This window comes from Alsobacter sp. P4_H11 (assembly GCF_056400925.1).
In genome coordinates this window covers 1-111,617 of sequence record NZ_JBFUKI010000011.1, presented here as the reverse complement: position 1 = coordinate 111,617, position 111,617 = coordinate 1, and the positions used below count along the sequence as shown (strand labels likewise).

At 63.5% G+C, this 111,617-nt stretch carries 106 protein-coding genes and 2 pseudogenes (1 of these 108 running past the window's edge); 49 read left to right on the top strand and 59 right to left on the bottom strand.

What is annotated here, in order from left to right; translation table 11 throughout:
• The 5 genes from AC1DSZ_RS19165 to AC1DSZ_RS19145 all read left to right on the top strand — a co-directional run.
• On the top strand, window positions 1-51 hold the 3' portion of the coding sequence (locus AC1DSZ_RS19165; RefSeq protein WP_188518851.1) for an usg protein. It extends 237 nt beyond the left edge of the window; the window shows 51 of its 288 coding nt (coding positions 238-288); the start codon falls outside the window, past its left edge; the stop codon is at window positions 49-51.
• Window positions 52-220: 169 nt separating this feature from the next.
• Window positions 221-1,252 (top strand): ABC transporter substrate-binding protein, encoded by a 1,032-nt coding sequence (locus tag AC1DSZ_RS19160; protein ID WP_476839951.1) that lies wholly within the window; start codon window positions 221-223, stop codon window positions 1,250-1,252.
• Window positions 1,253-1,289: 37 nt separating this feature from the next.
• Complete coding sequence (locus tag AC1DSZ_RS19155) at window positions 1,290-2,042, top strand: ABC transporter permease (RefSeq protein ID WP_476839950.1); 753 nt, start codon at window positions 1,290-1,292, stop codon at window positions 2,040-2,042.
• On the top strand, window positions 2,030-2,788 hold the full coding sequence (locus AC1DSZ_RS19150) for an ABC transporter ATP-binding protein (RefSeq protein ID WP_476839949.1): 759 nt from the start codon (window positions 2,030-2,032) through the stop codon (window positions 2,786-2,788). The genes AC1DSZ_RS19155 and AC1DSZ_RS19150 overlap by 13 nt, the downstream gene beginning before the upstream one ends.
• Before the next feature lie 283 nt (window positions 2,789-3,071).
• On the top strand, window positions 3,072-3,674 hold the full coding sequence (locus AC1DSZ_RS19145) for an exopolysaccharide biosynthesis protein (protein ID WP_476840000.1): 603 nt from the start codon (window positions 3,072-3,074) through the stop codon (window positions 3,672-3,674).
• Between the two features lie 2 nt (window positions 3,675-3,676).
• On the opposite strand, the gene AC1DSZ_RS19140 is transcribed toward AC1DSZ_RS19145, so the two are convergent.
• The 7 genes from AC1DSZ_RS19140 to map form a co-directional block, all read right to left on the bottom strand.
• Complete coding sequence (locus tag AC1DSZ_RS19140; protein ID WP_476839948.1) at window positions 3,677-5,869, bottom strand: putative bifunctional diguanylate cyclase/phosphodiesterase; 2,193 nt, start codon at window positions 5,867-5,869, stop codon at window positions 3,677-3,679.
• Between the two features lie 91 nt (window positions 5,870-5,960).
• Window positions 5,961-6,713: a proteasome-type protease gene (locus tag AC1DSZ_RS19135; RefSeq protein WP_476839947.1), complete on the bottom strand. Its 753-nt coding sequence runs from the start codon at window positions 6,711-6,713 to the stop codon at window positions 5,961-5,963.
• A 135-nt stretch (window positions 6,714-6,848) separates the two neighbouring features.
• The gene (locus AC1DSZ_RS19130; RefSeq protein ID WP_476839946.1) at window positions 6,849-7,676 is read right to left on the bottom strand and encodes a transglutaminase family protein; all 828 of its coding nucleotides are present in this window, start codon (window positions 7,674-7,676) and stop codon (window positions 6,849-6,851) included.
• Between the two features lie 49 nt (window positions 7,677-7,725).
• Window positions 7,726-8,667 carry an alpha-E domain-containing protein gene (locus AC1DSZ_RS19125; protein WP_188518845.1) on the bottom strand — a complete coding sequence of 314 codons (942 nt, stop codon included), beginning with the start codon at window positions 8,665-8,667 and terminating at the stop codon, window positions 7,726-7,728.
• A complete protein-coding gene (locus AC1DSZ_RS19120; protein ID WP_476839945.1) occupies window positions 8,660-10,078 on the bottom strand; it encodes a circularly permuted type 2 ATP-grasp protein in 1,419 nt (472 codons plus the stop codon). The genes AC1DSZ_RS19125 and AC1DSZ_RS19120 overlap by 8 nt, the downstream gene beginning before the upstream one ends.
• A 314-nt stretch (window positions 10,079-10,392) precedes the next feature.
• The gene (radC, locus tag AC1DSZ_RS19115) at window positions 10,393-11,103 is read right to left on the bottom strand and encodes a RadC family protein (protein ID WP_476839944.1); all 711 of its coding nucleotides are present in this window, start codon (window positions 11,101-11,103) and stop codon (window positions 10,393-10,395) included.
• A gap of 8 nt (window positions 11,104-11,111) precedes the next feature.
• Window positions 11,112-11,939 carry a type I methionyl aminopeptidase gene (map, locus tag AC1DSZ_RS19110; RefSeq protein WP_476839943.1) on the bottom strand — a complete coding sequence of 276 codons (828 nt, stop codon included), beginning with the start codon at window positions 11,937-11,939 and terminating at the stop codon, window positions 11,112-11,114.
• Between the two features lie 154 nt (window positions 11,940-12,093).
• Here map and AC1DSZ_RS19105 point away from each other — a divergent pair, with 154 nt between their 5' ends.
• From AC1DSZ_RS19105 to AC1DSZ_RS19090, 4 genes are all read left to right on the top strand, one after another.
• Window positions 12,094-12,942 (top strand): FkbM family methyltransferase, encoded by an 849-nt coding sequence (locus AC1DSZ_RS19105; RefSeq protein WP_476839942.1) that lies wholly within the window; start codon window positions 12,094-12,096, stop codon window positions 12,940-12,942.
• A gap of 94 nt (window positions 12,943-13,036) precedes the next feature.
• Window positions 13,037-13,801: a competence/damage-inducible protein A gene (locus tag AC1DSZ_RS19100; protein WP_476839941.1), complete on the top strand. Its 765-nt coding sequence runs from the start codon at window positions 13,037-13,039 to the stop codon at window positions 13,799-13,801.
• 259 nt (window positions 13,802-14,060) lie between these two features.
• Entirely contained in the window at window positions 14,061-14,567 is a 507-nt protein-coding gene (gpt, locus tag AC1DSZ_RS19095) for a xanthine phosphoribosyltransferase (protein ID WP_188518839.1), read from the top strand.
• Between the two features lie 115 nt (window positions 14,568-14,682).
• On the top strand, window positions 14,683-16,269 hold the full coding sequence (locus AC1DSZ_RS19090) for an AMP-binding protein (protein WP_476839940.1): 1,587 nt from the start codon (window positions 14,683-14,685) through the stop codon (window positions 16,267-16,269).
• A 43-nt stretch (window positions 16,270-16,312) separates the two neighbouring features.
• On the opposite strand, the gene AC1DSZ_RS19085 is transcribed toward AC1DSZ_RS19090, so the two are convergent.
• From AC1DSZ_RS19085 to AC1DSZ_RS19050, 8 genes are all read right to left on the bottom strand, one after another.
• Window positions 16,313-16,915, bottom strand: coding sequence for a hypothetical protein (locus tag AC1DSZ_RS19085; RefSeq protein ID WP_476839939.1), 603 nt, complete (start codon window positions 16,913-16,915; stop codon window positions 16,313-16,315).
• 132 nt (window positions 16,916-17,047) lie between these two features.
• Window positions 17,048-18,112 carry a tyrosine-type recombinase/integrase gene (locus AC1DSZ_RS19080; protein WP_476839938.1) on the bottom strand — a complete coding sequence of 355 codons (1,065 nt, stop codon included), beginning with the start codon at window positions 18,110-18,112 and terminating at the stop codon, window positions 17,048-17,050.
• 19 nt (window positions 18,113-18,131) lie between these two features.
• Entirely contained in the window at window positions 18,132-18,374 is a 243-nt protein-coding gene (locus AC1DSZ_RS19075; RefSeq protein WP_476839937.1) for a helix-turn-helix transcriptional regulator, read from the bottom strand.
• Between the two features lie 382 nt (window positions 18,375-18,756).
• Window positions 18,757-19,089 carry a hypothetical protein gene (locus tag AC1DSZ_RS19070; RefSeq protein ID WP_476839936.1) on the bottom strand — a complete coding sequence of 111 codons (333 nt, stop codon included), beginning with the start codon at window positions 19,087-19,089 and terminating at the stop codon, window positions 18,757-18,759.
• A gap of 170 nt (window positions 19,090-19,259) precedes the next feature.
• Window positions 19,260-19,880: a hypothetical protein gene (locus tag AC1DSZ_RS19065; protein ID WP_476839935.1), complete on the bottom strand. Its 621-nt coding sequence runs from the start codon at window positions 19,878-19,880 to the stop codon at window positions 19,260-19,262.
• Entirely contained in the window at window positions 19,877-20,248 is a 372-nt protein-coding gene (locus AC1DSZ_RS19060) for a hypothetical protein (RefSeq protein ID WP_476839934.1), read from the bottom strand. The genes AC1DSZ_RS19065 and AC1DSZ_RS19060 overlap by 4 nt, the downstream gene beginning before the upstream one ends.
• A 1,014-nt stretch (window positions 20,249-21,262) precedes the next feature.
• Window positions 21,263-21,805, bottom strand: coding sequence for an HD domain-containing protein (locus AC1DSZ_RS19055; protein WP_476839933.1), 543 nt, complete (start codon window positions 21,803-21,805; stop codon window positions 21,263-21,265).
• A gap of 63 nt (window positions 21,806-21,868) precedes the next feature.
• Window positions 21,869-22,180, bottom strand: coding sequence for a hypothetical protein (locus AC1DSZ_RS19050; RefSeq protein ID WP_476839932.1), 312 nt, complete (start codon window positions 22,178-22,180; stop codon window positions 21,869-21,871).
• A 136-nt stretch (window positions 22,181-22,316) separates the two neighbouring features.
• Here AC1DSZ_RS19050 and AC1DSZ_RS19045 point away from each other — a divergent pair, with 136 nt between their 5' ends.
• On the top strand, window positions 22,317-24,566 hold the full coding sequence (locus AC1DSZ_RS19045; protein ID WP_476839931.1) for a DEAD/DEAH box helicase family protein: 2,250 nt from the start codon (window positions 22,317-22,319) through the stop codon (window positions 24,564-24,566).
• Window positions 24,567-25,033: 467 nt separating this feature from the next.
• A complete protein-coding gene (locus AC1DSZ_RS19040) occupies window positions 25,034-25,363 on the top strand; it encodes a hypothetical protein (protein ID WP_476839930.1) in 330 nt (109 codons plus the stop codon).
• Between the two features lie 304 nt (window positions 25,364-25,667).
• Here the strand turns inward: AC1DSZ_RS19040 and AC1DSZ_RS19035 are convergent, their stop codons facing one another.
• From AC1DSZ_RS19035 to AC1DSZ_RS18975, 13 genes are all read right to left on the bottom strand, one after another.
• On the bottom strand, window positions 25,668-25,775 hold the full coding sequence (locus AC1DSZ_RS19035) for a hypothetical protein (RefSeq protein WP_476839929.1): 108 nt from the start codon (window positions 25,773-25,775) through the stop codon (window positions 25,668-25,670).
• Window positions 25,776-26,495: 720 nt separating this feature from the next.
• The gene (locus AC1DSZ_RS19030; RefSeq protein ID WP_476839928.1) at window positions 26,496-28,133 is read right to left on the bottom strand and encodes a thiamine pyrophosphate-binding protein; all 1,638 of its coding nucleotides are present in this window, start codon (window positions 28,131-28,133) and stop codon (window positions 26,496-26,498) included.
• A 57-nt stretch (window positions 28,134-28,190) separates the two neighbouring features.
• On the bottom strand, window positions 28,191-28,691 hold the full coding sequence (locus AC1DSZ_RS19025) for a heme-degrading domain-containing protein (protein ID WP_476839927.1): 501 nt from the start codon (window positions 28,689-28,691) through the stop codon (window positions 28,191-28,193).
• Window positions 28,688-30,292 (bottom strand): thiamine pyrophosphate-binding protein, encoded by a 1,605-nt coding sequence (locus tag AC1DSZ_RS19020; protein WP_476839926.1) that lies wholly within the window; start codon window positions 30,290-30,292, stop codon window positions 28,688-28,690. Before AC1DSZ_RS19020 ends, AC1DSZ_RS19025 begins: the two co-directional genes overlap by 4 nt.
• Entirely contained in the window at window positions 30,289-31,194 is a 906-nt protein-coding gene (locus AC1DSZ_RS19015) for a carbohydrate ABC transporter permease (RefSeq protein WP_476839925.1), read from the bottom strand. The genes AC1DSZ_RS19020 and AC1DSZ_RS19015 overlap by 4 nt, the downstream gene beginning before the upstream one ends.
• Before the next feature lie 74 nt (window positions 31,195-31,268).
• Entirely contained in the window at window positions 31,269-32,567 is a 1,299-nt protein-coding gene (locus AC1DSZ_RS19010; protein WP_476839924.1) for an ABC transporter substrate-binding protein, read from the bottom strand.
• Window positions 32,568-32,640: 73 nt separating this feature from the next.
• Complete coding sequence (locus AC1DSZ_RS19005; protein WP_476839923.1) at window positions 32,641-33,531, bottom strand: carbohydrate ABC transporter permease; 891 nt, start codon at window positions 33,529-33,531, stop codon at window positions 32,641-32,643.
• A gap of 39 nt (window positions 33,532-33,570) precedes the next feature.
• Window positions 33,571-34,362: an enoyl-CoA hydratase/isomerase family protein gene (locus AC1DSZ_RS19000; protein WP_476839922.1), complete on the bottom strand. Its 792-nt coding sequence runs from the start codon at window positions 34,360-34,362 to the stop codon at window positions 33,571-33,573.
• 18 nt (window positions 34,363-34,380) lie between these two features.
• A complete protein-coding gene (locus tag AC1DSZ_RS18995; RefSeq protein ID WP_476839921.1) occupies window positions 34,381-35,109 on the bottom strand; it encodes an SDR family NAD(P)-dependent oxidoreductase in 729 nt (242 codons plus the stop codon).
• Window positions 35,106-35,552: a MaoC/PaaZ C-terminal domain-containing protein gene (locus AC1DSZ_RS18990; RefSeq protein ID WP_476839920.1), complete on the bottom strand. Its 447-nt coding sequence runs from the start codon at window positions 35,550-35,552 to the stop codon at window positions 35,106-35,108. The genes AC1DSZ_RS18995 and AC1DSZ_RS18990 overlap by 4 nt, the downstream gene beginning before the upstream one ends.
• 56 nt (window positions 35,553-35,608) lie before the next feature.
• Entirely contained in the window at window positions 35,609-36,574 is a 966-nt protein-coding gene (locus AC1DSZ_RS18985) for a dihydrodipicolinate synthase family protein (RefSeq protein ID WP_476839919.1), read from the bottom strand.
• 343 nt (window positions 36,575-36,917) lie between these two features.
• The gene (locus tag AC1DSZ_RS18980) at window positions 36,918-37,781 is read right to left on the bottom strand and encodes an aldo/keto reductase (protein WP_476839918.1); all 864 of its coding nucleotides are present in this window, start codon (window positions 37,779-37,781) and stop codon (window positions 36,918-36,920) included.
• Window positions 37,778-38,860 (bottom strand): amidohydrolase family protein, encoded by a 1,083-nt coding sequence (locus AC1DSZ_RS18975; RefSeq protein ID WP_476839917.1) that lies wholly within the window; start codon window positions 38,858-38,860, stop codon window positions 37,778-37,780. Before AC1DSZ_RS18975 ends, AC1DSZ_RS18980 begins: the two co-directional genes overlap by 4 nt.
• Before the next feature lie 279 nt (window positions 38,861-39,139).
• Between AC1DSZ_RS18975 and AC1DSZ_RS18970 the strand changes: the two genes are divergently transcribed.
• Window positions 39,140-40,264: a mandelate racemase/muconate lactonizing enzyme family protein gene (locus tag AC1DSZ_RS18970; protein WP_476839916.1), complete on the top strand. Its 1,125-nt coding sequence runs from the start codon at window positions 39,140-39,142 to the stop codon at window positions 40,262-40,264.
• Between the two features lie 11 nt (window positions 40,265-40,275).
• Here the strand turns inward: AC1DSZ_RS18970 and larE are convergent, their stop codons facing one another.
• Window positions 40,276-41,052, bottom strand: a complete 777-nt coding sequence (gene larE / locus AC1DSZ_RS18965) for an ATP-dependent sacrificial sulfur transferase LarE (protein ID WP_476839915.1) — start codon at window positions 41,050-41,052, stop codon at window positions 40,276-40,278.
• A gap of 163 nt (window positions 41,053-41,215) precedes the next feature.
• Here larE and AC1DSZ_RS18960 point away from each other — a divergent pair, with 163 nt between their 5' ends.
• Complete coding sequence (locus tag AC1DSZ_RS18960) at window positions 41,216-42,760, top strand: CoA-transferase (protein WP_476839914.1); 1,545 nt, start codon at window positions 41,216-41,218, stop codon at window positions 42,758-42,760.
• A gap of 27 nt (window positions 42,761-42,787) precedes the next feature.
• Here AC1DSZ_RS18960 and AC1DSZ_RS18955 read toward each other — a convergent pair whose 3' ends face one another.
• Complete coding sequence (locus AC1DSZ_RS18955) at window positions 42,788-44,161, bottom strand: MmgE/PrpD family protein (protein WP_476839913.1); 1,374 nt, start codon at window positions 44,159-44,161, stop codon at window positions 42,788-42,790.
• Between the two features lie 285 nt (window positions 44,162-44,446).
• On the opposite strand from AC1DSZ_RS18955, the gene AC1DSZ_RS18950 reads away from it, so the two are divergent.
• From AC1DSZ_RS18950 to AC1DSZ_RS18925, 6 genes are all read left to right on the top strand, one after another.
• The gene (locus AC1DSZ_RS18950; RefSeq protein ID WP_476839912.1) at window positions 44,447-45,343 is read left to right on the top strand and encodes a Gfo/Idh/MocA family protein; all 897 of its coding nucleotides are present in this window, start codon (window positions 44,447-44,449) and stop codon (window positions 45,341-45,343) included.
• A gap of 93 nt (window positions 45,344-45,436) precedes the next feature.
• Complete coding sequence (locus tag AC1DSZ_RS18945; RefSeq protein ID WP_476839911.1) at window positions 45,437-46,132, top strand: FadR/GntR family transcriptional regulator; 696 nt, start codon at window positions 45,437-45,439, stop codon at window positions 46,130-46,132.
• A gap of 23 nt (window positions 46,133-46,155) precedes the next feature.
• Window positions 46,156-47,880, top strand: a complete 1,725-nt coding sequence (locus AC1DSZ_RS18940; RefSeq protein WP_476839910.1) for an ABC transporter permease — start codon at window positions 46,156-46,158, stop codon at window positions 47,878-47,880.
• A gap of 160 nt (window positions 47,881-48,040) precedes the next feature.
• Window positions 48,041-48,943, top strand: a complete 903-nt coding sequence (locus tag AC1DSZ_RS18935) for an ABC transporter substrate-binding protein (protein WP_476839909.1) — start codon at window positions 48,041-48,043, stop codon at window positions 48,941-48,943.
• A gap of 6 nt (window positions 48,944-48,949) precedes the next feature.
• Window positions 48,950-50,059: an ABC transporter ATP-binding protein gene (locus tag AC1DSZ_RS18930; RefSeq protein ID WP_476839908.1), complete on the top strand. Its 1,110-nt coding sequence runs from the start codon at window positions 48,950-48,952 to the stop codon at window positions 50,057-50,059.
• 13 nt (window positions 50,060-50,072) lie between these two features.
• Window positions 50,073-51,149, top strand: coding sequence for a mandelate racemase/muconate lactonizing enzyme family protein (locus tag AC1DSZ_RS18925; protein WP_476839907.1), 1,077 nt, complete (start codon window positions 50,073-50,075; stop codon window positions 51,147-51,149).
• A 60-nt stretch (window positions 51,150-51,209) separates the two neighbouring features.
• Here the strand turns inward: AC1DSZ_RS18925 and AC1DSZ_RS18920 are convergent, their stop codons facing one another.
• The gene (locus AC1DSZ_RS18920; RefSeq protein ID WP_476839906.1) at window positions 51,210-51,383 is read right to left on the bottom strand and encodes a hypothetical protein; all 174 of its coding nucleotides are present in this window, start codon (window positions 51,381-51,383) and stop codon (window positions 51,210-51,212) included.
• Between AC1DSZ_RS18920 and AC1DSZ_RS18915 the strand changes: the two genes are divergently transcribed.
• The 6 genes from AC1DSZ_RS18915 (at window position 51,382) to larC (ending at window position 58,606) form a co-directional block, all read left to right on the top strand.
• On the top strand, window positions 51,382-52,263 hold the full coding sequence (locus AC1DSZ_RS18915; RefSeq protein ID WP_476839905.1) for a branched-chain amino acid ABC transporter permease: 882 nt from the start codon (window positions 51,382-51,384) through the stop codon (window positions 52,261-52,263). The two genes, AC1DSZ_RS18920 and AC1DSZ_RS18915, sit on opposite strands and share 2 nt — an antisense overlap.
• Before the next feature lie 96 nt (window positions 52,264-52,359).
• Window positions 52,360-53,136 carry an ABC transporter ATP-binding protein gene (locus AC1DSZ_RS18910; RefSeq protein WP_476839904.1) on the top strand — a complete coding sequence of 259 codons (777 nt, stop codon included), beginning with the start codon at window positions 52,360-52,362 and terminating at the stop codon, window positions 53,134-53,136.
• 1 nt (window position 53,137) lies between these two features.
• Window positions 53,138-53,893, top strand: coding sequence for an ABC transporter ATP-binding protein (locus tag AC1DSZ_RS18905; protein ID WP_476839903.1), 756 nt, complete (start codon window positions 53,138-53,140; stop codon window positions 53,891-53,893).
• 72 nt (window positions 53,894-53,965) lie between these two features.
• The gene (locus tag AC1DSZ_RS18900; protein ID WP_476839902.1) at window positions 53,966-55,708 is read left to right on the top strand and encodes a GMC family oxidoreductase; all 1,743 of its coding nucleotides are present in this window, start codon (window positions 53,966-53,968) and stop codon (window positions 55,706-55,708) included.
• 51 nt (window positions 55,709-55,759) lie between these two features.
• Window positions 55,760-57,259 (top strand): aldehyde dehydrogenase family protein, encoded by a 1,500-nt coding sequence (locus AC1DSZ_RS18895; protein WP_476839901.1) that lies wholly within the window; start codon window positions 55,760-55,762, stop codon window positions 57,257-57,259.
• 9 nt (window positions 57,260-57,268) lie between these two features.
• Window positions 57,269-58,606, top strand: coding sequence for a nickel pincer cofactor biosynthesis protein LarC (larC, locus tag AC1DSZ_RS18890; RefSeq protein WP_476839900.1), 1,338 nt, complete (start codon window positions 57,269-57,271; stop codon window positions 58,604-58,606).
• 13 nt (window positions 58,607-58,619) lie between these two features.
• Here larC and AC1DSZ_RS18885 read toward each other — a convergent pair whose 3' ends face one another.
• The 4 genes from AC1DSZ_RS18885 to AC1DSZ_RS18870 all read right to left on the bottom strand — a co-directional run bounded on the left by AC1DSZ_RS18885 (window position 58,620) and on the right by AC1DSZ_RS18870 (window position 63,970).
• Entirely contained in the window at window positions 58,620-59,732 is a 1,113-nt protein-coding gene (locus AC1DSZ_RS18885; protein WP_476839899.1) for a LacI family DNA-binding transcriptional regulator, read from the bottom strand.
• 66 nt (window positions 59,733-59,798) lie between these two features.
• Window positions 59,799-60,881, bottom strand: a complete 1,083-nt coding sequence (locus AC1DSZ_RS18880) for a Gfo/Idh/MocA family protein (RefSeq protein ID WP_476839898.1) — start codon at window positions 60,879-60,881, stop codon at window positions 59,799-59,801.
• Between the two features lie 39 nt (window positions 60,882-60,920).
• Window positions 60,921-62,243 (bottom strand): nickel pincer cofactor-dependent isomerase, group 22, encoded by a 1,323-nt coding sequence (locus AC1DSZ_RS18875; RefSeq protein ID WP_476839897.1) that lies wholly within the window; start codon window positions 62,241-62,243, stop codon window positions 60,921-60,923.
• 26 nt (window positions 62,244-62,269) lie between these two features.
• Window positions 62,270-63,970 carry an IlvD/Edd family dehydratase gene (locus AC1DSZ_RS18870; protein ID WP_476839896.1) on the bottom strand — a complete coding sequence of 567 codons (1,701 nt, stop codon included), beginning with the start codon at window positions 63,968-63,970 and terminating at the stop codon, window positions 62,270-62,272.
• A 115-nt stretch (window positions 63,971-64,085) separates the two neighbouring features.
• Here AC1DSZ_RS18870 and larB point away from each other — a divergent pair, with 115 nt between their 5' ends.
• The 7 genes from larB to mgrA all read left to right on the top strand — a co-directional run bounded on the left by larB (window position 64,086) and on the right by mgrA (window position 71,167).
• Entirely contained in the window at window positions 64,086-64,769 is a 684-nt protein-coding gene (gene larB, locus AC1DSZ_RS18865; RefSeq protein ID WP_476839895.1) for a nickel pincer cofactor biosynthesis protein LarB, read from the top strand.
• 38 nt (window positions 64,770-64,807) lie between these two features.
• The gene (locus AC1DSZ_RS18860; protein ID WP_476839894.1) at window positions 64,808-65,536 is read left to right on the top strand and encodes an SDR family oxidoreductase; all 729 of its coding nucleotides are present in this window, start codon (window positions 64,808-64,810) and stop codon (window positions 65,534-65,536) included.
• Between the two features lie 273 nt (window positions 65,537-65,809).
• Entirely contained in the window at window positions 65,810-67,039 is a 1,230-nt protein-coding gene (locus AC1DSZ_RS18855) for an ABC transporter substrate-binding protein (RefSeq protein ID WP_476839893.1), read from the top strand.
• A gap of 171 nt (window positions 67,040-67,210) precedes the next feature.
• On the top strand, window positions 67,211-68,050 hold the full coding sequence (locus AC1DSZ_RS18850; RefSeq protein ID WP_476839892.1) for a carbohydrate ABC transporter permease: 840 nt from the start codon (window positions 67,211-67,213) through the stop codon (window positions 68,048-68,050).
• Window positions 68,043-68,897 carry a carbohydrate ABC transporter permease gene (locus AC1DSZ_RS18845; protein ID WP_476839891.1) on the top strand — a complete coding sequence of 285 codons (855 nt, stop codon included), beginning with the start codon at window positions 68,043-68,045 and terminating at the stop codon, window positions 68,895-68,897. Before AC1DSZ_RS18850 ends, AC1DSZ_RS18845 begins: the two co-directional genes overlap by 8 nt.
• Before the next feature lie 44 nt (window positions 68,898-68,941).
• Window positions 68,942-70,090 (top strand): ABC transporter ATP-binding protein, encoded by a 1,149-nt coding sequence (locus tag AC1DSZ_RS18840; protein WP_476839890.1) that lies wholly within the window; start codon window positions 68,942-68,944, stop codon window positions 70,088-70,090.
• Window positions 70,091-70,120: 30 nt separating this feature from the next.
• Window positions 70,121-71,167, top strand: a complete 1,047-nt coding sequence (mgrA, locus tag AC1DSZ_RS18835; protein WP_476839889.1) for an L-glyceraldehyde 3-phosphate reductase — start codon at window positions 70,121-70,123, stop codon at window positions 71,165-71,167.
• 160 nt (window positions 71,168-71,327) lie between these two features.
• Here mgrA and AC1DSZ_RS18830 read toward each other — a convergent pair whose 3' ends face one another.
• The 7 genes and pseudogenes from AC1DSZ_RS18830 to AC1DSZ_RS18800 form a co-directional block, all read right to left on the bottom strand.
• Window positions 71,328-72,356, bottom strand: coding sequence for a ketopantoate reductase family protein (locus tag AC1DSZ_RS18830; RefSeq protein WP_476839888.1), 1,029 nt, complete (start codon window positions 72,354-72,356; stop codon window positions 71,328-71,330).
• A gap of 348 nt (window positions 72,357-72,704) precedes the next feature.
• The gene (locus tag AC1DSZ_RS18825) at window positions 72,705-73,100 is read right to left on the bottom strand and encodes a fumarylacetoacetate hydrolase family protein (RefSeq protein WP_476839887.1); all 396 of its coding nucleotides are present in this window, start codon (window positions 73,098-73,100) and stop codon (window positions 72,705-72,707) included.
• Between the two features lie 775 nt (window positions 73,101-73,875).
• Window positions 73,876-75,162, bottom strand: coding sequence for a TRAP transporter large permease (locus AC1DSZ_RS18820; RefSeq protein ID WP_476839886.1), 1,287 nt, complete (start codon window positions 75,160-75,162; stop codon window positions 73,876-73,878).
• Window positions 75,163-75,172: 10 nt separating this feature from the next.
• Window positions 75,173-75,676, bottom strand: a complete 504-nt coding sequence (locus AC1DSZ_RS18815) for a TRAP transporter small permease (RefSeq protein WP_476839885.1) — start codon at window positions 75,674-75,676, stop codon at window positions 75,173-75,175.
• 22 nt (window positions 75,677-75,698) lie between these two features.
• Window positions 75,699-76,667 carry a TRAP transporter substrate-binding protein gene (locus AC1DSZ_RS18810; RefSeq protein ID WP_476839999.1) on the bottom strand — a complete coding sequence of 323 codons (969 nt, stop codon included), beginning with the start codon at window positions 76,665-76,667 and terminating at the stop codon, window positions 75,699-75,701.
• A 510-nt stretch (window positions 76,668-77,177) separates the two neighbouring features.
• A pseudogene (locus AC1DSZ_RS18805) lies at window positions 77,178-77,388 on the bottom strand (transposase); the annotation flags it as partial.
• A 123-nt stretch (window positions 77,389-77,511) separates the two neighbouring features.
• Window positions 77,512-77,961 carry a Ros/MucR family transcriptional regulator gene (locus tag AC1DSZ_RS18800; protein WP_476839884.1) on the bottom strand — a complete coding sequence of 150 codons (450 nt, stop codon included), beginning with the start codon at window positions 77,959-77,961 and terminating at the stop codon, window positions 77,512-77,514.
• A gap of 354 nt (window positions 77,962-78,315) precedes the next feature.
• Between AC1DSZ_RS18800 and AC1DSZ_RS18795 the strand changes: the two genes are divergently transcribed.
• Window positions 78,316-78,930, top strand: a complete 615-nt coding sequence (locus AC1DSZ_RS18795) for a Ku protein (RefSeq protein ID WP_476839883.1) — start codon at window positions 78,316-78,318, stop codon at window positions 78,928-78,930.
• A 22-nt stretch (window positions 78,931-78,952) separates the two neighbouring features.
• Here the strand turns inward: AC1DSZ_RS18795 and AC1DSZ_RS18790 are convergent, their stop codons facing one another.
• Both AC1DSZ_RS18790 and AC1DSZ_RS18785 read right to left on the bottom strand, forming a co-directional pair.
• Entirely contained in the window at window positions 78,953-79,639 is a 687-nt protein-coding gene (locus AC1DSZ_RS18790) for a LuxR C-terminal-related transcriptional regulator (protein WP_476839882.1), read from the bottom strand.
• Window positions 79,640-79,950: 311 nt separating this feature from the next.
• Window positions 79,951-80,151 (bottom strand): hypothetical protein, encoded by a 201-nt coding sequence (locus AC1DSZ_RS18785; RefSeq protein WP_476839881.1) that lies wholly within the window; start codon window positions 80,149-80,151, stop codon window positions 79,951-79,953.
• A gap of 215 nt (window positions 80,152-80,366) precedes the next feature.
• Between AC1DSZ_RS18785 and AC1DSZ_RS18780 the strand changes: the two genes are divergently transcribed.
• Window positions 80,367-80,729, top strand: coding sequence for a response regulator (locus AC1DSZ_RS18780; RefSeq protein WP_476839880.1), 363 nt, complete (start codon window positions 80,367-80,369; stop codon window positions 80,727-80,729).
• 186 nt (window positions 80,730-80,915) lie between these two features.
• Here the strand turns inward: AC1DSZ_RS18780 and AC1DSZ_RS18775 are convergent, their stop codons facing one another.
• The 3 genes from AC1DSZ_RS18775 to AC1DSZ_RS18765 form a co-directional block, all read right to left on the bottom strand.
• A complete protein-coding gene (locus AC1DSZ_RS18775) occupies window positions 80,916-81,347 on the bottom strand; it encodes a DUF3597 domain-containing protein (protein WP_476839879.1) in 432 nt (143 codons plus the stop codon).
• Between the two features lie 95 nt (window positions 81,348-81,442).
• On the bottom strand, window positions 81,443-84,073 hold the full coding sequence (locus tag AC1DSZ_RS18770; protein ID WP_476839878.1) for a hybrid sensor histidine kinase/response regulator: 2,631 nt from the start codon (window positions 84,071-84,073) through the stop codon (window positions 81,443-81,445).
• A 436-nt stretch (window positions 84,074-84,509) separates the two neighbouring features.
• Entirely contained in the window at window positions 84,510-84,926 is a 417-nt protein-coding gene (locus tag AC1DSZ_RS18765; RefSeq protein ID WP_476839877.1) for a DUF1236 domain-containing protein, read from the bottom strand.
• Between the two features lie 242 nt (window positions 84,927-85,168).
• Between AC1DSZ_RS18765 and AC1DSZ_RS18760 the strand changes: the two genes are divergently transcribed.
• Together AC1DSZ_RS18760 and AC1DSZ_RS18755 are read left to right on the top strand one after the other, a co-directional pair.
• The gene (locus AC1DSZ_RS18760; protein ID WP_476839876.1) at window positions 85,169-85,399 is read left to right on the top strand and encodes a hypothetical protein; all 231 of its coding nucleotides are present in this window, start codon (window positions 85,169-85,171) and stop codon (window positions 85,397-85,399) included.
• Window positions 85,400-85,869: 470 nt separating this feature from the next.
• A complete protein-coding gene (locus AC1DSZ_RS18755; protein WP_476839875.1) occupies window positions 85,870-86,220 on the top strand; it encodes a hypothetical protein in 351 nt (116 codons plus the stop codon).
• Window positions 86,221-86,235: 15 nt separating this feature from the next.
• Here AC1DSZ_RS18755 and AC1DSZ_RS18750 read toward each other — a convergent pair whose 3' ends face one another.
• The 3 genes from AC1DSZ_RS18750 to AC1DSZ_RS18740 all read right to left on the bottom strand — a co-directional run bounded on the left by AC1DSZ_RS18750 (window position 86,236) and on the right by AC1DSZ_RS18740 (window position 88,079).
• On the bottom strand, window positions 86,236-86,475 hold the full coding sequence (locus AC1DSZ_RS18750; RefSeq protein WP_476839874.1) for a DUF6894 family protein: 240 nt from the start codon (window positions 86,473-86,475) through the stop codon (window positions 86,236-86,238).
• A gap of 152 nt (window positions 86,476-86,627) precedes the next feature.
• Window positions 86,628-86,792: a PsiF family protein gene (locus AC1DSZ_RS18745; RefSeq protein ID WP_476839998.1), complete on the bottom strand. Its 165-nt coding sequence runs from the start codon at window positions 86,790-86,792 to the stop codon at window positions 86,628-86,630.
• A 696-nt stretch (window positions 86,793-87,488) separates the two neighbouring features.
• Window positions 87,489-88,079 (bottom strand): GNAT family N-acetyltransferase, encoded by a 591-nt coding sequence (locus AC1DSZ_RS18740; RefSeq protein WP_476839873.1) that lies wholly within the window; start codon window positions 88,077-88,079, stop codon window positions 87,489-87,491.
• A gap of 138 nt (window positions 88,080-88,217) precedes the next feature.
• Between AC1DSZ_RS18740 and AC1DSZ_RS18735 the strand changes: the two genes are divergently transcribed.
• The 6 genes and pseudogenes from AC1DSZ_RS18735 (at window position 88,218) to AC1DSZ_RS18710 (ending at window position 96,435) form a co-directional block, all read left to right on the top strand.
• Window positions 88,218-88,895 (top strand): glutathione S-transferase family protein, encoded by a 678-nt coding sequence (locus AC1DSZ_RS18735; RefSeq protein ID WP_476839872.1) that lies wholly within the window; start codon window positions 88,218-88,220, stop codon window positions 88,893-88,895.
• 357 nt (window positions 88,896-89,252) lie between these two features.
• A pseudogene (locus AC1DSZ_RS18730) lies at window positions 89,253-89,384 on the top strand (IS3 family transposase); the annotation flags it as partial.
• Window positions 89,385-90,393: 1,009 nt separating this feature from the next.
• A complete protein-coding gene (locus AC1DSZ_RS18725) occupies window positions 90,394-92,223 on the top strand; it encodes a methyl-accepting chemotaxis protein (protein ID WP_476839871.1) in 1,830 nt (609 codons plus the stop codon).
• A 17-nt stretch (window positions 92,224-92,240) separates the two neighbouring features.
• Window positions 92,241-93,599 carry an HD-GYP domain-containing protein gene (locus tag AC1DSZ_RS18720; protein WP_476839870.1) on the top strand — a complete coding sequence of 453 codons (1,359 nt, stop codon included), beginning with the start codon at window positions 92,241-92,243 and terminating at the stop codon, window positions 93,597-93,599.
• A 117-nt stretch (window positions 93,600-93,716) separates the two neighbouring features.
• Window positions 93,717-95,861 (top strand): ATP-binding protein, encoded by a 2,145-nt coding sequence (locus AC1DSZ_RS18715; protein ID WP_476839869.1) that lies wholly within the window; start codon window positions 93,717-93,719, stop codon window positions 95,859-95,861.
• A 277-nt stretch (window positions 95,862-96,138) separates the two neighbouring features.
• Entirely contained in the window at window positions 96,139-96,435 is a 297-nt protein-coding gene (locus AC1DSZ_RS18710; RefSeq protein WP_476839868.1) for an SWIB/MDM2 domain-containing protein, read from the top strand.
• 207 nt (window positions 96,436-96,642) lie between these two features.
• On the opposite strand, the gene AC1DSZ_RS18705 is transcribed toward AC1DSZ_RS18710, so the two are convergent.
• Window positions 96,643-96,852: a hypothetical protein gene (locus tag AC1DSZ_RS18705; protein ID WP_476839867.1), complete on the bottom strand. Its 210-nt coding sequence runs from the start codon at window positions 96,850-96,852 to the stop codon at window positions 96,643-96,645.
• A 198-nt stretch (window positions 96,853-97,050) separates the two neighbouring features.
• Window positions 97,051-97,974 carry a LysR family transcriptional regulator gene (locus tag AC1DSZ_RS18700; protein ID WP_476839866.1) on the bottom strand — a complete coding sequence of 308 codons (924 nt, stop codon included), beginning with the start codon at window positions 97,972-97,974 and terminating at the stop codon, window positions 97,051-97,053.
• Window positions 97,975-98,077: 103 nt separating this feature from the next.
• On the opposite strand from AC1DSZ_RS18700, the gene AC1DSZ_RS18695 reads away from it, so the two are divergent.
• The 4 genes from AC1DSZ_RS18695 (at window position 98,078) to folK (ending at window position 100,954) form a co-directional block, all read left to right on the top strand.
• The gene (locus tag AC1DSZ_RS18695) at window positions 98,078-99,007 is read left to right on the top strand and encodes an alpha/beta fold hydrolase (protein WP_476839865.1); all 930 of its coding nucleotides are present in this window, start codon (window positions 98,078-98,080) and stop codon (window positions 99,005-99,007) included.
• A gap of 263 nt (window positions 99,008-99,270) precedes the next feature.
• A complete protein-coding gene (folP, locus tag AC1DSZ_RS18690) occupies window positions 99,271-100,071 on the top strand; it encodes a dihydropteroate synthase (protein ID WP_476839864.1) in 801 nt (266 codons plus the stop codon).
• A gap of 39 nt (window positions 100,072-100,110) precedes the next feature.
• A complete protein-coding gene (gene folB / locus AC1DSZ_RS18685) occupies window positions 100,111-100,476 on the top strand; it encodes a dihydroneopterin aldolase (protein WP_476839863.1) in 366 nt (121 codons plus the stop codon).
• Complete coding sequence (gene folK / locus AC1DSZ_RS18680) at window positions 100,469-100,954, top strand: 2-amino-4-hydroxy-6-hydroxymethyldihydropteridine diphosphokinase (protein WP_476839862.1); 486 nt, start codon at window positions 100,469-100,471, stop codon at window positions 100,952-100,954. The genes folB and folK overlap by 8 nt, the downstream gene beginning before the upstream one ends.
• Before the next feature lie 283 nt (window positions 100,955-101,237).
• Here folK and AC1DSZ_RS18675 read toward each other — a convergent pair whose 3' ends face one another.
• The 3 genes from AC1DSZ_RS18675 to AC1DSZ_RS18665 form a co-directional block, all read right to left on the bottom strand.
• A complete protein-coding gene (locus AC1DSZ_RS18675; protein WP_476839861.1) occupies window positions 101,238-102,224 on the bottom strand; it encodes a methyltransferase in 987 nt (328 codons plus the stop codon).
• Between the two features lie 482 nt (window positions 102,225-102,706).
• Window positions 102,707-105,241, bottom strand: coding sequence for an HWE histidine kinase domain-containing protein (locus AC1DSZ_RS18670; protein ID WP_476839860.1), 2,535 nt, complete (start codon window positions 105,239-105,241; stop codon window positions 102,707-102,709).
• Window positions 105,242-106,967: 1,726 nt separating this feature from the next.
• Entirely contained in the window at window positions 106,968-107,165 is a 198-nt protein-coding gene (locus AC1DSZ_RS18665) for a hypothetical protein (protein ID WP_476839859.1), read from the bottom strand.
• Between the two features lie 368 nt (window positions 107,166-107,533).
• Between AC1DSZ_RS18665 and AC1DSZ_RS18660 the strand changes: the two genes are divergently transcribed.
• Complete coding sequence (locus tag AC1DSZ_RS18660) at window positions 107,534-107,899, top strand: response regulator (RefSeq protein WP_476839858.1); 366 nt, start codon at window positions 107,534-107,536, stop codon at window positions 107,897-107,899.
• Window positions 107,900-107,942: 43 nt separating this feature from the next.
• Here the strand turns inward: AC1DSZ_RS18660 and AC1DSZ_RS18655 are convergent, their stop codons facing one another.
• Complete coding sequence (locus tag AC1DSZ_RS18655; RefSeq protein ID WP_476839857.1) at window positions 107,943-108,359, bottom strand: DUF1236 domain-containing protein; 417 nt, start codon at window positions 108,357-108,359, stop codon at window positions 107,943-107,945.
• A gap of 223 nt (window positions 108,360-108,582) precedes the next feature.
• Between AC1DSZ_RS18655 and AC1DSZ_RS18650 the strand changes: the two genes are divergently transcribed.
• On the top strand, window positions 108,583-108,813 hold the full coding sequence (locus AC1DSZ_RS18650; RefSeq protein WP_476839856.1) for a hypothetical protein: 231 nt from the start codon (window positions 108,583-108,585) through the stop codon (window positions 108,811-108,813).
• A 132-nt stretch (window positions 108,814-108,945) separates the two neighbouring features.
• Window positions 108,946-109,176 carry a hypothetical protein gene (locus tag AC1DSZ_RS18645; protein ID WP_476839855.1) on the top strand — a complete coding sequence of 77 codons (231 nt, stop codon included), beginning with the start codon at window positions 108,946-108,948 and terminating at the stop codon, window positions 109,174-109,176.
• Window positions 109,177-109,179: 3 nt separating this feature from the next.
• Here AC1DSZ_RS18645 and AC1DSZ_RS18640 read toward each other — a convergent pair whose 3' ends face one another.
• The 3 genes from AC1DSZ_RS18640 to AC1DSZ_RS18630 form a co-directional block, all read right to left on the bottom strand.
• Entirely contained in the window at window positions 109,180-109,527 is a 348-nt protein-coding gene (locus AC1DSZ_RS18640; protein ID WP_476839854.1) for a response regulator, read from the bottom strand.
• Window positions 109,528-110,396: 869 nt separating this feature from the next.
• Window positions 110,397-111,065: an FAD-dependent oxidoreductase gene (locus tag AC1DSZ_RS18635; RefSeq protein ID WP_476839853.1), complete on the bottom strand. Its 669-nt coding sequence runs from the start codon at window positions 111,063-111,065 to the stop codon at window positions 110,397-110,399.
• A gap of 100 nt (window positions 111,066-111,165) precedes the next feature.
• Window positions 111,166-111,615 (bottom strand): Ros/MucR family transcriptional regulator, encoded by a 450-nt coding sequence (locus tag AC1DSZ_RS18630; RefSeq protein WP_476839852.1) that lies wholly within the window; start codon window positions 111,613-111,615, stop codon window positions 111,166-111,168.
• Window positions 111,616-111,617: the final 2 nt, after the last annotated feature.

The window sequence follows — 111,617 nt, the reverse complement described above, 5'->3', positions numbered from 1 at the left end:
ATCAGGCCCGCGGAGCTGCGGCTCGCCAGCGGCGAGTACTTGCTGCAGTAGCGGCGCCAGGGTGGGACCCGGGTTCTCCGCCTGACAGGAACGGCCACTCCGGCCATGATAAATACGGCAGTCAATGTGAATTGACATAATTCACGTTCGCATCCTTGTTTTGGCGCGACCGAGCCGCTACATCAGCGGGCACGAGACGCCAGACCGCAGGGAGCGCCCGATGATCAACCGCCGCACATTCGTGACCGCCGCCGGCGCCGCGCTGGCGATGCCGGCTCTGGCGCGCTTCGGCGCCGGGCCGGCTCTCGCGGCCGCGCCGATCCGGGTCGGGATCATCCCGGTGCTGGGCGCCGCGCCCGCGATCGTGATGAACGGGGAGGGGTGGGGCAAGGCGGCCGGCCTGGAGCTCAGCTTCGTCACGTTCGAATCCGGCCCGAACATGATCCAGGCCCTCGCGTCCGGTACGCTGGACGTTTATGTGGCCGGCGTTGCTCCGCTCGCGGTGGCGCGCGCCAAGGGCGTCGACGTGCGGGTCGTGACCGCCACCGCCATCGAGGAGATGTCCATGGTGGCGGGCGGCAAGCTCGCGGCCGAGTTCAAGGACGGCGTCTCGCCCGCGCAGGCGCTCGCCAATTTCCGGAAGGCGACCGGCAAGGCGGCGCGATTGGCGACCCAGCCTGCCGGCTCGGTGCCGAACACGACGTTGCAGCATTGGCTCTGGGAGGTCGCAAAGGCTGATAAGGCCGATGCCGAGATCGTCCCGATGGGCATCGACGCCACCCAGCAGGCGCTGCTCACCGGCGCGGTTGAAGGCGCGACCATCCGCGAGCCGGCCGTCACCATCGTGACCAAGCGCGACCCGCGCATGAAGATCGTCGCCCTGGGCGGGGCGATGTTCCCGAACCAGCCCGGCACCGTCGTGGCTTTCTCGGGCAATTTCCTGGCCCGCGACCCTGCGGCCGCTCAGACCATCGTGAACGGGGTCGTGAAGGCGGTCGAGTTGATCAAGACCAACCCGGACAAGGCCGCCCCTCACATCGAGGCGATGCTCGGAAAGGGGATCGTGGACGCCGCCACCATCAAGGCGGCGCTGACCTCGCCGGCCTCCAAGTTCGTGGCCGACCCGGACGCCATCGTGGACGCGACCCGGCTGATGCAGGCCTACCAAGTGAAGCTTGGCTCGCTCGACAAGGAATATCCGCTGGAAGGCCTGTTCGACCGCAGCTTCTACAAGAAGGCGATGCAGGGGTGACGCGCGGTTCGGGGGCCCAGCCGGGCGCACTGTGATGATGACCGCGCAGCGTTCCATCGGCCTCGGGGCTCTCGGCCTCGGGGCCTTTCTGCTGCTCTGGGAGGGGCTGGTGCGCACCGGCGTGCTGCCGCCCATGCTGCTGCCCGCGCCGAGCCAGCTGCCGGCGGCGTTGATCGGCGAGATCCGCTCGGGGTTCTGGCTGGCCTCCGTGCAATCCAGCCTGGGGCACTACCTGCTCGGGCTGCTCAGCGGCGCGGTGCTGGGCGTAGGGCTCGGCGTCGTGACAGGGCTCAGCCGCTCGGCCGAGGCGCTGGTGGGGTGGATCGTCCGCCTGCTGCGCCCCATCCCCGGCCTGGCCTGGGTGCCCTTCGCGATCCTGTGGTTTGGCGTGTCCACCGGCGGGGCGGTGTTCATTGTCGGCGTCGGCGTGTTCTGGATCTGCTACTTCGCCACGCTGGCGGCCGTGCGGGCGGTTGACCGCGACCTGATGGAGTTGGCGGAGGCTTATGGCTACCGCTCCGCCCCGGCCAAGCTGGTCAAGATCGTGCTGCCGGCGGCAGCGCCCGGCATTCTGGCCGGGCTGCGCACGGCGCTCGGGCAAGCCTGGATGGCCGTGGTGGCGGCGGAACTCTTCGGCGTCACGGGCCTCGGACAGCGCATGATGCAGGCCTCCAGCCTGCTCGCGACCGATATCGTGGTCGTCTACATGATCACGATGGCGGGGCTCTATGGGCTGATCGACACCGTTTTCGTGCTGGTCCAGAACCGGGTGCTCGCATGGAAAGCGTGATCGAGCTCTCCGGCATCAGCCTCGCTTTCGATCGCGGCGGGCGACGCACCGAGGTGCTGCGCGGCCTCGACCTCACGGTCGGCAGGGGCGAGTTCCTCGCCATCGTGGGGCCGTCAGGCGTCGGCAAGTCGACGCTGCTGCGCGTCATCGCCGGGCTCGCCAAGCCGAGCGCCGGGACCGTGCGGGTTGCGCCGGGAGCGCCGGGCGCTGTTCTTCCGGTTGCGCTGGTGTTCCAGGATGGCCGGCTACTGCCGTGGCGGCGCGTGCTCGGCAATGTCGCATTCGGGCTGGAGCGCTCGAGCCTGCCCAAGGCCGAGCGGCTGCAGAAGGCCGCCGACGCGCTGGCGCTGGTCGGGCTCGCGGCCTATGCGGACCGTTTCCCGCATGAGCTTTCGGGCGGCCAACGCCAACGCGTTTCGCTGGCGCGCGCGCTCGCGGTGGATCCCGAGGTTCTGCTGATGGACGAACCCTTCAGCGCTCTCGACGCGATGACGCGCGAGGGCCTGCAAGACGAACTCCTGCGCATTCGCGACCGGACCGGCAAGACCGTGCTGTTCGTCACGCACGACATCGAGGAGGCGGTCTACCTCGCCGATCGGATCGTCGCGCTGGGCGGTTCCCCCGGCACGTTGCGGGTGTCGCAGCCGATCGACGCCGCGCGCCCGCGGCGACGTGACGATCCGGCGCTGCAGGCCGCCGCGCATGCGGTGCGACAAGACCTCGCCAGCGCGTCGGCGGCGCTGTAGAAGAGCGCTCCCTGCATTCGCCACATTAGAGGCGTTGGTGCGGGCGCAATGGGCCGCGGCCCGAGAGAGTTGGTTTATGCGTTCCGTATCGGCGAACTGGCGATGAGCGGCCTGTCATGAGCGGCTTGTCATGAGCACTTGGGCAGACCGGGTGCTTCGGTTTGGTCGACGCGCGGAGCGAGCGCCGGCGCTGGACCACGACTCCTCCGCGCTTGGCCCGGAGCCGGGGCTGCGCTATGCAGACGCCCGGCCGGACCCTGGCCGCCCCTCCCTCGAAGGCGCCATGCGGCAAGGCACTTCACGCACGTCCGACATTCTGGTGCGGCTGGTCGAGGACGCCAGGACCGATCGCGTGCCCGTACGCGCCATAGTTGACGTTCTGGGTGAGCGCGCCTACGCGCTGCTGATCGTCGTGCTCGGCCTGCCGAACTGCCTGCCGATGCCGCCGCCCATTCCGCTGCTGTGCGGATTGCTGCTGCTCTCGGTGGCGGTGCAGATCATTCTCGGCCAGCCGTCTCCGTGGCTGCCGAACCGGCTGCTGGTGCGCACCATCGCGCTGCATGACCTGCGCAAGGCGGTGGACCGCGCCGTGCCCTGGCTGCGCAAGCTGGAACGCTTCGCACGGCCTCGCCTGTCGTTTTTCGAGCGTGCGGTCGCTTTCCGGCTCGTCGGGGCGGCGTTGCTCGCCTTCGCGCTGGCGCTGGTGTTCGCCGCGCCCATCATCGGGCAGATTCCGCTCGGGATCGCGGTGGTGCTGGTTGGCCTGGGCCTCGTGGAGCGCGACGGCGTCGTGGTGATCGCCGGGCTGTGCTTCGGCCTCGTCGGGACCGTGCTCAGCCTCGGCTTCCTGTTCGCCATCATCGCGAGCGCGTCGGCGATTTTCTGAGTTCAGGCCGAGCGGCTGATGGTGCCTTCGTCGGCGACGAGGCCGAGGAGCTCGTCGATCTTCTCCGGGCTGACCGGCTTGCAGAACAGGAAGCCCTGCAACTGGTGGCAGCCGACCGCCTGGAGAAAGCGCTGCTGCTCGGCGGTCTCGACGCCCTCGGCCGTCACCGTGAGCCCCAACGCCCGCCCGAGATGCACGCAGGAGTGGACCAGGATGGCGCTCTCGCCGGTGGTTTCCATCGACTCCAGGAACGAGCGGTCGATCTTGATCTTGTCGAAGGCGAATCGGCGCAGATAGATCAGCGACGAGTAGCCGGTGCCGAAATCGTCGAGCGCGAAGCGCAGGCCAAGCGCCCGTAGCTCCATCATGGCGTTCTCGGCCGCGTCGGCGTCGTCGACCAGCACGCCCTCGGTGAGTTCGAGCTCGACGCGGGCGGGATCCATTTCCTCTTCCTGCACGATGCGCGCCACCGTGGACACAAAGTCCTTCTGGCGGAACTGCACCGGCGAGACGTTGACCGCCACGGTGATGTTCTTCCAGCGCCGGCCGTCCTGGCAGGCGCGGCGTAAAACGTATTCGCCGAGCGGTCCGATGAGGCCCCGCTGCTCGGCCACCGGGATGAAATCGGCCGGCGAGATCGCGCCGTGAACCGGATGCGTCCAGCGCACCAGCGCCTCGACGCCCAGGATCTTGCGGCCGTCGGCGGAGAATTGCGGCTGGTAGACGACCTTGACCTCGTCGCGCTGCAGGGCGTGGCGCAGGTCTTCCTCGACGATCTTGCGCATGCGCAAGGTCTCGTCCATTCCAACTTCGAAGAACGAATAGCGGTTCCGGCCCTCGCGCTTGGCGCGGTAGAGCGCCACGTCGGCGAGGCGCATCAGCACGTCGCGCTCGTTGGCGTTGTCGGGCGCGAGTGCGATGCCGATCGAGATGCCGACATGCGCCAGCACGCCGTTGAGCTCGATGGGCTCGCGAATGGCGTCAAGGACCCGGTGGGCGAGCGAGGCGCAATCATGCGCGCTGCGCACGCCGGTCTGGATGATCGCGAACTCGTCACCGCCGAAACGCGCCAGCGTGTCGGCGCCGCGCAGCACGCCGGTGAGGCGGCGGGCGACGATGCGGATCAGCGTATCGCCGGCGCTGTGGCCGTGGATGTCGTTGATGTCCTTGAACTTGTCGAGGTCCAGGAACAGCACCGCCAGTCCCTCGCCGGTGGTGGCGAAGCGGGCGAGCTCGGAATCGAGCCGATCGGTGAAGAAGGCGCGGTTCGGCAGGCCCGAGAGGCGATCGTGGTTGGCGAGGTGGGTTGCTTCGGCCTCGCGGGCGACGAGCTCGGTCGTCACCTTGCGGACGTGGTTGAACATGAAGACCGAGAACAGGCCGATGGCCAGCAGCGCCGCGACGATCGCCGGGAGGACGCGCTCGAGCACGACGTCGCCGGGCCGGTCCTTGCGCCAGACCAGGTACGCCCGCACGGCGCCCTGTTCGTCGACGACCGGGAAACCCTGCTCCTGCGCGGCGACGGTTTCGAGCCGCAGGTTGGCGTGTCCGCTCGCGCGGCCTATCCGCTCCAGGGCGGCGGGCCCGAGCGGGACCGAGGCGGCCGCGATCAGGCCGCCGAAGGCGCTGTCGCCCTCGCGGGCCGGGGCGGCCACGGCCACGGCCACGCGCAGGATGGCGCCGTCGAAGATCAGGCGGGCTTCGCCGGTGCGCAGCACGGCGGCATCTGTTTCGTCCTGCGTGAGGGCGGTCGGGTCCCGGCGCAGCGCCATGCGGGCGAGCCGATCGCGCACGACCTGGATGACGCCGTTGAGCGCTGGGCGAACGGCGGCGAAGCGCCGCTGGTCGCCCGTCTCGCCCGCGACGCGGCCGGTGACGACGACGTTCTCGGGCGTGAGCACGAAGGACTGGTCGAAGCCGTAGGCGGTTTCCAGCGCGGCGCCGATGAAGCGCTGGGCGCGTTCGGCCGACATTGGGTGCTGGAGCGCCGCAATGGCGTCCGAGCTCGAGATCGTGACCGCGAGGTCGCGGAGCGCCTTGGCCTTCTCGTCGTCGAGCACGGCGGACAGCATCGAGCGCTGGCGATCATTGGCGATTTCGTTGGCGCGCTGGCTGGCCAGCATGATGCCGCCCACCGCGAGCACGAGCAGGGACACCAGCACGGCGGCGACCGGCCAGACGATACGGGCCGTCACCGACGCCGGTCCTCGCCGAAGAATACGCAACGCCATCATGCAGTTCCGGCCAATACAGCAGCCGTTATCGCATCAAGACCTTACGAAATTGTCAGGGGCGCAGGCCTGCGTGGTAGGGCGGTTGCGGGATCGCGATATGGGCGGCCCGCAGCGCCGCCGACCAGCGCTCGCGCAGATCGTGGAAATAGGGCTCGCCGGCCTCGATCCGGTGCACCAGATCGGGCTCCAGCGCGTCGCGCTTCATGGTGACGATATCGATGGGCAGGCCGACGCCGAGGTTCGAGCGCATGGTCGAATCCATCGAGATCAGGCCCAGCTTCAGCGAGTCGTTCAGGCTGGTGTTGAACGTGACGGCGCGGTCCAGGATCGGCTTGCCGTATTTGTGCTCGCCGATCTGCAGGTAGGGCGTCTCGATGCCGCACTCGATGAAGTTGCCGGCGGCGTAGAGCATGAACAGGCGCGGCGCGCCGCCCTTGATCTGCCCGCCGATCATGATCGAGACGTCGAACTTCACGCCGGCCTCGTCGAGACTCACGCCGTCCACGGCCCGCACCTTGTGGACGGCTCGCCCCACCAGTTGGGCGGCGCGGAACATGGTGGGCGCCTGCAGCAGCGTCTCGACCTCGCCGGTCTCGGGGTTCTCGATCCCCTCATGCAGAAAACTGACGACCGATTGCGAGATCGAAAGGTTGCCGGCCGTGGCCAGCGCAATGGCGCGTTCGCCCTTGCGCTCGAACAGGTGCAGCTTGCGAAAGGTCGAGACGTTGTCGAGACCCGCATTGGTGCGGGTGTCGGCGATCATCACGAGGCCTTCGCGAACGAGAATGCCGGCGCAGTAGGTCATCAGCAGTGTCCAGGTTCATCGCCGTCGCCCGGCGGACGGAGCCATGGCGCAGGCATCCTATCAGGACGGGGCCTCGCCGCCCATCGGCCGGGAGGACGTTTCCCCCTTATAACCAGAAGCTCGTCCGCATGTTTATCAGGACTGCGACTGATCCTGCGCCTCGATGCGCAGGCGCACCTCCGGCGCGTGCTCGCCGCCGCCGCGGTGGGCGCCGCGCACCGGCGCCGCGCCGAGCTCGTCGAGGCCGACGGCGATCCGCACATAGGAGGCCGTGGGGCAGAGATTGTTCTGCGGGTCGAAGCCGATCCAGCCGAAGCCGGGAACGTGCGCCTCCGCCCAGGAATGAGCCGCTTGGGCGTCCGCGCCGGCGTCCGGCGTCCAGAGATAGCCGCTGATGAAGCGCGCCGGCGCGCCAAGCGAGCGCGCCGAGGCGATGAACACATGCGCGATGCCGGCGCCATCCGCGCCCGCGGCCTCGATCGCCTCCGCGGCGGAGGCTGCCTGGCCGGGGCCGGGCGCCTCGGGTCGATGCTCCAGCCGCCCGTGGACGGCGTTCATCAAGGCGTGCATGCGGCCGAGGGGATCGCCCTCGGCGGCGACAGCGTCCTGCGCGAAGGCCTGCACGGCCTCGGTCGCCACCGTGAGGTCGGTCTCGCGCAGATAGAGCGACTCGGGGAAGCGCTCCACAGCGCCGCGCACCACGCCGGCATGGTCCTGCGTCTGGACGACGCCCTCCACGGAGACCACGAGCTGGTCGATGGGGCCGCCGACCGACAGCACATGGGTCGTGTTGCCGAACGCGTCCTCGCCCTGGCGCAGGCGGCTGTCCACGTCCACGTCGATGCGCCAGCTCACGACGAACTGCCCGTCGTGGTTGCGCGGCGTGAGCCGCAGCGTCTGGATCATCGACTTCGCGGGCGGCGCGTAGCGATAGGTCGTTTGTTGCGAGACGCGAATGCGCATGCGGCGGGTCCAAACAGGGATCGAACGCCCGGGCTGGCCGGGCGCTGTCTCAGACGAGGTACTGGTCGTTGATGGCGCTGCCGAGCTTGGCGTTGTCAGCGACGAATCCCGAGATGAATTCGTGCAGGCCGCCGCGGAACACGTCTTCGATGCGGGTGTTCTCCAACCGCGCCAGGATGGTGCGGCTCAGCCGCTGCGAGACGCCCTGGCGGCCATAGGCGCGGCCGATCTCGTCCAGGAAGCGCACGATGTTCTCGTAGGACGAGGCCAGCGAGCGCGGCATTTGCCGGTTGAGGATCAGCAGGTCGGCGACGAGCCAGGGCTTCAGGCTCTCCCGGTAGACCCAGTGATACGCCGTCAGCGCCGAAACCTCGCGCAGGATGGTGGACCACTGGAAGTAATCCAGGCTGCCGCCCACGGTCTCGTTCTCGGGCAGGAGCACGTGGTACTTCACGTCCAGGATGCGGGCCGTGTTGTCGGCCCGCTCCAGATAGACGCCGAGGCGCGAGAACCAGTAGTTATCGTTTCGCAGCATGGTCCGGTAGGCCGAGCCGTCGAAGGCCAGCGAGGCGGACTTCACCCATTCCAGGAAGCGCGCGAACTCCTCGCGCGACATGGACTTGGGATCATACCGCCGCAGCTCCAGATAGGCTCCGTTGATGGCTTCCCACATCTCGCCCGTGAGAGCGGTGCGGACCGCGCGGGCGTTGGAGCGGGCGCGCTCGAAGCAGCTGCGAATGGAGGACGGGTTCTCCGGGCTGAAGGCCAGGAACTCGGTGACGTTGCGCTCCGTCGGCTCGTCGTAGAGCGCCTCGAAGGCCTCCGCCGCGCCGGCGGTGAGCAGGACGCTCTGCCATTCGTTGCCCGCGCCCCCATAGGCGGCCGGCAGGGTGGCGAGGCGGGCTGTGGCGTCCAGGATGCGGGCGAGGAACTCGGCCCGCTCCATGTAGCGCGACACCCAGTAGAGATTGTCGGCGGTCCGGCTAAGCATCGAGCACCCAGGTGTCCTTGGTTCCGCCGCCCTGGCTGGAGTTCACCACCAGGGACCCATCCTTCAGCGCCACGCGGGTGAGCCCGCCGGGCACGATGCGGACCTTGTCCGCGCCGCTCAGCACGAAGGGGCGCAGGTCGACATGCCGCGGGGCGACGCCCGAAGCCACGAAGGTGGGGCAGGTCGACAGCGCCAGCGTCGGCTGGGCGATGAAGCCGTCCGGCGCGGTCTTCAGCTTGCGACGGAAGTCCTCGATCTGGTGCTTGGTGGCGTGCGGGCCCACCAGCATGCCGTAGCCGCCGGAGCCGTTGACCTCCTTGACGACGAGCTCGTGCAGGTTGTCGAGCACGTAGGACAGCGATTCCTTTTCGCGGCAGCGATAGGTCGGGACGTTGTTGAGGATCGGGTCCTTGCCGGTGAAGAACTTCACGATCTCGGGCATGTAGCTGTAGACAGCCTTGTCGTCCGCCACGCCGGTGCCGATGGCGTTGCACAGGGTGACGTTGCCGGCCTGGTAGGCGCTGACGATGCCGGGCACGCCCAGCACCGAATCCGGCCGGAAGGCTAGGGGATCGAGGAAATCGTCGTCGATGCGCCGGTAGATGACGTCGACGCGCTTCGGCCCCTCGGTGGTGCGCATGTAGCAGACGTCTTCGCGCACGAAGAGGTCGGAGCCCTCGACCAGCTCGATGCCGAGCTTATCGGCCAGGAACGAGTGCTCGTAGAAGGCCGAGTTGTACTGGCCGGGCGTCAGCAGCACGCAAACGGGGTCGCGGCCTGCAGTCTTTGGCGCGACCGAGCGCAGCGTCGCGAGCAGCGAGTCGGGATAGTTCTCGACAGGCGCGACGCGGTTCTCGGTGAACAGCTCCGGGAAGAGCCGCATCATCACCTCGCGGTTCTCCAGCATATAGGAGACGCCGGAGGGGGTGCGGGCGTTGTCTTCCAGCACGTAGAAATCGTCAGGCCCGACGCGCACGATATCGATGCCGGCGATGTGGCAATAGATGCCGTGCGGCACCGGGCGGCCCACCATCTCGGGCCGGAAGCCGGCGTTGCGGTAGATGAGGTCCTCCGGGACGATGCCGGCCTTCAGGCACTCGCGCGGGCCATAGATGTCGGCCAGGAAGGCGTTGAGCGCGGTGACGCGCTGCACCAGCCCCTCTTCGAGGCGGGTCCATTCCGGCTTGGTCAGCACGCGGGGGATGATGTCGAACGGAATCAGGCGCTCGGTCGATTCCGAGTCGCCATAGACCGCGAAGGTAATTCCAATGCGGCGGAAGAAGAGCTCCGCCTGGCTGCGCCGCAGAGCCAGGTGGTCTGGGGGGGCCGTATCCAGCCAGCGCTTCAGCGCCGCGTAGGCCTCCCGAATCTCCCCATCCGCGCCGTTCATCTCATCGAACGCCGACGCCATGTGATCCCCTCTCGCGGCACGTCTCGTGACGCTGCCATAACGCGGGCAGAACCGCAAAGGTCATGCCACCACGGCTTTCGGAGGGGGCGGGGATAGGAGCGGGCGGGCTTGCCTGTTTGTTGAGCAAGTTTCCGGCTTTACGACCAGTTTACAGGCTTAAGCCGCAGCCGGAACCCTCTCCCGCAAAGCGAGGGAGGGCAGGGAGGGGGCGGTGGAGCGCTCCAGCATCGAACAGGGAGTTCCGCCCGGGCGCCCCCTCTGCGCCTCCGGCGACATCTCCCCCGCTGCGCGGGAGAGAGTTGTGCCCTTGCCCGTCACATCAACCGCAAGCCTTTCAGGCTCGCGTGGCCGTCGCGGCCGACGATGATGTGGTCGTGCACAACGACGCCGAGGGGCTTGGCGATGTCGGCGATCTCGCGGGTCATGCGGACGTCGGCGTCGGAGGGCGTCGGATCGCCGCTGGGGTGGTTGTGCACCAGGATGATGGCGGAGGCCGAGAGCTCCAGCGCGCGCTTGAGCACTTCGCGGGGGTATACGGGCGTGTGGTCAACCGTGCCGGTCTGCTGCACCTCATCGGCCAGAAGGCCGTTGCGCTTGTCCAGGAACAGGATGCGGAACTGCTCTTTCTCGGCGAACGCCATGGCGGCGCGGCAGTAATCGATCACGCTGGCCCAGGAGGACAGGACCTGGCGCTTGCCCACCGCCCCCTTGGCGAGCTCGCGCCCGGCGGCCTCCAGGATCTTGAAGTCGAGAGCGGTCTGCTCTCCCACGCCGTCGATTTCGCACAGCCTCGCAACGGGAGCGCCCAGCACTTCGGCGACAGAGCCGAAGCGCGCAATCAACTCCTTGGCGAGGGGTTTGACGTCGCGCTGCGGGATGGACCGAAACAGGATGAGCTCGAGGAACTCGTAGTCCGCCAGTCCCTCGCGTCCAACGCGCGCGAATCGATCTTTCAACCTAGAGCGGTGTCCGCGCCGATGATCCTCCCCGGAAGCATCCTTGCCGGGGGGATCGACATCGCGCATGCGGCCTCTCAGGCGGTGAGGTAAGGGGGCTGGTTCCAGCCCTTGGGGGAGAGCGTGAAGATCTCGACGCCGGTTTCGGTGACGCCGACGCTGTGCTCGAACTGGGCCGACAGGGAGCGGTCGCGGGTCACCGCCGTCCAGCCGTCGCCCAGAACCTTCACGGCGGGCCGTCCGAGGTTGATCATGGGCTCGATGGTGAAGAACATGCCGGCCTTCAACGGCACGCCTTCGCCGCGACGGCCATAGTGCAGAATGTTCGGCTCGTCATGGAAGAGCCGCCCGAGGCCGTGCCCACAGAAATCGCGCACCACCGAGCAGCGCTCGCTTTCGGCGAAGGCCTGGATGGCGGCGCCGATGTCGCCCGTCGTGGCGCCCGGCTTCACCTGCGCGATGCCGATCATCAGCGCCTCGTAGGTTACCTCGACGAGCCGCGAGGCCCGGCGGGGCGTCTCGCCCACCAGATACATCCTGCTCGAATCGCCGTGCCAACCATCCAGCACGAGCGTGACGTCGATGTTGACGATGTCGCCTTCGCGCAGCGGCTTATCGTTGGGGATGCCGTGGCAGACCACGTGATTGATGGAGGTGCAGATGCCCTTGCGGAAGCCGCGATAATGCAGCGGCGCCGGATAGGCGTTGTTGTCCATCGCGAACTCGAAGATCAGCTTGTCGAGCGCGTCCGTGGTGACGCCCGGCTGCACGGCCGGGACGAGCAGGTCCAGCGCCTCGGCGGTGAGCCGGCCGGCCCGGCGCATGCCCTCGAAGGCTTCGGGCCCGTGAAGCTTGATCTCGCCGGTTTTACGGCCGGCCGCCACGGATGCGTCGACGAATGTCATGTCGGTCTCGGGATGGGCGGGCGCAGGGGCCGGCGGTTCGAGATTGGGTTCACCCTCACATGGGCCATAGCGGGCCCCCGCGCAAGATCGCGCGAAGCCTCAGGGCTAGGCCGGACTTCCATTCCGGAGCGTAAGCGGCTACTCGTCGGCTCCGATGAAAGACGCACGAACCCTGCCTCCGGCCGAGGCCGGCGCCTTTGGGGCCTTTGGGCCGGAAGGCTTGCCCAAGCGGCTGATCGACATCACCCGGCGGATGCCGCGGTCCTGGGCCGGCCGCCGCGTGGCCTATGCGCTGCGGCAGATCGCCATCTGGATGCTGCGTGGACGCCCCGTCGACGTGCAGTCGCTCGGCGCCCGCATGCGGCTCTACCCCTACAACAATGTCTGCGAGAAGCGGCTTCTGTTCACTCCGCAATATTTCGACCCGGATGAGCGCGACTACCTCGCCGCGCGGATCCGGGAGGGCTTCACCTTCGTGGACGTGGGCTCGAACGTGGGCGGCTATGCGCTGTTCGTCGCCGCGCTGGCGGGGCCGACCGGCCGCGTGCTGGCCGTGGAGCCGCAGCCCGGCGTGTTCGAACGGCTGGTGTTCAATATCCGCCAGAACGCCTTCGGGGGCGTGAAAGCGGTTGATTGCGCGGTGGCGGACAAGTCCGGCGAGGTGACGCTGTTCGTCGATCCGCGCAACCACGGCGAGTCGAGCGTCAAGATGGTTGGGCTGGGCGACGGCGCGGCCGTGCGGGTTCCGGCCACGACGCTGCAGCAGTTGCTGCTGGACGAGCGGCTCGACCATGTCGACGCGATCAAGCTCGACGTGGAAGGCGCCGAGGACCTGATCCTCGAGCCCTTCCTGCGCGCCGCCCCGCGCAGCCTTTGGCCGCAGACCTTCATCATCGAAAACGGCGTCGGCCGCTGGCAGATCGATCTCCCGGCGCTACTGGCCGAGAAGGGCTATCGCCTGGTGCAGCGCACGCGCGTGAACCTGATCTTCGACCGGGGCTGATCCCCTCGGGGGCCCCGGCCGTAAGGTTCTCGGGCGGCGCTTGAGCCTGAGGGCGCGCCGCGATACATGCCCCTGAGCACCCGGAGCGCCCCCAATGTCCGACCATGACACCGCCATCACCGCCGCCGTTCTGGTGATCGGCGACGAGATCCTGTCCGGGCGCACCAAGGACAAGAACATCGGCTACATCGCGGATTACCTCACCGCGATGGGGATCGACCTCAAGGAAGTCCGCGTCGTGCCGGACGAGGAGGACGAGATCGTGGCCGCCATCAACGCGCTGCGGTCGCGATACACCTACCTGTTCACGACCGGTGGCATCGGCCCGACGCATGACGACATCACGGCCGACTGCGTCGCCAAGGCATTCGGGGTCGACATCTCGCATGATGAGCGCGCGGTCGCGATGCTGCGCACGCGCTATGAGAATCCCGCCGATCTGAACGAAGCGAGGCTGCGCATGGCGCGCATCCCGCATGGCGCGGACCTGGTCGAGAACCCCATCTCAAAGGCGCCGGGCTTCCGGCTCGGCAACGTCTTCGTGATGGCGGGCGTGCCCTCCATCATGCAAGCCATGCTGGACAATATCGGGCCGACGCTGAAGACCGGCCGCACCATGCTGTCGACCTCCATCGACGCGCAGGGCACGCCCGAGGGCGCCTATGCGACGGGGCTGGCCGCCATCCAGAAAGCGCATCCCGGCGTGATCATCGGCTCCTATCCGAGTTTCGACGGCAAGAGCTTCACCAACCAGATCGTGGTGCGCTCGCGCGACGAGGCGCTGATGCAGACCGCGCGAACGGCCGTGGAGGCGCTGGTCGCCGAGCTGGTGGCGGCGCGGCCGAACAAGGTGCCGTAAGGCAGGATGGGGGCGCTGCACCGCCCTCACCCCAGCACTCTCCCTGCGCCAGGGAGAGGGGGCCGGCTGCGGCCCTTCGCTGACGCCAACAGCCGTGATTCAGGCACGCCGGTCGTGAGCGTTCCCTCTCCCTGGCACAGGGAGAGGGACAGGGTGAGGGCCCGCCCCGCGCGCCTCTCATCGAACCACCAAACCCAAGCCATCTTGACGATGTCCGGCGTTAGCGGCAGGGAACGCCATCGCCGCAGCGGAGAGTTCGATGTCCCAGCCCCAACCCAAAGCCTTTCCGGTCTCGTGGGACCAGTTCCACCGCGACGCCCGCGCGCTGGCGTGGCGGCTGGCCGGGGCGGGACCGTTCCAGGCCATGGTGTGCATCACGCGCGGCGGGCTCGTGCCGGCCGCCATCGTGTCGCGCGAGCTCGGCATCCGGGTGATCGAGAGCGTGTGCGTGGCGAGCTACCACGACTACACGTCGCAAGGTGAGCTGCGGGTGCTGAAGGGCATTTCTCCCGAGGTGCTGAAGCTCGGCGGCGAGGGCGGCAAGGGCGTGCTGGTGGTGGACGACCTCGTCGACACCGGCAAGACCGCCAAGGTCGTGCGCGACATGCTGCCGGATGCGCACTTCGCCACCGTCTACGCCAAGCCGCTCGGCCGGCCGCTGGTGGACACCTTCGTGACCGAGGTGTCGCAGGACACCTGGATCTACTTCCCCTGGGACATGGGTCTCGCCTACCAGGCGCCCATCGCCGAGAACCACAAGGGCTGAATCGGCAGGGCGGCGCTGGTTTCGCCGCCAACCTTCACGTCTATAAGGCTTTCGCTTTCCCTCGGGGCGCGGGACACGCTAGCTTGCGCGACCCTGCCTGAGGATTGGCGACCGCGTGACATCCTTCGATCCCGCTTCCACCCGCCAATCGCTGTTTCGCGCGCTGCTGGACGCCGCCGACCTCCATGGGCGCGGCAAGCTGATCCTCGAGGACCCCGAGCGCAGCCCGCTCTCCTATGGCCGGCTGATCCTGGCAAGCTTCGTGATCGGCCGGCGGCTCGCGGCCGAAAGTCGCCACGGCGAGGCCGTGGGCGTGCTGCTGCCCAACGTCAACGCCGTCGCGATCGTGATCCTGGGGCTCAGCGCCTTCGGGCGCGTCGCCGCCATGCTGAACTTCACGGCCGGGCTCGCCAACCTGCGCTCGGCCGCCCGCACGGTGGAAATCGAGACCGTGGTGACGTCGCGCCGCTTCGTCGAGACCGGCAAGCTCGACGAGGTCGTGGCCGGGCTCGCGGCCGGCGAGGGGGAGGGCGCCAGGCCGCTGCGCATCCTCTACCTGGAGGACGTGCGGGCCGAAATCACCTCCTTCGACAAGCTGAAGGGGCTGCTGCGCTCGTGGTTCCCTCGGCTTGCCCATTCGCGCCACGCGCTGGGGCCGGACGAGGGCGCGGTGGTGCTCTTTACCTCAGGGTCGGAGGGCAAGCCCAAGGCTGTGGTGCTCTCCAGCGCCAACCTCATCAGCAACGTCCGGCAGATCGAGGCGCATATCGGCTCGCCGCCGCTATCGCCGGCACGCGTCGTGCTGAACCCGCTGCCGGTGTTCCACAGCTACGGCCTCACGGGCGGGCTGATGCTGCCGCTGCTCGGCGGCATGAAGGCCGTGCTCTATCCGAGCCCGCTGCATTACCGGCAAGTGCCCAAGCTCGCCAAGGCGGTTTCGGCCAGCATCCTGTTCGGCACCGACACGTTCCTGCAGGGCTGGGCCAAGGCGGCCGAGCCGGGCGACCTCGACAGCGTCGACGTGGTGGTGGCCGGCGCCGAGCGGGTGCGCGATCAGACGCGCAAGCTCTGGGAAGCCTCGTCCACGATCATCCTGGAGGGCTATGGGGCCACCGAATGCTCGCCCGTGATCGCCGTGAACCAGACCTTCGACAACCGCCCGGGCTCGGTGGGGCGATTCCTGCCCGGCATGGAGCACCGGCTGGAGCCGGTGGAAGGCCTGCACGAGGGCGGCAAGCTTTTGGTGCGCGGTCCCAACGTCATGGCGGGCTACATCCTGGCCGACCGGCCCGGCATCCTCGCGCCGCCGGAGGGCGGCTGGCACGACACGGGCGACATCGTCACCGTCGACGATGACGGCTTCGTGCGCATCCAGGGACGGGCCAAGCGCTTCGCCAAGATCGGCGGCGAGATGGTGTCGCTCGCCGCCATCGAATCGCTCGCCTCCGCACTCTGGCCCGGCTCCACCCACGTCGCCGTCAGCCTGCCGGACGCCCGCAAGGGCGAGCAGATCGTGCTCGCCACCGACCGCGCCGAAGCCGACCGCGGCGCGCTGCTCGCCTATGCGCAACAGCAGGGCTACCCGGAGCTCTGGGCCCCGAAGGCCGTGCTCGTGCTGTCGAGCATTCCGGTGACGGGATCGGGCAAGATCGATTTCGCCGGCACAGCCGAAATGGTGCGGCAGTTGCGGCCGTTGTTGTAAAGAAGATCTCTGTCAGAAGCGGCGGATCGGCTTTCACTAACCGTCAAAATACCATCGTTACTAACGGTAATTTTGTTTTTTCTGTTAAGCTGGCAAACTCTATGTATTTTCCCCACCAATCATTTATGTAAAGGAGCCCGCTGCTACCAAATGTAAGATAATATCCGTCAGGAATTTTTTCTTCTGAATTTATTTCTTGTATTATCGCGACAGCTAGCATTCCAAATATCATACGGTCGCTAAGTTCAATGGTCCCGGTCATGTTGATTGTGAAACGTGTGAATTCTGGTTGGCCGGCAGCGTCGTTTTTGAATTCAAAGCCTGCCGGCAGTTCATCGCCATGCCCATGGGTGCAGCGGTGGACTACATAAATAATAGTTGCTATATCAACATTTTCGCCATCGTATTTGCCATTAACGTTCAAAGGAAATAAAGAGGTTTCCAGATTAATTCCCGGCATACCCATTGAACCTAATACAGAGTAGTTTTCTCGTAGTAATTTTATGAATCTTGCTTTGCTTCCTAGACTTGGAAACATTTTGCGCGCTGTGCCATCTATGGCATTGCATGCATGGAGTACAGACGACTCCATCTCGCCGGCTTCCCAGTCATCGATTGATTTTTTGACGGAATCACCGATCTTCATGAGCTACCTCAGCATAATCGATCTCTGGCTCAGATTTGGTGGCCCCGGTCGGGCCGCCGCAGTGCTACGATTTCAACTACTTGCTAAAGGGTTAGCCCCAGGGCGTTTCCCGGTTGTTCCCGGGCGTAGCGGCTAACTGCCCCGCCGTTTGAGACGCGCCATCCCGGTTGTAGCCAAGCTCTTCTGCTCCGCTTCACGGGTGTAAAGCTCCGCGTGCTCTAGGTTGTCGTGGCCGAGGATGGCCATGATCTCGCGCGTGGTCGCGCCGGCCTCGGCGAGCAGCTTCCCACGTGTCTTGCGCAGGCCGTGCATCGTGCACCCCGCGGCCAGCCCGGCTGCCTTGGTCCACTGCTGCATGCGCATGCCGAGCGCCTTCTCGCTGAACGGCCGGCCGAAGCGGGTCACCAGGATGGTTTCTCGGGTCAGGTCGCTCGCGTCCAGCACCTCTTGCAGAGCGGGGTCGATAGGCACCCAAAGGGCCTTGCCAGTCTTCTTCTGAATGATGTTGATCCCGCCATTCATGAGGTCCAACGGTGCCATGGCGGCCACGTCTGAACGACGCTGGCCCGTGTAGAGGGCCAGGGCGTAGGCGAGGCGCGCGGACGTGCCAATCGGCCAACGGTCTTCGAACCCATCGAGCTCGGCGTTCGTCCACGCGCGCCAACCGGTCAGCTCTGGCCGATAGGTGAGGCGGTAGGTTGGGTCAGTGGTAATCCAGCCTTCCTCGAGCCCGACCAGCGTGAGTTTCCGCAGAAGCCGCAGCACCTTCTGCGCAGCATGAGGCCGGTTGGACATGTCGGCGAGGATCTTCTTGATGTCGCGGCGTTCAAGGCCGGCCAGCGGCATCTCCCCGAACATGAGCTTCTCGCCCGGGGCGATTGGTGTAGTGAGGAATCGCTCGGCAATCGATGTCTGCACGATCCTGCTGCGGGGATCCAGCGCCTTCCACCGCGGGTCTGTGGTGGTCGCCACGCGCCAAGCTGCACGGAGTGATCTGGGCGCCGCCGCCGTTGATAGCTTCTGCACCTCGGCCCTGACGATCGGCCGGCCTGAGATTGCTGCCTGGTAGGCAGCCTCAAAGTCCGGGTGCCCAGGCTGTTTTGGAAGCGGAATAGTTTTGCCAGCCTTACGAAAGCGCCAGCGCTCTTTGTCGTGGCGATCGCGGAATGAGCTCGCGTGCGGATGCATTTCGGTCATCGCGTCATCATGCGCCAGTTCACGCGTTTCGCAACTTTCGCCAGGGATTTTCGGCGCCTTCGTCTGGTAAGTCCGAGAATGCGGCCTCGATGGCGAATCTGTCCCAGACAACCCTCGAGCCGATGCGCTTAGGTTTGGGCATGATCCCTTCGCTCACCAACTCATCGAACTTGGTCGTGCCGACGCCAATGTATCGAGCCGCCTCCTCACGGGACATGCCACGTGGCGCATAGCCAAGGAGATCCGGGCCGCGCTTTTCCATGGAGACCCTGCTCCCCTGATTTGTAGAAGACGTGCGGGGCGGTGCAAGCAGTCCCGCATTCGGCTGCGATGCGGACGTGAAACCAGATCAGTTTCAGTCATAAGCGACCGCAGATGGGGCAGCTTGAGCGGTCCCAGCGTTGCGGGTCATGTTCCTTCTTGGGGGGGCGAGCTGGACGGTTTCACTAATCACGCGTCGGTTGGGGTCATCGCAGCGGCGCTCCCAGCGCTCAGGAGGATTCAGCAGATATGAGCCCGCCGATCCTCCCCCGTGCGAAGCGGCTGCCGCACTTCTAAGGCCAGCAATCGGCTGCGCAGCACACCTACATTAGCGTTGTGCGGCTTCCGTTCAGTAGCGCCAGGGTCGAAGATGAATGCGCGCACTAGCAGTCAAAGTTGTCCCATTCATCTCCCAGTACCCACCTGAATGCAGCCATCCGGCCGTTCAACACACCCCATTCGAACTCGCCCAGAGGCTCGTCGAACTCGTGTCCATGTTCGTCGTAGATGCGCTCAGCGGATCTGAGGGCTGTGCTCCAGATCGCGGCGAGAACATATTTCCTTCTATCCTCCGGCTGAATAGCGGATGGCAAAGCGTCTACAACTATCCGTTTTCCGTCCATTATCTCGTTGGACATTCTTTTGTGGGTTCTACGAATCCATACTTCTTCGGCCGCACGCTTCGCAGCTCTCTTAACCTCTGACGATCTTCTCATGATACTCTCCTGACAAGGATGCTTGGTAGTTTGCGGGTCTTTGCATATATAAAATCACATCTATTGGAGAACTCGCTTCACCATCGGGAGCAACCATGTTCCTTTCCGCTCGGTTTAGACGAGCAGATTTGCGAAAGAGCTCGAAAGGGACGGTTCGATTTCAGCGTCGACTAGTGGAGCGCCGCGCTGCCATCGCCGAAACCCAGGAAGTCGATTGGCCGGATCTGGCCCTGGCCACACTGAGGAATCTCGGCAGTATTGGTGTGCGTCACGAGGTGAAGTGCTATGTCCCAAGGTAACGCGCGGATGTCGTAGACGGCGAAAATGAGCCGACCAACTTTGAACGCACCTACGGTCAGAATTCCCTTCTGGAATTCTTCACAGCACATCTTCATTGCATGTGTAATCGAAACGAAAACCTCAAACGACAATGCTGGTACGTGATAGATCTCCGAACCATCTTCATTGAGCACGAGGATGTCGCACCAGACCGTTGGAATCATGAACATTCCCGCCTCAGGCTTAGGATTGAAGCCCACGAGATCGCTAAACGCCTTCCGAAAAGCTATGTTCTGCGGCGACTGTGACCAAATGCCAGGGCCGCTTTCGGCCTGATCGGCGATTTTCAGGAGGTCACGAGCAGCTACCTCAACCAGAGGGCTATCCCGGCGACGGATGAAATTCTCAACCGCCCGTTCCTCAGCTTTCCATCCGATCCCAAACTTCACCGACGCAGCTTGCACAGAACTGATTGTGACCGGAAAAGTCAGAATAGATACCTTCGGAGTCATAGCTTAACCTTTTGAAAGAGAGGGTGGGAACGAATGATCTTCTTGGCCGCTCGCATTCCGCCAAGACAGTCCAAATAGCGTCCATGGTGGAATATACCGATCATTCCAGCCTTGATGGGCTGCGAATAGGCAACCATTCCCCCACGGAGATCGTCATATCGGGCAGCCATCTCCTGGTAGGCTTCGAGCGGGTACCCTTCTGTCTGAAAGATGGCGGTCAGATTTGGACCATTCACTTCAGACGAGAGCAGTTTCACGGTGATCGGGCGATGACCGAAACATCCGAACGAGAGATCGCCCGCTACGCCTAAGAGTTTTGATGTGAGGTCAGACAGATGGTTCGTCGAGAGTTCGAGCAGTTGGAGCATCTGTAAGGACCTTTCTTTCGAGAATAGTTGAGGCCGTTGGTTACTTCGGCTTAGGCGGTAGCACCTCGAAGCATGCTCCGCGCAATACGAGAAGCATTCCGTTGTGGCGCTTGTGCATCCAGACTTCCTTATTCAAGCGCTGTCCCACGTAATTTGTGGTCACGGGTTTTCTTGTTGGCCCCAAAAAGGCGAATAGCTCCGCCGTCGACGACTTTGTTTGCCGTCGTGACGCTTGAGTTGTCGCGCTGTGACCGAGCGCGCGCGACGTTTCGGTAGCGATATAGCCCGTCGTTTGCCTAGCAGCGGATCTAGGGTGATAGGGCGTAAATCATTATGGTACTGGTCGAGGTTGTAAGATCGCGCGCGTTGGCAAGTCGGCAAGAAATGCGGCCAGTTGTACCCGGGAAATGGATAGTCAACACAATGATAAGCAATGCAGGCGAGTCGAATACGTGTGAATCAACGCAAGCAGGCGCGTTGTCCCGACTGCGCTCGAGAGCCACAGCTTCCGAAATCTGCGCCGGGAGCGTTGACGCTGTAAGGAGCGCAATGACGTACAGAAATACCAAGACGGTGATGAACATATACGACGCTCCGTTCCCGGTGGAATAGGTGGGGACGAACAGCCAGTCACGGCTGTGCCATTCTGTTGGATAGGCTGCCCCGGAACCACGTCCCTGAAGCATGATCATTCTATTCTACGATCGGGAAGGAGATGTCAAGCAGAAAAGCGGACCCGCCCGAAGTATTTTGTCCGAAGCGGTGGCTGATATGCATGTAATTTTGTGATTAAATTCGAAAACTGCAATGAAGACGGCATTTCAAATCGCGTGGTAACTTCAACAAGATTGACGAGAATTTGGCAAGGTGTTGTGGTCGTAAAGATAAACAGGTTATTACAGAACGCAAAATACGAATATCAAAGCGGGCGGCAACGTGACAAAGGAAATCTTCGTGATCAATCAGAAAGCGAGAGTGATCTCGCTTTTTGACGAAATCCGTGTGTTGACAAAGTCAGCTATGGAGGCGGCCCCTTGTCACCTCACAAGCTTCTGCGAACTTGGCAGATAACACCGGATCAAGGACCGGCAACCTTGCTACAACCGCGTTCGCCCACTCCACATACTCCATCAGCCGCTCCTTGCTCCAGTCTTGCGGGGGCGAGTTGGCTAGGGACATCACGTTGCTGATCTTGTCAGCCATGGTGAGCAGTGCGGCTCGCGGTGACTTCTGCGGAGCGTTCTCGATTTGCAATTGTTTTCGGACGTCTTTGGCAAGCGACTTGTCGTCGGACAACTCTGTTACAAGTTCAGCGACGTCCTGACCGAACAATGTCGAAAGCGTATCGCGGCTGACTTCAGCGTCCTCGATCGCGTCGTGACAGAGCGCTGCGATCACCAGGTTTGTGTCGTTTCCATCGGTTGCTTCCGCAACAAGCTGCGCCACGTGCAGCAGATGGATCATGTACGGTTCTTGGGCGGCTCCCTTTCGACGCTGGCCGTCGTGCCATTGGCAAACCCGTTCGGCCGCCATCAATATGCGTGCGGTGTCATTCATGCTTCTTCTCCTATGAATCTTAGATGTGGTCGAGCAGGCCAGCTTCAATTGGACGTCGTCCGATCACGTTACCCAAAGGGGCAGATCTGGAAGGCTCGAAAACGAGTAGCGGTCACTGGTGATACCCGCAGAGGCCAGGTGCTTGAGAAGCGCGTCGATCGTGGCAATCTCTTCAGCTGACCAGGTGGCATCCAAGCCTGCCCTGTCAATTGAACCGTAAAGAGTGCACGTTCGTTCCGCGTCGGAGAGCAGACCCTCCCGGACGTCATCCCGAATCTCGATCGCCGCGCGCGCTGTAAAGATCGTTGTTGCGGCGCTAAGGATTGCAAGCAGCGCGAAGAATGCTGCGGGCTGGAGTTTATGCAGATCGTTCATTATTGCCTCGTAAGCTCGGTCATGAAAAAGACATTGTAAGTTGCTAGAGTCAGAAATCGGCCGGAATTGCCGTTTCCCCATATTTAGCTTGTCAACACAGGGCGTTTGGCCCTTGTCGTCGATTTCGGAGTAGTCATTGAAAATCATGTATTGCAGTGCGCCTCTTGGCGCAGGCAAGACGCATGGCATCTGCAAGAAGGCCATTGAGCTTGCCACCCTGACCGATCGCAAGGTCATCATAGCCCAACCCACAACCCGCCTTGTTGAGCAGACGTTCGTGTCCGAGCTTGGCAACTTTTCCACTGGCGTGCCGATCACCCGCATTCACAGCCAGCAGCCTGAGTTCCACGGCCAGAAGGTGTCGAAGCGCATCATCAGCCACCTGTCGAACACGGAGCCAGGAGGGGAGGTGGTCCTGGTCACGCACGAGGCGCTGCTGCGTCTACCCGTGCATGTGTTCAAGTCGCCCTGGCACCTTTTCGTAGACGAGATCCCGGCCCCAGACAATCCGCACAACATCCAGCTGCCTGACACGCACCGGTTGATCACTGACCACGTCCGGCCCGTGCCGTTCAGCGTGGAAATGACGGAGCTGCAGATCGGCAACTACACGGAGGTTGTGCGCATCGCCAGCAATCGCCAGAAAGATCGACTGCTTGAACAGCTAAGCGACCTTGCTAACGACATCCTGAATCCTCATCGGGTGACAATCGCCAAGACGGAGCACTTCTACGGGCTACTGAACGGCAACGAGCGTCACCGCAAGCTGATCGCGTCGTCGTTCCTGATGCCGTCCAGTTTGCGGGCTTTCGCGTCTGTGACTCTTTGCGGCGCAAACTTTGAAGACACGCTGCTGCACAAGCTGTGGTCTCGCAAGGGCGTCGAGTTCGTGCCTGTCCCCATGGACCTGCGTTATGACAAGCACGATGGGTCGAACGTCACGATCTATCACCTTGGCCTGCCGACCTGGTCCAAGAAGCGTGGCGAGGTCTTGTCCGAGGGCACACCCACCCTTGCCAAGGTCGTGGACGTCATCAAGGGATTCCGACCAGACGGCGGCTTCGCCTGGATGGCCAACGAAAGCGTCGCAAACACAACCTTTTCAGACATCCCGGGTGTCAGCCGGCTTCCGTCGGTGTCAAAAGGATTGAACACCTTCCAGTCGTTCAACACGGTGGTGTGCCTTGGGGCATATCATCCGGCGCCGGCCGCCTTCGGGCACTGGGCTGCAATGGGCGTGAGCCGCGACGAGGTGAAGACGGCTGTCCACCGTGAGGTGATCTATCAGGCGTCCGGTCGCGGTGGCACACGGATCCCAAACAATCCCGAACCCCAGGCCATTGTGGTCGTCGATAAGCCGACAGCTGAGTGGCTGTCCGAGAAGTATGCGGGATCGAAGCTGTGTCTGATTGATGGTATCGAGGTCAAGCCGCAAAAGCGGGCAGGGCGGCCTGCTGTTCATGAAAATGCGGCAGCGAAGCAGCGGGAGTATCGTCGGAACAAACGGGAAGCCAAGAATCCGAACACTACGGAGCGTTACGAAAGTACTATTAGAATTAGCAATAACGTAACGGCGTTGGCGACTCTCTTCAACGACCTCTATGGGAATGCGATTCAAACACTGTCGTGTTCGGATTTTGGCGAGTTCGCAGCGTTCCTGAAGGAGATGTCACACCGAAAGATCGGTCGGAAGGAGGACGCGGGCGTTTTCAGTCCAGCCATTTTCGACGAAGCTGGAAAGAAGCGTGCCAACGTCCTCTTCAGCAACATCGTCGTGCTGGACAATGATGGGGGAGGGATCGGCCCTGACGAGTTTGCGGCCAAATTCCCGACGTTGGAAATGGTGATCTGCAGCACATTCAGCAGCACGCCCGAGCGCCTACGGTGGCGGTGTGTCATCCCGCTCAGCCGTCCTGTTCAGAGTGGGGAGTACATCCGGATCACTGGCCGGCTTTTCGATTTGTTGCGTGACGTGGAGCACGGCTTCGACATGACCAAACGCCAGCCCGAGAACATGTTCTTTCTGCCGTCCTCGCCGAGCTGCGACATTGGCCGGTTCGTTTTTCACGAGTGTCAGGGCTGCCGAGCTGCTCTGAAGGTCGATCTCTGGATTGCAGATGCGCCAGACAATTCAGCCCCGATCCGGCTGGCGGACCCGGTCACGCCAACAGACGAGCACGGCGTGAGTGCCGCAATTTTCGCTTGGCGCGCTGGACGCCATATCCCTGGTCAAGGGAACGCGCTGATCTACAAACTTGGCGTTCAACTCAGAAAAGCCGGCCTGCCAGACGACGAAGCTTACGAGCTAGCGGTGGGCGAGGCTGAAGAAGCGAACCATCCCGAAGAGCGCGTCCGTGACGTCCGGCGCTTCTTCGGACGACAGTGACAAGCTGGTAGCGCGGCGTGCGCAGCAATGTTGCGAAGCTGGCCATCATGGTGCAGCACGTCGAGGACATGACGCCCCAGCGAAATCCGAGGTGGCGTGCAATGCCGCGGACGGGCTCCACTTCGCTCATCTGAGCTTCGGCGCCCAAGCTGAAGCCCGCCACCAACGCGCAGGAGCTGGCCGCCTATGAGGCGGTGGCGACGGTGTGTGCGACGAACCCCGAGAAGTACGCCACTGGCATGGTCGCGATGCTCGCGGCCGTGAACGCCTACAAGCTGAACGCAGCGACATCCAAAGCCCTGGCGGCAGCAAGCCAGGCGCGTGACGATGGATGGCGAGCCCGATCCGAAGGTTCTCCTTCTCGACAGCAAGGTCACGGGACGCGAGCGCCAGGTTGACGACCTGGACAAGACCACGGCGCGGGACTGGCTGACATCCGCGCCGACACTCACCAGCAGCTCACCGCCATGCGGACCGAGAACACGGGTGAGTTCCGCGCCAACACGGGCGCGATCGCCGAACTCCAGAAGACGATCGCCGGGAGCGCCGGCATCAAGGGCGCGCAGATCTGGCCCGCGATCGGCGTAATGACCGCCGTTCTCGCGTTGGTTGGCGGCGCCCTCTACTGGCCGATCAAGGACAACACGGTCGAGCTGCTGACCAACGCCAAGGATCATCGGAAGAATATGGTCCCGCGCGCCGAGCACGTCGAGAAGTGGCGGCAATACGACCGCGACGCCGACCGCATCGAGCGGCGGGTGGAGCGGCTGGAGCTGCGGCTGCAACCCAAGGACTGAAACCCCGCGCGCCGGGTCAAAGGCGCGCACCCCCTCTAATCTGCGAGGTCGCAATGACCAGAGTACCCGTGCCCGAGGCTGCGGTGCTGGAGGCTGTCCAGAACAGAAGCACGCGCGAGGCCGCGATCTGCCGCCCACGTGGTCTCGTAGCCGAGATCATGCAGCCAACTGACTCGAGAACTGGCCCACCTCGGGATTGTCCTCGACAGCGAGTATCCGCTGCCCCAGGCCGGACGACAGGCTGCCTTGCGCTCCTGTAAGATCTAAGGTTTTTGACGGTAGCGCTGCGACGAGCGGCAAGACCTTAAAGGTTGCCCCCCCGACCCACCTCGCTCTCCACGACAACGTCGCCGCCCGACTGCTTAACGAACCCGTACACCTGTGAGAGCCCCAGGCCTGTGCCCTTGCCCACCTCCTTGGTGGTGAAGAAGGGCTCAAAATTTTGGTTCAGCTGCTCGGGGTCTATCCCGGCCCAGCGTCAGTGACCGCCAGCTCCATATGGGGCCCGGTTTCCCCGCGTGCCCGTTCAACGCTGGCAGTTTGGGCACGGTGCGCACGGCGATGGCGAGGGTACCCTGGCCATCCATCGCATCGCGGGCGTTCACGGCCATGTTCACCAGCGCCGTCTCGAACTGGCTCGGATCCGCCTCAACGAAGCACGGCTGACAGTCAACGTCCTCCACCAGCTTAACGCGAGAGCCGACGATCGTACGAAGCATGTCGGCGATGGCCTCGATCCTTTCGCGGACGTCGAATACCTCGGGCTTGAGTGCCTGGTGGCGAGCAAAAGCGAGGAGCTGCCCGCTTTGAAGCCCTGTCCACAGTCTCCGAGATCGCATCCACGTAGCGCCGACGCCGGTCTGCCTGCAGGTCCGGCCTGCGCAACAGGTCGGAAAGTCGATCGAGGCATGCTCGTGAACATACTCGCGTTGACGCCGCCGAAGCCAAACTCGTCCGAAGGCTTGCTCTATGGCCATCGGCGTTGCGGGCAAGACGAGGTTCAGACCAGCCGCACTTGCTTCTGAACGGCAGAGGTTGACGGCGGACGGCGCAATTCGACGGCAAGTTGAGAGGGTGAAACGTCGTTGGCTGTCACGTCACGCCGGGGCGTGAGGTCAGGCGCTCTGCGTTCTCAGTGGGGAATCGCGGGGATCTGGTCTGGATCGAGCTTCAAGTCGATGATCACGGGGCGATCACGGTCGCGGATCAGAGCGACTGCTCGGTCTAGGTCGGCGATGTTGCGTACCGTCAACCCGCGGGCTCCCAGCGCATCGGCCACGGGGCCGAAATCGGGCCAGTCGAACAGCGACAGCGCAGGGTCCATGTTCCGATCCCGGAACTGGATGTGCTCCGCGCCGTAGCCTCCGTCGTTGCAGATCACGACAACGAGATCGAGTTGGTTGCGCACCGCCGTGTTGAACTCGCTCAAGCCGCTGAAAGCGAAGCCGCCGTCGCCGGTGACGAGCAGGACGGGGCGGTCCCGGTCCGCGAAGGCCGAGCCGATCGCCTGGGACATGCCCAGCCCGATCGAGCCGAAATTGACCGTGTGGACGAAATGCCGGGGATCGTCGACGGTGATGCATCGCCAGGCTTCGGGTGCAAATCGACCACCGTCGAGGACAACCGTTCGCCGCTCCGCCAAGGCTCCGTCGAGCGTCTGGAGCGCATGCCGGATCTCCACGGTGTCGCGCCGCGACGTCGGCATCGGGCTTGGCTCGATCCGCTGCCGGGCGATTTTTTCCGCCATCTCCTGATTGCGAAACATCGAGCCCGGCAAGTCGAGCTCCTCGACCCAATCCAGGATCTTCTCGGCGGTGAGGCCAGGATCGCCATGGAGGGCGACATCCACGGGCGCGAACTGCCCGAGCGCGCTGCGCTCGGCATGAACCTGGACGATCCGCTTGCCGCGCAGAAAGGATCGGTGCGCCGTCGTGAACTTGTTCAGCCCGGCGCCGAACGCGACGATGCAATCGGCGGCGGAGAGGATTTCGCTCGCAAGGTCTGAGCTCAGCGTGCCGCAGACGCCGAGATCATAGACTTCGCCGCGGAACAACGCTTTCGCCTTGAGGGTGGTGGCCAGAGGCGCGTCGATCCGTTTCGCCAGCTTCAGCATCGCGGCCTTGGCCCGGGCATCGGTCGCCCCGCGTCCGGCGAGAACGACCGGCCGCTTGGCTTGCGCGATGATCGCCACGGCGTTCTCGAGCTCGGCGCTTTGCGGGACGACGAAGCGCCGCTCCGGGACCTTGCGTGCAACAGGCTTGTACGAGACCTCCCACTGCTGGAACTCCACCGGCATGTTGAACACGATTGGCCTGCGCTCGGAGCGGGCCCGATACAGCGCATGGCTCAGTGTCTCGACGGCCAACTCCGGTGAGCGCATCTGGATGAAATCAACGCCGGCGGCCGCCACCAGCATATGCTGGGGAACGTCTTGCGGATGCTCGGGCTCGGTAGCCGGCGTGTCGCCGGCCAGCAGGAGCAGAGGCATGCTGGCCTTCCGCGCCTCGATGAGCCCCGTCAGGGTATTCACCAGCGCGGGCCCGTGCGTGACGGTCGCCACACCGACGTCTTCGCTGACGGAGGCGTAGCCTTGCGCCATCAGGACGGCAGCAGCCTCGTGGGTCGCCGCCACGTACCGGCCGCCGCACTCGCGCTGGAAGCTGTCGGCCATGAACAGGTTGGCGTCGCCGACGAGCCCGAACATCGTGGTGACGCCGGCGTCACTCAGGCAACGCGCGAGCGCTTCGCACAGCGGCATCGATGTCGTCATTGTCTCGGTCTTTCCTGGTCGGTGGTGAGCATGTCTGAACGCGGTCCGCCTGTCAGGCTAGGAGCAGGACTGGGACGTGACGAGATCGGCCAAGTGCCGCATCGCAAGCTGATGGTCGTCAAGACTGGGCAAGCCGCTGACCGTCACGATCCCGACCAGCCCTGCGCACTGCGTGGCGATCGGGACGCCGCCGCCCGCCGCGGCGAAGTCGGCCTCCGGCAGTCGGAAGCGCGTGTTGAAGTCGTAACCGGCGTCGTCCGCGATGCGCCGGATCAGCAGCGAGCTGTGGCGAAACCGCCAGACCGTCGCCTTCTTGCGGCGGATCCAGTCGGTGTTGTCAGGCGTCGCGCCGTCGCCGGCGTAGAAAAAGACAGTGTCGAGGCCGCGCGACACGTCCACGGCCGCCGGCAAGCCTCGCGCGTTGATCTCCTGGCTGATCGCAAGTCCAAGCCGCCAGATTTCCTCGGCGCCGAAGCGGGCCAGTCGATTCACGCGCTCTTCGGACAGCAGCGCTTCGACGTCGGGCGCTGGTGAGGCGGGGGCTGCAGGCGCTGTCATGACGATCCCGGAGTGGCTGCGCTGGGCCGTGCAGGGGCCGGCGCGTGGGCAGGAGGCGAGCAGACGATTTCGAGCAACGCAGGTGAGGTGGAACCCACCACGAAGGCCTCGAGGTCCGAGAAGTTATCGCCTTCTCGCATCGCCATGGTTCGGAGCCCGAGCGCCTCTCCGACGCGAGTGAGCGGCGCGGAGCCCGGAAAGCTCGCGGGCTCGAGCGAGGCGCCCATCGCAAAAAGGTGGGGATACTCCGCACCATAGACGCCGTCGTTGATGACCACGATGAGGACGTTCGCTCCGCTGCGCGCCAGCGTGTCGAGCTCCGGGAGCGACATCATCAAGCCTCCGTCTCCGATGACCGCGATCGTGCGACGCTCCGGGCAAGCGGTCGCGGCCCCGATGGCGGCCGCGAGGGCGAGGCCCAGGCTGCCGAAGTCGGTCATGAAGATCGATTGGGAGGGGTCGTTGGCCCGGAAGTGAGGGACGGCCGCGTTGGCGTGATCGCCATGGTCGAACACGATCGACCTTTCGTCCGGCGCCATTCGGTCCAGCGCGGCGTAGACCGGAATGGGCCAGTGCTGGGTGTTTGTCTGAGGCTGCTCCGAATCCAGCCGCCAGGGAGCCAGCGCCGAACCCTCTGTCGCCGATGCGGCCTCGAGCGCAGCGAGAATCGCCACCGGGTCTCCCGCGAGCGCGATGGCGACGTCGATCGAGGCTGGCGCTTGCGGATCCGTGTCGAGGCGGATTACCCGGGCGGAGGCCAGCAGCGTCCCGTGTTCGGTCGTGTAGCCGTTCAGGCTCGCCCCGACCACGAGAGCGGCGTCGCACGCGTGGCAAGCCGCCCAGCTTTCGGAGCGGGCGAGCCCTCCAATGATGCCCACGTCGCCGTCGACGCCGTGGAAGAAGCCCTTGGCGGCGAGCGACGTGCCGAACCGGGCGCCGCGAGCCCGGCCAAAGGCGACCAGGTGGTCGCGCAGGCCGGACCGAACGGCTCCGCGACCCGCCACCACCATCAACCGCTTGGCGTCCCTGAGCAGCGACGCCGCCCGAGCGACGCTTGCCTGATCGGGCGGGACCGGGGCGCTTTCCGGAACGGCGACCGCCGGCCGCGCGGTGGCGGGCAGGGAGGTCGCCTCGGCCGGCAGGTCGAGCACGACGGCGCCGCTCGACGCGAGCCGCAACGCCTCGCGCGTGGCGGCGGCCCAATCTCCATCCGGCGCCGGCGAAACGATGGGCACGCCCAGCGCCGCTGCGAGCTTGGCATGGTCCAGGCGCTGTGTGCTGCGATGCGTGTAGCCCATCGCGCTGCCGGTGATCAGGACGAGCGGAGTCGCCGCTCGGCGCGCGGTGACGAGCGCCGTGAGCGCGTTGGTGAAACCCGGGCCGTGCGTCACCGTGGCGATACCGATCGCACCGCCGGCCCGCGCATAACCGTCTGCGGCGGCCACGGCGGCGTTTTCGTGCCGGACGCTGACATAGCGGGCGCCACAGCGGTCCACCATGTCGGCGATGAACGCCATGTTGCCGTTGCCCATCAGGCCAAACAGCGTGGTGACGCCGTTTTCGACGAGGATGTTCGATACAGCCTGAACGTTGGTGGTCATGTCAGGGCCGAGCGCATTTCGCGACGGACATAGAAGTAGGAAAAGATCGAGACCAGCGCGATCGCGACGATGGACAGGGCAGAGGCCAGGCCGATCTTGCCATCCGAAAATCCCGCATTGTAGATCGTCATCGACAGGATCTCGGTCGAGCCTTGCGGCCCGCCGCCGGTCAGCACGAACACGAGATCGAAGATCACCAGGGTCCAGGCGGCCAGGATCGTCCCGGACGCCCAGAGCACCGGCTTGAGCAACGGCAACTTGATGTAGACGAGCCGCTGCCAAGGCGTGGCCCCATCGATGTAGGCGGCTTCCTCGACTTCGCTTGGAATGGCCTGCAGGCCGGCCAGCACGGCGAGGAAGATAAAGGGCGCGCCCTTCCAGATGCGTACCGCGATCACCGACCAAATGGCGTTGTCGGTGGAGAAGAAGTTGATCGGCGCGCTGGTCAGGCCCGCGGTGGTCAGCATGCTGTTGACGATGCCCCACCCCGGATGCAGGGCGAATTTCCACATCGTCGCCGCGATCGAGTCCGGAAAGATCCAAGGCAGGGTGAAGAGCACGCGAAAGATCGCCCGGCCAAAGATCGGCTTGTCCAGGAGGAGCGCCATGGCCACGCCGACGACGATCGAGCCGGCCACGCCAGCGACGAGCCAGAGCATGGTGCGGGCCAGCACGACGCCGAACCCGGGCGTCAGCAGCGAGCGGTAGTTGTCGAGGCCGATCCAGTCGCCCGTGCCGGTGATCAGGCGGGCGTTGGTCAAGGAGTAACGTACCGCGTCGAGCAGGGGCACGACGTAGACCACCGCCAGCACGAGAACCGCCGGGAGGATGTAGAGATAGGGTCGCCACGCCAAGCGGCGACGGCGCGGCGCCCCAACCTCGACATGTGTTGCGCTTGTCATGCCTTGTCCTTCGGCAGAGAGGGCCTGCGGCGCCGCCTGTGGGTTTCAAATGCGCACGCGGCTGCGCGGCGCTGCTAGTTCCAGCCCTGAGCCTTCGCCAGCGTCTTGAGCGCTTCGGACCCTGTCGCCTTGCCGAGCAGCACGCTCTGGACGGCGTTGGGGATCGTGGTCTCCACCAGGCTCATGTTCGACACGCCGGGTTTGGCCGGGACGCTGGCGTTTGCGGCCGCTGCGGCGAGAGCTTGCCAGGGCTGCTTGGAGAAGGTCTCCGAGTTCAGCACGCTCGTGCGCACCGGGACGACGCCGTAGCCTTGGGCGTGCGCGAGCATGTTTTCCGGGCGCGACAGGAACTCGACCAGCTTCAGCGCCAGGACGGGCTGCTTGGTCTGGGCCGATATGTTGTAGCAGCTGACGTTGAGCGAGGTGGCGCCGGGCTTGTCGGGGCCAGGGAGGCGGGTGGTGCGGAAGGCGCTGTCCGGCGATGAAATATCGACGGCCTGCTTCAGCGCGCCGATCGCCCAAGGTCCGTCGATCGTCATCCCGACCTTGCCGTCGCGCAGCAGGGAGCGCGTGTCGGCGCGATTGTAGGAGTCGATGCTGACCTGGGTCTGACCGCCGGCGACCAGCGAGCGCATGAAATCGAGGCTCGACGCGACGCCGTCATCGGTTTTCACCGCCTTCTTGGCTTCATCCCAATACCAGGCGCCATTGGTCCGGCTGGCCACGAAGGCGCTGAACAGATCCATGAGGTCGTTGCGGGCGAAGCCGTTCATGCCAAAGCCGTCGACGCCGGCCTTCTGCTTGATCGTCTTGGCGGCGGCTACAAACTCGTCCCAGGTCTTCGGCGGGTTGTCGGGGTCGAGGCCGGCGGCCTTGAACACCTTGACGTTGTACCAGAGCACCAGCGCCCCCGCATTCGCCGGCACGCCATACAGCTGGCCGCCGGCGCTGGCGCAGGGGAAGCTCCACATCGAGGCTGGCACGTCCTTGACGAGGTCATTGCTGAGCTTGCCGTCGATGCGCAAAAAAGCGCCGTCGACCGCCATCGTGGCGGACAGGCTGTCGGGCGGCGCCGTCACGTCCGGCAGCTGCCCGGTGGCGGCCATTAAAGGGAAGCGCCGATTGGCTTCGTCGAAGCCCATCGGCATGCTCTGAACCGTCACGCCGGGATTCTCGGCTTCAAATGCGCGCAGGATGGGGTCGAACACCTTGGCGACCGTCGCGCTGTCGCCGGCGCGCACGAAGGTCAGCGTGGCCTTCGACTGCGCCTGCGCCGGCAAGGTTGCGGCGATGCTCGCCGCCACACAGGCGGCTAGACCGGCCGCGAGGCGGGCTCGGCGGCGCGAAGCGCGGCTTGATCCGGTGAAAGCCATGGTCTTTCCTCCGCTTTTCGACGTTCCGTTGCACGCGGCGCGTGTCGACGCCTTGGTAATAGATCTGCACGTTTTATTTAACCGCGCCTGCCGTCAGTCCGCCGATCAACTGCCTTTGAGCGATCAGGAACACGGCGATTGGCGGGATGGAGGCGATGATCGAGGCGGCCATGACGAATTGCCAGGGCGTGTAGCTGTCGGACAGCAGCCGGAAGACGCCCACCGTCACGGGCGTTTTCTCGTCTGAGCTGGTCAGGATCAGCGGGATCAGGAAGGTCTGCCAGGACGTGAAGAACACCAGCGCGAAGGTGGTGAACAACGCGGGCTTGGCCGAGGGCAGCACGATCCAGACCATAGCCTGCAACTGGTTGCAGCCATCGACCATCGCGGCCTCCTCCATGTCGCGCGGAATGCCGTCCAGGTAGCTCTTCAGGAACATGATCGGGAAGGCGAGGTGAACGCCCATGATCACGATCCAGATGCCCACGTAGCTGTCGAACAGCCCGACCGCGCGGATCAGCGTGAACAGCGGAATGGCGAGCACGATCAGCGGGATGACCTGGCTGACGAGCAGCCCGTAGAGCAGCGCCTTCTTGCCGCGGAACTGCAGCCGCGACAGCGCATAGGCGGCGAGCGTGCCGATCACCACGCATCCGAGCGCCGAGCTCAGGGCGTAGATCAGCGTCGCGAACATGTACTGCGCCAGCGGAATTTGCCGCCACACGTCGAGATAGTTGCGCCACGCCCAGTCGCTCGGGAACAGGTCCCCGCGCCCGACATTCGGGTACTCGGTCAGCGACGTCACGATCGCCGCATAGACGGGCAGCAGCGACACGGCGCACAGCGCCGCGATCGCGAGATAGCGCAGCGTCAACGCGAGCGACCCGCTCTGTTGCACGACGCTCGACGCAGCATGGTTTGGCGGCGCCGCGTCCGGCGCGGGCGAAGTCTGGATGTCAGCCATGGACGGGCCGATCTCCGCGAAGCGCCATCGTGGCGGTCATCAGCTGTCCGCCTTCGCTCCGCGAGTCTGGCTACGCTCCGCGAAGGCGGAGAGCGCCTCGGCGCGGCCCTCCAGCGTGTAGGAAAGCGCGCCAAGCTCCTTCTCGTAGAGGAGGCCGATGTCCGAGCCGGCGCGCTCGGCCATGCGCAACGCCGCCTTTGCGAGGATGAGGGCGCCAAGTCGATGCTTGGCGACGTCGCCGGCCAGGGCTTTCGCGCTCCGGTCGAAATCGGCGTCCGGGAAAACGGAGTTGATCAAACCGCTCGACAGCGCCTCCTCGGCCGCCATGCGACGTCCGGTCAGGATCAATTCCATGGCTTTGCCCATGCCGACCAGGCGAGGCAGGATCTGCGTGCCCCCCGCGGCCGGGAACCAGCCGTGCGAGATTTCCGGGAAGCAGAACACGGCCGTGTCCGATGCAACCCGCAGGTCGCACGCCAAGGCGATCTCCAGGCCGCCACCGAATGCATAGCCGCGAATGGCTGCGATGACTGGCTTCTGGAAGGCGCGCACAATGGCGGACGGTTCCTCGACCGCCACCTCCCGCCGCTGCATCGGCGTGCGGTTGCCGATTTCCTTGAGGTCCGCGCCCGACGAGAAGGCGCGCGGCCCGGCCCCGACGATCAGGGCGCACTTCACGCTTTCATCGGCGGCGATCTGCCGGAACGCGTCGTGGAACGCCGTCCGCATAGCCTTGTTGATGGCGTTCATCTGTCTGGGACGATTGAGAGTCACGGTCGCGAGGCCGTCTTCGATGCTCAGCAGGATCGGCGGTGCGTCGGCTTCGATCATGGGAATGTGCGTCTCCGGTCATGGCGTCGCCGAAGCGCCGCCATCGACGACCAGATTGTGGCCGTTGATGAACCCTGCAGCATCGGAAGCGAGGTAAAGGGCGGCTGCCGCGACGTCGGCTGGAACGCCGAGACGCGGCGAGGGCGTCTGTGTGCGGGCGAGCTCGATCCGTTCGGCGTCGCGCGCGGTGGGGCCCAGCGTACCCGGGATGAAGCCAGGGCAGATCGCGTTCACGCGAATGCCGCGCGAACCATATTCCACGGCCAGCTGGCGCGTCAGGTTGGACAATCCCGCCTTGGAGGCGGCATAGGCCGCTCGGCCTGGGCCTCCGGCCGAAAACGCCAGTCGCGACGAAATATTGATGACCGTGCCGCCGCCGTCCTGAGACAGCATCTGGCGGATTGCGGCGCGGCAGCCATGCCAGGCGCCATTCAGGTTGGTGTCGACCACGTCGCTCCAATCCTGCGCGGGCTTCTCCACAGAGGAGCCTGGCGTCGGCTGGAGGCCGGCGTTGTTGACCATGATGTCGAGCCGACCGTGAGCTTTCGCGGCCGACGCCACGAGTGCCTCGACTTCGCCAGCGCGCCGGACATCGACCTTGCGCCAGCCGGGGCGGCCATCGCCCGCTTCCCGTCCGGCCCTGACGACGATGGCGCCAGCGCTCTCCAGAGCGTCCGCGATCGCCAGGCCAAGCCCGCTTGCGGCGCCTGTGACGATCGCGACGCGTCCGGACAGGTCGATGTTCATGACGCCGCGCTCTGCGCCGGCGGCAGGCCCTGGGCGATGTGCAGCGCGGCGAAACAGACCTCGCCACGCTGGTTGGAGCCGACCACCTCGGCGTGCGTCCGCAACGTCTCGGGAAACAGCGCCGTGATCGTGTAGGTCATCGTGACCGTGTCGCCAATGAAGACCGGACGCACGAAACGGACCTTGTCGTAGCCGTAGGACGCGCCGCGGAAACGACCTTTCTCGAAGGTCTCGCCCATCAGCGTCGAGGCCGACGACGCTAGTCCCAACATGTAGGCACCGTGCACGACGCGTCGGCCGTAAGCGGTGCCCTTGCAGTATTCCTCGTCCATGTGGTTGCGGCCGAGATCGCCGGTCAGTCCCGCGAACAGGTAGACATCGGATTCGGCGATCGTCCTGCTCGTCGAGACGCTGCTCCCGACCTCGAACATGGGCTTGGTCATCGCGCGAGTTCTTCTCCAGGGCAGTGTCCGGCCGCCTGACGCAACCGGAACTGGCTCTACGACGCGGCTTTCATTGATGGCCGCGCGCGGCCGGCAGGCAGATAGATCGGGTTGTCAAGACCATTCGCCTCGAAGCAGCGATCAATCGCCTCGCGGTCCGCTTGCGTGATCGCGGGCTGGGGCTTGCGCGCGACGCTGTTGGGCAGCACGCCCTGGCGCACCAGCACGTATTTCATGCGAACGCGGTAGTCGCGCAGCGGCGCGGACCAGCACAGCCGGGCGAGCGGGCCGAGCTTGAACCAGATGGCGTAGGCTTCGGTGATCGCGCCCTTGGACGCCAACTGCTGCATGCGCACCAGCTCGGCCGTGGCGGTGCCGGCGAAGCCGACCAGCGCGCCCGAAGCGCCGAGCAGCATGTTTTCGAGAATGAACGTGTCGTTGCCGGTCAGCACGGCAAAGTCATTCCCAATCGCCTTGACCTCGTCGACGATGGCCGAGGCCTTGTCGAAGTTGAAGGCCGCATCCTTGACGCCGATGATGTTGGGCACCTTGGCCAGCTCGGTCAGCGTGCCCGGCGGGTAGTCGGAATTCGAGGTCTGGAATGCGATGACCGGCACATCGACCGCGGCGGCGATGTCGGCGTGGTATTCCACCAGCATGTCAATCGGGATCGGCTTGGGGATGAAGGTCGGTAGGCTCGGGAAGACTACGAGGCCGTCGGCGCCGGCTTCCACCATGCGCTTGGCCGCCGCGACAGCTCCCATCGTGTAGCCTGAAAGGACGCCCGATATCACCGGGCAGGCGCCCGCAAGAACCGACTTTGTCCTGCGGATGACCTCCGACTGCTCGTCGGGGGTCAGCGAGCCGCCCTCGCTGGCTGCCATGTTCATCGCGATCGCGCGCACCCCGCCATCCGCAACCTGCGTGATATAGGCTTCATAGCTGCGCCAATCGATCGCGCCGTCCTCGTGGAACGGCAGGACCGGAGCCGCGATGACTCCCGTGACAAGATCCTTGGACATCGTTTCTTTCCTTGAGGAGACGACGCTGCTGCGCTTCGATCGATCGCCCTAGAGGTCATCAGTACCGACCCAGGGTTCGCCTTGTCAACAACCGCTTACATTTAGGTCAGAGCTCATGATCAACGGGCGCCGCCGACACGGATGCCAGGGCTCTCGGGTCACGTATACGGCTGCATGTCGCTGAATTTGGTGCAGCTACCCGCCGCAGCACTGTTTTGACGCTCTTTTCCCGCACGGCGCTCTTGGTCTACAGGCAGACCATTTGGGTGAACTAGGCGAATGCTGCGCGCTTACATTCCGACCTGCGTTAGGGCTGCGGCGCCCTTGGCGCGGCCTTCGCCGGTCAATCCCAGGCGGGCGCCAGTTCGCGGAACTCGAGGAAACTTCCGTCGGGCTGCCGCGCCCGCGGAAACGGGATCATTCGCCCCTCCGGCCGGGCAAGCGCGAAGATCGCCGCCATGTCGTCCGATGACAACGCGAAATCGAACAGTTCGATGTTCTGGCGCATGCGCTCCGGGGCGGTGCTTTTAGGGATCGCGGCCACGCCGTCCTGTTGCATCTGCCACCGCAGCGCGACCTGGGCCGGCGTTTTCCCCACCCGCGAGGCGATGTCGCTCAGCAGCGGCATGCCGAGAACCTCGCGCCGGCCGAGCGGCATGTAGGACACGAAGGCCATGCCTCTGCGGCGACAGGTTTCGATCACAGCAGTCTGGTCGAGGCCTGGGTGATATTCGCACTGGTTTGCGACGAGCGGCTCTTCGGTCAGAGCCCAGGCCTGGTCGAGCAAGGCAGTGTTGAAATTCGAGACGCCGATGTGGCGGGTCAGGCCGAGCCGGACGATCCTGTTCAGGACGCGGATCGTCTCCGGCAGGGGCGCCGAGGGGTCTGGCCAATGCAGCAGGAAGAGGTCCACCTGATCGACGCCGAGGGCCTCGAGGCTTCCCTCAGTCGTCTTGATCATGTCGGCTTCGCCAAAGCGCCCGGGCCAGACCTTCGTGGTCAGGAACAGGTCGTCGCGCGGCAGCCCCGACGCTTTGATGGCCTGCCCGACCTCCTGCTCGTTGCCATAGCTCGAGGCGCAATCGATGTGCCGGTAGCCGGTCCCAAAGGCGTGCTGCAGCGCATCGATGCAGGCCTGGCCCGGCAGGGAGCCCGTGCCGAAGCCGATCGCCGGGATCCGCGCGCCGTAAGCTTCGATAATGTTCATGCGCCGTGCCCATCTGCCGACGCACGGTCGAGCCCATAGAATTCGACCGCCGAGCGGTACAGCAGGAGGTCCTTTTCAGTTTCGGAGTAGGGCGCCGCCAGCCGCTTGAACGCGTTCCAGAGCACGCGATAGCTGACGGCCTGCTTCTCGACCGGGAAATTGCTTTCGAACATGCAGCGCTGCGGACCAAACAGCTCGATGCAGGTCTCGACGTACGGCCGCCAAAGCTCGGCGAGTTCGGGCGACGACGCCGGCCTAGGCCTCTGCGCGAGGCCGAATCCGCCACGCGGCGAGGCCATGCCGCCGAGCTTGAGGGAGACGTTCGGGCAGCGCGCGAGCTCGGCGAGATTGGTTCGCCAAGCGGCGAAAGCCTCGGCGCGCCGGCCCTCGAAGGGGCCCGTGGCGATGATGCCGCCGATGTGGTTCAGGACGATCGGGGCGTCCGGAAAGGCGCGGGCGAGGTCCGTGACCTCGGGGATTTGCGGCGTCAGCGCGGTCGCGTCGTAGGTCAGGCCGGAGTGGGCGAGGGCGGCGAACCCGGCTCGAAAGCCAGGGTCCAGCAGCATGGATTCCTGGGTGTCGAGGTCGCCATAGGCGAGTTCCGGAACAGCATGCCACCAGGTCAGGTTGCGAACGCCCTTCACGCGGCTGAAAGCCCTATGCCGATCCAGCACCGGCCGCACGGCGTCGCCCAGTCGCAAATCCACATAGGCGACGATGCCCTGGCACAGCCCTGGAGGGCCATAGGCGCCGCTGGCCATCATCGCGCCCATGCCGTTGAGGAATTCGGTTTCGCCCAGGGACCGCAGCGCGTCCCGTCCTGCGCCACGATACATGGCGCCGCCTTCCAGACCTGCGCGCAACCGCGCACCGCCCTCGACGATGACCGAGGCGCAGACGTTGTGTCCGCTCGTGACGTCGGCCAGGAATTCGTCGAACAGGTAGCGAAAGCGCGCTCCGCTCGGCATCGGGCGATCCCAGAAATGGTGATGCGGATCGCAGATCTTCCGGTCGGGGTCGATGACCTGCTCGTCATGGTGCGAGAGCCATTGCAGATCAGGAGTTCCGAGGGCGGCCATTCCGGGCTTTCAGTCCTGTATACGAAGGACGGCTCGACGAGAGCGATCACCAGCTTGCGGCGCACGAACGCGCCGATCTCGACACCATACGAGCAAGTAGCCGTGCCTGAAAACGGCTAATGTTGTCTGACATCTTCTTGGCTGGAATAGAGATTGACCAAAATGTGCGGCAAGCACATAGATCAAGCCGCTATAGGTTCGGATGTGTTGCGGTTTGTTCCGCGTCGATGTTTCCGGCCGGAGCTCGCGCTATACCTACCATCAATCTGGAAGTGGCCGATGCAGCATAAAATAAGCAAGCTCGATGTTCATCTTGTCTCGACGCCGATCGTCGGCGGCTTCGCGGATGCGACGCGCAAGGTGGAATCGGTCGGCTACCTCGTCGTGCGGGTCACCACCGACACCGGCCTTGAAGGGGTCGGCGTCACCTATCACGAGGTCGGCGGCGAAGCGACCTGCGCCCTGATCAACCACAACATGGCGCCGAAGCTGATCGGTCGGGATCCGCTCGAGACCGACGCCATCTGGCATGAGTTCTTCCATTATCTGCGCGGCGTCGGCCGCAAGGGGCTGATGTTCTGCGCTCTCAGCGCCGTCGACATCGCGCTGTGGGATCTCAAGGGTAAGATCACCAACTTGCCTATTTACAAGCTGCTGGGCGGCAATCGGACCCGCGTACCGGTCTATTGCAGCGGCGGCTGGACCTCGTACTCCGACGACGAACTCGTCGCCGAGATGACCGGGATGGTCGCGCGCGGCTTCAAAACCATCAAATTCAAGGTCGGCTTCGAGGGCGGTCAAAGTCCTCGTCGCGACGTCCAGCGAGTCCGCAAGGTGCGCGAGGCGGTCGGGCCGGACATCAACCTTCTGGTAGACGCCAACAATTGTTTCGACGCCGCGACCGCGGTCCAGCTGGCCAACAACATCCGCGAATATGACATCATGTTGTTCGAGGAGCCGGTGTTCGCTGACGACATCCCCGGTCTTGCTCGCTTCAAGCGCGGCTCCGACATCCCGCTGGCGACGGGCGAGCACGAGTACACCAAGTTCGGTGTGCGAGACCTGTTGATCCACGACGCCGTCGATATCGTCCAGGTCGATGGCGCCCGTATCGGCGGCTTTACCGAAATGCTGAAATGCGCAGCGCTGACCCAGGCCTGGAACGTCAAGTTCGCCCCGCATGCGATGGAGAACATCCATCTCCATCTGGTCGCGGCCGTGTCGAATGCGCTGTTCCTCGAACGCCTGCTGCTGTTTGAAGACATCACCTCGAAGGTCTTCAAGAACGCGCCCGTACCGGTCGACGGCTATATGGACGTGCCCGACCTGCCTGGTCTGGGATTAGCCCTCGACATGGACTTCATCCGGGAGCACGACGAGACGTCGCCGCTCAGCCACAACTGAGCGGTCCGCGCTTAGCGGATGAAGGCCGAAGACTTGCGGTAGGGACGCAGGCCGCCGAACGTCCGCCCCGTGTCCAGGCATCTGCGGCTTGCGATCGCTTCAAGCGCCGCAAGATGCTGGGTTGATACACCCTCGATCTCGATCGTCACGCCGTCGCGGCGGACCCGGCACCGCAGCGTCACATGCGGCTCCGCCTTCGCAGCCAGGGCGGCCTCCATGGTTTCGATAAACGCGAGGTCGCCCGGATCAATGGCGATCCCGGTTTCGATGCGGCTCGACAGGCAGGGCTGGGCAGGCAACTCGGCGATGTCGGAAAGGCCCTCGTGTCTCGCCAAGTCTCGGACCTGCGCCTTGTCTATGCCGGCGAGCACGTAAGGGTGGATAACTCCGTGCTCGTCCGCCGCCTTTAAGCCAGGGCGAAAGTCGCCGAGGTCATCGAGATTGGTGCCTGAAGCGATCGTCAGCGACGTTGCCGCCCGGATCCGTCCATAGAGATTCGTCTTGCAGAAGTAGCAGCGGTTCGAAGGGTTGGCCCTGTAGGCAGGGTCCTCGAACTCCCGCGCATCCAGCAGGGTCAATTCCCATCCCTCGCGCGCAGCGAACCGCTCGACGAACGCCGTGGCGGCGGCCGGCACCGCGGGCGACACGGCATGAAACAGGGCAGGGCGCGCCTGGGCGCGGCGATGCGCGACGGTCGCCAGCGTCATGCTGTCGACGCCGCCGCTGACCGCGATCGCGATTCGGCCATGGGCATCGAGGACTTCGAGCAACTGGTCTGAGACTAGCATGGATATGGCGCCGCTTACGGCGGGATGAATTCTGCTCCGCCGGCTACAGAAGGGGCCAGAAGGCCGCAAAGCGCCCCTGCGGTCAACGGTGTTCTTGACCGAACGGCATGGCGGTAGTAAGCGGTTACATAGCTTTTCTGACGATTTCCATGGGTGAGACGAAGTGAAGATCATCGAGGCGCGCGAAGCGGTTTCCGTCATCCAGAACGGCATGACCGTCGCCATCTCCGGCGGGGGATACCGTGTCGTCCCGGAGTCGCTGATCGAGGCGCTTGCGGATGGTTTCTCCGAGAGCGGATCGCCACGCGACCTCACCATCATCGCCATCGCGATGCTGGAGCGTGGCCGGAGCGGCAAGGGCGGCGAGGGCACGGGCCTCAACCGCATCGCCAGGGCCGGGCTGATGAAGCGCATCATCGTGTCGAGCTTCAGCCGCTCCTCGACACGCGAGCTCAACCAGGTGATCACCGGGAACGAGGTCGCGGCCTATAACTTTCCCATGGGCACGATCGTCCAGTGGCTCCGCGCCATCGGGGCCGGCCGGCCCGGACTGCTGACCGAGGTCGGCCTTGGCACCTATGTGGATCCGCGCAGCGAGGGCGGCCGGGTCAATGCCGCCGCAGCCGAACCGCTCAGCCAGATTGTCGACGTCGTCGGCCACGAGATGATCTTCTACCCGCGCATGGCCGTCGACGTCGCCCTGATCAAGGCGAGTGCGGCGGACGAGCGCGGCAACCTCTTCTTCGACCGCGAAGCCTTCGACCATGGCGTGTTCGAGATCGCGCTCGCGGCCCGCGGAAGCGGCGGCAAGGTGATCGCGGAGGTCAACCGCATCGTTCCGGTCGGCGAGATCCATCCCCGGATGGGCCGCATCCCGGGCGCGTTCGTCGACGCTGTCGTGGTTCAGCCTGACGCCTGGGAGGATGAGCAGGACCCCATCCTGACGGGCGCGTCGCGCAAGGTGCTGCCCGACGCCATCGACCGCGGCCTGGCGCGCGACGTGATCGCCCGAACGGTGGTCGCCGATCTGCCCCGTGGCGCCATGGTCAACCTCGGCGCCGGGATCCCGATGTACGACGTCCCTGAGGCCGCCCGGCTGATGGGGCGCGATGACATCTATTTCAGCGTCGAGCAGGGCCCGATGGGCGGCTGGCCGCAGGTCGGCGGCGTGTCGCGCAATGTCGAGCTGATCCTTGAACAGCACGAGGTCTTCCAGATCTACGAGGGCGGCGCCGCGGACGTCTCGGTGTTGTCCTTCGGCGAGGTCGACCGGCACGGCAACGTCAATGTGAGCCGCTTCGCCGGCATGCTTCCCGGCAGCGGCGGCTTCATCAACATCACCCACGGCATCCGGAACCTGATCTTTTGCGGCACGCTGACGACGGGCGGCCTGGCCGAGACTTTTTCGGCCGAGGGCGTTTCGATCCAGACCGAAGGGCGCATCAAGCGTTTCGTGCCGGAGGTCGACCAGGTGACCTTCAACGGACAGCGCGCCTTCGCGGAGGGGCGTTCGATCACGCTGGTGACGGAGCGCGGCATCTTCGTGGTCGATCGCGCGGGGTTCCGCCTGACGCAGATCGCGCCAGGCGTCCGCCTCGACGAGGACATCCGGGCCCAAATCCTGTTCCCGATCGAGGTCGCGCCCGACCTCAAGACCATGAGCCGGGAGCTGTTCCGTTGGGCGGCGCCCGGAAGCGTCGCCGCCTGAGCGACGCTTCCGGTATGACATTCCGCTTTAGCGGAGCGTCATGGCGCGCACCAATTCGCGGGCGTCGGGGAGATTGTCGATGTTAGCGGTCATCGCGATCACCTCGCGTGCCTGAGCGGCGGGCAGCACCGTCACCAGCAGCTCCAGCGCCTTTTCCTCGACTTGCGCCCGGGTCATCGGGTTCTCGTACCGGCCCAGCACATTGCGATCTTGGAACGCCCGAAAGGTGCGTCCGCCGGCGTCCACTTCGACGTCGGTAGCGAAGCGCTCCAATCCGGGCGTGGGGCCCAGGAACGCGATTTTGCGGCCCATCGCGACGACGTCATCGTGGCTCATGCGGGACGCATCGTGCGAAGCGTCGAAGGTCAGACGCCCGTCCAGCATCGTAATCGCCATGCAATATCGCATGTTGACGTCGGGCATGAGCGTCTTGTCGCCGACGACCTTGTACCAATCCTCATTGTAGTGGATCCGGATGGCGGTCACGTCGGCCGGTTTCGGCGCGTGCTCGTTTATGATCTTTTCGAGCGCCGCGACGGGGGCCGCGATTGGGTAGCCGATCGGATACTTCTTGATGTCGGTCTCCAGGATCGTGAACACCGAGCTCAAACCGTCAGTCAGGGCGTCCGGACGGGGGGCCGGGCAGATCGCGTCGAGCATGTTGCGGTCGCTCATGTCCAGCGCATCGCCGCCGCCGGTGAAGCCGGCCCGGACCAGGGCGGCCGCCTTTGCTCCGTTCATGGCCGGCATCCCGGCGAAAACGTAGCTTTTCAGGGTGTGCGCCTTGTCGAGCCGCCACGTCGTCAGGCCGGACGCCTCCTGCGCAAGGTAGTTCAGCAGGGCCGCGAAATCCGCCTGGTTGAAGCCCATCAGCGCGCCGGCCGCATAACCTGCGCCAAACAGCGGCCCATAGGCGTGGCTCGACATCGACGAGCTCTTGAACGTCATCCCGGCCCCGAAGGCGCGCGCGAACCGGATCGTCATCTCGTAGCCCAGCACGACGGACCGCAGCAGGTCCTCGCCCGAGCTCCCCAGTTCGTCCGCGACGCTGATCGCCGCCGGCACGACGCCGCAGCCCGGATGGGTTTGGCTGTCTTCATGGGAATCATCAGATTCATCGGCATGAGCGGCCATGCCATTGGCCAGGACCGCTTCTGCGAGCGGCGCACGCAACCTCGTGCCGAGAATGGCGGCGATCTGCGGGCCGTTCAGGCTCTCCGCATAGCGTTGGCCGGCGACGCCCGCTTCGAGTCCCGCGCCGGAGACAATCGCCGCCAGGGTATCGAGGAGATGGAGCCGACCCTTTTCGCGGACATCTTCAGGTAACGAGCGGCTCATCGCCGTGGCTGCGTGTTGCGCCACGATCGGCCCGTACTGGGTCGGCTCGTCGGTCGTCGTCATTGCGTGTGCTCCTTGGGCGGTTGGCGTGGGATCCGGTTTTGCTCCCGGACGAGCGTCTTCGTTCGGCTGTCGCTCGATAGCGGACCCTGGACAGGTTGGCGGGCAGGCGCTGGCGCGGGCGACCGCAGATGCGCTGCTCAGAATGCGTGGTCAGCTCCGGGTCAGGGGAAACTATACATTGACGCTTACCACGCCAGGTTGCTAGGTATGAGAGCGCTTACATGAATATGCTGTCAAGCGTTCGGATGTTTGGTTCAACACGGCGTCGTCAGAGGATCAGCCCGCATGAAACCTCGCTTCGGCGTCGTCGGCACGGCGCATTGGGCGCGGCGGATCCATCTTCCCGGATTGCTGGCCGCCGGCGCCGATGTCGTTGGCCTCTGGGGACGCACCGGCTCCGTAGCCCAGGAGATCGCAGCCGAGCATGGCGTGCGCGCGTTCGAGAGCTTCGACGCGCTGTTGGAGGCCTGCGACGCCGTCACGATGGCGGTGCCGCCCGACGTGCAAGCCGACCTTGCGCTGCGGGCCGCGCAGGCCGGTAAGCACATGATCGTCGAGAAGCCGCTCACCCGCGACGTGGAGAGCGCGCAGCGTATCGCCCATGCGGCGGCCGAGAAGGACCTCGCCGGTCTCGTGTTTTTCGTACGACGCTTCATTCCCGACATCGCCGCGGCGATCGAGGCCGAGCGCGCTCATCCTTGGACGCAAGCGACGATCAAGGCGCTCTCGGGCGTTATGGCGGGTCCCAGTCCCTACGCCAACTCGGTTTGGCGGAAGGCTCCAGGCGCTGCCCTGTGGGACATCACGCCCCACGTGCTGTCGGTCCTGATCCCGATGATGGGAGAGGTCGAAGCCATCGAGGCGCAGCTCGAGCGCGATGGCGTGACACAGTTGCGGACGTGGCACCGGCGTGGCGGCGTCGCCGACATTTCGGTGTCGCTGCACAGCGGGGCGGCTGACGTGGCTCACGGCTATCGTTTCGTCTCGGAGACGAAGTCGATCACGTTGCCCGAACCAGAGCTTTCACACCTCGAGGTGTTCGGGCGCGCCGTAAAAGCGCTTACCGACGCGATCGAAACCGGCGCGCGTGATCTACCCTGCGGCCTGACGCTCGGCGTTGACGTCGTCGACTGGCTCCAGAAGGCGGAGCTGAGCCAGCGCCTTGGTCGCAAGGTCTCATGACAAGAAGCGGGCGCCGAAAGGACCTGACCGGTCAGGCGACCCAAGCCGAAGCGTTCCACGTCAACAAACATCGACAGGGATGAAATGGATGAAATGGCGGACACCTTGCGCGAGACGCTGACCGATCGGGTCATGCGCGTGATTCACGAAAAGCAGATCGCACCCGGCCAGAAGCTGCCGACTGAGGCGGAGTTCTGCTCCATCCTTGGCAGCGGGCGCCCTGCGGTCCGGGAAGCCCTGTGCGCGCTCGAAACCATCGGCGTCGTGGCCTCGCGGAGGGGCAGCGGCCGCGTTCTGATGCCTCTGAATTTCAGTGGGCTGGTCGGCAGCCTCGGCGGCATCTTCGCTCTGTCGGACAGCCGCATTCTCGATCTGCTCGCCGTGCGCCAGGCGCTCGAAGTCAGCATTCTGCCGTTCGCCATGCAAAAGATCGGGCCACAGGCCATGCGCGAACTCGAAGAGGCGGTGGTTCACATGGAGGAGCGCGCCGCCGCCGGCGAGCCCTTCCACGAGGATGACAGACGCTTCCACGCCCTCCTGTATCGCGACCATGGCAACGAGGCGCTAAGCGGCCTTCTCGATTTGTTCTGGCGCATGTTCTGCGCCATCGACCCGCACGCGCTGTCACACCGTGAGCGACTGGAGGATACCGCGGGCCACCACAGGCGCATCTTCGACGCGGTCGCCGACGGGGACATCGGCAGGGCGCAGCATCACCTGGACGTTCACTTCGCCGATATCGCCTTTGCGCTCTCGCAGGATCGCTCCGCGCGATCTGCGCGACATTGACGTCGCTGGCTACGGGACACCGCATGACTGCGATCGCGCCAGACAATCTTGACGGACCTTCGGCGCGCCCGCCGGACCATGGCTGGAACCTGGGCTGGCTGCCTTGGGCTGCGGCATTGATCTGGCTGCTCTACCTCGTCGCCCTGCCGATCGGCTACATGGCCTTCGACAGCGCGACCAACGAGGATGGCGCACTCACGATCGCCAACGTCACGGCATTCCTGTCCGACCAGCGGCTGCTGTTCGCCACGCTCAACAGCCTCGGCGTCGCGACCGGCGTCGCGGTTCTGAGCGTGCTGATCGGCGTGCCGCTGGCCTACGGGGTCGCGCGGACGACCATGCGCGGGAAGCGTCTCGTGCAGGCGACGATCATCATCTCCCTGGTGAGCCCCGACTTCCTGCTCGCTATGGCCTATATCGCGCTCGCCGGCCCGAATGCGGGATATCTCAACGTTGTCTTGCGCTCGGCTTTCGGGTGGGAGGGCGCGGGCCCGCTGAATATTTTCTCGCTCGGGGGACTGGTTTTTACGGCCCTGCCGCACGGCGTGTCGTTCGTCTTCCTCGCCATGGTCCCGGCGCTGCGCAATCTCGATCCGGCGCTCGACGAAGCGGCGCGGGTGCAGGGCGCCAACCTTCGCAGCACGATCTTCGACATCACACTGCCGCTGATGCGCCCGGCGCTGCTATCGGGGGCGCTTCTCGCCTTCGCGGGCAGCCTGGCGATGTATGGCCCGCCGCACATGCTGCGCCTCAACGTCCTCACGATCTCGATCCGTGAGGCTCTGTTGAGGCTCGATTTCAAGGCCGCGTCCGTGGCGTCTCTGACGTTGATCGTGATGTCGCTGGCGGCGCTCGCCTATTATCGCCACAGCACCAAACAGGCCGAACGCTTCCGCACCATGGGCGGAAAATCCTTTAGCCATCGCCCGCTCGATCTCGGACCTGCCACGGCCGCGCTGACGGCGCTCGGCGTCGTCTACTGCCTTCTCGCCCTGATCGTGCCTTACGGCGCGATGCTGGCGGTGTCGCTGATGCGGTCGGTAGGGGAGGGGTTCTCGGCTGGCAACTGGACGCTGCAGAACTATGCGGTCGTCTACGCCAATCCCGCCGTGCGCTCGGCGGCGCGATTGAGCATGACGCTGGCGGCGACGAGCGCCAGCGTGGTCGTCATCATGGGCTTCCTGGTCGCCTACCTGCTCGTCCGGTCGAAGGCGTCGGGACGCGCGCTGCTCGACTATCTGTCGATCCTGCCCCTGGCCGTGCCCGGGACCGCGTTGGCGATCGCCCTGATCGTCGTCTACCTCAACCCGCCCTTCAATGTCTTCGGCTTCTACGGCTCGTTCGGCATCCTGTTGATCGCCTACCTCACGCGTTTCGTGACGTTCGGCGTCAGGACCAACCAGAGCACGCTCGTTCAGTTGCCGCCAGAGCTGGAGGAAGCCTCGCGAGTTTCGGGCGCCGGTCCGCTGAGCACAGTAGTCCAGGTGACCGTTCCGCTGATGCGCAACGGGCTGATCTACACCTGGATCCTCGTCTTCATCCTCGCCCTGCCGGAACTCAGCGCGTCGGTGATCTTGAAGGGCCTGGAAACGCAGACGCTCTCGATCGTGCTTCTCGACATCTGGAACGGAAATGGCGGGCTGGCCTCAGCCAGCGCCTTTGGAATCGCGATGTTCGTTTGCGTTAGCGCGCTTTTGTCCATCGCCGCTTTGATCGGAAAACGAGCGGGCTTCGGCTTCAACAGCTGAGCTGCGCATAACAGTGGAGGAGACGCCGATGGCTGATCTTACGAATACGTGCCGATCGATCATGGCCGGTGGAGTTGGTCTTGCCTTGGCCTGCCTCGCGTCAGGCGCTGCTTGGGCGCAAACGCCGCTGGTGCTCTACACCGCTTACGAGAACGGCCAGATGAAGCCGCTGATCGATGAATTCGAGAAGCAAAACGCCGACATCAAGATCAGCCATTTCCACCAGCCCGGCGAAGAGCTCGTCGCTACGCTCGAACTCGAGTTCCGGGCCCGCAGCCCCAAGGCCGATGCGATCGGCCTCAATGACGCGTCGCTGAACTATCTCCAGACCCGGCATTCCGCATTCGAGCCCTATACGGCCAAGGGGGTCGACAAGGTCAAGGCCGAGCTCGAGAACAAGGCGCACGTGTTCACGCCCGCCTTCGTGAACGTCTACCTCATCCACTACAATACCAAGAAGATCACAGCCGACGCGGCCCCGAAGAGCTGGGCCGATCTGACCGATCCCAAATGGAAGGGTCAGGTGGCCATGGCCGATCCGGCCAGCTCGCAATCGGTCCAGTCCTTCATCTGGTTCATCGCCGATCATCTCGGAAAGACCGATCCTGCAAAGTACGGCTGGGACTACTTCAAGCGGCTGGAAGCCAACGCGCCGCGGCTGGAGTCTTCGCATGGGACGATCCGGGACCTGACAGTCAGCGGCGAGCGGCCGGTTGCGGTCCAGCTCCTGGCCAACGCCCAGACGGCGGCCAATCGCGGGGAGCCGACGAGCAATGTCTGGCCGACGGAGGGGGCGCCAGGCGAACTGTCGGGATTCGCTCTCGTCAAAGGCGCCAAGAACGCAGACGCCGCCAGGAAGTGGCTCGACTTCATCATCTCGCCTGAAGGCCAGCAGTTGATGCCGAAGTCGTTGGGCGGCGCTCCGGTGCGCACCGACGTTGCCTACAAGTATCCGGATGGAACGCCGCTCGACAAGGTCACCATCGTTCCCGTGGATTCGGCCTTCATCTCCGCCAATCGCAAGGCGCAGGCGAAGAAGTTCCACGATGCGATCGGGCGATAGGCGCCGATGACCACGCGCAACAGCGATGCGACGGACCTCAAGCTCGTCGGTTTGAAGAAGTCCTACGGCTCCACGCCGGCGGTTCGCGGCGTCAGCCTCGACGTCGCGGCCGGGACCATCATGTCGCTGATCGGCCCCTCCGGCTGCGGCAAGACGACGACGTTGCGGATGATCGCCGGTCTCGAGAAGCCCAATGCAGGGCAGATTATCGCCGGCGGCCGTGTCTTGACGGACGGTCCCGACGGAGCGCCGCCCGAGCGGCGCGACCTCGGCATGGTGTTCCAGACCTACGCGCTCTGGCCGCACATGACCGTGATGCAGAACGTCGCCTATGGCCTGAAGCAACGCAAACGTCCGGCCGCGATGATCGCGGCCAAGGTCTCGGAAGTGCTCGGAATCGTCGGGATGTCGCAATACGCCGAGCGCTACCCCGGCCAGTTGTCCGGCGGCCAGCAGCAGCGTGTCGCACTCGCCCGCGCCATCGCGACGGAGCCGAGCATCCTCCTGTTCGACGAGCCGCTGAGCAACCTGGACGCAGTGCTGCGCGAGCAGATGCGCTTCGAGATCCGTGCGCTGCAGCAGCGACTTGGCATCACCAGCGTCTATGTCACTCACAGCCAGGACGAGGCGCTCGCCCTGTCTGACCAGATCGCGGTGATGCAGGATGGCCTGATCGTCCAGCACGGAGCGCCGCTGGACATCTACAACAAGCCGCGGAACGCCTTCGTGGCGGGCTTCATCGGCCTCGCCAACATCCTGACGCTTGAGGACGCCTCGCGTCACGGCGTTGGCGTCGGTGGGCGTCTGGGGGATGATGCGTTCCTCCAGAGCGCATCGGGTGGGGAAACCTTCGGCGGCTCCAAGCAGGTGCGCGTCTGCGTCCGTCCCGTCGATATCCTCTTGCAACTCGGCGACGCGCCGCCAACCCGATCGCCGAACGTCATCGCCGGCGAGGTCCGCGCGATGTCGTTCACGGGTGGGCTGGTCGACTACTTCGTCGCGACGGCCCGCGGGCAGGACATCCGCGTCCAGGCGACGCCCCCCATCATCGCGCAAGCCGGAACGAGGGTCGTGCTGACCATCCCGCCCGACTGCGTTGCTGTGCTCGAAGACTGACGGAACAGGCTCCATGACCATCAAGACCGCCACGAGTTGGATGCTGCGCTTTCCCTCCGATCGCGTCAGGGCCGAGCGCGCCGACGAGATGTTCGAGCTGATCGGCGTCACGGTCGAGGACAGTTCCGGCGAACGAGGAACCGGCTGGACGTTCACCTCCGATTACGGGGGCGGCGAGGCGGTGAAGGCCCTGCTCGATGTCGTGCTCCTGCCCCGCATCGCCGGTCGCGACGCGATTGAGGTCGAGACCATCAATGACGAGCTTTTCCACTTCACGCATCGCCTCGGCCACGGCATCACCTCAATGGCGATCGCCGCGATCGATACCGCCTTGTGGGATTTGAAATCGCGGTTGATGGGGGTTTCGCTCGCCCGCGCGCTGGGTCAGGTCCGCGATCGCGTGCCCTGCTATGGAAGCGGGAAGGCCAGCCCCTCGCTGCCGATCGACGACCTCGTCGAACTCTCGGCGGGCTATATCGCCGATGGGTTCGAGGCTGTGAAAATTCGCGTCGGGCGTGAGCCCGACAAGGACATGGAGCGCGTCAAGGCGGTGCGCGACGCCATCGGCTCGCGACCACGCATTCTCTGCGACGCCAATGAACGCCTGAGCCTCCCCACTGCGCTGTGGCTCGGCAAGCAGCTTTGCGACCAGGGCGTCTACTGGTTCGAGGAGCCGATCCTCTCGCAGGACATCGAGGGCTACAAGCGGTTGCGGCAGGCGTTGCCGATGGCGATCGCCATGGGCGAGCACGTCCACTCGCGGCGCGACTTCGTGCCTTACATCCAGGGCGGAGCCATCGACGTGGTGCAGCCGGACATGTGCTTTGTCGGCGGCGTCACGGAGGTGATGCGCATCGGACGGATTGCCGACAGCTTCGGCCTGGCGCTGGCACCGCATTTCATGACCGTTCTTCACATCCATATCTCCGCTGCTCTGCCGCGCGCGACCTATGTCGAGTTCTATCCCTTCATGGACGACCTGCTGGTAGAGGGTCTCCGCCTCGAGAACGGCGAACTGCTGGTGCCGACCCGGCCTGGGCACGGCGTGACGTTCACGGACGAGGCCTGGAAGCGTTATCGCGTCGCCTGACTCGATCGGCCGAGGAGTCGTGCGGCGACTCCGCCGCACCAGGCTGAACCGCCAAATTCGTTAAGCGGTATCGCCCAATAACCAGCTTTGCGCGCGATCAGCCTTGACGGTGCCGATACGCTTCGGGCCGAGTACCAGAAGACGATCGCCATCGGCCTCCTGATCCTCCTGCTTGTCGCGCGTCCTCAGGGATTGTTCGGCACGACCCTCGTTCGTCAGGTCTGACGCCTCCATGAGCCGCCATCTGCCCGTTCTGGCCATCGTCGCGATCGCCCTGATCCTGCCGTTCGCGACCGACAATCTCTACTACCTGCACATCGCGACCATGATCGCGGTCTACTTGATCTTAATCGCCACGTTGAACCTGCTGGTCGGCTTCACCGGGCAGCTCTCCGTGGGGCATGTCGGCCTGCTCGCGATCGGCGCCTACGTTTTCTCGATTTTGGGAACGCAATTCGGCTGGAACTCCTTCGCCGCGCTGGCGGCCGCGGGGGTGATCTCCGCCGTGATCGGCTTCCTGTTGGGCTTGCCGTCGCTGCGCTTTCCAGGCTTCTATTTCGCCATGGTGACGACCGCCTTCGGCATGACTGTCGCCGAGCTCGCCCTGGCCTGGCGCGGATTGACGAACGGCAGCATCGGCATGTCGGCCCCGACCTTCCCGGCTCCGTTCGATACGCCGGTCGGCTTCTACTATCTGGCGGCCGGACTTGGGGCGTATGTGACGTTGCTGACCTGGAACCTTGCGCGCTCGATGTGGAGCAGGGCGATGATCGCGGTGCGAGACAGCTCCGTCGCCGCGTCGTCGGTCGCCGTGCGGATCCACTGGACCAAGCTCGTGGTCTTCGTTTTCAGCGGGCTGACGGCCGGCCTTGCCGGCGGGCTGTTCGCGACATCAGAGCTACATCACGCCGGACGCCTTCATTCTCAATCTCGGGCTGTTCTTCTTCGTGTCGATCATCATCGGAGGGCGCGGGGCCATTCTCGGACCCTTCCTGGGCGCCGCGGTGCTCGGAGCGATCCCAGAGCTCGTCGGCTCGTTCCAGAAATACGGCACCTTCTTCTACGGGCTCGTCCTGCTCTTCGTGGTGCTGATGGTGCCTGGCGGCATCGGTGAATTCCTGAAGTCTCTGGTTCGCAAGCCCGCAGCCGCCCGGACCGAGATCGCGCCTGATCTCGAACGGCTCAAGGCTGCGATTGGGGAGGGCCGCACGTGATCGGCGCATCTCCCCACCGCGCCAGCTTGCAGGCTGAAACGGTCACCAAGATCTTCGGCGGCAACACCGCGGTCAACGCCGTCTCGCTCGAACTTAAGCGCGGCGAGATCCATGGCCTGATCGGGCCGAACGGCTCGGGCAAAACCTCGCTGCTCAATCTCCTGTCGGGCTACTATCCAGTCACGGACGGACGCGTCACGCTCGGCGACATCGATCTGACCCACGCCAAGGTTCAGGATCGGGCGCGCCATGGCGTTGCGCGGACGTTTCAGAAGCCCAAGCTGCTCGGCTCCATGACGGTGCTGGATAACGCGATGCTCGGCGCCTGGCCGGATGCGCGCGCGAGCTTCGTCGAGACAGCGTTCTGGGTCGGCCGTACGGACTCGGAGGAGGCTCGCTTCCGAGATCGCGCGATGGCGATGCTGGCAGGCGTCGGTCTGGCGGACGTGGCCGACCGCCGGGCCGATGCGCTCGAACATACCGCGCAGCGCTTCCTCGAGATCGCCCGCGCGCTGACGTTGCGGCCCGACTTCGTCCTGCTCGATGAACCGGCCGGCGGCTTGACGGTCGCCGAAATCGAGCATCTCGGCAGCATCATCGGCGTGATGCTCGACGCCGGGATCGGCGTGCTCCTGGTCGAGCACCACACCGACTTCGTGTTCAGGGTATGCGACCGCGTCACCACGCTCGACCTTGGCAAGGTCATCGCCCATGGCGCGCCGGCGGACGTTAGGCGCGATCCCGAAGTCATCAGGGTTTATTTAGGTGCATGACGTGCTGCATTTGAACCCAGGCTCCCGCATTCCGGCCATTGGCAAGCCGCTGCTCGAGATCGAGGATCTCCATGTCGCCTACGGCAAGGCGGAGGTGCTGCATGGCGTCTCGCTCGTCGTCCACGAAGGCGAGTTCGTCAGCATTCTGGGCCGCAACGGCGCCGGCAAGACGACGACCCTGAACGCGGCTTGCGGCCTGATCCCGAAGAAGAGCGGCGTCGTTCGCTTCGCCGGGCAGGACATCAGCGACGCGACGCCGCGCACGATCGTGCGGGCAGGGCTGGTCCAGGTGCTCGAAGGGCACCGGATCTTTCCCTCGCTGACGGTCGAGGACAACATCATGCTCGGCATGTACGGCAAGGACGGCTCGATCCATCGCGACAAGCTGGCGCGCATGTATGAGCTCTTTCCCGAAATCGCCGAAAAGCGGGCCCAGCACGCGTCGCGGCTCAGTGGAGGCCAGCAGCAGATCCTGGCGGTTGCGCAGGGGCTTGTGGCCGACCCCAAGCTGCTCATTCTCGATGAGCCCTCGGGTGGCCTGGCTCCGGTCGTGGTCGACCGCATCCTCAACGTCGCCGCCTCACTGTGCGAGACCGGTATTTCGATTCTCCTCGTCGAGCAGCTCGTCGACAAGGCTCTCAAGCGCTCCGACCGCTGCTACCTCGTCGAAACCGGGCGGGTCGTGCATTCAGGTCCGGCCGAGAACGTTCTGGGCGGCGACGTTCTCCATCAGGCGTTTCTGGGCGGCCATAGCTGACATGCGAAAACGTTTGAGGCCATGTAAGCGTTTTCGTATAGTCTGCGGGTCTCTTCTGGCTCAGATGGCCTCATGATCTTCGACTACATCATCGTCGGCGGCGGATCCGCGGGAGCGGTCCTGGCCAACCGTCTGTCGGCCCGCAGCGCCAATCGCGTGCTTCTCCTCGAGGCGGGCATGGACATTCGCCATGGCGCAACCCCGGAGGCGATCCTCGACAGCTTCGCCGGCACGGCCTACCTCGACAAGCGCTTTCTCTGGAACGACTTGAAAGTCACCACCGAGGTCCGGTCGCACAACGACCCGAACGCGCCGGCTCCGCGCTTGAGGAAATATGAGCAGGGCCGCGTCCTGGGCGGCGGGTCGTCGATCAACGGCCAGATCGCCAGTCGTGGTCTCCCCGCCGATTACGACGGCTGGGGAGAGCTCGGCGCCAAAGGCTGGTCCTGGGACAGCGTGTTGCCGTATTTCCGCAAGCTGGAGCGCGACATCGATTTCGAGGGCCCGCTGCATGGGCGCGAGGGACCGATCCCGGTGCGCCGCATTTTTCAGGATCTCTGGCCGGAACACGCCAAGGCGACGGCGCAAGCCTTCGAGGAACTCGGCTGGCCCAATATCGGCGACCAGAACGGCGACTTCCGCGACGGCTATTATCCGACGGCCATCACCAACCTGTACGACCGGCGCGTGCCGACGGCGATCGGCTATCTGGACCCGATGACGCGGGCGCGGCCCAACCTGACGATCGCGACCGAAATGGAAGTCGTGGAGCTCGTCTTTCAGGACAACCGCTGCACCGGCGTTACGGCGCGGGGAAGGGACGGCCGGGCGCAAAATTTCTCCGGGCGCGAGGTGATCCTGTCGTGCGGCGCGATCTACTCGCCGACGCAACTCCTGCGCGCCGGCATCGGCCACGCCAATGCGCTGAAGGATCTCGGGATCGCGGTCAGGGCGCATGTCCCTGGCGTCGGCCAGAACCTGATGGACCACCCGTCGATCTCGGTCGCGGCTTTCGTGAAACCGCATGCGCGGATCAACGGCCGCACGCGGCGCCATCTGTTGCTCGGCATGCGGTTCTCGTCCGGGCTGGACGGCGCGCCTCAAGGTGACATGGGCGCGACCATTGCCACCAAGACAGCCTGGCACGCCGTCGGCGATCGAATTTGTTCGATCTCGATGTGGGTCAACAAGAGCTATTCGCGCGCCGGCGAGGTGAAGCTGCGTAGCGCCGATCCGTCGGTTCAGCCAAGCGTCGATTTCAACCTGATGTCGGATTATCGTGACCTGCAGCGCCTGATGAGTTCGTTCAAGCGCATGGCGGCGGTGTTCGCGATGCCGATCATGCAGACCGTGACGGCCGATCCTTTTCCGGCGAGCTTCAGCGAGAAGGTGCGCCAAGTCGGTGAGATCAACGCGAAGAACAAGTTTCTGACGGCGGTTTTGGCCAAGCTGCTCGACGGGCCCGATTGGATGCGCCGTCGGCTGATGTCGTCGCTGATCCTGGAAGGCGATCCGCTCTCGGTCCTGCTGCGCGATGACGCCGCGCTCGAGGCCTACATCCGCCGCTCGGCGATCGGCGTCTGGCACGCCTCCTGTTCGTGCCGGATGGGCGGGGATGACGACCCGCAGGCCGTCACGGACCACACCGGCCGCGTGCGTGGCGTCGAGGGACTTCGCGTCGTCGACGCCTCGATCTTCCCCGCGATTCCCTGCTCGAACACCAACCTCCCGACCATCATGGTCGCGGAAAAGATCGCCGACGACATTCTCGCCGAGAGCGCCGCTGCGCTCAGCCCGCGCGTGGCGTCGGCCTAGCTCACCCGTCAGGTCGCGATCACACATCGCGCCGCAGAACTGGAAAACGCCATGTCCATCGCATCCGCACCGACACGCGCCAGCTTGCCATCCTCACCGATGGCGTTCTCCAGCCTGATTGGCGGCAAGCTCGTGCCCGCGGGCGATCGCGAAAAGATCGAGCGTCGCAACCCCGCGCATGGCGTGGTGGTCAGCCGTTATCCCAAGGCGACGGCCCAGGACGTGGCTGCGGCGGTCGAAGCGGCCCGCGCGGCGGCCGATAGCCGGATCTGGAGCGGCATGCCCGGGGCCGAGCGCGCCAGGATCATCGGGCGCGTCGCCCAGTTGATCGACGCCAACCGCGCCGAGCTGCGGCTGATCGAGAGCCTCGAAGTCGGCAAGCCGATCGGCCTGATCGATCGCGAGATCGGTGGTTCGATCGCGCTGTGGGAGTATGCGGCGACGCTGGCGCGCCACACCTATGGCGACACCTACGACCAGCTCGGCTCCCAGACGATGGCGCTGGTCTTCCGCCAGCCGGTTGGCGTGGTCAGCATGATCACGCCGTGGAATTATCCGCTGCTGATCGTCAGCCAGAAGCTGCCGTTTGCGCTGGCGGTCGGCTGCTGCGCCGTGGTGAAGCCCAGCGAGCTGACATCGGGCACGGCGCTGCGGCTTGGCGAACTCCTGATCGAGGCGGGCGTGCCGCCAGGCGTCGTCAATATCGTCGCAGGCTACGGCCATGAGGCGGGACGCGGCATCACGGAGCATCCCGCCGTCGACATGGTGTCCTTCACGGGCTCCACCAGGGTCGGTCGCGAAATCGGTCGGCTCGCCGGCGACGCGCTCAAGAAGGTTTCGCTCGAACTCGGCGGCAAATCGGCCCACATCGTTTGCGCGGACGCCGATCTCGACGCCGCGGCCGAGAAGGTTCTGCTCGGGTTCACACGCAACGCCGGCCAGGCCTGCGTCAGCGGTTCGCGCCTGCTGGTGGAGCGCAGCGTCTCCAAAGCCTTCACCGAAGCCGTGATCGCGCACGCCAAGGCGCTCAAGGTCGGCGATCCCCTCAATCCGGATACACAGATGGGGCCTCTCGTCAGCGAGGCTCAAAGCGAGCGGGTGAAGGGCTATATCGCCGCCGGGGGCAGCGCCGGCGCGAAGAGCTGGTCGCGCCAGGCCGGTGCGGAGAAGGAACTTCCCGGCCATTTCGTGCAACCGACGGTGTTCACCGACGTGGCCCCGTCCATGTCGATCGCGCAGGAGGAGATCTTCGGGCCGGTCCTGTCCGTCATCCCATTCGACACCGTGGCCGAGGCCGTGAACATTGCCAACAACACGATCTACGGCCTGGCTGCTGGCGTCTGGACGCGCGACCTCGACAAGGCGTTCCTGTTCGGCCGCAGCCTTAAGGCCGGGACGGTCGAGGTGAACACCTTTCTGGCCGGAGCCCCCGAGCTGCCCTTGACCGGCCATGGCCAAAGCGGCGTCGGCCATGAGAAGGGCCGCTACGCGGTGGAGGAATTCACCGAGCTGAAGACCATCCAGCTTCAGTTCAACTCTGCTCCTCTGTAGGCGAACGCGATGGCGCGGACGATCCTGCTCGAGCCGGTTGGAGGCATCGCGGGCGACATGTTCGTCGCCGCCCTGCTCGACGCCTTCCCGTATCTGAAAGCCCGCGTTCTCGGCGACGCCAACGCCGTCCTGCCCGACGGCGTCGGCGAGGCATGGCTCGAGCCGGGGCACAGCAACGGCGTCAGGGCGCTGCGCCTAAAGCTCGGAAGCCCGCAGGAGCCCGCGCCTTATTCGCACGCCCATCCACACCACCACCACGAGGAGCTACGCGCGCACAACCATCGGCCTCACGAAGACCGCACTCATTATCATGTCCATGGCGTCCACGGTGAGGCCGATCAGAGCCCCAAGCACCGCCATGACGTCCAGGCTCCGCTGTCCCGCTATCGCGATCTCGTCACCCGGATCGAAGCGGCTCAGCTCGCTGCGGGAACCGCCAGCCGCGCTGTCGCGATCCTGACGATCCTCGCCAAGGCCGAGGCGCACATTCATGGCGTCGCCCTGGACGACGTGCATTTCCATGAGATAGCGGACTGGGATTCGCTGCTCGACGTCGTGGCTGCCGGCAGCATCGCGGCGGCGCTTGCCGACTGCGTCTGGCGTGTCGCCGACCTCCCGCGCGGGGCTGGGTTGGTGAAGACGCAGCACGGGCTCCTGCCTGCGCCCGCGCCCGCCACCGCAGAAATCCTGCAGGGTTTCACCTGGCGCGATGACGGCGTCGGCGGCGAGCGCGTCACCCCGACGGGCGCGGCAATCCTGCGCCACCTGGTCGAACGTCCCGGTGAGGCAGGGCCGATCGCCGGGCGGCTCCTGGCGACCGGCTACGGCGCGGGCGTCCGCAGGCTCGAGGCCATGCCCAACATAATGCGCGCCAGCGTCTATGAGCCCGCTGCGACGACGAGTCTCTCGGAAACCGTCGTCGTCACCGCGTTCGACGTCGACGACATGACGGGGGAGGAGATCGCCGTGGCGTGTGACCGGCTGCGCGCGCATCCGGGCGTTCTCGACGTCTCACTGACGCTTCGGATCGGCAAGAAGGGCCGCGCCTTGCACGGGTTTCGCATCCTGTCGGACGCAGCCGCAACCGACGCGGTGCATGCCGAATGCTTCCGGGAAACCGCCACCATCGGCCTTCGCTGGAGAACCGAGCAAAGACGCGTGCTGCCGCGGACGTTCGACACCAGCTCCGGCGAGCCCGCCTTGCGGCGCAAGATCGTGCGACGGCCCGGCGATGTCGTGAATGCCAAGGTCGAAAGCGACGATCTGGCGGGCGCCCCGACCCTGGCGAAGCGCCGGGCGCTGAAGCAGGCGGCGGAGGCCAGCGCGGATCTTAAAGCGGACCAGTAACGCCCGGGGCGCCTCAGGCGCGCGCCGGCCCAGTCGACCGCGGCGGAGCCGTCGTGCCGCGGATCACTAGTTCCGCCTCGATGCGCGCCGGAAGCTCGGTTTCGCCATGGTCGAGCCGGTCGAGAATATAGCGCGCGATCGTATGGCCGATATGACGCGCCGGAACCCGTATGGTCGTCAGCGGGGGATCGATCTGAGCGGCCAGTTCGACATCGTCGAAGCCAACGATGCTGACGTCGTGCGGCACCGACAGCCCGGCCGCTCGCGCCTCGATCAGGGCGCCCGCCGCAAGATAGTCGTTGGCGCACACCACGGCCGTCGGTGGATTGTCCGTCGCCAGCAGCGTCTGCATGCCTTCACGCCCCGAGCCGATCAGGAAATGCGAGACCTCGACGAAATGCTGGGGCCGCACCGCAAGGCCTTCCTTGGCGAGGGTGGCGTTGACGCCTTCGATGCGCTGGCGGATGCGATCGTTATGCTTGAAGCCACGGGTGATGATGCCGAACCGTGTATGGCCGAGGTCGAGCAGGTGCTGCGCGAGTTTCGACATCTCGAGGAAGTTGTCGAAGCCGATGCAGTTCTTGGTGCCGTAGCGTCCGCTGGTATAGGCGATCACATAGAAGATGTTTCGCCGTTCCAGCAAAGCCATCAGCTCGGGCGGCTGGTCCTCGCCCATCAGGATGAGGCACTCCACGCCGCGCTCGATCATGTTGAAGGCTTGCTTCAGCGTGGTCTGGACGATCGGGTCCGGCCAGCCCATCAGCAACGTGTAGTCAGCCAGCGCGAGCTCGTGCTGCAACGCTTCGATCATCGACGCGATGGTCTGGTGACCGAACGTCGGGATCAGGACGCCGATCGTGCGGGTTCGCAGCGACGCAAGGGCCTTGGCGGCGCCATGCGGGATCCAGTTCAGCGCCAGGATGGCGGCTTCGACCTTCTCGCGCGCAACGGGTGAAACGAGCCGCGGCGTGTTGATGGCGCGCGAGGCTGTTGCGGTGGAGACCCCCGCCTGCCGTGCGACATCGGCCAGCTTGATGGCGCCCTGAAACGGCTTGCGAACCCTGCGCTGCTTGAGCGCGGGCCTTTCCGAAGCGGCAGCAACGGTTTCAGTGGGTTTTTTCGCCATGGACTCTTCGCCGGATCAACGCTGACGAAACATGTTACAAGAAAACCGCAAAAAATCCTGCTGTCGCTAAGTAGGCGTCCACCCCCTGTAAAGCGGGTGCCCCGGTCCGATCGGCAGGTCGACGACGCTGCGCGATTCGTTGGCGTGGAACAGAGCTGTGACCAGTTCCAACGTGCGGCGCGCATCATCCAGCGTCACCGGGAAGGGAAGGCGCTTGCCAATGGCGTCGTGAAAGAGCTCGAACTGCCGGGCAAATGTGACATGTTCGACGGCAGGAACCTCGGCCGCCTTGGCGTTGAGCGCTTCGGCGAGTTCCGGGCGCTGAGGGATGATCAGCCAGGGCTCGTCGCCAGGCCGGATCGCATCGCCATCATACCCCATGCGCTCGAAGGTCACGTTCTCGAAGCATAGCCTGATCCGGGTGACGGGCCGCGCCGAGCCCAAGGTCGCGGTCAACGAGGCCAACGAACCATTCTGCATGACAAGTGAAGCGACGGCGCAGTCCTCGACCTCGATCGGATTGACGCGCGTCGCCTTGAAAGCCGCGACGCTCGCGATCGGCCCCATGAGCCACATGAACAGGTCGTGGATGTGGATCGACTGGGTCAGCAGCACGCCGCCTAGTTCGGTCGCGAACTTCCCGCGCCACGGCACCTTGTAGTAGTCTGCTCCGCGCTTCCAGGCCGTCTCGACTGAGGAGACGAAGGGGCGCCCTGTCAGTCCGGAGTCGATCACGTGCTTGATGCGCGCGATGCCGTTGCCGAACCTGTACTGGAAGATCGGCATCACGCGCGCGCTCGCCTTCGCCTGCGCGGCGATCACCTCGTCCATCAACTGCAGCGAACTCGTGAACGGCTTTTCGCAGATCACATGCTTGCCCGCCTGCAGGGCCGCCATCACCATCTCGAAATGCAGCGACGGCGGCGTGCAGATCGAGACGGCGTCGATCGCGGGTGATTTCAGAAGCTCCGCGTAGTCGGTGTAGCGCTGCGGAACGCCGTGCTCGGCGGCGAAGGCGTCGACGCGCGCCGGATCCACGTCACAGCAGGCGACGACGTCGAACAACTCCGGAAGCAGGCCGAAGCCCTGCGAAACGTGCGAACCGGCCACCCACCCGCAACCGACGATCGCGACCCTGAGCTGCGCCATGAGAGTCTCCTAATGCTTCTTGCCGGCTTTCGAGCCAGTTCAGGGCGTTTCGTCGGCCGCGTAGGCGCGCGTCAGCAGCGCGCCGGCTTCGTTGAAGCGCAGCGGGAAGGGCTCGCCGATGTCGCTGGCCTGGCCGCTCGCCTCGAGATCCGCCAGCAACGCTTCGGAGATCAGGATGTCATCGAGATGCAGGGTCGAGCGGATCAGGCAGAGCCGCGTCGTGAGGTCCGTCGCCGACCAGGAGGTTGAGACCGTCGCCCGTAGGACGTCGAGATCATGCGGAAGCACGATCGGCATTCGTGACTTCTCGACCAGCGTCGACGTCAGCGAATTCATGTAGATCATCTGGAGGTCGATCTGTTCGACGACCCCCACGGTGGTGAAGTCCGCGAGGCCGACGCCCAGGCCATTCCCGCCCGTCGCCTTGCTAAGGCCAAGCACCGCGATCCGGGACACGAACGGCGGCGGATTGGGGATGGAGCGCAGATCCGCCCGGCCCATCACGGCGTGGTCCATCCCGGCGCCGCTGATGTTCTTGCCGATCTGCTCGACCACGAGCGCGTCGATGGGGTCGAAGGGAAGCCGCGCCGTAAACGATTTGGCCTCGACCAGCAGTCTTTGGTCCGACGTGAAAAAGTCCTCGGGCTCGACCCCCTCGATGCGAACCATCTCCTTGGCGGCGTTTTCCACGAGGGCAATGCCGTAGGCGACGGGCGATTTCTGCAAGGCGAGGCGCGCCAGCGCCGGGAGCGTATCGCTCAGGCCCGGTGGTCCGATGCGATGGACCTGCTGGGCGCCTTCGGCCTTGCCCAGCCCGACCGCGACCATCTTGCAGAGTCCGCTTTCAACCGGCCGGTCGAAGGTGGTGTGGGACTTAACCCGGTTGATGACCAGCACGGCGTCGGCGCCGGCCGCATGGCGGTCGAACTTGCAGCGCGCGCCGTCAGCGGTCTCGCCGTAGTCGACCACATCCATCGTCGCCCGGATGGGGACGCGGAGGTACTCCTCAGTCATGCCCAGGCTGGCGAGAACCTTCACCTGTCCTTCGGCCGTGCCGCCGCCATGGCTTCCCATGGAGGGCACCACAAAGGGCTGCAGACCCATGGCCTTGAGCTCGGCGATCGCCTCCCTAGCGATCAGCGCGATATGCGAGATCCCGCGGCTGCCCAGCCCGACCGCGACGCTGGCGCCAGGCGCGAGGGCGCCGAGACGCCGACTGGCCCGCACCGCCCGCCGGACGGTGGCTTCGATATCGGTGATGGGGACACCACGCGGGTGCTTCAGCTTGACGCGGCGAACGTGCGGGATCTCGACCTTCGCCAAAAATGGGAAGTCGATGGCGGGGAACGTGACGCTTGGCATGGGGTACTCCTCGCCGTCGCGGGCGCCTAGAAGATCGGGCCTGACGGCGCCGATTTGCGCAGGAAGGCGAAGTCACATCCGTGTTCGGCCTGCATGACCTGCTCCGAATACAGCTTGTAGTAGCCGCGCTCGGAGCCCTCCATCACGGGAGCGGTCCACTGCGCCTTTCGCCGGGCGAGTTCCGCCTCATCGACCAGCAGTTCGAGCTCGCCCTTCGCCACGTCGAGGCAGATGCGGTCGCCATCGCGGATCAGCCCGATCGGGCCGCCGATAGCGGCTTCTGGACTGGCGTGCAGCACGATGGTGCCGAAGGCGGTGCCGCTCATGCGGGCGTCGGAGATCCGCACCATGTCCTTGACGCCCTGGGCGGCGAGCTTCTTGGGGATCGGCAGATAGCCGGCCTCCGGCATGCCTGGCGCCCCCTTGGGGCCGGCGTTCTGCAGGACCAGGATGTCATCGGCGGTGACGTCGAGATCGGGGCTGTCGACCCGTTCGGCGAGGTCCTTGAGCGACGTGAACACCACCGCCCGGCCGGTATGGGAGAGCAGCGCGGCGGTCGCGGCGGACTGCTTGATGATCGCGCCGTTGGGGGCGAGATTGCCCCGGAGCACGCGCAAGCCGCCGCCGGTGTGGATCGGGTTGTCGAGCGGGCGCACCACGGTCTGGGGCCACCCCGCCTCGGCGTTCGCGATGTTCTCGCCTAGGGTCTTGCCGGTAACGGTCAGGCAGTCGGCGTCGAGATGCTCGATGATCTCGCGCATGATCGTGGTCAACCCGCCGGCCTTGTGCAGGTCTTCCATGTAGTGCTGGCCGGAGGGCTTCAGGTCGACGAGCACCGGGGTCTCGGCGCCCATGCGATCGAAGGCTCCCATGTCGAGGTCGACGCCGATGCGGCCGGCAATCGCGGCGAGGTGGACGAGGCCGTTGGTCGAGCCGCCGGTCGCCTGCAGGATGCGCATTGCGTTCTTCAGCGAGCGCTCGGTGATGATTTGGCTCGGGCGAAGGTTTTCCCGAGCCATGGCCACGGCGCGTGCGCCCGACGCCTCGGCATGGCGCAGGCGATCGGCCGACACGGCCGGGATCGCCGCGCCGCCCGGCAGCATCATGCCCATCGCCTCGGACATCAGCGCCATCGTGCTGGCGGTCCCCATCACCATGCAAGTGCCTGGCCCCGGGGCGAGACGACCGCTTATCGCCTCGATCTCCGCCTCGTCGATCGCGCCGGCGCGATGCTGGCCCCAGAGCCGCCGGCAATCGGTGCAGGCGCCGAGGCGCTCGCCCTTGTGGTGTCCGGTGATCATCGGGCCGGTCACGGTGAGGATCGCAGGGACGTCGGCGCTGACCGCTCCCATGAGCAACGCGGGCACCGTCTTGTCGCACCCGCCGATCAGCACGACTGCGTCCATCGGCTGCGCACGGACCAGCTCCTCGGTATCCATCGCCATCAGGTTGCGCAGGAACATCGAGGTCGGATGCGTGAAGGATTCCGCGAGCGAGACGATCGGAAATTCGATCGGCAGGCCGCCCGCGAGCATGACGCCGCGCTTGATCGCCTCGATCATGTCGGGGACGTTCTTGTGGCAGGCGTTGTAGCCGGAGAACGTGTTGGTGATGCCGATGATGGTGCGGTCGAGGGCGTCGTCGGAATAGCCCATCGCCTTGATGAAGGCCTTGCGCAGGAACAGTGAGAAGCCGGCGTCGCCGTAGTTCGCCAATCCCTTGCGCATTCCGCTACGCTCGTCCGACATGCCGACGCCCTTTCCTGGATCGAAACTTCGATATAAGAGTTCGCCGGCGACAATGAAAGCGCTTTCGGAGCGCTTGGCGATGTAGGTGGCCCGGGTGACCGACGACATTAAGATGGACTGGGGGAGGTCCCTCCGCACAGGGGTGTCCGAAGCCGTTCTGTGCCCGGGCAAGTCGCTCGCGCAGATCGACGCGATCGTCGCCCTGGCGCTCGAGGCGGGCAGGGGTCTGCTTTTGACCCGCCTCGATGAAGACCGCTTCACCGCCCTGTCATGCTCCGCCCGATCCGATGTCGACTACGATCCTGTCTCGCGGACCGCCATTGTGGTGCGACCGGACGGAGGCGATCAACCCGCGGGGGACCCACCGACGGCCTCAGTCGTGATCGTCTCGGCCGGCGCTTCAGATTTGCCTGTCGCGCGGGAAGCCGCACGAACGCTGCAGTTCCATGGCCTCGAGCCGACCGGGATCCACGATGTCGGGGTCGCCGGGCTCTGGCGGTTGATGGAGCGCCTGCCGGAAATCGAACGCCACGACATCGTCATCGCCGTAGCCGGCATGGAAGGAGCGCTGTTCAGCGTTCTTGCAGGGTTGGTGCGGGCTCCCGTCATCGCGACGCCCACATCCGTCGGGTACGGCGTGGGCGCCGGCGGCAAGGTGGCGTTGGGCTCGGCGCTCTCAAGCTGCGCGGCCGGCCTCGTCGCCGTCAACATCGACAATGGCTTTGGCGCCGCCTGCGCGGCCCTGAAGATCGCGGGGCTGGCGCGGCGCGCGCGGTGAGGCCTGGAAGTTCGGTGTGGAGAGTTGGGGACATGACGATGAGTAGGCTCGCCGGTAAAACGGCGTTTGTCACTGGCGCGGCGCAAGGCATCGGCCGCGCCACGGCCCTGCGCCTCGCATCCGAAGGCGCGAGCGTCGTTGCGGTCGATCTCAACCGGACGAAACTCGACAGTCTGGCGAGTCCGCAGATTTCCGTCTGCGCTCTCGATGCCTGTGACGCCGCCGAACTCTCCGCCGCCATCAGCAGCCTGCCGCGCATCGACATCCTGGTGAATTGCGTCGGCTGGGTGCCGGTTGGATCAATCCTGGATGTCGACGCCGACGCGTGGCAGCGTGCGTTTCGCATCAATGTCGACACGGTGTTCAACGCGACCCGCGCCGCATTGCCGATGATGCTGGCGGCCGGAAAAGGCAGCATCGTGAACATCGCGTCCGTGGCCGGCCTACGCAGCGCTCAACAGCGGGCTGCCTATTCGGCCACCAAGGCGGCGGTCATCGGGCTGACACGCTCGGTCTCCGCCGATTTTGCGCCCCGGGGCATCCGTTGCAACGCGATCTGCCCGGCCATGATCGAGAGCCCATCGCTCGAAGAGCGCATCGCCGCCATGCCTGACCCGAATGCCGCACGCGAACTCTTCGTCTCGCGGCACCCGGTCGGTCGGCTGGGAACGGCCGAGGAGGTCGCCGCCGCTGCGGCTTATCTGGCCGCCGATGAGAGTGGATTTACGACCGGCGCGACGCTTCTGCTCGATGGCGGCGCCAACTGACGATAACGCTTACCCCAGCGCCGCCGATGGCCCTGTCTGTTCGGGCGGTCACACCGGATAGCGCGTTTACAATGCGAGATTTCGCCGCGCGCGGTGTTCGAACGGCGCTGGATCGCTTGACAAGAAAACGGTTACATTTAAGCATGTCAGGGTTTAAGAACCGGCGTCGGGCAGGGGCTTTCTTGACGGCGCGGCGCCCACCGGCGCGCTCCGCGTGATGCACAGAGAGCCGACCGCTCGCTCACAAGAACAAGTTCGAAGCTGGAGGAAGCTATGAAAACCGGGATGATGTCCGCGCTGGCGGCGGCGACGCTCTGCAGCTTGGTTGGTTCGGCACGCGCCGAGGATGTGGAAGTGCTGCATTATTGGACCTCGGGCGGCGAGTCCAAGGCGGTCAACGTCCTGAAACAGACGATCGAGAAGAACGGCTACACGTGGAAGGACTCGGCGGTCGCCGGCGGAGGCGGCTCCAACGCGATGACGGTTCTGAAGACCCGCGTCGTCTCGGGCACACCGCCACAGGTCGTGCAGATGCGCGGCCCCGCCGTGCAGGACTGGGCGTCGCAGGACGTTCTGGCGCCCATCGATTCCATCGCGGGGAAATGGAAAGATCTCCTGCCCCCGGCGATCGACAAGGTCCTCAAGAGCGAGGGCAAGTACTACGCGGTTCCGCACTGGATCCATCGCATCAACTCGATGTACATCAACAAGCCGATCATGGACAAGGTCGGCGGCAAGGTTCCCACCAACTGGGATGAGTTCTTCGAGCTTGCCGACAAGATGAAGGCGGCCGGCTATACCGCCATCGCGCACGGCGAAACGCCTTACGAGGACGGCGTGTTCTTCGAGGGTGTTGTCCTGTCCATGGGCGTTGATTTCTATCGCAAGACCATCCTGGAAGGCGACCAGGCCGAGATCACCTCCGACAAGATGGTGAAATCCTTCGACATCATGCGTCGCTTCCAGGGCTACTTCGACAGCGGCATCCAGGGCCGCCCCTGGAATCTCGCGGTCGCGATGCTGATCGAGAACAAGGCCGGCATGTTCTTCATGGGCGACTGGGCCAAGGGCGAGTTCTCGGCCGCCAACAAGGTGCCTGACCAGGACTATGTCTGCGCCCCGCGGCCCGGCACGACCGGCGCCTACACCTTCATCGCCGACAGCTTCGTGTTCTTCCGGCAGAACGGCAAGGAAGCGACGAAGGCTCAGCTCGCAATGGCCACCGACATCATGGACCCGGCTTATCAGAAGCAGGCGGCGCTCTTCAAAGGCGCCATCCCGGCCAACATCACGACGCCTCTCGACGGGTTCGACAGCTGCGCTCAGAAGTCGGCCGCTGATCTGAAGGACGCGATCTCCAAGAACACGCTGCTGCCTTCGATGAACCAGGGTGTCGATGAAGCAAGGCTCGGCGCGGTCCGCGAGGTCATCGTCAAGTTCATGAACTCGACTCAGGATTCAAAGAGCGCGACGGTCGCCTTGGCCAAGGCTCTCAAGCGCTGACATCTGGATCGCCAACGTCCGGCGGCGGAGCCGTTTGGGCTCCGCCGCCTTCTCATCACCAGGGATAATCAATCGCCTATGAGTTCGGTCGCATCCGATATTCGTCGAAGCGCCAGGAGAGAGCACCCTTCACGCCTGTCGCTTTGGGCTGATCGCTGGATCCCGGCGCTGGTGCTGTCGCCAAGCGTCCTGACGAGCCTGATCTTCGTCTACATTTTCATTCTGGTGACCGGCTACCTGTCGTTCACGTCGTCCCGCATCCTGCCGCGCTACCAGTTCGTCGGCCTCGATCGTTACCGCGAGCTCTTCTCGAACGAGGTGTGGTGGCAGTCGGTGGCCAACCTGGCCTACTTCGGCGTCCCCTTCGTGCTCGGGTGCCTTGGGGTCGGTCTCATCCTGGCGATCCTGCTCGACCAGCGCATCCGTCTCGAGGGCGCATTGCGCGCCGTCTATCTCTATCCACTGGCGCTGTCGCAGGTCGTCGCCGGAACCGCCTGGCAATGGCTGCTCAACCCGGGGCTCGGGCTGGAGAAGACGATCCAAAGCCTCGGCTGGACGACGTTCCACTTCACATGGATCGACGATGCCGACCGCGCGATCTTCTGCGTCGTCATCGCGGCCGCCTGGCAATGTACGGGGTTCGTCACGGCGCTTCTGCTGGCGGGCCTGCGCGGGGTCGACGAGGAGGTTCTCAAGGCGGCTCAGGTCGACGGCGCATCCCTGCCGCTGATCTACCGGCGCGTGATCCTGCCGATGATGCGCCCGGTCTTCTTCTCCGTGCTGCTCATCCTGACCCATCTCTCGATCAAGACTTTCGATCTGGTCGTCGCCATGACGGCTGGGGGACCCGGCACCTCGACGGTGCTGCCCTCGATCTTCGTCTACACCTACTCGTTCGAACGGGGCCTGATGGGCGTCGGCGCGGCAGCCTCGATGATGATGCTCACGATGGTCGTCGCCGTGCTCGTGCCCCTGATGTATCTCGAAAGCCGGTCGACCCGCGATGCATAGGCTCACGCCATCCCGTATCGCGATCTACGTGTTCCTCGTCGTGTTCGCGGCATTGTTCGTCCTGCCGACCTACATCGTCGTCATGACGTCGTTCAAAGGTCTGGACGAGCTGCGCCGTGGGCACATGATGGCGCTGCCCGAAGTCTGGACGTTCGCGGCCTGGATCAAGGCCTGGAGCGGAGCCTGCACGGGCGTGCAATGTGACGGGCTCCAGCCCTTCTTCTTCAATTCCGTCCGCATGGTCATTCCCGCGGTGCTTCTGTCGGCGCTGGTGGGGTCGATCAACGGCTACGTCCTGGCGCAATGGCGCTTTCGGGGCGCCGATGCGATCTTCACGATGCTGCTGCTGGGATTCTTCATCCCGTTCCAGGCGATCCTGCTGCCGGCGGCCCGGTTCCTCGGAACCTTCGGCATCGCGAACACGATCACCGGCCTGATCGTGATCCATGTCGGTTACGGCATCGCCTTCACCACTATGCTGTTCCGGAATTTCTACGTGAACGTCCCGCCCGAACTGGTTCGGGCGGCGCGGGTGGATGGAGCCGGCTTTTTCCTGATCTACCGCCGCATCTTCCTGCCGCTGTCGCTGCCGATCTTCATGGTCTGCATCATCTGGCAGTTCACCCAGATCTGGAACGACTTCCTGTTCGGGGTGGTGTTCTCGGGGCCCGATTCCCGACCCGTGACGGTGGCGCTGAATAACCTCGTCAACACCAGCGAGGGGGTGAAGGAATACAATGTGGACATGGCTGCGGCCTTGATCACGGCCCTGCCCACCCTGGTCGTCTACATTCTGGGTGGGCGTTACTTCGTACGCGGGCTGACGGCCGGCGCGGTCAAGGGCTGACCGCGCATGACCGCCCTGGCGTTTGTCAATCCAAAGGATCGATCATGACCGGCTTGAGCATCCGGAACGTCTACAAGAGCTTTCCGAATGGGCTCGAGGTGCTGAAGGGCATCGACATCGAGGTCGCCGAAGGCCAATTCCTGATCCTCGTCGGCAGCTCCGGCTGCGGCAAGTCCACGCTGCTCAACATGATCGCGGGACTGGAGACGATTTCGCGCGGCGAGATCCTGATCGGCGACCGGCGTGTCAACGATCTGCCGCCGAAGGACCGGGACATCGCGATGGTGTTCCAGTCCTATGCGCTCTACCCGACCATGACCGTGCGCGAAAACATGTCGTTCGGGCTCGAGGTCAGAAAGGTCCCCGTCGCCGACCGCAACGTCATCGTCGAACGGGTCGCCGAAACTTTGCAGATCGGGCACCTGCTCGATCGCAAGCCCAAGCAGCTGTCCGGCGGCCAGCGCCAGCGCGTCGCCATGGGGCGCGCGCTCGCCCGTGATCCGACGCTGTTCCTGTTCGATGAGCCGCTGTCGAACCTCGACGCCCAGCTCCGGCTCGAGGTCCGGGCCGAAATCAAGATGATGCACCGGCGGCTCGGCAAGACCATTTGCTACGTCACTCACGACCAGATCGAAGCCATGACGCTGGGCGATCTGATCGCCGTGATGAAGGATGGCGTCGTGCAGCAGCTCGGCTCGCCGCAGGAGGTGTATGACGAGCCGGCGAACATGTATGTCGCGGGCTTCATCGGGGCGCCGCCGATGAACTTCATCCCCGGCGTGATCGAGGCGGTCGGCGGCGGCTGCGGCATGGCGATCGACGCCGGCGCCGGAGTGACCATGCTGAAGCTGCCAAGCTTGTCGGCCGCCGGCAGCGATCTCGTGGGGCGCAAGGTCCTGTTGGGTCTTCGCCCCGAACGGATCAGCGACGAAGGCGGCGCGTATCAGGCTTCCGCGCACCCCGCTCAGGCCGCGATGGTCAAGGTCGACCTCATCGAGGCCACCGGGCCCGATACCATGATCTTCGCGGAGATCAACGGCAAGCGCGTGCTCGCGCGCGTACACCCGGCCTCCGACCCGAGACCCGGCGCAACCGTGAACCTGATGTTCGACACCGCCAAGGCGGTCTTGTTCGATCCGGATACCGGCATGCGGCTGGGCCGTCCGGCGTCCCGGATCGCGGCTGCGGCATGACCCCCGATGATCGCTGCAGGGTCCACGCCGATGCCTGATTTCGCAGCCGAACGCTACGATCGTATGCCCTATCAACGCTGCGGGCGCAGCGGCCTCAAGCTGCCCGCCCTGTCGCTTGGGCTCTGGCACAATTTCGGCGAGCAGGCGCCGTTCGAGCGAGCCCGCGCGATGTGCCGGACCGCGTTCGATCTCGGCATCACCCACTTCGACCTGGCGAACAACTACGGTCCGCCGGGCGGAAGCGCGGAGGTGACTTTCGGCGAGATCCTGGCGAAAGACTTCAGCGCTCACCGGGACGAACTCGTGGTCGCCACCAAGGCCGGCTACCGCATGTGGCCGGGGCCTTACGGAGAATGGGGCAGCCGGAAGTATCTGCTGTCGAGCCTCGACCAGAGCCTCAAGCGCATGAAGCTCGACTATGTCGATATCTTCTATTCGCACCGGTTCGACCCGGATACGCCGCTGGAAGAAACCATGGGGGCGCTCGACGCCGCGGTGCGCCAGGGCAAGGCGCTGTACGTCGGCATCTCGTCCTACGATTCCGAGCAGACCAGGGCGGCCGCCACGATCCTGCGGGACCTCGGCACGCCATGCGTCATCCACCAGCCGAGCTATTCGCTGCTGAACCGCTGGATCGAGGACGACGGCCTACTCGACACCCTCGACCAGGAGGGCATGGGCGCGATCGTTTTCTCGCCGTTGGCGCAGGGAATGCTCACGACGAAATACCTCGACGGCGTTCCGCCCGACAGCCGGGGCGGCGTCGGCGACTCGCCGCGGCTCAATCGCGCCTTGGGCCAGCAGGACAACCTGCCGCGGATCCGGGCGCTCGACGCCATCGCGCAGCGGCGCGGCCAGTCGCTCGCGCAGATGGCCCTGGCCTGGGCGCTGCGCGACGAGCGCGTCACCTCTGCGCTGATCGGCGCGAGCCGCCCCGAGCAGATCGTCAATTGCGCGGCGGCGCTCACGAAGCGTGACTTCGACGCCGCTGAACTCGCTGAGATTGACCTTCACGCCCTGGATGGCGGGTTCGACATGCGCCCGCCCGCCTCGCGCAAGCCAAAGGCGTCACCTTAGCAACAGTCGTACTGGCCAACCCCGGAATCAACCTTGGCGGGTAGGACGGCGTTTGTGCGTAGTCTTTTCTCACGTCACTGCGTTCCGGCTGGCCACTGCGGCCGACCTCAAAGCACAACGTCAAACCTGTTCCTCTCCGACGCGATGGGCCGCAAACGCGCTACGAACGGGCGCGGCAATCTGGCTCGTCGTCCAAGCGCGAGCTAGAGGTAAACTGGTCGGTGGGCGTCGCCTCGCGTATCAGTCTGGCCTGGCCCGCGGAGGCCTGTGCGGCCTCGAAGCCTTGCACCAAAGCTGCGAATGCGTTCAGCGTCGGCGTCGGTATGTTCCTTTGCCGGCCGCGCTCGATGATGCTCAAGTAGATGGCTCCGACTTCGCTGGGTCGCCTGGCTTCGAGATCGCGGCGCATGCTGGTCTTGTTTCGCGCCGCGCCGCTGGCCACGATGCCGTCGAAAATTGCGTAGCGTGATGCTTGGGGCAGATGAACGCCACAAGCTTCCGCCACGGCCGCGGCTTCGTCCATGGCGCTTTTGGCGACAGCCGAAAGTAACGGGAGGGTAGCGACCTCGCCGATAGTTAGGCCCGTCAGCCCGCTGGTCGCCGACATTGCGACGTTGAGCATCAACTTGCGCCATTTCTCGGCCATGACGTCTTCGCTTGCCGTTGTCGGGAGGCCATGATCGCTCATCAATTGCGCGAGCTGAGCCAGCCTGGGCGACATGCCCCCGGCAAGTTCTCCGACGATCGTCGGCAGGGTGCCGTAATTTCGGACCACGCCGGGCACTTCGAGGGTTGCGCCCATGGACGTCAGGCCTCCAATCACCACCTTCGGGCCGAGCACATCCACTAACGACTCTTCATTGCCCAACCCATTTTGCAGGCTGACAACAAGTGTGCCATCGCGAACTAGCGGCACGATGATCTCAGCCATACGCCGCGTCGCGGTTGCCTTGCACTGAACCAGAATGATGTCGGCCGGCGAGACGCTGGCCACGTCCGTGGTCGCATCAAGCGCGATAGTGCGATCGCCTCCCTCGCCGACGATGCGCAGGCCGTTACCCCGAACGGTTTCAACGTGATCGGCCCGTTTGGTGAACAGCGTAACCTGCAAGCCTGCCTCGCCGAGGAGGCCGCCGAAGAGGCTGCCCATGGCGCCGGCTCCGGCGATCACCACATGTGGTCTCTTCATCGCTCGCTTCCCGTTAGCGCTGCGGCATTTCAATCGGTTCCAAGTTTGACGGGCGGCGTAACAGACTGGCACCCTGAACGGGCCCGCCTACTGCCTCTGTACGATCAGGGACGATAATCGACCGGAGCTCATTCTGCGCTCGTGATCGAGAGGCGAGCCGAGCCAAAGGCCGCGTCCGCAGAGCTGGGCCGGCCAGAGGCCAGAGAGATTTCGCGTCCGTTCAATCATGATGCGAGCCGCGGCCGCAGATGGCCGAATTGGGCGGTTCACTTCATCATCGACGGCGACGGCGTTTGCTGGCGTCGCCGATTCTTCGAGGTGCCTAAACTAGAGAGTCTGTTCGTAGTATCAAACGCTTGCGGGTCGCAAAACTCGTCCGCGGTAACGAGCCAGGGGCCGCACGGCGGCGAAGCTCGGATAGCTCTTGCCCTTGGTCCACTGTCCCTCCCATTCTATTTGGTACTCGCGCTCCGAGACATCATTGAGGATGCAATATCCCGCCACGTAGTCGAGCGCACTCTCTTCACTTACGTGCCAGCAGGGGCGACCGATGACGAAGGCGAGCTCCACCTCCCAATCGAGCTTACGCGATCCCGGTGGCAGCAGCACGGGATCGTTCGCACCCCCGAGCGCAGACGTATGCTTGTTGAAGATGACCGGCTGACGAGGGATAGGCGCATTGGTCTCCTCGGCGTGATCGGTGTAGTTCAGACCTATGCAGACCACGTTTGGTACCTGGGCCACCGGAACGCCAAGCGGACCGGGCCTTTCACTTCCGGCAGAGTCGCGAGGTCGACCGCGCGAAGGAGTGCGAGCCTATCTGGAGCGAGGACTTCTCCTGTGATGTCATTTACGTGACCCGAGAGATCCCGCAGTCGTCCTTGGGGGTCGATGGCACCCGGCCGCTCGCGTCCGTTTTCGCCAAAGCGAACCAGCTTCAAGTCCCGTCCTCCTCGCCCCGCTGCTTACCTGTATCCGCTTACATTCTACCCACAATGGGAACTTGGTTGGCCGTGGGGGAGGGGAGCGAAGGAGACACGCAAGTCCGAGACTTTGCTCAAATCCCTCCGCGAAAGCTCCCACCCTGGCCCATGCCGACCTCCGTAACTGTGAACGTCGCGCGGATGCGGCGGAGCGCCGCCCCGATACCAGATCACCTGAGGCCGGCCGACGAACTTCGGCGCGACCCGCGCGGCATCCACGAGTGCTTGATAATTCCCGTCTCGTTGTTCAATGCGGACACAGTTGAGACGCCCAATTGCTTGCTCGCCGAGCTTGCGACCGGATCGCGCTGAAGCGCGCCGAAAGGCAACCGCTATTCGCTCGTAACGCAGCATTTGACGCTGCGGCTTAGCAACATGGGGGTGGTGCGCGTGACAACGGCGTCGCCCGTTACTGGATCGACGGCGTCGATGGGTGATTACTCTACCAGCGCGTTGGGCTGGCTCTGCCAACACTATGTCGCCTTTCTAATCAGGTGCGACACCTCGGTCATCGGCGAAGCGCTTCAAAAAGCATTTCAGCCCAGCAGCAGCCGGGGAAGCCAGGTGGTCAGCGAGGGAAAGATGGCGACGAACAGCATCGCTAGGCACAGGGCGAAGAAGAACGGAACGATGCCGCGCGACGCCGTGCCGAGCCCCACCTTGGCGATGCCCGCGCTGATGAACATCAACGTTCCGACCGGCGGTGTGACGCCCCCGATCAGGCAGCACATCACCACGATGGTGCCGAACTGCAGCGGGTCGTATCCGAGCGCCTGCCCGACGCCGTAGAGCGGAGCGGCGAACATGATCAGGATTGCGGTGCCGTCGATGAAGCAGCCGAGGATCAACAGCAGCACGACGACAAGGAAGAGCTGCCCTTCGGGGACCACCGTGATGGTGCTGAGCAGGTTGATGACCTCGGACTGGAAACGAGCGCGGGTCATCAGGTTGGCGAACACCGTGGAGGCGGCCAGGATTAGCATCACCATGGAAGTTGTGAGCGCCGCCGACATGAAGGCGTCCCTCAGCTTCGCCAGCGTGAACCCGCCATAGAAGAACTGGCCGATCACCAGCACGGCGACCGCCGCAACGACGCCGGCCTCGGTGGGGGTGAACACGCCGAACACGATGCCGCCGATGATGATCACCGGAATGGTCAAGGCCGGCCCGGACTCGCAAAACGCGTTGACGAACCCCGCCATGGTCCGCTTCTCGGCGTCCTCGTTCGTGCCGAAACTGCCGCGCCACGCCAGCAGCCAGGCGGTGATCATAAGCAGGATCCCGACGACGACGCCCGGAAGCGCGCCGGCGAGGAAAAGCTGGCCGGTCGAGACCCCGGTGAGGAACCCGTATATGATCATCGGGATGCTGGGCGGGATCAGCGCCCCGATGGTCGAAGCGCAGGCGCAGACGCCGACCGCATAGCTTGCCGGGTACCCCCGGGTGGTCATGCTGGGGATCAGGATGGCGCTCGTCGCCGCGCAATCGGCCACGGCGGAGCCCGAAACGCCGCCAAACAGCATCGATGTGAGGATGTCGACCTGGGCGAGGCCAGCGCGCATCCGGCCCACGAAGAAGTTGGCCAACAGCATGATGCGGTCGACGAGATCGCAGGCCGTCGCGAGCGTGCCCGTCAGCACGAAGAACGGAATCGCCATCAGGGGAAAGGAGTCCATGCCGCCGAACATGCGCGTGATCACGAGCGTGAACGGCAGGCGGCCGTCGAGCACCAATGGCAGGAAGGTCGAAACGCCGATCGCGAAGGCGATCGGTACGCCGGCGGCGAGCAGGATGGCGAAGGACGAGAACAGAACGCCGAGCATGGATGGCTCCTCAGTCGACCATCACGCGGTCGGCCATTTCGGGAACGGCGTCCTGACCCGAGGCGAAGAAGGTCCGCCAGACATGCCGCAGCGTTTCGAACAGCATGAGCGCGCCGCCGATCGGGATCGCGGCGTAGACGTAGCCCATGGGGAATTCGAGGGAGGTGGACTGCTGGTCCATGTTCGAGATCGTGACGACCGAACCAAACCAGATCAGCGTCACCTCGAACCAGATCATTAGCGCCGCGGCGAAGATGTTGAATGCCGTCTGCGCCGAAGCGGGAAGCCGGGCCGTCAGGAGGTCCACCCGGAAGTGAACGCCGTAGCGGATGGTCAGACCCGAGGCGAGGAAGATCATCCAGATACACGCGTAGCGGGTGATCTCCTCGGCCCAGAACAAGCCGCCCCATCCCGGCACTCCGCGCAGGAGCGTCGAGACGAAGCTGACCGCAACCATGACGACAAGACAGAAGATCACCAGCGCTTCGGTGATGCGGACATAGGCTCGTTCCATGGTGCGGTCCCGTCAGCTGCGGTCAGAAGTTCGACAGCTTGAGCATCTTCTCGTAGACTGCCTGGACCTTCGGGCCCTTGGCGGCGAAGTAATCCTTGTTCATGGCGATCAAGGGCGTGCGGTATTCGGCCAGATCAGCCGGTTCCGTGATCGTGACGCCGGCGGCTCGCATGGTCGCCAGAGCCTTCTCGTCCGCCGCCTTGTGCAGCGTGATCTGGTAAGCGCCGGCTTCCTTGGCGGCGTCGAGGATGATCTGCTGGTATTCGGGCTTGAGAGCGTCGAACCATTTCTTGTTCACGACGATCGGCTGCGGGTAGAAGTTGTGCTTCGTGACGAGGAGGTTCTTGGCCTTCTCGTGAAAGTTGCTGGTGACGATCGTCTCGTTGGTGGCCTCCATGGTGGAGATCACGCCGGACTCGAGCGAGGTGTAGACCTCCGCGAGCGCGATCGCGGTGGGGACCGCGCCCCAGGCCTTGGCGAGAGCGACGAACAAAGGCGTCTGCGGGACGCGCATCTTCTGGCCCTTGAAGTCGGCCAAAGTTTTCAGCGGCTTCGTGGACAGCGTGTTTCGCGGGCCCTGGTACATCATGCCGACCAGCGTGAAGCCCTTGGGCTGCATGAAGCCGTTCAGGTCGTCGAAAATGGCTGCGCTGATCCGCTGGAGGTCTTCCACGCTCTTGTATGTATAGAACGCCTCCATCACCTCGAGCTCGGGCACATAAGCGCCGGTGCCGGGCAGGCCGCTCAACACCATCTCGAGCGACCCCAGCCGGGTCATTTCGGCCATTTCGCGCTCGGAGCCGAGTTCGCTGTTGTTGAACACCTGAACGGCTATTGTGCCGCCAGATTTAGACTCAATAAGCTCTTTGAGCTTGGCGGTTGCGACTGGGATGGTGTGCGTGGCCGGGTACACGTTCCCGACCCGAATAGTCACGTCTTGCGCGCGAGCTCCGCCTGCTATCGTGAGCGCCGCGATCGCGCCAAGCGTCATCCCTTTCAGCCAATTCATCATGTGTCCTCCCCAGGACCGGTCTTGCCGGAAACGACCCGCGGCTGTTTATCGCGAAATCGCTTACATCGTCGGATGAAGCTTAAGGTAAGTCAAGGATACTGGTAGGCGATCCAGCCACTCCGGGCATGTTGTGTGTCTGGCAACAGCTTGGCGCAGGAGGAGGCGGCCCGATAGGCGGGTTTGTCATATCCGACACGGCGGGCTGCCGGCTGATCTACTGCTACGCCGACTTCAAGGGCCGCAGCTCCGTCAGGGTCAGAAGGACGCAGCGAAAGCCACCACGCTGGTCGGCCATAACTACCGCGCCTTCAACTGATCCCGGCCTCGCGCCCATCCCCTCCAGGCCGCCTTCGGGCGGCTTTTCGCGTTTCAGGAGCCTTCCATGCACAGCGAAACCAGGTCGCGATCGAGCGCGCGGCGGCCCACTTCGCCGGGGTGCGGTCACGCCGAAGACGTTTTCCTCCGTGGCCGCAACCGGGTCGAGTGCCTCAACGCCTTGTCCAGCGTCAAATCCGACACCGCTCGCCGAAGCACGGGCGTTCTTGGCCTCGAGCTCCTTCAGGCGCTTCATCTGGTCACCCTTCAGCCCGCCATGCTCGGTATGCCAACGATAGAAGGTCCCCTCCGTTACGCCACGCCGGCTGCCGATCGCAAGCTGGAAGTCGCGTGTCTGGTGGACCCACCAGAAACCCACTTGAATCAGCGTGAACAGGTGTCAACGCGTCTCGCGCTGATTGAGGAACGGCAATGGGTTTGGACGACATTCGCCGATAGAGCGTGCCGTTTACACCGAGGATAGAAGGGGTCGCGGTGAAGCGACTGACTAGGCTTCAGCTTTCTTTCTGCTATTCTTTGCGACAGATTTCGAGGGTAGCTTCACCCGATTGTTACCGAGTCCCATGCTCTTGGCGAGCGCTGAACGAGCCGCAGCGTAGTTCGGCGCCACCATGGGGTAGTCCGACGGCAAACCCCATTTCTCGCGGTACTCGGCCGCCGTCAGCCCATAGCGGGTCATCAGGTGCCGCTTCAGCGATTTGAACGACTTACCGTCCTCAAGGCAGATGATCGCGTCTGGTGTGATCGACTTCTTGATCGATACCGCCGGCTTCAGCTCCGGCGGTGGTTCAGTCACAGCCGTGTTGGTCGCCGTTAGCGCACTATGGACAGCTGTGATGATGTTCGGGATGTCTCCGAGCGGAACCGAATTATTGGACAGGTAGGCCGAAACGATATCAGCCACGAGTTCAATGGGGTTGGACTCACTGTCGCTCATCGGGGATCTCCATCGTAGTCTTGTATCTATAATGCGGGGGAGGGGCTTCCATCGAGAAGAAAGCTAGCATCTTTCCGTGGCCGCGATCACCGGAATCCGATCACTACAATGCGTTACGAAAGTACTATTAGGAGTAGCAATAACGTAACGGCCGGCGACGGCCAAGAGATCTCAACGGGAATGCGATTCCATCACTGTCGTGTTCGGAATAGTTAGTGAGCCGAAAAAACAAGTGCATCTACGTCGACCCGGACACGGGCGAGGAGGTGACGAGCGACGACCAGGTCAAGGGGTATGCCGTCGCCTCGACGCGATCTAGATCGAGAGCTCTCAAACGGTCGATATCGTGAGTTTGTGCCGCGCACCGAGATCGACCCCCGCTACATGGATGCGCCGTACGACATTGCCCCAGACGATCGGGTCGCGCAGGAGGCGTTCGCCGTCATTCGGGAGGCCATGCGCGACGGCGGCATGGTGGCGCTTGCGAGAGTCGTGATCGCCCGACGCGAGCTGATCATCATGATTCAGCCATGGGAGAAGGGCTTGCTCGGGACCGTGCTGCGCTACGGTTACGAGGTCCGGGACGCCGCGGCTTATTTCGAGGACATCCCGGGCATGCCAATCCCGGCCGACATGAAGGACCTGGCGCACGTCATCGTGGAGCGGAAGGCCGGCCATTGGGATCCGGCCGAGTTCGAGGACCGGTACGAGACGGCCGTCGTGGAGATGCTGAAATCCAAGCAGGCCGGCGCTGCCGTGGTCGATGCGCCGACGGCGCCACGGCCCAGCAACGTCGTCAACTTGATGGACGCGCTCCGCCGCAGCATCGAGACGGAGAAGGCCGGGTTGGCGGCCGCCGAACCCAAGCCGCTGGCCGCATCGAAGAAGCCAAAAGCTGCGAAGAAAGCCGAAGCTGCCGCGGCGCCCGAGCCAAAGAAGGCCAAGGGCGGTGCGCGAAAGCCGGGCTGAGCCGGGATAAGCCGTATGCCGCTCAGAGCTGCATGTGCGGATATAGAGTGCTGATTTTGTAAGCCACTTCCGTCCGGTTCCGAGCCTTCAGCTTCCTCATGATATTGCGCACGTGCACTTTGACTGTGCTCTCACACATGTTGAGCTCGTAGGCGATGATCTTGTTCGCCTTGCCCTGTCGAAGGGCTTTGGCAACGGCCGCCTGACGAGTGGTAAATGGCGCTTCTTGAGCCTCCGCTGGTACGGGAGCCTGTGCCGCGGGGCGTTGCTGGACGAGGCTTGAAGCCGGCACGAACACGCCGCCTGCCTTGACCAGGCCGAGGGCCCCGAACGCGACCTCGAGGCTGACGCTGGTCGGAATGTAGCCGCGTGCCCCCATTTCGAGCGCTCCGAGGATAGACTCGAAATCTTCGGCGTCTGACACCACCACCAACTGGGGCGGGTTGTCCGACTTAGCCAGCGCTGCAATGTCCCGCTGCATCTCTTCGTCGACAGTCTTTCGAGCGCTCCGGAACGCCATCACGAGCGGCTGCTCGCCGGTTTGAATTTCGGCCTCTTGCCAAGCATGCAGCGAGTTGAAGGTATGGACCTCCAGCGTCGAGTCCATAGCTTGCAGGCAGCGCGCCAGACAGTCGCGGAGCAGGACACGATCATCGATGATCACAAGGTGGGTTGCAGCCGCGGCCGCCGTGCTCTGGCCCGAACTCATTCCCATCTCCTCGATAAGCATATGTCGCATCGGCTGACTCCGTGTTTCTCGAACGGTCTTGGTATCTGGGGCGGTTCGAAAGAGCCCACCGATGAAGGACCTCGACAGTCCGTCGCACATCCGGCGCCAACCGAATTGGACCGGGTTGGCACAAGTGCGAGCCGCATTGGATCGTTGGAAAACAAGGTTGGCGCAGCACCGTATGTACCGATCTGACGGTAAGCTCGGCTTTACCGAGACGGTCCAGGCAAGCGGCTCCGAGCTCATCACTTCGTCGCGCAGGGCACCGCCGCTATTGCGAAAGGCTACTGCTAATGCAGCTTGGGCTTAGAAAGGCTATCCAGCGCCGGCCGCAGCCTCGCGATCTTTTGCCCTGGGGTTAGGTTGGCCCAGCCTGACTGATCGACCTCGCCGCCAAAACGCCGAACCTGTTCTGAGATCAGGTCGAGCATTTCAGCTGCCGGAAGGTCGGCTTCCTGAGCTTCCTTAAGGACCTCGTAGGGGCAGCGCATTCTCGGCCCTCTCTGACAAGATCCGAGCAGACAACAATCAAGGACCGGAGGCAAGCCGGACGGTCGCGAGTTTCACGCCCACCGCAGCGGAATGCGAAACGGGACCGACCTGCGTCTATGCCTCTGATGGCCTGGTCACTTGGAACGAAAGGCAACCACCAGTCCTTATCAGAGTACGAGCCGGTTCGCTTCCGGGTGCCACAGCCGGGTTTCGCATGCCACCTCTCGCAAATGCCCGCATCCTTGTCGTTGAAGACGAATTTCTGATCGCTCTACATGTTCAAAGTGAGCTGGAGGACGCTGGAGCAACCGTGATCGGCCCTGTTGCCTCAATCGCGGATGGGCTGCGCCTGGTCGAAGAGGGAAATATCGACGTGGCTGTTTTAAATGTCACGATCGCTGACGGATTGTCGTTCCCGATTGCGGCCGCTCTCGATGCGAAGATGAAGCCCTTTATCTTCGTGACGTCGAGCAGTCGGCAGTTTCTGGGCAGCGCGTATGTTTCAGCGCTGGTGATAGACAAGCCCATCGACTTCGCGCGGCTCATCCCTGCTTTGGTTGCGAGATTGACTCCCTAACGCCCGCGGGCTCTGGAAACATGTACCAGGGATATCGTGTCTTACCCGAGCACCAATGGCGATCGATGGTTGAACGGAGCCGTCACATTTGATCACCAATAAGATAACTGGGTCTCTGGCGGGCAAAGCCCCGCAGCGAGGCGTGCTGCGGAGCTATGGTCAGACCTTAGCTATAGCTGGCCTAGGTCAGTTTTTAAGATCATCCGGCACCTTGCCGCCGTTGGCCGCGAGCTTCTGCATAACCTGCTTATGCAGCCAGACGTTCAATGTTGCGCTGTCGCCAGTATCTCCGGTGTAGTGGAGTTCCTGCGCGAGTTCCTTGCGGGCTGCAAGGCTGCTGTCCAGCCCGAGCGCTTTCATCAGGTCGACAATGGAGCGGCGCCAATCAAGCGTCTGGCCCGATTTGGCGACGTGGTCATCCAAGATAGCCGTCACGTCGACCTGAGGGCTGGTGCGGGCAGCCGTGGCAGCCGGGGCTGTTCCATCTGACGACTGGGATGAAGTTTGCTGAGCGGGTGGCGGGGTGTTCGGAGTTTGATCGCCTGCCGGTGCTGCAGCAGTCTGAGCGTGGGCTGCTCCTCCGAAGATTTTGCCCATAATTGATCCGAAGATGCTCATCCCGTCCTCCTGATGGTGTCGCGCTCAACAGCGTGAAGACATCGACCGTTCCCACCAAAGGCCAAGCGCCGCGCTCCAGGCAAGATCCCTTCTGACTAGGACGCACCCGCTCGGAGCAGCTTGTCCAGGCTTTCCGCGAGTTCCGAGTTCCTGAAGGGCTTCGTAAGACGCGGAAGATTAGGGGCAATGCCATCTGCGTCAGCGTAGCCCGAGACAACAAGAATGGGCAGATCTGGTTGAAGCGTGCGCAGCTCGACTGCAAGCTCCGCTCCGCTCATCCCGGGCATGAGATGATCGGTAACCAGCAAGTCCGGGGCGGCGCCGCCCCGGACGAGCTTGAGAGCTTCTTCCGCGGAACTCGCCTCGATCACGTCAAAGCCGAGATCGATCAGCATGTCGGCCGTGCTCATGCGAACAAGGTCTTCGTCATCCACGAGGATCGCGACCCCGCGAGCGCCGGAGGCGATCAGGAGTTCTTTGGCATCATTCTCACCAATAGGGAGGCCGGAGCTAATCGGGAGCCAAAGGCTGACCGTGGTGCCTTGGTTGAGTTCGCTCTCGATGGCGAGCCCGCCCCCGAGTTGGGCAACGAGTCCATGAACCATGGACAAACCCAACCCTGTCCCCTTCCCAATTCCTTTGGTGGAGAAGAAGGGCTCGACGGCGCGAGCGCGGGTGCTCTCGTCCATACCTGACCCCGTATCCGTGACAGAAAGACGAAGATACTGGCCTGGTTTCAGCCTCGAGCGGTGCCCTCGACCGACGTGCTCAGCCACCGCGGCAATGGTCAGCGTCCCGCCATCCGGCATAGCGTCGCGAGCATTCACCCCCAGGTTGAGGATCGCCATCTCCAGCTGGTTCGGATCGGCTTTTGCAGGGGGTACGTCGGCAGCGAGTTCGACGTTCACCTGGATCTTGGGACCAACAGTGCTGCCGATTAGTCCGGCCATGCCGTTGACCAGCGTTCCGACATCGACGGCGACTGCCTGCAGTGGCTGACGCCGCGCAAATGCCAGAAGCCTTTGGACGAGCACTTTGGCACGGTCTGCGGATTGGAGAGCTCCATCGATCATGCGGCGCTCACGCTCGTTGCCAAGGCCTCGGCGCATAAGCATGTCGAGCGAGCCGATGATGGGCGTGAGCAGGTTGTTGAAGTCGTGGGCGACGCCGCCGGTCAAGCTGCCCATCGCTTCCATCTTTTGGCTTTGACGAAGAGCATCCTGGGCCTGTTCAAGCTCCCTCTCACGGGCCTTGTAACGAGACAGGTCCCGCCCGACTGCGATGAAGTTCACGTTGTCTGGCTCAGGCGAGACTGTCCAACCGATGGACTTCCAATCACCGTTTTTCGCAAGAATGCGGTTTTCGAACCTGGTTGGCTTGCCCGATTGTCCCATCTCTTGCAGAGCCGCAACTGTCGCCGGCACATCCTCGGCGTGGATGATGTCGGCGTAGGGGTTGGTGAGCAGTTCGTGCTGCGACCAGCCAAGCACCTGCGTCCAGGCCGGATTCACGGCCGACATCTGCCCTGCATAATTCGCTCTGGCGAGCATATCTTCCGATAACGTCCACAGGCGGTCACGTTCCGCTTCAGCCTCTTTTTCCGCAGTGATGTCCCTCCCGCTGCAGTAAAACCTGCCGTCCACCGGAACAGCGACCCAGGACAACCAGCGCCAACCGCCTTCGGCATGCGCGAAGCGGTTTTCGAACCGCAACACAGGTTCACCGTCGCGGAGTTGCTGCAGCGCTGCATTGGTGCGCACCACGTCATCGGGATGCAATAACTCCGAAAAAGGCGTGCTCGTTACGTGCTCCGCCGGCCAGCCAAGCGTTGCGGTCCAGGCCGGGTTCACGCTCGCGATGGTGCCATCTGGCAAAGCGATCGCCAACAGGTCCGAACTCACCTCCCAGGTGAGCTGGCGCTCACGCGCTCGCTCCAGATCGTGCCGTTCGAGATCGGCGTTCAACTGTCGAAGGAGAGCATTGCTCTGGCGCAGGCTTTCGCTGCCGCGGTAGACCTCCGTAGTTTCGTAGCCGCCCACAAAGACGCCGGTGACCCTGCCGTTTCCGTCGCGGATCGGTTCAAGAACAAAGTCGACATATTGGACATCGTCGCGCCCGTGAAGGCGAAGCTCCATGCCGCGCGTAACCACCCCTTGACCGGAGTGGAAGACATTTTCGAACAACTCATGGAAGCCTTGGCCGGCGATATCGGCGAAAACGTCACGAAAGCGCCGGCCAATGAAGTCAGTCCGCTCGGAGATCGCCACGTAGGCATCGTTGACATACGTGTAAATCAATTCCGGTCCTGAAAGCATGCCGACAAAGCCAGGCATTTGCTGCAGCATCTGGCGCTGGCGTTCCTGGATCTCGTCCTTTTGCCGCTCGGCCAGCACCTGCGAAGTGGTCTCGGCGCACGTGCAAAACATGCCCGCGATCTGACCCGCGTCATCCCGAACTGGCGAGTACGAAAACGTGAACCAGGTCTGCTCGTCATGCCCCTTGCGGTTCATCACAAGCGGCAGATTCTCGTAATAGACAGACTTACCGGCCAAGGCCGCGTCAATTGACGGTTGGATGGCCGGCCAAATTTCCCGCCAAACGTCCTGAAACCGTTTGCCTAACGCCTCAGGGTGCTTAGCCCCAAGGATCTCCGCATATGCATCGTTGTAGAGGAAGCAGAGACCGTCGCCCCAAGCCACGAACATCGGGAACTTGGATGCGAGCATGAGCCCGACCACAGAACGAAGTGACTGTGGCCAAGTTGAGGGTTTTCCGAGCGGCGATACGCTCCAGTCTTGGCTGCGCATAATGTCGCTCACTTGGCCGCCAGATATAAACTCTGGGCCAAGTTTCCCGTCGTTGAGATCTACCAAGAGACGAATCCGCTAAGGTCGTTGCACCCGGACCGAAGTAGAACCGACCGCGTAAAAGTCAGGTCCTGCAGGACAGCTCGGAGCCCGCTTGCTTAAGCCTCGGAATGCTCGATGCCGACCAGATGGCGAAGACACCGGATGAAAGCAGGACAGCCTTCAGCCATATTGTCCGGCCTTGCGACAGTCATGAGCCCGCTGTGGTCGTGGTCGGCACCGCGCTTATGAACGCCGCGGCGTGCAGGGAGAAGCCCTGGAGCTGTAATTGCCCCAGGGCTTCAGGCAAGCAGAATTAGTCGATGACCTGCACCACCCGACGCGTCGAAGGGTCGACGATCACAGTGCGATTATTGACCACAGAGTAGCGATACTGGGTCTTCACGCCGACGTCGGTCGGAACGGGGTAAAGCTCGACCGTGTCTGCCAGAGGCTCGCCGACAACAACCTGCTCCTTGTAGGTCACCGAGGGGCGGCGCTGCTCCACCACGTACTGATGAACCCGCGTGCTGTCGGATTGGGAGAGCGTGCCGCCGACAACAGCGCCGGCCACCCCACCCACTACAGCGCCAACAGGTCCGCCAACGATCGCACCGCCAACAGCGCCCGTTGTGGCGCCAGCCGCAGCACCGCTTTGACCGGACTGGGCAAAAGCGGCCGACGGCACGATGATGGCCAGCGCAAGCGCTGAAGCGAGAATGGCCTTGTTCATGGGTAGGTCCTCTCCGGTTTGCAGATGGGGCATGAACGGAGCCTCCGCGAAGCCGTTCCCAGCCACCCCTGCAATTGTCAGCATCAAGGGTCTTTTCGGGCGAACGCGCCTGTTAATCTTACCGCTTAAGCAGATTGGATCAGGAGCAGCTCGTTCTACGACACAGTTCGCCTTCGAGGCCGAACCAAACCTTGAGAGCCGACGTTGGCTCGCCGGTTATTCACCCCTCGGGAGCTTACAGAATGAAGATCATAATCATAGCGGCGGCTGCGTTCGTCGGATTAGGAACGTTGGCGGCCAGCGCGCAGACTGTTGACGTGCGAGTTCACCGCGACCGCGGCATGCATCGTGGATGGGACCACAATCGCGGCTTTGAGCGTCGGCATGAGATGCGCACTAGCCGGATGCACGGGTGCAAGACGATTATCATCAAACGCGAAGGCATGACGAAGCGCATCAAGAAGTGCAGCTGAGCGGCGGTTGACGCGAGGAGGCCGGGGGTCACCTCCCGGCCTTTTGCACCGTATCTTTTCCCTGGCATTAATCCACGATGAACAGTTCGGCCATTCAGCGTTCAGGCCGCAGTTGTAGGGTGCCTTCTTGTTAGGAGCATCCCATGGCTACGTTCAAAATCGGACTGGTTTCGCGAGATTTTCTCTACGGAGATGGCGTCGTTGAATTCGTTGCCGAGGTAGAGGGACTTACGTTTTACAACGCCTGCCAAAGGCACGCGATCACGAATGAAGCTTTTCGTGAGAACTTTGATCCAAGCTCGATGACTTGCCGTGGACAGAGGCTCGTTTCTCTAGATCATTACGCTCGGGAGATGCTTAAGCCTCCGCTCTAGTACCTCTCTGTTTGGGATGCATGATGTGGACCGACCTTTGAGCCACGACCTTAGCGTCTGTATAACATTTCGGCAAAACCGTTTATAAATGGCAGCTTGTCGATTTTGGTCGTGAGTGGCTCACCGGCTAAGGAGCAAATTCTTGAAACCCTTCATATGTTGGGCCACTCCGACGCGGAAGCTGTGGAGACATACGCGGGTGCCCGACGTACGTTTTTCGCACGCGATTTTAGGCTGGTGATAACCAACGAAAACCTCGGACGTCACACAGGTCTCGACCTGCTCGACGAAATCTCGGCTCTTTGGGGTGTGACGCCCGGGATCATCGTCACCCATGGCGAATTGGCGAGCACGCGCGAGCTGATGTTTTCGAACGTTGATTGGCTCGCCTACCCGATGGAAGCGGAGGAGTTGGCGGTTTCTATCGAGGCCCTGATCGCCGATTGAAATCAAGTCCAGCAACTAGGGATCTTCGCCGTCTACGGCATCCCCGAACGGCACGCTCGCGAGAACCTGGTTACCGTCATCCAGTACGTCGACTCGCCAATGTTGCCTATCCTGATCGCGTTGAATGCCCTCGGCCCACACCTCAGCTGCTCTTATGCGGGCCTCTCGCGTTGCATCCTCAAGCGAAGTGAGTTCAACCCCATCGGGGTCTTCAAAGATTCGCGAATCAACGTAGCGAAAAAAATACAGGGCCATGCTGGCTCCCCCTGAGGAGGATCAGCCTCCTGATATTGGTCTTGTAGATGCCAAGTTATTCCTGTCCGACGCGGGCTTGGACAAGAATTAGCCGTAGGCGCTTGCGAGCGGTCCCCCTCCTTCGCACGGAAGTGGCCACTTCGGCCAAGCCGCTACGAGGAGCGCATGCACTTCGAACGGAACGTCTTCCGCGCCTTCCCGTGAAGGCTTTGCTGATCGGCTTGAGCCGAGCACTCCTTCGACTTGGCAGTGCGTTCGGCCTTGCCAGTCGGTGCTACGGGAGCGGCAGAGTTTCGAGCAGGTCCGCTGTTTTGCATCATGCTGCGGGAGGAGCCAGCCTGACCCGGGGTAGCGCTCGTTGCGCTCTGGGCGTGCGCTAGTCCGGGCAAGGCCATCAGAACGGTCGCGGAAAAGAGGGCAGCTTTAATCATGTGTGGAGCTCCAGACTTAGGACGGCTCCTCTCAATCGCAGGCGGGCTCTGCCGTTCCCGACACTGGCAGAGTTCAAACAGCCACCCCCTTGAGCGGCCTTGACCAGCACCAACGTTCTGTATCGTTCTTCCGCATGGCCGCATGGCCGCATGGCCGCATGCCGCATCTTCACCGAGGCTGATTCTAAATCTCTGCTCGACGCCGTCAGGGATTGCCGCACCGCGGCCATGCGGGCGATCGCGCGAGGGCGGTGACCGTTGGCTGGCCCGGGACTGAGCAAAAGCGGAGACGACCACGAATAAAAGCCAGGAGAGTTCCGAAGCGGCGGCGACCAGCAAGCGCGTCACGTACTATATCGCGCTGCTGTTCAATCGCGACGAGGCAGGCGAGTTGGTCGTCGGCGAAGCCGCCGAGTTCCAGAGCCCGGGCTCAGCAACGCAAGCTGCTAATCTGCTGGCGAAGAAACACGAAGGAGCGGTGGCGTTTTCGCGATCTGGCGACCCCTCGACTGGCGAGTTCGACGACGCAGTTGCGCTTGTCCGTTTAGGCGACGAGTAGGCGGCCGAAGGACAACGCTACAATTAATCGACGAGACCATCAGGCGCGACGATTTCGGGCTGAGCTCGCCGTCGATCCTGCCAGTCGCCCCGGGTCAGCCGGTGGACCAGACAGTCGTCCTGGTCAAACATCCGTCGTCCCTCCGGGCGGAAACCTAGCCGCTGGTAAAAGCGGATCGCGCTGGTGTTGGAGTTCAGGGGATCTATCACGATCGCCTCCACGCCCTGCTCGGCGAAGCAGCGGTCGATCATCTCCGTCATCATTCGCGTACCGAAGCCGCGGTTCAACCATTCGGGAGGACCAATCCAGATGTCTATCGCTCGTAAGCCGGGTTCAATCTCGCCGCAGTAGTGACTGGGCTCGGAATGTGGGTCGCAGACGGCCATGACCCCGATCGCGACGCCCTCCACCTCCGCGATAACATAGGTCAGCTCATAAGCGGACGTCGCAAGCTCCTCCGCCCAATCCATCCCATCGAAAGCGACCTCGCGGCTTGGCTCGTCCGACGAGCAGGCGATCACGTGCGGCTCGCGGTCCCACGTAGCCAAGAGTGCAGCGTCGGCGGGCGTGGCGGGGCGCAGGCGAAACGGATGCGAAAATAGAGCAGACTTCACGTTGTAACTCCCTCCGCTCCCCGGGTGCCTAGTGAGGGCTGCAGGCCACGATCGATTTTGGCGCCTACAGCAGACATCCCCACGTCACGCTGGATCGAAACCGCCTAGAACCGTCTTACGCATTCGCCAGGAGTTGCCATGAAGCCCACGATCACCGCCTTTGAAACCTCTCCGGACGAAGGGCAGGGCCATGCGCGTGATATGCGGATCCGTTGGGCCCTGGAGGAGGTCAATCAGCCTTATGCGGTACGGCTACTTTCCTTCGTAGCGCTCAAGCAACCGCCGCATTTGGCTCTCAATCCGTTTGGCAGCATCCCGACATTCGAGCAGGATGGTGTCACCCTTTTCGAGTCTGGGGCTATCCTTCTCCACATCGCAGAACGTTACCCTGGTCTCCTTCCGCCCAACGCCGAGAACCGGGCTCCGGCGATCACCTGGATCTTCGCCGCTCTGAATACCGTCGAGCCGCCCATCGTCGAGCGCGAGGCTACAATGGTGCTGGAAAAGGATGAATCCTGGTACTGGGATCGATTGCCTATGCTCGACGATCGAGTGCGCGCCCGCCTTTTTGCATTGTCGGCGAGTCTCGGCGAGGCGGAGTGGCTCATTGAATCATTCAGCGCAGCCGATCTTATGATGGTGACTGTGCTGCGTCGTCTCTTGGCCAGCAACAGCTCTGATGGCCCCAAGCTGCTCGGCGAATTCCCCACTCTCCAAGCCTATGTCGCAAGGGGTGAAGCTCGGCCCGCGTACCAACGCGCCTTCGCGGCTCAGCGCGCAGTGTATGAAGCTGCCGTACGTTGCCCGGCAACATGACAGGCTCCTGGTTTCAAGCAGAGCGACTCTTTGCGAAGCGCATGTCCGGCTGCTCTCTCAGGAAGGTTGCCCAGCAGGCGGAGCGGGAGCGATACGGCCTGCCAGCCCTTGAAGCACATCAGGAGGCAGTCTCCGGAGAGGTCTGCGACCGTGGTGGAGATCGAAGGTCTACCGCCTAGCATCGCGCGCGCTGCAGCTTTCACGCTCTACGAGGTCGTCGTGCAGGCTGATCGCACAGAAGATCGTCGGCAATTCGACTGCAGCGCCAACGGCAGACCCGATCGCAGCAGCATTCCAGGCAGGAACGATCAACGTGATGATCGGGTACTGCAGTGGGGCTGCACAGCGCCGCGCTGCAACGCCGTCCGACCGCACTCCGCACTTGGCTACAGGCCGCCCGCGCCCGAGGTCGCCCTGTGGCCGGCTCCGCAACCCCGACCAACTCCGCCGGCCACCCCGACCGTCGCCTCAGCGCCGTTCATGAACTAACATTGCAATCGGACCACTCCATGGGGGCCGGCCAGGCCCGAACTGTTTTTCGGGGGCATCGACGGCGAGCCTGAGGCCGTTGAAGAAATCAAGCGAGGTGGACCATATCGGGCGAGCATTAGTCTGGCTTCCCCGGTGTTCGGTTACGCCATGGGACAGCATGCGGCGGATTGGCTTGAAGGGAAGTCGATCCCGCTCGCAATGGATATTCTGCCGCGGGCGCTGTCCCGTGAGAACATCGCTCAATATGAAGCCGATTTGGCCAACCCTTCGCAAGTGTACAGCCGAGACTCTACGCGGGACTCGTACCTGAAGATGTATGGTAACATCTGCTATGACGATCGGGCTAACTTTATCAACTTTCCGTGGTCATCAGAATTGCGTTGAACGGAGCAACTCCAGCTGCAAGTCATTCGCTTGCATTGGAACGCCACCAGAATCGAACCAAACGCCGCGTCCGCCATGCGGACGTCCTTCCGACAACCTCCCCCAGACTCTGCAAAGTCGAGCTTAAGCGGCTGTTCAATTTCGAAAACAAGCTCCTGAATGAGTCCGTTTCAAGAGGGATAGGGCGCCAACACGGGCTGACCTGTGACGCCCAGACAGGGTTCGCTCTCCGGGATCAGGCGGGAAAAATTTAACTACTAACGGCTATTTTTGGGTTCTGAGTTTCATCTCGCGCGTTCCGGGAACCAACATTGCTCAACTTCGCAGCCTGGTTCCTAGCGAGCGTCGTCAGCGCGGCCGCAATCGCAGCTGCCGGGGCAAGCGCAAATCAAGACGGCACGCCTATGTTCCTGGTTTTGACAACTGACAGCGACAGCGCCGTGGAGCACGCGATGTCAGCTGGCGGCCTGCCGATCCGCGCTGCTGGCCGATTCGCTCTTTTGATAGCGGCCGACTCACCCAATTTCTCCGCCCGAATGCGCGCACAAGGCTATCTGGTTCAGATCGGCGTCAGTGGCCTCGTCGGATGCGTCCCAAATACCAATCGCAGGACCTAACATCGATGCCCATGGACTCACTGACACCAGTTCGACTTGCTTATGGCCGCTGGGTGATTGCAACGCTGTGGGCCAGTGCCGCCGCGGTCGTCGTGGTCGCAACGTTATCGCCGCGTGCTTCGGTGAGCTTCCTCGCCGTGATTTCGGTGATCGCGGCTGGCGTTCCGACGATGTTGTGGCGGTCTAAACCGGCCGGCGACGCGACGCGGTATGCATCTGCGATCGGGCTCTCGGCCATGGTTGGGTTGTTGGTGCAGGCCAGCGCCGGTACCCATTATCAGGTCGATATGCATATGGCCTTCTTCGCGGCCTTGGCCATCCTCTGCGGCTGGGTATGCGTGGTCTCGGTCGGCCTGTCCGTCGCTTTCGTGGCTGTTCACCACCTTCTGCTCAACTTTGTGTTTCCAAGCGCAGTGTTTCCCGACGGGAGCGATCTCAGCCGCGTCCTTCTGCACGCGGTGATCCTGGTCCTGGAGGGCGGTGCGCTTGTCGCCGCTGTCTCCACCATCTCCAGATGCCTTCGCGAAGCGGATGCAGCGACCAATCGCGCCGAAGCCGCTTCAAAGGCTCGTGACGAAGCCGAAGCTGAGCGAGCGAGGCTGGCAGAGTTGGCCACTACAACCCAGTCGTCGGTCGAGGAGCAGATCCTTGGCGCTGTGGGTGCGGCGGTGCAGGCCGCCCGCCAGGGCGACTTCACAGTCCGAGCGAACGCCAGTGCGGAACTTGGCCGGCTGCGGCCCCTGGTGGACGGCATCAACGAAATCAATGCTGTGGTCGACGAAGCCACGACGGAGTTCGTGGCCGTTCTGGGCTGCGTTGCTGGCGGCGACCTCACGCAGACGATTCAGACTTCTTACAAGGGTCGGTTCGCCGCATTACAACAGGCTATCAACGACACCGTCGAGCGGCTCGCCGAAACGGTAACGACCATCCAGACGACCGCAACCGACGTCGGCAGCGCCGCACGCGAGATCAACTCGGGCGCCGACGACCTGTCCCGCCGCACCGAGGATCAGGCGGCCTCGCTGGAAGAGACCGCGGCGACCACCGAGCAGCTGGCTGCTTCCGTGAAGGCTTCCGCGATGTCGTCCCGCCAGGCCGTGGAGCTGGCCGAGGACGCCACCAAGGTGGCCGAGAATGGCGGCAAGATCGTCTCGCAGGCGGTGGACGCGATGGCGCGGATCGAGCTGGCGTCGCAGAAAATCACGGACATCACCAGTGTGATCGACGATATCGCGTTTCAGACCAACCTGCTGGCGCTGAACGCCGCGGTGGAAGCCGCGCGCGCCGGAGAGGCCGGCAAGGGCTTCGCGGTCGTGGCGTCTGAGGTGCGGACCCTGGCGCAGCGCTCCAGCGAGGCCGCCAAGGACATCACCGGGCTGATCAACTCCTCCACGGCGGAAGTCGCGCAGGGCGTGAAGCTGGTGCGCTCGGCCGGCGAGGTGCTGGACAAGATCGTGGGCGCGTCGCAGCGCGTCGCCAGCACGGTGGGCGAGATCTCGACGGCCTCGGCCGAGCAGGCCAACGGCATCGACGAGATGAGCCAGGCCGTGGCCCAGATGGACCAGATGACCCAGCAGAATGCCGCCCTGGCCGAAGAGAGCGCCGCCTCGGCGTCGTCGCTATCGTCGCAGATCGAGCGGCTCAACGAGATCGTGGCGACGTTCCGGACGCGCGGCGGCGCGGTCCAGCATGTGGCCCGTGCGGCCGAGACCGAGCCGGCGCGCCTGCGCGAGCTGGCGGCCAAAGCTTTCAGGCCGCACGCTGCGGAGGCACGACCGCGCGCCGTTGTGCCGCCCCGCAAGGCGGCGAATGGCGGATGGGACGAGTTCTAGAACGGTCTAGATTGTACATGAAATCCGCGGAACTCGAACTGCCAGCGTTGTCGAATGGCCGGATCCGGCTAGCGGAACTTCTCGGCGCCCTCAGCCATGCACTCGATCTCACCGAAGGACAGTCGCCCGGCCACTGTGTTCGCTGCTGTTGGATTGGCATGCACATCGGCCAAGAAATCGCGCTGAGCGAGGCCGAGCAGTGGGAGTTGTATTACGCAATCCTGCTCAAAGATCTTGGGTGTAGCAGCAATGCGGCGCGTATTTGCCGCTTGTACATCGCGGATGACCTCAGCTTCAAAAGAGATTATAAAACGGTAGACGGAAGCGTTCGGCAGGCTCTTAGCTTTGTGCTCTCCCACACAGGCTTAAAAGCTGGGCTCTCGGAGCGATTCAGCGCCGTGTTGAACATTTTGCGTAATGGCGGCGAAATAGCTCGCGACCTGATCGACACGCGCTGTCATCGCGGTGCAGAGATTGCCCGCCGCATGCGGTTCAGCGAAGCCGTGGCGGACGGAATCCAGCACCTCGACGAGCACTGGGACGGAGGCGGCGCGCCTCTCGGATTAGCGAGGGCGCATATCTCTGTCTACGCGCGCATCGCTTTGTTGGCGCAAGTCATCGACGTCTTCCTGCCCAGCGGCAAAGCGAGCGCATTGAAGGAAGTCCGTAGCCGAGCTGGAACGTGGTTTGACCCCTCGCTGGTGGAGGCCTTTGAGCGTGTCGCAAATAGCCCAGCTTTTTGGGAAGGCCTTGAGGACGAAAGCTTACAAAAAAGGCTTTTTGATCTGGAGCCAGCGCGACAGCAAACGGACGTCGATGAAGACTACATGGATGATATAGCGTCTGCCTTCGCGCAGGTGATCGATGCAAAAAGCCCCTTCACGAGCGGCCATAGTGAACGCGTCACGGTCTTTACCGACCTAATTGCCGGCGAGCTCGGGTTAACCGTCGGCGAGCGCAGGCGGCTGAAGCGCGTCGCTCTTCTTCACGACATAGGCAAGCTCGGCGTCAGTAACGCGATTTTAGACAAGCCCGGTAAACTCGATGAACTTGAGTGGGCGGCCGTCAAAATGCACCCCGTTCACTCTGAGCAGATCTTGTCGCAGATCGAGGCCTTTCGGGGGTTAGCACCGATAGCGGGTGGCCATCACGAACGGCTGGACGGAAAGGGTTATCCTCGTGGTCTCGCCGGCGAGGCCATACCTCTCGAAACGAGGATAATCACAACGGCCGACATCTTCGACGCCCTGACTGCAGAGCGTCCGTACCGCGCAGCGCTACCGATACCAGCTGCGCTGAAAATAATGTCTGAATCGGTCGGTACAGCGATCGACCGCAACTGCTTTGATGCACTAGGCCGTTCGTTGAAAGCCTGATGCAGGAGCGTCAGAGCTGGTTCTCCCTGCTGAGCATCGTTGTTGGAACCCGATCGTGGGTAGGACAGTTAAGCTTGACCGCGGGCTTATGAGCCCGGCCGTATTGATCTTCTCGGAATGCAGGAACAAACAAATACGGCTGATCCCGCGAGACGGCTCGTAGCTCCGCTGTGCGCACTCGTGGTCGCCTGTGTGGCCCTGCCCCTCGTTGTGACGGTCTATTTGGGCTTTAGCATTTATTGGGACCTGTCACGTGCGGTTGACGAACGCATCCTGCGTACGTTGGACGTGCTTCAGGAGCATGCGCTCAAGGTTCTGCACACAACAGATCGTCTTCTGATAGAGGCAGATTCAGCTGTTACCGGGGGCCGCCTTGGGCAACCAGAGGATGAAGCGGGCGCCCACCGCAAACTGGCCGAACTGCAAAGCGTCCTTCCAGAAGTTGAGGCAATTTGGTTATTCGCGCCGGACGGGCGGGCGATTGCGAGCAGCACGGTCTTCCCGGTACCCGCAGTCAACAACTCTGATCGAGACTACTTCCGTGCGCAACGCGAGCAGGATGCAGGGTTCTTCATCGGCCCCAATGTGCGCGCCAAGGTTGGTGACCTTACATTTTTTGTCGTGAGCCGCCGCAGACCGGGCACGCCTGAGCGCCCCTTCGGCGGTGTCGTCGCGCTCACGCTTCCCCCAGCTAAGTTGGTGGAGTTCTACGAGAAGGTTGTCCGGAATACCGATATCTCCGCTGGGCTGTTTCGTGCAGACGGGACTCCGCTCGCCCGTTTTCCTGAGCCAACCGAGGGCCTCACCACTGCACGGACCACTCCAGCGTTTCTTCAGCAACTTCGCATCGACCCGGATACGGGTGAGTACACGGTGACGTCTGGACTGGACGGAGTGGTTCGGCGGATCGCGTACCGGCGAATTGCCTCTTACCCAGTCTACGTCACGGCGGGCTATGCACGAGACGCCATCTGGCGTGAATGGGGGATCCGAGTGTTGGACCAGGCCAAGCTTGGTTTCCCACTTACCATCCTCCTCCTCGCAATGAGTTGGTTCGCTCTGCGCCGGTCGCGCGAGCTCATCCACGAGTTCGAGCTGAGGCGTCGGGCCGAGGACGCGCTGCGACATTCGCAACGACTTGAGGCCCTGGGCCACCTTACCGGGGGCGTCGCCCACGACTTCAACAACCTGCTCATGATTGTCCAGGGCAGCGCGGATCGGATCGACCGCGATCCGTTGACACCTCGACAGGAGAAGATGTTGGGCGCGCTCCGCGAGGCCGTGCGCCGGGGAGAGAGTCTCACAAGACAGCTCCTCAGCTACTCGCGACGATCCGCGGTATCACCTCAAATTGTTCGCCTTCAGGACAAGTTCGACCCCCTGCGCCAAATGTTGCGCACGTCGCTTCGAGGAGACATCCTTCTCACGCTAGAGATCGATCCCGAGACCCGGCCGGTGTTCTGCGATGAATCCGAGTTGGATCTTGCGTTGCTGAATTTGGCCGTAAACGCGCGAGACGCGATGCCGCGCGGGGGTGAGTTTCGGGTCACAGCTAAAAACGAGCCGGGCGACGCTGCAGGCGTGTTGATCACGGTGAGTGACACTGGCCAGGGCATCTCTCGCGAAAATCTGGACAAGATTTTCGATCCGTTCTTCACGACGAAAGACGTCGGCCGTGGCACTGGTCTCGGGCTGAGCCAGGTTTACGGTTTCGCTACCCGCGCCGGCGGTCAAATCAATGTCATAAGCAATGTAGGTGAGGGCACCACGTTCAGGCTGTTCCTCCCTCAGGCCGACCCCGCTGCTGTCCCGAATGTGGGAACGCCCGAGATCAGCGCCAGAGCCACCAGGGCCATGCGGATCTTGCTGGCCGAGGATAACAACGATGTTGCGGAAGTGACCCGCGCTAATCTTGAGGCCGATGGGCACGAGGTCATCCGGGCTTCGAACGTCAGAGAGGCACTGCGCCTGTTAGAGAACGAAAGTAGCTTTGACGTGTTGCTCTCTGACATCGTCATGCCAGGGGGGCTATCCGGGCTCGACCTTGCGCGGGAGGTGGAAAAGCGCTGGCCGGACATCGGGATTATTCTCGCGACTGGATATAGCGCTGCTGCTCTGGACGGAGAGGCGTCAAGGTTCGATCTGCTACGCAAGCCGTATACGACGGCCAAGTTGCGAGATGCGTTGGCAAAACTCGCAGCGGAGCAGCAGGGCAGAGTTTTGGCGTCCCGCTCAGTCAGCAAGCGCTCGCGCCAGAGCTGACGGTCAGTCCAAAATGATCTCGGCCATTGAGGTTAGGATCGAAAGATGCACTTGGGGCCCTCAATGGGCGAGATCGAGGTAACTGCGGCCTAGTCGAAGCCCTCGAGCATCCAATCGCTTGACACAAGTCGGGCACCAGCCATCGAACACGACCCGCGTTGTGCCGGCTGCAGAGCGGCATCGACCAGCGAGATTCGGTCCCGGGCTGCGGCTCGACAGGAGCAGGAACTGACTAGGCGAACAATGGTTGTTCGTACCGAAAACCAAGGGGACCGTTATGGCTCGTGAACCTAAAACCAAGACAATCAAAGGCCCGGATTCAGCCGGCGGCGTCAAAGGCGGGCTGGCAAAGGCACTCACGCCGTCAAAGCAGCTGGCAGCTGTTGTCGGAAAGGACCCAGGCTCGCGGCCGCAGGTCGTCAAGCTGCTTTGGGAGTACATCAAAAAGAACGATCTACAGGATCCTAAAGATAAGCGTGAAATTGTTGCGGACGACATACTGAAAGAAGTATTTGGAAAAGACCGTGCGACGATGTTTGAAATGAACTCCCTAATTTCGAAACATCTTACGTAAGCAAGCTTTGCTCCACAGATCTCGATTTGATCGCGGACCGCCACCGCAGTTTTGTGTCTATAATGCGGGGGAGGGGGCTTCGGTCCAGACTAACAATGTGCTCGCAATCGCTGGAATCCGATCACTACAAGGCGTGACGAAAGTACTATTAGGAGTAGCATTAACGTAACGGCCGACGACGGCCAGAGATCTCGACGGGAATGCGATTCAATCACTGTCGTGTTCGGATTTTAGCTCTGGCCCTCTTGGGGAACAGCGTCCACAGCGACGATCAAGCTCAGCAATCTTCTGAACCAGCCGGTGGTGTGGGGCAGCCGGATTGGCTGCTGCCGTGAGCACGAGTTCTCGTTGCTGCTCTCGCAATTGCAGCTGCAGACGTTTGATGTCGGTGATCTCTGTGGGGAGAAGCTTCTTCATGACGAGCACATAGCCGGCCGTTGGCTCACACGCACGCTACGAGCACGTCTGCTTTGCGCCAGAAGCTGACATGGGCACCCTGCCAGTGAGCTGACCTTCGCCTACCGAATGCGAGTTGACGGTTGACGCCAACGATCCTAACCGGCGACCGACCGATCTCCGGTGACCCGAGCGAGGGGCGCAAATCGCTGACGCATGTCAGCCGTTCGCCTCTTTGACTGCCGTTGTTGCCTCCCAGAAAGCCGGATCGCCGAAGGCTGCGCGCAGGTGAGCGACCAGCGCCTTGATCTTGCCTGACGTGGCCCTGTCGCGCGGATGGGCGACAAAGAGTTCGGCGCCCTGCGGGGGGAGACCGGCATCGATCACCAACAGTCGTCCCGCCGTCAGGTCCTCGTGAACCACGAAGCGCGGCAGCAGGGCGATCCCGAGGCCTGCGAGGGCCGCGCTGCGCATCATCAAGCCGTTGTTCAAGCGCAGTGCTGCGCGCGGCCTAATGACGATGGCCCCCTTCGGGCCCTCGAAGCGCCAGTCGGCTCCTCTTCGGCTGTAGAGGATGGCCCGGTGAGCGGAAAGGTCCTCCAGGCACGCCACGGGCCCGGCTTGCGCTAAATATTCGGGCGAACCGACGAGATGGCGCGTGCTGGAAACAAGGCGGTGTGCGATCAGGCGACTGTCGAGTACCGGCCCGTGCCGAACGACTGCGTCAAAGCCATCGGCCGCGGGATCAACAAAATGGTCGTCGAGCTCAAGCGAGAGCTCGATGCGGGGATGCTGGCGCATAAACGTGAACAACGGCTCGGCGAGGCGCAAGGCGCCGAAACTCACCGGAGCAGACAGACGCAGCGGGCCGACGAGATCGCTGCCACGTTGCGCCAGTTCGGCGACCGCATCCTCCGCCTCCGAGAGCAGTCGCCGGGCGCGGGCCAGGAAGGTGCGGCCGTTTTCGGTGAGGGTCGAGCGGCGGGTGGTGCGCTGGATGAGCTGGGCGCCAAGGGCGCGCTCCAGTTCGGCGAGGCGTTCGCTAACTACCGACTTGGCGAGCCCGAGGCGCTGGGCGGCTGCCGTGATCGAGCCCGCTTCCGCGACGCAGAGAAAGGCGGAGACGCCATCGAGCTTCAGCACCGTTCGCCCTTTCCGAACTCTAGGATCGGCACTGGGAGGCTACTGCGGACGATGCCGGCGGCGCAACTTGGTGGAGCGTCACCTCAGAATCCCGGAGCCCCTAATGCGCGTCCTGATTACGCTGACACTGGCCGCCTTTGCTGCCTCCATGCTCATAGCTGCTCCTGCCTTGGCTGAGCCTGCGCCGTTTCCGGCTGACTTCACGGCGCGTGACATCGCGACCAATGGCACGATGCTGCACGTGCGGACGGGGGGGCAGGGGCAGGCGATCCTGCTCCTGCACGGCTACGGCGAGACCGGCGATATGTGGGGCCCGCTGGCGGCCGATCTAGCGCGCGACCATCACGTGATCGTGCCGGATCTGCGCGGCATGGGGCTGTCGGCCAAGCCCGGGGGCGGCTACGACAAGAAAACGCAAGGCGAAGACATCGTCGGCGTGCTGCGCGCGCTGGGCGTAGATCGCGTCGACCTCGTCACGCATGACATAGGCAATATGGTCGGCTACGCCTTCGCGGCCCAGCACCGTCAAGCCGTGCGACGCTTCGTGCTGATCGATGCACCGTTGCCCGGCGTCGGGCCTTGGGACGAGATTCTGAAAAACCCGCTACTCTGGCACTTCCGTTTCGGCGGCCCCGACATGGAGCGCCTCGTGGCCGGCCGCGAGCGGATATATCTCGACCGTTTCTGGAACGAGTTCTCCGCTCATCCTGATCGCTTCAGCGAGGGATCGCGGGCCCACTACGCCGCCCTCTACGCCGCCCCAGGCGCTATGCATGCGGGGTTTGCCCAGTTCGCCGCCTTCGACCAGGATGCGATCGACAACAAGGCCTTCGTTGCACAAGGCAAGCTCGACATGCCGGTGCTCGCACTCGGGGGCGAGAAGTCGTTCGGTCTAGCCATGGCGCAGGTCATGTCGTTTGCGGCAAGCCGGGTGACGGGCGATATTGTCCCCGATGCGGGCCACTGGATCATGGAAGAAAATCCTGAGGCCACGGTGGCGCTTGTCGCCGCTTTCCTACGAGCGAGCCCGTGAGGCGAGTCCCTGAATAGGCCGCACCGCATTGCCTTCGCGCCACGACCGCATTGCTCGCGGGCCGATCAAGAAGGACCAGAATGCTACGCTGGCGGGACCGTGATTCAAGAAGCGGCACACTCCCGCTTCTCGGCTTCTCATCAGCTGGAGTCCCCTCCGACATCCGGCCCTCGACATAGGTGAGTTTCGGGCCGATAAGCGGGCGCTCAAGGCCCGAGTGGACCGCCATGCAGCCTCCGGGCTTCCCCACCAGAACGCTCATCATGGGAATCGTCAACGTCACCCCAGATTCATTCTCGGATGGGGGCGAATTCTTCGATCCCGAGGCGGCGGTCCGCCATGCGCAGGATCTTGAAGCAGAGGGTGCAGACATTATTGATCTCGGGGGTGAATCCACCCGCCCGGGGTATCAGTCCATTGGCGCGGAGGAAGAGCAGCGCCGCGTGCTCCCTGTTGTCGACGCGCTCGCGCCAGCGATATTGTCCCCTATATCGATCGATACCTATCGTGCGGACACCGCCCGAAAATCGCTGGCGGCGGGGGCCCGCATAATCAACGACGTGTGGGGTCTCCAGCGCGACCCGGACATGGCCGCAGTGGCCGCCGACCACGACTGCGAAGTGGTTGCCATGCACAACCGGGAAACGCTCGACCCCTCACTCGACATCATCGAAGAGTTTCGTCGGTACTTTGATCGCACAATTGCTCTGGCGTGCCAGGCGGGCCTTCGGGACGAGAGGCTGATCCTCGATCCCGGGATTGGCTTCGGAAAGAGCTGGGTGCAGAACATGGATGCCTTGCGGCGCGTTGCTGAATTGAAGGCGTTCGGATTTCGGGTCCTGGTCGGAGCATCGCGGAAGTCCTTTCTCCGCCGCATCCTCGGCGACAACGTTGCTCCGAAAGACCGACTCTTTGGCAGCCTGGCGGCCCATTCGGCTGCGATCGCAGGCGGCGCGGACATCATCCGCGTTCACGATGTGAAAGCGCACTTCGATGCTGTTCGCACTCTCGACGCGCTTTGGCGCACTCGTGGCGGCCGCGACCGCCCGCCACACGAGAAGTGAACTGCGGCGCGTTACACGCGAGCGAGCCAGGAGCTATTCATGACTGACCGCGTCACCCTTTCGCGTCTAGCTGTTTACGCGCGCCATGGCGTGCTGCCCGAGGAGGCAGCTCTCGGTCAGCGATTCTACATCACGCTGACCTGTGAACTGGACCTTCGCCCGGCCGGCGCGGCGGACGACTACAACCAGGCCGTGTGCTACGGCGCCTTGGCCGATCTCGCGGTTGGGATTGCGACGGAGCGCCGCTTCAAGATCATCGAGGGCCTAGCGGAAGCGATCGCCTCAGCTGTGCTGGACGCCCAGCCACGAGTCCAGGCCGTGACGGTCAAAGTCGAGAAGCCGGAAGCGCCAGTGCAGCACATTCTGGACACGGTCGCGGTTGAAATCGAGCGGCGCCGTGGCTAGGGCTTGGGTGAGCCTGGGCGGCAATATCGGCGGGGACGCCAACGCCAAGCGCGCCGCGATTGCGGATGGGCTGCGCAGGCTGGCCAGCAGGGGCGTTCGCGTTATCGCCCGCTCTGGCGATTACCGAACTCCCCCTTGGGGGCCGGTCGCGCAGGACTGGTTTGTCAACGCGTGCGCGGAGATCCAGTGCGATTCGAGGCCGCGGGAGCTGCTGGATCTGCTTCTTGCGATAGAGCGAGACATGGGCCGCGTGCGCAATGAGCGCTGGGGTCCACGGCTGATCGACATGGACATTCTGGCCTACGAGGGCGTCACCATGCAGAGCCCCGACCTCACACTTCCTCACCCCCGCATGATGGATCGCGCGTTCGTTCTCGTGCCCCTTGCCGAAATCAGCCCGAACTTGCTCATCGAGGGAACGTCGATAGCACTGGCCCTCGCGCGGCTAGATTCGTCGGGGATTGAACGACTGGAATGAATGCCTCGCCCGCGCGGGTCCACAGCCCGAAGCGGGGATTGACGGGCTTTCGTCTGCGGCGGTTTGTAGATCCAACGATTTTCATCCTGACGCTCCACCGAAGGAGACCAGTGCTGACTGCTGTACGAAAGGCTACGGACGCATGATCGAGGGCCTTGGCCAGGTGATGCCCGCAATCGGCTTCGCGCCAGAGCCAATCCCTGGACTGACGGCAGGAACAAGACACTGGATCGGGACCAGCTTGAGGCGGAGACAATGGACAGCGCCGCGCATGGCGTCCCGGTCAGTGCAACTTTGCCTCGAGTATCTGTATGGCTGCGCCGGTGGGAATGACGTTGCTCAACACCAGCCCGCAGCGGCCGAAAAGCGCCTCGTACTCTTCCACACTGCGCTCTACGCCTCCCGTTACGGCGAGCATAGTGAGGTCAATAAGCTTGATTGAGGCGTAGTCGTTTCCAGGTGGCACGAGCGTTTCGGCGAGGAGGACGCGTCCATGAGGCGGCAGCACGCGGCGAACTGCCGACAAGATGGCGACCGCCCTCTCGTCTTCCCAATCATGGACGACCTTCTTCAGGATGTAGAGGTCCGCGCCCGCCGGCACGCTTTCGAAGAAGTCCCCTGCGATAAGGGACGTGCGCGGCAGAGGGCCGCCAATGCCTTTTTCGGCCTCGGCGATCCCGGCCGGCAGGTCGAACAGGATCCCGCCAAGGTGCGGGTGGTTGGCAAGGATGGCCGAGAGCAGTTGGCCATGGCCTCCACCGATGTCCGCAACGACGGAGAAGCCCGAGAAGTCGTAGGCCTCAGAGACTGCCTCGTTCAAGCCGCGGCCATAAGCCACCATCGCGGCCTGAAATGCCCGTGCGGCCTCGGGATGCTCAGCGAGCCACTTGAAGCGGGGCAAGCCGAACACGCGCTCGAAGGTGGGCTCGCCTGTGCGGACGGCGTGAGCCAATTCGGCGAAGGCTTTGTAAGGCTCCGCGCTAAGCATTTGTATGAAGTCCCGCGGCCCACGCCCTGCTCGCAGCGCCTCACCGACATCCGTGAGACTGAAGACGGCGCCTGGCTCCTCACGGAACACGCCTTCGGCGCACAGCACCCGGAGTATCCGGGCGAGCGCAGAACTCTGCACACCGCAATCGTACGCCAGATCCTCGACCGCCAGAGGACCATCCGCGAGCTTGTCGGCGATCTCTAGATCCGCGACCACCTTGAGGGACTGCGAGACGGCAAAGCCAAATCCAAGCCGCACAAGTTGCTGTTCAGGCGTCATAGTGGCTCACCTTCCGACCTGGACGGTCTACTCGCTGAAGACGAAATCCAGCGGGCAAGCATTAGACACCGATCGTCGCACTCTAGCCACCGCCCAGCAAGTCTGAAGGTCAGCAGCACGCGTTCAGCTCAGCCGGCTTTGCGCCACAAGCGGACGTCAGGCAGAGCGCCAACTGCGGACTAACGCCAAGATGCCCGGCCGCGTCGGGAGCCGAGCAGCTACAGCTTAGCCAATTAATGACAATCATCGAGTCATCGTTTGCGCACGTCCGTTTGGCAATGAGGCGCCAAGGCTACCAACAGACCAAGCAGGCGTAAGATCCCCGCCACAATTCTCCGCGCTTCGTGGATCGCGCCAGCTTGGACCGCTCGTGGCGAAGATTAAGGAATGTGGCACCAGTCTGGCCGGCAGCTTTGCGTTGTCCAGTTTGTGGCCACATCAACGAATGCCCTAGACCGGCAGTGTTCAAATTTTGTCAACGGTCAGCGAACAGCGAGGATAGCAGCAACCAAGCTATCAAGCTCGTAAGGCTTACGGATCACGGGCACTTTGGCCAAGTCTTCCGGCACAAGGCCCGTTTCGCCGTAGCCTGTGGCGAAGATGTACGGAATACCGCGCTGTTTCAGTGCTCGAGCCACAGGGATAGAAAGCTCGGCTCCTAGGTTGATGTCCAGAACAGCGAAGTCAGGTCGACTTTCGCCAATGAACGCCAGCGCGTCTCGCACGTTGCCAAAAGTCTCAACATTCTCGACGCCGGCTTCGAACAGCATCGTCTCCGCCTCTAGAGCGATCATGAGCTGGTCTTCAACCAACAGAACTGACTGGCCAGAAAGGGTGTTGGTTGTAGTGAGCGCAGCTTGTGGCGGAGGCACAAAGCTTTCGCTCCTATCCGCAACGTGATCAGTCACTACAATATGTCTGCCGGGGATGAGGAAGCGTGCTTGAACGCCGGCAGGATCATAAATGATGTCGCTGACCCCTCCTAGGTCGTGTGGGAGGCTGCGATCGAGGAGAACGGTTCCAAAGCCAGTACGCGACGGCGCCGAGACAGCAGGGCCGCCGCGCTCACGCCAGTGCAACTCGCAGCTCCCAAACTCATCGAGCGACCACCGAACCGCCAATGAACCGCCGCGCCGTGATAATGCCCCGTACTTCGCGGCGTTTGTCGCGAGTTCGTGGAGGACTAGCGCCATAACGGAGTAGGCTCGCGCATCCAATGCGACGTCTGGTCCGTCGAGCAGAATCTTCGCCACTCCTGCGTATGGGGACAACTCGGCTTCCAGCAACGCGCGAAGCATGCCCCCGCCTGATCCGCGCACGACTTGATCATGGGCGTTCGACAACGCTTGAATGCGTGCCTTCAGGCTTGCAACGTAATCGTGGAGTGTCCTTTCGCTCTCAACAGGCTGTGAGACGAGCGACTTGATCAGCGACAGGATGTTTTTGACGCGATGGTTCAATTCTTGATTGAGCATTCGCTGGCGCACGGTCGCTTTTTCGCGCTCTTCCTCCAAGGTCTCTGCGTTACGCAAAACGACTTCTACCAAAGCCGCTCGGGCGGCTTCAGCAATGTCGCGATCAGCTGTCGTCCATGGAAGAGACTGTCCCTGAACTGTTTCCTTCCAGATTGCGAAACTTTTGCGCGGCGTCAGTCGCTCGCCGAGAGATCCCGTCCCGTACTCTTTGTTAGGATCGCCAGCCCATTCGACAGTCTGCAAAACCTCCTTGCGGAACAGAAACACATAATCGCGCGGATGCTGGGATAACGGAATAGCCAGTACGCCTGACGCCCGCTCTCGGTAGGCTTCGGCCGAGGGCAATCGCTGGGAAAGACTGTGGCTTCCGAAAACTGTTCCCTCCGCTGCGTTCGCCATAAATCGGGCTAGAGCAGGCATTGCATCTTCGGGTGGCGCGCTCCCTTGCGAAGTCCACCGTCCGTTCATAAGCAATGCAACTCCGTCACTTGGAACGAGGCGTAGAAAGTTTTCCAAGCGGTTCGAGAAGAGATCCGCCAGATTGTCGCTTTCCGAAGCGTCTTTTAGTAAGCGGTCCAAAACGGAGCGGGCCTGGACAACAGATGCGAGCCTATTTTTATCGAGCAGAGCCTCCAAGTGAAGCGAGAAGAACTCACCGAATAGTTCGGCTGCAGCACGCATTCCAGCCGAAAGGCTGCGAGGCGCGTAATGGTGGCAAGCAATTAGCCCCCAAAGCGCACCCTCTACAATCACGGAAATCGACATGGACGCACTCACGCCCATGTTGCGCAGGTACTCGCAATGAATTGGCGATACGCTGCGCAACCGTGCAAACGAGAGGTCGAGTGGCTCTCCCGACGCGTCGAAAATGGGGGCGATAGGCGAGCTCGCGCCGGAGGCGTCGGCCACCACCCGAATGGTGTTCTCCACGTAAAGGCGACGAGCCTGCTGCGGGATGTCTGACGCAGGGAAATGCTGGCCCATGAAGCTTTCCAGCCCGCCACGGCGGGCCTCGCTGATCACCTGGCCGGACCCGTCGGTCGCAAAGCGGTAGATCATCACACGGTCGTAACCAAGCATTGCCCTCAGAAGGCGAGGTGTACTGCGCGTGAGTTCATCTACGCTGGCGAACCGACGCATGCGGCCCATAAGGGCGTTCACTAAACTTAGCGGGTCGCCGTCTTCTTCGCGGGGCTCTTCGAATTCGATAACCACAACGCCCTTGTGCTGATGCACAGCGATGTCAATCGGTCGACCGCCTGGGGCTTGGCGTCCTCTGACGAGGCCGGCCTGCGCGGGTTCATTGCTGATCGCAAGAGCATTGCGGATGTCGTGTGCCAATTGGGTTCCCACGACATCGTCCAGCTTCAGCCCAAGGATTTCCTGATCAACCCCCAGAAAAGCGCGGGCATTTTCGGATCGGCGGAGAACCACAGTTGCGGCCGCATCGCAGGCCAGCAGGCACCCATGCGCCTGAACGGATCCCGGCACATGGATTGGCTCACGATCGCAATTCGTGAGGTCGACAGGGCGGTTGCTCATAGCAGCGGTCCTCAGCATGTGGGCCGCGCCCAAATAGGCTTACAAAAAACCAACCTCATGCACGCAAGGCAAGTGCGACGATTGCGCACTGGTCGCATCGGTTTTGAATTCGCGCTGCACTTCGTGTGGAAAACGCCTTCGAGAGATGGGTCGGGCACGGCGCGCCAGGGTGGCGGAAATCGCCGAGCCGTGGAATCTTTGCGGCTGGACAGCGAAGGGTTCGTAAATGTTTCCGTATTCTGACAATTCGACCGATCGTCTGGCGGAGATCATCGGCGATGTGATGTCGCTGCTGGTGGTGCTCGGCCTGTGCCTCACCGCATTCAAGGTTTGGTGAAAACGGGGGGTGCCGCCACTCCGCAGCATGTACCATGCGGACGCCGCATTTCGCCACATAGCCCTAAAAACAATCCGCGCCATCATCGGGCCTGTTGTACCCTGGGGAGCGTGCCTTGAGCCGTGCCGGCGACAAACCTGACCGGGAAGGCGCATCCTTCCGCTTGCAGCAGGATGCTGTCTGGATCGGTCCGCAATGATTGAGCCGCCTGTTGGTCGGTGACGAGCAAGTTGGTCGGTGACGAGCAATCTCGTTTGCGATCAGGGCTGCAGACTTTTAGCCCATCTTGGTAGGGCACAGAGATCTCGCGGGCCGAGCGCTGCGAGGTCCCGCAACGTCGGCCCGGATGGGAGCCCGTCAGCATGCGCCAAGTCGCTGATCGCACGCTGAACCTTGTGCGGCAGGTGTCCTGACGATTGGGATCGCGAGTGGGTCGCCCATGCTCAGCTCAGGCGAAAACGAGTGCGCCCGGCGAGACCAGGTCCGTGGGCCATGGCGCGCTGAGAGGTGCGTAGAACGGCACGACCTGCTTGCCGTCCGCGGCCCGGATCAACACCCGTATCTCGTTCTGCTCGCCCACCCTACGAACTGCAACACCGCCAAACTGTCGTGCAACTTGAATTGCCTCCTGGCCCATCGCCTTACGCCAACGACCCTTGCAGACCCCGCCGGGGCAGACTTGAACGAAGAATGCGCGCACTTGGTCTCTCCACCTTGAACGCCTGGTAAACACAAGCTTGGGCAGAATGTTGCGCTATGGCGTTAGCCGAGCGTGATCGTGGTTTCAAAATCGAAGCAGCTAACTGGGGTTTGAAGCAGGCGTCCGGGACCAAACACTAACAAAGCGTAATTTTCTGAGCCTCGTGCGTCTCCGAACTCCTGGGAACTCGGCCAGCCAACTTCGGTTGTGCCTGCAACCGCGGGGGACCTTATGGCTAAATTGGAAATCCAAATCTCTGCTTCCCCTGACCAGTGTTCATTGAACCTGAAGGTGGACGGAGCGAGAATAGGCGGCGCCAGCATGGATGCGGCCGATCTCGATCAGCTGATCCATAAGCTCGCAGCAGCACGAGCCCTCTTGACCGATACGGTGCCCCTGCAGTTGGAGCCTGTCGCGAAGGTCGAGGCAGTTCGAGACCCTTGCTGGCGGGTGAACCAGCCGATTGAAGGCGGGTATCGACCTCTAATCCTGAGGCATCCCGGCCTTGGATGGATCGGATACGCGCTGTCTGAGCGCTCAGCAACCGAGATGGTCGAGCAATTAACTGCCCAGCCCAAATTGCCCGGCCGAGAAGGGCTACCAACGACAGCGCGCCAGTCACCATCCAGGCAGCTGGAGCGGCTACGGCCCTAGCGCGGCTACAGATGGCTCGCTCCTGGGCTAGGCTTTCAGCTTCTAGGCTTCATGCAGTCTGCCAGTCGCAGCAGTTCGTAGGCAATCCGGCGCGCTGTTTCGGGCTCCAAGAACACCATAGCTGTCGCGTCCTCTGAGACAGATGTTGCAGCCAGTACGATAGCCTCGCCGGCCTGTACCATTGTTGTGGTTACGGTGACCACATCGCCGTTCTCGTCCAGGTATTCCGCCACGCGACCTCTCATACAAAGCGACCGCACAGTACCCAGAGTGTCGACGGCCGTCAGGAACCACTGGATCAACGTCTCAGCGTTGGCATCTGCCCCGGACCTGCTCATCATGGAGCCGGTCGCAAATTAGTCCGACCCCAGCGGACCAGAGAGATGTTACAAATAAGAGAAGCCCCGCAGCAAGGGCATGCTGCGGGGCCGTTTGGGTCTTCTGGAATACGACCATTCTCTAATGTAGCGTCGGTTCAATTCGCATCGTGCGCTAAAGTTCCCAGTCGGGTCAGCGGTGCCCAGGTCCACCTTAGCTTCCGCTTAAAGCTCGCATTCGACGGACTAGAACGGGAGTTCATTTACAGCTGGTGAGAGTAGCGTTGAAACTCGTTCTGATTGTTGAAGACGAGATTCTGGCGCGCATGTTCCTCGCTGAGGCGCTCAGTGAAGCTGGTTATCGCGTTCTCGAGGCGAGCACCGCCGAGGAAGCCATCGCCATCTTCGGAGCGAAGCCGGATATAGCGGCGCTGGTCACCGACGTCGAATTCCCCGGACCAATGAACGGCTTTGAGCTAGCTTGGCTGCTCCATCGGCAGCTGCCCGAGTTGCCCATCGTAGTGGCATCAGGCCGAACGTGGCCGGGATCTGGCGTATTGCCAGATGCATGCATCTTTATGCAGAAGCCCTATTTGGCGGATGAGTTGGTTCTATTCCTCCACGAGCGTCTGGCCGGTGAGTTCGGTTGAGCAGCCCTGGAGCTAAGAAACTCCAGGGCTCGCCTAATTGAGATTAGTCGATGACCTGCACCACCCGGCGCGTCGAAGGATCGACAATCACGGTGCGATTATTGATCACAGAGTAGCGGTACTGCGTCTGAACGCCTACGTCCGCCGGAACGGGATACAGCTCAACCGTGTCAGTCAGAGGCTCGCCGACAACAACACGCTCCTTGTAGGTCACCGAGGGACGGCGCTGCTCCACAACGTACTGGTGAACCCGCGTGCCGTCGGACTGCGAAAGGGTGCCCCCGACAACAGCGCCGGCGACGCCGCCGACCACAGCGCCAACGGGTCCGCCTACGATGGCGCCACCAACTGCGCCGGTCGTAGCGCCGGCCGCGGCGCCGCTCTGTCCCGACTGAGCCAGGGCAGCGCCCGGCAGGATGAGAGCCAGCGAAAGCGCCGACGCGATAATGGCCTTGTTCATGGAGACGTCCTCTCTTTTTCGAAGATGGACCATGAACGTGGCTTCGCCTCAGCTGTTCCCGAAGCTCGCGGCTGGTGGTTCTGAGCGGCTTAATTAACTCTAACGCTTAACTGCGTTGATCATCGGGGGGGGGGGCAGTTTCGAGACACGGGGGGTTCAAAGGCCGAACCAAAAAAGCAAGCGAACGTTGGCTCGCCGATAATCACCAACTGGAGTTTGTGGAATGAAAACCCTTATCATAGCGGCCGCTGCGTTCGTGGGCCTGGGCACTGTGGCCGCCAGCGCTCAGACTGTAGACGTGCGGGTTCATCGTGATCGCGGCCTGCATCGTGGATGGGATCATCATCGCGGTTGGGAGCGCCACCACGAGATGCGCTCCAGCCGCATGCATGGATGCAAGACCATCATCATCAAGCGCGAAGGCATGACCAAGCGCATCAAGAAGTGCGGTTGATCGCAACGCGGACGCCTTCAGTGGCGAGGCCGGGGTAAGTGCCCCGGCCTTTTCCATGAATTTGAGGTGAACGGCACGTCCAGATGGCATTCAGGTGCCGGAGCTAAGGTGCATCCCCAATCGGGAGGTCACATGGCGGTATTTAGAATTGGGCTTGTTCCGGCAGATAACCTTTACGGCGAAGTCTGCTTCGAGTTTGTGGCGGAGGCGCAAGGAGAGACGCTGCATGACGCTTGCGTGGAGCACGCGGCCATTGATCCGAGCTTTGCGGACAGCTTCGATCCACACGAAATGACGGCCAAAGGTAGGAGGATCGTCTCTCTGGACCACTATACACGCTCGACCCTGCAGTCGCCTTTTTAGCCATCACCCGAGGCTGCTCTCGATCGCGTGCGCCAGATCTCGGCACATGAACGGCTTTTCCACCACCGGGGCACCGTGGTGCGCCGCCCTCACCCTCTTGGGACTTGCGGTCACGTAGACCACTGGGACAGCAGCGATCCTGGCGCAGATCTCTTGGACGGCCTCGACGCCGGTCCCTTGCTTTAAATTGTAGTCGGAAAGAATGAGCCCAGGGCAACGCTCAGCTGCGGCAGCCACCGCTGCCTTAGGGTTGCTGGCCAGGTCCACAGTCACGTCAGGCAGGATCTCTTCGACGCATGCCTGAACTTCCATGGCAATCAGAAGCTCGTCTTCAATGATCAGAACGTGCATGTTCACCACCTCTGCGGCGATTAAATCAACCGGATCGGGTGGAAGTTCCTGACTTTTTAAGTGTCATTCAGCCCGCAGCTGCTCCCAAATTGCGCCAGCGAGATCGTCGCAGTAGAACGGCTTGGCCACAATTTTTGCCGCTGGCTCACGCACGACGACCTCTTCGGGGCTCCCGGTAACATAGACGACCGGTATGTCCGGGCAGACGCTTGAACAGATGTCTTGTGGCTGGTTTGTCACCACAGGCCAAGCTGCGTCGAGGACGCGTAGAACGGAAGCACCTGCTTCCCTGAGTCAGCCCGGATCAGAACACGGATCTAGTTCTGTTCACCAACCCTGCGAACAGCGAGCCCGCCGAACTTCCGCGCAACTTCGATCGCCACCTGACCCAGAACCTTAAGCCATTGACCTCTGCAGACCGCGCCGGGGCACACCTGAACGAAAAACGTGCGCACTTAGTCCCCCCATTGGCTGCCTGATCAACACAAGCTTGGGCGAAACGTTACGAGATGGCCTCAGGTGCGGGTCGTCGTGGTTCAAAAAGTCAGAACGCAGGCCAGGGTACGGAGCAGGCCGGCGAGCGTTCAGGAACTCGCATCGTCGGCCGCTCATTTAATCGTTAGAAATGAGAGGAGAGCCGTCGATGAAAGTCGCTATTTCTGCTGCAATCGGGGCCACCATGCTCGTCGCTGCGCAGCCGTTGTCCGCCATGCCCCAGTCGTTTGGTCCAAGCACTGATCTCACGGGAACCCATAACGTACGCACGGTTTGCGATCAGTGGGGCCGCTGCTGGGAGCAGCCGCGTTCCCGCTACAGGCAGGAATACGGGTACGATAACCCATATGATCAGGGCGACTACAGGCGCCCGCTCAGCAAGTGGGAGCGCAAAGGTTTCTGTCCGCCTGGACAGGCCAAGAAGGGCAATTGCTGAAAGTCCCAGAACCCGGCAGCGAAGCGTGCTGCAGGCCCACCTGCGTTCCGCGTAGAAAAATTCTCGTCGGCCGGAGAGTTCCGCCGAGAAGGAGACATTCTGAACGTCCACTTAGGGTCAGAAGTGCACCTACGACGCGGTCCGTTTTATGATCCTGCGGGCACAGAGCTTCGAACGTTTGCTGCTGCGGCATCAGTAGTTCGTTGCAAGGGAGCTTAGCGCCTTGCTCGCGAAGCTTCGATTGGATGTATTTCACGTCGAGGTCCCGCAGCCTTTCTCCAGATTTTGCCGCGATGGCGGCCGCCGCGCCGGCCGCTTGGCCGGTCACCATGCAAGCAGGCTGGTTGCGCGTGTATCCGTCCGCCTCGTGATTGGCCGAAATCGCCCGTCCGGCGACCACAAGCCCTTCGATTTCTTGGGGCACCAGGCAGCGGTACGGATTTTCGTAGGTGAAGAGCGATGCAAAAAGCTCGCGGTTCTCGATGTCCTCCAAGGACCCTTCCTTGCCGTCGGGGCTGTGGCGCGGCCCCTTGGGGTTCTGCCGATTAGAATCAATGCCGACGCTGTCCGGAAGAGAAACCTTGTCGAGAATGTCCTGCTCGGTCACAGACACATTCAATGTCAAACTTGGCTTTAGTAGCGCCGCCGAACGGCCGAGCAGGGCGCCGCAGGGACTTACGGGACCATGGCCGCAATCAGAGACCTGACTATGCGTCGGCCTTCTTTCGCCCACTCTTAGCAACCGGCTTTGACGGGAGCTTCACCCGGTTGTTGCCCAGACCCATGCGTTTCGCCAGCGCTGAGCGCGCCGCAGCGTAGTTCGGCGCCACCATCGGATAGTCGGAGGGCAGACCCCATTTCTCGCGGTAATCGAGCGGGGTCAGCCCATAACGTGTGATCAGGTGCCGCTTCAGCGACTTGAACGACTTTCCGTCCTCCAGGCAAATGATCGCGTCTGGTGTGATCGACTTCTTGATCGATACCGCCGGCTTCAGCTCCGGCGGTGGTTCAGTCACAGCCGTGTTGGTCGCCGTTAGCGCACTATGGACAGCTGTGATGATGTTCGGGATGTCTCCGAGCGGAACCGAATTATTGGACAGGTAGGCCGAAACGATATCAGCCACGAGTTCAATGGGGTTGGACTCACTGTCGCTCATCG

Excerpts from the sequence above, each read along its gene's own strand:
- AC1DSZ_RS18645 (WP_476839855.1), top strand. The coding sequence starts at position 108,946 with ATGGCGGTATTTAGAATTGGGCTTGTTCCGGCAGATAACCTTTACGGC.
- AC1DSZ_RS18770 (WP_476839878.1), bottom strand. The coding sequence starts at position 84,073 with ATGCTCGCATCCAAGTTCCCGATGTTCGTGGCTTGGGGCGACGGTCTC.
- AC1DSZ_RS19060 (WP_476839934.1), bottom strand. The coding sequence starts at position 20,248 with ATGCTCCAACTGCTCGAACTCTCGACGAACCATCTGTCTGACCTCACA.
- AC1DSZ_RS18670 (WP_476839860.1), bottom strand. The coding sequence starts at position 105,241 with ATGAGCAACCGCCCTGTCGACCTCACGAATTGCGATCGTGAGCCAATC.
- AC1DSZ_RS18760 (WP_476839876.1), top strand. The coding sequence starts at position 85,169 with ATGAAGATCATAATCATAGCGGCGGCTGCGTTCGTCGGATTAGGAACG.
- AC1DSZ_RS18715 (WP_476839869.1), top strand. The coding sequence starts at position 93,717 with ATGCAGGAACAAACAAATACGGCTGATCCCGCGAGACGGCTCGTAGCT.
- AC1DSZ_RS18955 (WP_476839913.1), bottom strand. The coding sequence starts at position 44,161 with ATGACGACGACCGACGAGCCGACCCAGTACGGGCCGATCGTGGCGCAA.
- AC1DSZ_RS18860 (WP_476839894.1), top strand. The coding sequence starts at position 64,808 with ATGAGTAGGCTCGCCGGTAAAACGGCGTTTGTCACTGGCGCGGCGCAA.
- AC1DSZ_RS19000 (WP_476839922.1), bottom strand. The coding sequence starts at position 34,362 with ATGATCGAAGCCGACGCACCGCCGATCCTGCTGAGCATCGAAGACGGC.
- AC1DSZ_RS18695 (WP_476839865.1), top strand. The coding sequence starts at position 98,078 with ATGCGCGTCCTGATTACGCTGACACTGGCCGCCTTTGCTGCCTCCATG.
- AC1DSZ_RS18880 (WP_476839898.1), bottom strand. The coding sequence starts at position 60,881 with ATGGCGCAGCTCAGGGTCGCGATCGTCGGTTGCGGGTGGGTGGCCGGT.
- AC1DSZ_RS18655 (WP_476839857.1), bottom strand. The coding sequence starts at position 108,359 with ATGAACAAGGCCATTATCGCGTCGGCGCTTTCGCTGGCTCTCATCCTG.
- AC1DSZ_RS19100 (WP_476839941.1), top strand. The coding sequence starts at position 13,037 with ATGTCCGACCATGACACCGCCATCACCGCCGCCGTTCTGGTGATCGGC.
- AC1DSZ_RS19130 (WP_476839946.1), bottom strand. The coding sequence starts at position 7,676 with ATGCGCATTCGCGTCTCGCAACAAACGACCTATCGCTACGCGCCGCCC.
- AC1DSZ_RS19075 (WP_476839937.1), bottom strand. The coding sequence starts at position 18,374 with ATGGAAAAGCGCGGCCCGGATCTCCTTGGCTATGCGCCACGTGGCATG.
- AC1DSZ_RS19085 (WP_476839939.1), bottom strand. The coding sequence starts at position 16,915 with ATGAAGATCGGTGATTCCGTCAAAAAATCAATCGATGACTGGGAAGCC.
- AC1DSZ_RS18630 (WP_476839852.1), bottom strand. The coding sequence starts at position 111,615 with ATGAGCGACAGTGAGTCCAACCCCATTGAACTCGTGGCTGATATCGTT.
- radC (WP_476839944.1), bottom strand. The coding sequence starts at position 11,103 with ATGCGCGATGTCGATCCCCCCGGCAAGGATGCTTCCGGGGAGGATCAT.
- AC1DSZ_RS18820 (WP_476839886.1), bottom strand. The coding sequence starts at position 75,162 with ATGCTCGGCGTTCTGTTCTCGTCCTTCGCCATCCTGCTCGCCGCCGGC.
- AC1DSZ_RS18900 (WP_476839902.1), top strand. The coding sequence starts at position 53,966 with ATGATCTTCGACTACATCATCGTCGGCGGCGGATCCGCGGGAGCGGTC.
- larC (WP_476839900.1), top strand. The coding sequence starts at position 57,269 with ATGGCGCGGACGATCCTGCTCGAGCCGGTTGGAGGCATCGCGGGCGAC.
- AC1DSZ_RS18970 (WP_476839916.1), top strand. The coding sequence starts at position 39,140 with ATGCAGCATAAAATAAGCAAGCTCGATGTTCATCTTGTCTCGACGCCG.
- AC1DSZ_RS18750 (WP_476839874.1), bottom strand. The coding sequence starts at position 86,475 with ATGGCCCTGTATTTTTTTCGCTACGTTGATTCGCGAATCTTTGAAGAC.
- AC1DSZ_RS18830 (WP_476839888.1), bottom strand. The coding sequence starts at position 72,356 with ATGAAGAGACCACATGTGGTGATCGCCGGAGCCGGCGCCATGGGCAGC.
- map (WP_476839943.1), bottom strand. The coding sequence starts at position 11,939 with ATGACATTCGTCGACGCATCCGTGGCGGCCGGCCGTAAAACCGGCGAG.
- AC1DSZ_RS19005 (WP_476839923.1), bottom strand. The coding sequence starts at position 33,531 with ATGGCTGACATCCAGACTTCGCCCGCGCCGGACGCGGCGCCGCCAAAC.
- AC1DSZ_RS18785 (WP_476839881.1), bottom strand. The coding sequence starts at position 80,151 with ATGCGCTGCCCCTACGAGGTCCTTAAGGAAGCTCAGGAAGCCGACCTT.
- AC1DSZ_RS18875 (WP_476839897.1), bottom strand. The coding sequence starts at position 62,243 with ATGCCAAGCGTCACGTTCCCCGCCATCGACTTCCCATTTTTGGCGAAG.
- AC1DSZ_RS18845 (WP_476839891.1), top strand. The coding sequence starts at position 68,043 with ATGCATAGGCTCACGCCATCCCGTATCGCGATCTACGTGTTCCTCGTC.
- AC1DSZ_RS19155 (WP_476839950.1), top strand. The coding sequence starts at position 1,290 with ATGACCGCGCAGCGTTCCATCGGCCTCGGGGCTCTCGGCCTCGGGGCC.
- AC1DSZ_RS18710 (WP_476839868.1), top strand. The coding sequence starts at position 96,139 with ATGGCTCGTGAACCTAAAACCAAGACAATCAAAGGCCCGGATTCAGCC.
- AC1DSZ_RS18940 (WP_476839910.1), top strand. The coding sequence starts at position 46,156 with ATGACTGCGATCGCGCCAGACAATCTTGACGGACCTTCGGCGCGCCCG.
- AC1DSZ_RS18855 (WP_476839893.1), top strand. The coding sequence starts at position 65,810 with ATGAAAACCGGGATGATGTCCGCGCTGGCGGCGGCGACGCTCTGCAGC.
- AC1DSZ_RS19125 (WP_188518845.1), bottom strand. The coding sequence starts at position 8,667 with ATGCTTAGCCGGACCGCCGACAATCTCTACTGGGTGTCGCGCTACATG.
- AC1DSZ_RS19015 (WP_476839925.1), bottom strand. The coding sequence starts at position 31,194 with ATGACAAGCGCAACACATGTCGAGGTTGGGGCGCCGCGCCGTCGCCGC.
- AC1DSZ_RS18800 (WP_476839884.1), bottom strand. The coding sequence starts at position 77,961 with ATGAGCGACAGTGAGTCCAACCCCATTGAACTCGTGGCTGATATCGTT.
- AC1DSZ_RS18920 (WP_476839906.1), bottom strand. The coding sequence starts at position 51,383 with ATGGAGGCGTCAGACCTGACGAACGAGGGTCGTGCCGAACAATCCCTG.
- AC1DSZ_RS18775 (WP_476839879.1), bottom strand. The coding sequence starts at position 81,347 with ATGAGCATCTTCGGATCAATTATGGGCAAAATCTTCGGAGGAGCAGCC.
- gpt (WP_188518839.1), top strand. The coding sequence starts at position 14,061 with ATGTCCCAGCCCCAACCCAAAGCCTTTCCGGTCTCGTGGGACCAGTTC.
- mgrA (WP_476839889.1), top strand. The coding sequence starts at position 70,121 with ATGCCTGATTTCGCAGCCGAACGCTACGATCGTATGCCCTATCAACGC.
- AC1DSZ_RS18640 (WP_476839854.1), bottom strand. The coding sequence starts at position 109,527 with ATGCACGTTCTGATCATTGAAGACGAGCTTCTGATTGCCATGGAAGTT.
- AC1DSZ_RS19030 (WP_476839928.1), bottom strand. The coding sequence starts at position 28,133 with ATGACGACATCGATGCCGCTGTGCGAAGCGCTCGCGCGTTGCCTGAGT.
- AC1DSZ_RS18815 (WP_476839885.1), bottom strand. The coding sequence starts at position 75,676 with ATGGAACGAGCCTATGTCCGCATCACCGAAGCGCTGGTGATCTTCTGT.
- AC1DSZ_RS18675 (WP_476839861.1), bottom strand. The coding sequence starts at position 102,224 with ATGACGCCTGAACAGCAACTTGTGCGGCTTGGATTTGGCTTTGCCGTC.
- AC1DSZ_RS18935 (WP_476839909.1), top strand. The coding sequence starts at position 48,041 with ATGAAGCCGCTGATCGATGAATTCGAGAAGCAAAACGCCGACATCAAG.
- AC1DSZ_RS18870 (WP_476839896.1), bottom strand. The coding sequence starts at position 63,970 with ATGCGCAAGGGATTGGCGAACTACGGCGACGCCGGCTTCTCACTGTTC.
- AC1DSZ_RS18810 (WP_476839999.1), bottom strand. The coding sequence starts at position 76,667 with ATGACGCTTGGCGCGATCGCGGCGCTCACGATAGCAGGCGGAGCTCGC.
- AC1DSZ_RS18950 (WP_476839912.1), top strand. The coding sequence starts at position 44,447 with ATGAAACCTCGCTTCGGCGTCGTCGGCACGGCGCATTGGGCGCGGCGG.
- AC1DSZ_RS18885 (WP_476839899.1), bottom strand. The coding sequence starts at position 59,732 with ATGGCGAAAAAACCCACTGAAACCGTTGCTGCCGCTTCGGAAAGGCCC.
- folP (WP_476839864.1), top strand. The coding sequence starts at position 99,271 with ATGGGAATCGTCAACGTCACCCCAGATTCATTCTCGGATGGGGGCGAA.
- AC1DSZ_RS18895 (WP_476839901.1), top strand. The coding sequence starts at position 55,760 with ATGTCCATCGCATCCGCACCGACACGCGCCAGCTTGCCATCCTCACCG.
- AC1DSZ_RS18925 (WP_476839907.1), top strand. The coding sequence starts at position 50,073 with ATGACCATCAAGACCGCCACGAGTTGGATGCTGCGCTTTCCCTCCGAT.
- AC1DSZ_RS19150 (WP_476839949.1), top strand. The coding sequence starts at position 2,030 with ATGGAAAGCGTGATCGAGCTCTCCGGCATCAGCCTCGCTTTCGATCGC.
- AC1DSZ_RS18720 (WP_476839870.1), top strand. The coding sequence starts at position 92,241 with ATGAAATCCGCGGAACTCGAACTGCCAGCGTTGTCGAATGGCCGGATC.
- AC1DSZ_RS19070 (WP_476839936.1), bottom strand. The coding sequence starts at position 19,089 with ATGAGAAGATCGTCAGAGGTTAAGAGAGCTGCGAAGCGTGCGGCCGAA.
- AC1DSZ_RS18990 (WP_476839920.1), bottom strand. The coding sequence starts at position 35,552 with ATGACCAAGCCCATGTTCGAGGTCGGGAGCAGCGTCTCGACGAGCAGG.
- AC1DSZ_RS19055 (WP_476839933.1), bottom strand. The coding sequence starts at position 21,805 with ATGAATGACACCGCACGCATATTGATGGCGGCCGAACGGGTTTGCCAA.
- AC1DSZ_RS19080 (WP_476839938.1), bottom strand. The coding sequence starts at position 18,112 with ATGACCGAAATGCATCCGCACGCGAGCTCATTCCGCGATCGCCACGAC.
- AC1DSZ_RS18980 (WP_476839918.1), bottom strand. The coding sequence starts at position 37,781 with ATGAACATTATCGAAGCTTACGGCGCGCGGATCCCGGCGATCGGCTTC.
- AC1DSZ_RS19135 (WP_476839947.1), bottom strand. The coding sequence starts at position 6,713 with ATGACCTACTGCGCCGGCATTCTCGTTCGCGAAGGCCTCGTGATGATC.
- AC1DSZ_RS19025 (WP_476839927.1), bottom strand. The coding sequence starts at position 28,691 with ATGACAGCGCCTGCAGCCCCCGCCTCACCAGCGCCCGACGTCGAAGCG.
- larE (WP_476839915.1), bottom strand. The coding sequence starts at position 41,052 with ATGCTAGTCTCAGACCAGTTGCTCGAAGTCCTCGATGCCCATGGCCGA.
- AC1DSZ_RS19065 (WP_476839935.1), bottom strand. The coding sequence starts at position 19,880 with ATGACTCCGAAGGTATCTATTCTGACTTTTCCGGTCACAATCAGTTCT.
- AC1DSZ_RS19105 (WP_476839942.1), top strand. The coding sequence starts at position 12,094 with ATGAAAGACGCACGAACCCTGCCTCCGGCCGAGGCCGGCGCCTTTGGG.
- AC1DSZ_RS18650 (WP_476839856.1), top strand. The coding sequence starts at position 108,583 with ATGAAAACCCTTATCATAGCGGCCGCTGCGTTCGTGGGCCTGGGCACT.
- AC1DSZ_RS18725 (WP_476839871.1), top strand. The coding sequence starts at position 90,394 with ATGCCCATGGACTCACTGACACCAGTTCGACTTGCTTATGGCCGCTGG.
- AC1DSZ_RS18915 (WP_476839905.1), top strand. The coding sequence starts at position 51,382 with ATGAGCCGCCATCTGCCCGTTCTGGCCATCGTCGCGATCGCCCTGATC.
- AC1DSZ_RS18745 (WP_476839998.1), bottom strand. The coding sequence starts at position 86,792 with ATGCAAAACAGCGGACCTGCTCGAAACTCTGCCGCTCCCGTAGCACCG.
- AC1DSZ_RS19020 (WP_476839926.1), bottom strand. The coding sequence starts at position 30,292 with ATGACCACCAACGTTCAGGCTGTATCGAACATCCTCGTCGAAAACGGC.
- folB (WP_476839863.1), top strand. The coding sequence starts at position 100,111 with ATGACTGACCGCGTCACCCTTTCGCGTCTAGCTGTTTACGCGCGCCAT.
- AC1DSZ_RS18995 (WP_476839921.1), bottom strand. The coding sequence starts at position 35,109 with ATGAACATCGACCTGTCCGGACGCGTCGCGATCGTCACAGGCGCCGCA.
- AC1DSZ_RS18840 (WP_476839890.1), top strand. The coding sequence starts at position 68,942 with ATGACCGGCTTGAGCATCCGGAACGTCTACAAGAGCTTTCCGAATGGG.
- AC1DSZ_RS18930 (WP_476839908.1), top strand. The coding sequence starts at position 48,950 with ATGACCACGCGCAACAGCGATGCGACGGACCTCAAGCTCGTCGGTTTG.
- AC1DSZ_RS18790 (WP_476839882.1), bottom strand. The coding sequence starts at position 79,639 with ATGAGTTCGGGCCAGAGCACGGCGGCCGCGGCTGCAACCCACCTTGTG.
- AC1DSZ_RS19160 (WP_476839951.1), top strand. The coding sequence starts at position 221 with ATGATCAACCGCCGCACATTCGTGACCGCCGCCGGCGCCGCGCTGGCG.
- AC1DSZ_RS19040 (WP_476839930.1), top strand. The coding sequence starts at position 25,034 with ATGCGGACCGAGAACACGGGTGAGTTCCGCGCCAACACGGGCGCGATC.
- AC1DSZ_RS18975 (WP_476839917.1), bottom strand. The coding sequence starts at position 38,860 with ATGGCCGCCCTCGGAACTCCTGATCTGCAATGGCTCTCGCACCATGAC.
- AC1DSZ_RS18765 (WP_476839877.1), bottom strand. The coding sequence starts at position 84,926 with ATGAACAAGGCCATTCTCGCTTCAGCGCTTGCGCTGGCCATCATCGTG.
- AC1DSZ_RS18985 (WP_476839919.1), bottom strand. The coding sequence starts at position 36,574 with ATGTCCAAGGATCTTGTCACGGGAGTCATCGCGGCTCCGGTCCTGCCG.
- AC1DSZ_RS18780 (WP_476839880.1), top strand. The coding sequence starts at position 80,367 with ATGCCACCTCTCGCAAATGCCCGCATCCTTGTCGTTGAAGACGAATTT.
- AC1DSZ_RS18945 (WP_476839911.1), top strand. The coding sequence starts at position 45,437 with ATGGCGGACACCTTGCGCGAGACGCTGACCGATCGGGTCATGCGCGTG.
- AC1DSZ_RS18735 (WP_476839872.1), top strand. The coding sequence starts at position 88,218 with ATGAAGCCCACGATCACCGCCTTTGAAACCTCTCCGGACGAAGGGCAG.
- AC1DSZ_RS19145 (WP_476840000.1), top strand. The coding sequence starts at position 3,072 with ATGCGGCAAGGCACTTCACGCACGTCCGACATTCTGGTGCGGCTGGTC.
- AC1DSZ_RS19050 (WP_476839932.1), bottom strand. The coding sequence starts at position 22,180 with ATGAACGATCTGCATAAACTCCAGCCCGCAGCATTCTTCGCGCTGCTT.
- AC1DSZ_RS19120 (WP_476839945.1), bottom strand. The coding sequence starts at position 10,078 with ATGGCGTCGGCGTTCGATGAGATGAACGGCGCGGATGGGGAGATTCGG.
- AC1DSZ_RS19010 (WP_476839924.1), bottom strand. The coding sequence starts at position 32,567 with ATGGCTTTCACCGGATCAAGCCGCGCTTCGCGCCGCCGAGCCCGCCTC.
- AC1DSZ_RS18705 (WP_476839867.1), bottom strand. The coding sequence starts at position 96,852 with ATGAAGAAGCTTCTCCCCACAGAGATCACCGACATCAAACGTCTGCAG.